Origin of the sequence: Cytobacillus mangrovibacter (genome assembly GCF_042865275.1) — a bacterium.
Taxonomy (GTDB): domain Bacteria; phylum Bacillota; class Bacilli; order Bacillales; family Cytobacillaceae; genus Cytobacillus; species Cytobacillus mangrovibacter.
Window position 1 is genome coordinate 1 of the sequence record NZ_JBIACJ010000004.1, and the last position, 115,343, is coordinate 115,343.

85 protein-coding genes, 19 tRNA genes, 2 rRNA genes and 3 pseudogenes (1 of these 109 running past the window's edge) are annotated in these 115,343 nt (G+C 38.2%); 76 read left to right on the forward strand and 33 right to left on the reverse strand.

Features of this window, described 5'->3' with window-relative positions; all coding sequences use genetic code 11:
* The 25 genes from ACFYKT_RS08550 to ACFYKT_RS08670 all read left to right on the forward strand — a co-directional run.
* Positions 1-173: ribosomal RNA gene (locus ACFYKT_RS08550) — 23S ribosomal RNA — on the forward strand; the annotation flags it as partial.
* A gap of 184 nt (positions 174-357) precedes the next feature.
* A 5S ribosomal RNA gene (gene rrf / locus ACFYKT_RS08555) occupies positions 358-474 on the forward strand.
* 44 nt (positions 475-518) lie between these two features.
* A tRNA-Glu gene (locus tag ACFYKT_RS08560) sits at positions 519-593 on the forward strand.
* Positions 594-626: 33 nt separating this feature from the next.
* A tRNA-Val gene (locus tag ACFYKT_RS08565) sits at positions 627-702 on the forward strand.
* A 283-nt stretch (positions 703-985) separates the two neighbouring features.
* Positions 986-1,061 (forward strand) — tRNA-Lys (locus ACFYKT_RS08570).
* 10 nt (positions 1,062-1,071) lie between these two features.
* A tRNA-Leu gene (locus ACFYKT_RS08575) sits at positions 1,072-1,156 on the forward strand.
* A 105-nt stretch (positions 1,157-1,261) separates the two neighbouring features.
* Positions 1,262-1,336 (forward strand) — tRNA-Gly (locus ACFYKT_RS08580).
* Between the two features lie 32 nt (positions 1,337-1,368).
* A tRNA-Arg gene (locus ACFYKT_RS08585) sits at positions 1,369-1,445 on the forward strand.
* 4 nt (positions 1,446-1,449) lie between these two features.
* A tRNA-Pro gene (locus ACFYKT_RS08590) sits at positions 1,450-1,526 on the forward strand.
* A 29-nt stretch (positions 1,527-1,555) separates the two neighbouring features.
* Positions 1,556-1,631 (forward strand) — tRNA-Ala (locus ACFYKT_RS08595).
* 8 nt (positions 1,632-1,639) lie between these two features.
* Positions 1,640-1,732: transfer RNA gene (locus ACFYKT_RS08600), tRNA-Ser, on the forward strand.
* 24 nt (positions 1,733-1,756) lie between these two features.
* Positions 1,757-1,830: transfer RNA gene (locus ACFYKT_RS08605), tRNA-Met, on the forward strand.
* Positions 1,831-1,833: 3 nt separating this feature from the next.
* Positions 1,834-1,907, forward strand: a tRNA-Asp gene (locus ACFYKT_RS08610).
* Positions 1,908-2,094: 187 nt separating this feature from the next.
* A tRNA-Phe gene (locus ACFYKT_RS08615) sits at positions 2,095-2,167 on the forward strand.
* Positions 2,168-2,194: 27 nt separating this feature from the next.
* Positions 2,195-2,278: transfer RNA gene (locus tag ACFYKT_RS08620), tRNA-Tyr, on the forward strand.
* A 6-nt stretch (positions 2,279-2,284) separates the two neighbouring features.
* Positions 2,285-2,360, forward strand: a tRNA-His gene (locus tag ACFYKT_RS08625).
* 31 nt (positions 2,361-2,391) lie between these two features.
* Positions 2,392-2,466, forward strand: a tRNA-Gln gene (locus ACFYKT_RS08630).
* Between the two features lie 9 nt (positions 2,467-2,475).
* A tRNA-Cys gene (locus ACFYKT_RS08635) sits at positions 2,476-2,549 on the forward strand.
* A gap of 10 nt (positions 2,550-2,559) precedes the next feature.
* A tRNA-Gly gene (locus ACFYKT_RS08640) sits at positions 2,560-2,633 on the forward strand.
* A 134-nt stretch (positions 2,634-2,767) separates the two neighbouring features.
* Positions 2,768-2,841, forward strand: a tRNA-Ile gene (locus ACFYKT_RS08645).
* Positions 2,842-2,985: 144 nt separating this feature from the next.
* Positions 2,986-3,059 (forward strand) — tRNA-Arg (locus tag ACFYKT_RS08650).
* 355 nt (positions 3,060-3,414) lie between these two features.
* Positions 3,415-3,792 carry a hypothetical protein gene (locus ACFYKT_RS08655; protein WP_389218329.1) on the forward strand — a complete coding sequence of 126 codons (378 nt, stop codon included), beginning with the start codon at positions 3,415-3,417 and terminating at the stop codon, positions 3,790-3,792.
* 746 nt (positions 3,793-4,538) lie between these two features.
* Positions 4,539-4,922 (forward strand): hypothetical protein, encoded by a 384-nt coding sequence (locus tag ACFYKT_RS08660; protein ID WP_389218332.1) that lies wholly within the window; start codon positions 4,539-4,541, stop codon positions 4,920-4,922.
* A gap of 328 nt (positions 4,923-5,250) precedes the next feature.
* The gene (locus ACFYKT_RS08665; protein WP_389218335.1) at positions 5,251-5,412 is read left to right on the forward strand and encodes a putative holin-like toxin; all 162 of its coding nucleotides are present in this window, start codon (positions 5,251-5,253) and stop codon (positions 5,410-5,412) included.
* Between the two features lie 159 nt (positions 5,413-5,571).
* Positions 5,572-5,826 (forward strand): hypothetical protein, encoded by a 255-nt coding sequence (locus tag ACFYKT_RS08670; protein ID WP_389218338.1) that lies wholly within the window; start codon positions 5,572-5,574, stop codon positions 5,824-5,826.
* Positions 5,827-5,974: 148 nt separating this feature from the next.
* Here the strand turns inward: ACFYKT_RS08670 and ACFYKT_RS08675 are convergent, their stop codons facing one another.
* From ACFYKT_RS08675 to ACFYKT_RS08705, 7 genes are all read right to left on the reverse strand, one after another.
* A complete protein-coding gene (locus tag ACFYKT_RS08675) occupies positions 5,975-6,148 on the reverse strand; it encodes a hypothetical protein (protein WP_389218341.1) in 174 nt (57 codons plus the stop codon).
* 52 nt (positions 6,149-6,200) lie between these two features.
* On the reverse strand, positions 6,201-7,076 hold the full coding sequence (locus ACFYKT_RS08680; protein ID WP_389218344.1) for a hypothetical protein: 876 nt from the start codon (positions 7,074-7,076) through the stop codon (positions 6,201-6,203).
* A 212-nt stretch (positions 7,077-7,288) separates the two neighbouring features.
* On the reverse strand, positions 7,289-7,816 hold the full coding sequence (locus ACFYKT_RS08685) for a competence protein ComK (protein WP_389218347.1): 528 nt from the start codon (positions 7,814-7,816) through the stop codon (positions 7,289-7,291).
* Between the two features lie 531 nt (positions 7,817-8,347).
* A complete protein-coding gene (locus ACFYKT_RS08690) occupies positions 8,348-8,839 on the reverse strand; it encodes a sigma-70 family RNA polymerase sigma factor (RefSeq protein WP_389218350.1) in 492 nt (163 codons plus the stop codon).
* 1,082 nt (positions 8,840-9,921) lie between these two features.
* Positions 9,922-11,190: an MFS transporter gene (locus ACFYKT_RS08695; RefSeq protein ID WP_389218353.1), complete on the reverse strand. Its 1,269-nt coding sequence runs from the start codon at positions 11,188-11,190 to the stop codon at positions 9,922-9,924.
* 137 nt (positions 11,191-11,327) lie between these two features.
* On the reverse strand, positions 11,328-12,482 hold the full coding sequence (locus ACFYKT_RS08700) for a pyridoxal-phosphate-dependent aminotransferase family protein (RefSeq protein ID WP_389218356.1): 1,155 nt from the start codon (positions 12,480-12,482) through the stop codon (positions 11,328-11,330).
* A gap of 321 nt (positions 12,483-12,803) precedes the next feature.
* Positions 12,804-13,526 (reverse strand): FadR/GntR family transcriptional regulator, encoded by a 723-nt coding sequence (locus ACFYKT_RS08705; protein WP_389218359.1) that lies wholly within the window; start codon positions 13,524-13,526, stop codon positions 12,804-12,806.
* A 213-nt stretch (positions 13,527-13,739) separates the two neighbouring features.
* Here ACFYKT_RS08705 and ACFYKT_RS08710 point away from each other — a divergent pair, with 213 nt between their 5' ends.
* From ACFYKT_RS08710 to ltaE, 9 genes are all read left to right on the forward strand, one after another.
* Positions 13,740-14,804 carry an NAD/NADP octopine/nopaline dehydrogenase family protein gene (locus ACFYKT_RS08710; RefSeq protein ID WP_389218362.1) on the forward strand — a complete coding sequence of 355 codons (1,065 nt, stop codon included), beginning with the start codon at positions 13,740-13,742 and terminating at the stop codon, positions 14,802-14,804.
* A gap of 32 nt (positions 14,805-14,836) precedes the next feature.
* The gene (dctP, locus tag ACFYKT_RS08715) at positions 14,837-15,889 is read left to right on the forward strand and encodes a TRAP transporter substrate-binding protein DctP (RefSeq protein WP_389218365.1); all 1,053 of its coding nucleotides are present in this window, start codon (positions 14,837-14,839) and stop codon (positions 15,887-15,889) included.
* 34 nt (positions 15,890-15,923) lie between these two features.
* Entirely contained in the window at positions 15,924-16,238 is a 315-nt protein-coding gene (locus tag ACFYKT_RS08720) for a UxaA family hydrolase (RefSeq protein ID WP_389218368.1), read from the forward strand.
* Positions 16,235-17,404 carry a UxaA family hydrolase gene (locus tag ACFYKT_RS08725; protein ID WP_389218370.1) on the forward strand — a complete coding sequence of 390 codons (1,170 nt, stop codon included), beginning with the start codon at positions 16,235-16,237 and terminating at the stop codon, positions 17,402-17,404. Before ACFYKT_RS08720 ends, ACFYKT_RS08725 begins: the two co-directional genes overlap by 4 nt.
* Positions 17,405-17,465: 61 nt before the next feature.
* Positions 17,466-17,978: a TRAP transporter small permease gene (locus ACFYKT_RS08730; RefSeq protein ID WP_389218373.1), complete on the forward strand. Its 513-nt coding sequence runs from the start codon at positions 17,466-17,468 to the stop codon at positions 17,976-17,978.
* On the forward strand, positions 17,978-19,300 hold the full coding sequence (locus ACFYKT_RS08735) for a TRAP transporter large permease (RefSeq protein ID WP_389218375.1): 1,323 nt from the start codon (positions 17,978-17,980) through the stop codon (positions 19,298-19,300). Before ACFYKT_RS08730 ends, ACFYKT_RS08735 begins: the two co-directional genes overlap by 1 nt.
* A gap of 48 nt (positions 19,301-19,348) precedes the next feature.
* The gene (locus ACFYKT_RS08740) at positions 19,349-20,509 is read left to right on the forward strand and encodes an NAD(P)/FAD-dependent oxidoreductase (RefSeq protein WP_389218378.1); all 1,161 of its coding nucleotides are present in this window, start codon (positions 19,349-19,351) and stop codon (positions 20,507-20,509) included.
* A gap of 115 nt (positions 20,510-20,624) precedes the next feature.
* On the forward strand, positions 20,625-21,647 hold the full coding sequence (locus ACFYKT_RS08745) for an ornithine cyclodeaminase family protein (protein WP_389218381.1): 1,023 nt from the start codon (positions 20,625-20,627) through the stop codon (positions 21,645-21,647).
* A 119-nt stretch (positions 21,648-21,766) separates the two neighbouring features.
* Positions 21,767-22,810: a low-specificity L-threonine aldolase gene (gene ltaE / locus ACFYKT_RS08750; protein ID WP_389218383.1), complete on the forward strand. Its 1,044-nt coding sequence runs from the start codon at positions 21,767-21,769 to the stop codon at positions 22,808-22,810.
* A 59-nt stretch (positions 22,811-22,869) separates the two neighbouring features.
* Here ltaE and ACFYKT_RS08755 read toward each other — a convergent pair whose 3' ends face one another.
* From ACFYKT_RS08755 to ACFYKT_RS08775, 5 genes are all read right to left on the reverse strand, one after another.
* Complete coding sequence (locus ACFYKT_RS08755; RefSeq protein ID WP_389218385.1) at positions 22,870-27,366, reverse strand: endonuclease; 4,497 nt, start codon at positions 27,364-27,366, stop codon at positions 22,870-22,872.
* A 58-nt stretch (positions 27,367-27,424) separates the two neighbouring features.
* Positions 27,425-30,154: a 5'-nucleotidase C-terminal domain-containing protein gene (locus tag ACFYKT_RS08760; RefSeq protein ID WP_389218388.1), complete on the reverse strand. Its 2,730-nt coding sequence runs from the start codon at positions 30,152-30,154 to the stop codon at positions 27,425-27,427.
* 499 nt (positions 30,155-30,653) lie between these two features.
* Entirely contained in the window at positions 30,654-31,094 is a 441-nt protein-coding gene (locus ACFYKT_RS08765; RefSeq protein WP_389218391.1) for a YtoQ family protein, read from the reverse strand.
* Positions 31,095-31,406: 312 nt separating this feature from the next.
* Positions 31,407-31,604, reverse strand: a complete 198-nt coding sequence (locus ACFYKT_RS08770) for a hypothetical protein (RefSeq protein ID WP_389218394.1) — start codon at positions 31,602-31,604, stop codon at positions 31,407-31,409.
* 37 nt (positions 31,605-31,641) lie between these two features.
* Positions 31,642-32,046, reverse strand: coding sequence for a hypothetical protein (locus tag ACFYKT_RS08775; protein WP_389218398.1), 405 nt, complete (start codon positions 32,044-32,046; stop codon positions 31,642-31,644).
* A 767-nt stretch (positions 32,047-32,813) separates the two neighbouring features.
* On the opposite strand from ACFYKT_RS08775, the gene ACFYKT_RS08780 reads away from it, so the two are divergent.
* The 4 genes from ACFYKT_RS08780 (at position 32,814) to ACFYKT_RS08795 (ending at position 37,418) form a co-directional block, all read left to right on the forward strand.
* A complete protein-coding gene (locus ACFYKT_RS08780; protein WP_389218401.1) occupies positions 32,814-33,590 on the forward strand; it encodes a transposase in 777 nt (258 codons plus the stop codon).
* A 275-nt stretch (positions 33,591-33,865) separates the two neighbouring features.
* Positions 33,866-35,398 (forward strand): YifB family Mg chelatase-like AAA ATPase, encoded by a 1,533-nt coding sequence (locus ACFYKT_RS08785; protein ID WP_389218404.1) that lies wholly within the window; start codon positions 33,866-33,868, stop codon positions 35,396-35,398.
* A 1-nt stretch (position 35,399) separates the two neighbouring features.
* On the forward strand, positions 35,400-36,458 hold the full coding sequence (locus ACFYKT_RS08790; protein ID WP_389218407.1) for a DNA-processing protein DprA: 1,059 nt from the start codon (positions 35,400-35,402) through the stop codon (positions 36,456-36,458).
* A gap of 282 nt (positions 36,459-36,740) precedes the next feature.
* Entirely contained in the window at positions 36,741-37,418 is a 678-nt protein-coding gene (locus ACFYKT_RS08795) for a stalk domain-containing protein (RefSeq protein ID WP_389218410.1), read from the forward strand.
* Between the two features lie 220 nt (positions 37,419-37,638).
* On the opposite strand, the gene ACFYKT_RS08800 is transcribed toward ACFYKT_RS08795, so the two are convergent.
* From ACFYKT_RS08800 to ACFYKT_RS08815, 4 genes are all read right to left on the reverse strand, one after another.
* The gene (locus ACFYKT_RS08800; protein ID WP_389218412.1) at positions 37,639-38,442 is read right to left on the reverse strand and encodes a YobA family protein; all 804 of its coding nucleotides are present in this window, start codon (positions 38,440-38,442) and stop codon (positions 37,639-37,641) included.
* 201 nt (positions 38,443-38,643) lie between these two features.
* A complete protein-coding gene (locus tag ACFYKT_RS08805; RefSeq protein WP_389218415.1) occupies positions 38,644-39,300 on the reverse strand; it encodes an S-layer homology domain-containing protein in 657 nt (218 codons plus the stop codon).
* A gap of 18 nt (positions 39,301-39,318) precedes the next feature.
* Complete coding sequence (locus ACFYKT_RS08810) at positions 39,319-39,960, reverse strand: Ig-like domain-containing protein (protein ID WP_389218418.1); 642 nt, start codon at positions 39,958-39,960, stop codon at positions 39,319-39,321.
* Complete coding sequence (locus ACFYKT_RS08815) at positions 39,960-41,033, reverse strand: hypothetical protein (protein ID WP_389218421.1); 1,074 nt, start codon at positions 41,031-41,033, stop codon at positions 39,960-39,962. The genes ACFYKT_RS08810 and ACFYKT_RS08815 overlap by 1 nt, the downstream gene beginning before the upstream one ends.
* Positions 41,034-41,581: 548 nt before the next feature.
* Here ACFYKT_RS08815 and ACFYKT_RS08820 point away from each other — a divergent pair.
* Complete coding sequence (locus ACFYKT_RS08820) at positions 41,582-41,743, forward strand: hypothetical protein (protein WP_389218424.1); 162 nt, start codon at positions 41,582-41,584, stop codon at positions 41,741-41,743.
* Entirely contained in the window at positions 41,736-42,218 is a 483-nt protein-coding gene (locus ACFYKT_RS08825; protein ID WP_389218427.1) for a VanZ family protein, read from the forward strand. Before ACFYKT_RS08820 ends, ACFYKT_RS08825 begins: the two co-directional genes overlap by 8 nt.
* 178 nt (positions 42,219-42,396) lie before the next feature.
* Here the strand turns inward: ACFYKT_RS08825 and ACFYKT_RS08830 are convergent, their stop codons facing one another.
* Positions 42,397-43,107 carry a hypothetical protein gene (locus ACFYKT_RS08830; RefSeq protein WP_389218430.1) on the reverse strand — a complete coding sequence of 237 codons (711 nt, stop codon included), beginning with the start codon at positions 43,105-43,107 and terminating at the stop codon, positions 42,397-42,399.
* A 266-nt stretch (positions 43,108-43,373) separates the two neighbouring features.
* Here ACFYKT_RS08830 and ACFYKT_RS08835 point away from each other — a divergent pair, with 266 nt between their 5' ends.
* The 4 genes from ACFYKT_RS08835 (at position 43,374) to ACFYKT_RS08850 (ending at position 46,724) form a co-directional block, all read left to right on the forward strand.
* Positions 43,374-45,350: an S-layer homology domain-containing protein gene (locus ACFYKT_RS08835; protein ID WP_389218433.1), complete on the forward strand. Its 1,977-nt coding sequence runs from the start codon at positions 43,374-43,376 to the stop codon at positions 45,348-45,350.
* Positions 45,351-45,405: 55 nt separating this feature from the next.
* Entirely contained in the window at positions 45,406-45,552 is a 147-nt protein-coding gene (locus ACFYKT_RS08840) for a hypothetical protein (protein ID WP_389218435.1), read from the forward strand.
* Positions 45,553-45,625: 73 nt separating this feature from the next.
* The gene (locus ACFYKT_RS08845; protein ID WP_389218438.1) at positions 45,626-46,177 is read left to right on the forward strand and encodes a cysteine hydrolase family protein; all 552 of its coding nucleotides are present in this window, start codon (positions 45,626-45,628) and stop codon (positions 46,175-46,177) included.
* 109 nt (positions 46,178-46,286) lie between these two features.
* Positions 46,287-46,724: a hypothetical protein gene (locus ACFYKT_RS08850; RefSeq protein WP_389218441.1), complete on the forward strand. Its 438-nt coding sequence runs from the start codon at positions 46,287-46,289 to the stop codon at positions 46,722-46,724.
* Positions 46,725-46,804: 80 nt separating this feature from the next.
* On the opposite strand, the gene ACFYKT_RS08855 is transcribed toward ACFYKT_RS08850, so the two are convergent.
* Positions 46,805-47,236 carry a hypothetical protein gene (locus ACFYKT_RS08855; RefSeq protein ID WP_389218444.1) on the reverse strand — a complete coding sequence of 144 codons (432 nt, stop codon included), beginning with the start codon at positions 47,234-47,236 and terminating at the stop codon, positions 46,805-46,807.
* 110 nt (positions 47,237-47,346) lie between these two features.
* On the opposite strand from ACFYKT_RS08855, the gene ACFYKT_RS08860 reads away from it, so the two are divergent.
* From ACFYKT_RS08860 to ACFYKT_RS08895, 8 genes and pseudogenes are all read left to right on the forward strand, one after another.
* Entirely contained in the window at positions 47,347-49,251 is a 1,905-nt protein-coding gene (locus ACFYKT_RS08860) for a copper amine oxidase N-terminal domain-containing protein (protein ID WP_389218447.1), read from the forward strand.
* 206 nt (positions 49,252-49,457) lie between these two features.
* Complete coding sequence (locus ACFYKT_RS08865; RefSeq protein ID WP_389218450.1) at positions 49,458-51,374, forward strand: S-layer homology domain-containing protein; 1,917 nt, start codon at positions 49,458-49,460, stop codon at positions 51,372-51,374.
* A 93-nt stretch (positions 51,375-51,467) separates the two neighbouring features.
* A complete protein-coding gene (locus ACFYKT_RS08870; RefSeq protein WP_389218453.1) occupies positions 51,468-52,205 on the forward strand; it encodes a WecB/TagA/CpsF family glycosyltransferase in 738 nt (245 codons plus the stop codon).
* A pseudogene (locus tag ACFYKT_RS08875) lies at positions 52,202-53,743 on the forward strand (putative polysaccharide biosynthesis protein); the annotation flags it as partial. The gene ACFYKT_RS08870 and the pseudogene ACFYKT_RS08875, both read left to right, overlap by 4 nt.
* A 201-nt stretch (positions 53,744-53,944) precedes the next feature.
* Positions 53,945-55,711: pseudogene (locus ACFYKT_RS08880) on the forward strand (DUF5693 family protein); the annotation flags it as partial.
* Positions 55,708-56,781 carry a polysaccharide pyruvyl transferase CsaB gene (gene csaB, locus ACFYKT_RS08885; RefSeq protein WP_389218456.1) on the forward strand — a complete coding sequence of 358 codons (1,074 nt, stop codon included), beginning with the start codon at positions 55,708-55,710 and terminating at the stop codon, positions 56,779-56,781. The pseudogene ACFYKT_RS08880 and the gene csaB, both read left to right, overlap by 4 nt.
* 458 nt (positions 56,782-57,239) lie before the next feature.
* Entirely contained in the window at positions 57,240-58,220 is a 981-nt protein-coding gene (locus ACFYKT_RS08890) for a nuclease-related domain-containing protein (protein ID WP_389218459.1), read from the forward strand.
* A gap of 141 nt (positions 58,221-58,361) precedes the next feature.
* The gene (locus ACFYKT_RS08895) at positions 58,362-59,486 is read left to right on the forward strand and encodes an acyltransferase (RefSeq protein ID WP_389218462.1); all 1,125 of its coding nucleotides are present in this window, start codon (positions 58,362-58,364) and stop codon (positions 59,484-59,486) included.
* A gap of 38 nt (positions 59,487-59,524) precedes the next feature.
* Here ACFYKT_RS08895 and ACFYKT_RS08900 read toward each other — a convergent pair whose 3' ends face one another.
* A complete protein-coding gene (locus tag ACFYKT_RS08900) occupies positions 59,525-60,532 on the reverse strand; it encodes an LCP family protein (protein ID WP_389218465.1) in 1,008 nt (335 codons plus the stop codon).
* 217 nt (positions 60,533-60,749) lie between these two features.
* Between ACFYKT_RS08900 and ACFYKT_RS08905 the strand changes: the two genes are divergently transcribed.
* Both ACFYKT_RS08905 and ACFYKT_RS08910 read left to right on the forward strand, forming a co-directional pair.
* Positions 60,750-62,135: an N-acetylmuramoyl-L-alanine amidase gene (locus ACFYKT_RS08905; RefSeq protein WP_389218467.1), complete on the forward strand. Its 1,386-nt coding sequence runs from the start codon at positions 60,750-60,752 to the stop codon at positions 62,133-62,135.
* A 191-nt stretch (positions 62,136-62,326) separates the two neighbouring features.
* Positions 62,327-63,994 (forward strand): S8 family peptidase, encoded by a 1,668-nt coding sequence (locus tag ACFYKT_RS08910; RefSeq protein ID WP_389218470.1) that lies wholly within the window; start codon positions 62,327-62,329, stop codon positions 63,992-63,994.
* A 358-nt stretch (positions 63,995-64,352) separates the two neighbouring features.
* Here the strand turns inward: ACFYKT_RS08910 and ACFYKT_RS08915 are convergent, their stop codons facing one another.
* Positions 64,353-65,375 carry a C40 family peptidase gene (locus tag ACFYKT_RS08915; protein ID WP_389218473.1) on the reverse strand — a complete coding sequence of 341 codons (1,023 nt, stop codon included), beginning with the start codon at positions 65,373-65,375 and terminating at the stop codon, positions 64,353-64,355.
* A 500-nt stretch (positions 65,376-65,875) separates the two neighbouring features.
* Between ACFYKT_RS08915 and ACFYKT_RS08920 the strand changes: the two genes are divergently transcribed.
* From ACFYKT_RS08920 to ACFYKT_RS08935, 4 genes are all read left to right on the forward strand, one after another.
* On the forward strand, positions 65,876-68,683 hold the full coding sequence (locus ACFYKT_RS08920) for an S-layer homology domain-containing protein (protein WP_389218476.1): 2,808 nt from the start codon (positions 65,876-65,878) through the stop codon (positions 68,681-68,683).
* Positions 68,684-69,790: 1,107 nt separating this feature from the next.
* Entirely contained in the window at positions 69,791-71,200 is a 1,410-nt protein-coding gene (locus ACFYKT_RS08925) for a stalk domain-containing protein (protein WP_389218479.1), read from the forward strand.
* A gap of 645 nt (positions 71,201-71,845) precedes the next feature.
* Entirely contained in the window at positions 71,846-72,220 is a 375-nt protein-coding gene (locus tag ACFYKT_RS08930; RefSeq protein WP_389218481.1) for a hypothetical protein, read from the forward strand.
* A gap of 320 nt (positions 72,221-72,540) precedes the next feature.
* Positions 72,541-73,791 (forward strand): copper amine oxidase N-terminal domain-containing protein, encoded by a 1,251-nt coding sequence (locus ACFYKT_RS08935; protein ID WP_389218484.1) that lies wholly within the window; start codon positions 72,541-72,543, stop codon positions 73,789-73,791.
* A 363-nt stretch (positions 73,792-74,154) separates the two neighbouring features.
* Here ACFYKT_RS08935 and ACFYKT_RS08940 read toward each other — a convergent pair whose 3' ends face one another.
* Both ACFYKT_RS08940 and ACFYKT_RS08945 read right to left on the reverse strand, forming a co-directional pair.
* Positions 74,155-74,310: an Arc family DNA-binding protein gene (locus ACFYKT_RS08940; protein ID WP_389218487.1), complete on the reverse strand. Its 156-nt coding sequence runs from the start codon at positions 74,308-74,310 to the stop codon at positions 74,155-74,157.
* Between the two features lie 13 nt (positions 74,311-74,323).
* Complete coding sequence (locus ACFYKT_RS08945) at positions 74,324-75,166, reverse strand: SPFH domain-containing protein (RefSeq protein WP_389218490.1); 843 nt, start codon at positions 75,164-75,166, stop codon at positions 74,324-74,326.
* A 245-nt stretch (positions 75,167-75,411) separates the two neighbouring features.
* Between ACFYKT_RS08945 and ACFYKT_RS08950 the strand changes: the two genes are divergently transcribed.
* Together ACFYKT_RS08950 and ACFYKT_RS08955 are read left to right on the forward strand one after the other, a co-directional pair.
* Positions 75,412-76,197, forward strand: coding sequence for an excisionase family DNA-binding protein (locus tag ACFYKT_RS08950; RefSeq protein WP_389218492.1), 786 nt, complete (start codon positions 75,412-75,414; stop codon positions 76,195-76,197).
* Positions 76,194-76,670, forward strand: coding sequence for a toxin-antitoxin system TumE family protein (locus tag ACFYKT_RS08955; protein ID WP_389218495.1), 477 nt, complete (start codon positions 76,194-76,196; stop codon positions 76,668-76,670). Before ACFYKT_RS08950 ends, ACFYKT_RS08955 begins: the two co-directional genes overlap by 4 nt.
* A gap of 250 nt (positions 76,671-76,920) precedes the next feature.
* Here the strand turns inward: ACFYKT_RS08955 and ACFYKT_RS08960 are convergent, their stop codons facing one another.
* Positions 76,921-78,552, reverse strand: a complete 1,632-nt coding sequence (locus tag ACFYKT_RS08960) for a stalk domain-containing protein (protein ID WP_389218498.1) — start codon at positions 78,550-78,552, stop codon at positions 76,921-76,923.
* Between the two features lie 166 nt (positions 78,553-78,718).
* Between ACFYKT_RS08960 and ACFYKT_RS08965 the strand changes: the two genes are divergently transcribed.
* Together ACFYKT_RS08965 and ACFYKT_RS08970 are read left to right on the forward strand one after the other, a co-directional pair.
* A complete protein-coding gene (locus tag ACFYKT_RS08965) occupies positions 78,719-79,576 on the forward strand; it encodes a L,D-transpeptidase family protein (RefSeq protein ID WP_389218500.1) in 858 nt (285 codons plus the stop codon).
* Between the two features lie 196 nt (positions 79,577-79,772).
* Complete coding sequence (locus ACFYKT_RS08970; protein WP_389218503.1) at positions 79,773-80,042, forward strand: spore coat protein; 270 nt, start codon at positions 79,773-79,775, stop codon at positions 80,040-80,042.
* A 113-nt stretch (positions 80,043-80,155) separates the two neighbouring features.
* On the opposite strand, the gene ACFYKT_RS08975 is transcribed toward ACFYKT_RS08970, so the two are convergent.
* Entirely contained in the window at positions 80,156-80,872 is a 717-nt protein-coding gene (locus ACFYKT_RS08975) for a DUF4184 family protein (protein WP_389218506.1), read from the reverse strand.
* Positions 80,873-81,551: 679 nt separating this feature from the next.
* On the opposite strand from ACFYKT_RS08975, the gene ACFYKT_RS08980 reads away from it, so the two are divergent.
* The 3 genes from ACFYKT_RS08980 to ACFYKT_RS08990 all read left to right on the forward strand — a co-directional run bounded on the left by ACFYKT_RS08980 (position 81,552) and on the right by ACFYKT_RS08990 (position 87,245).
* Positions 81,552-82,421, forward strand: coding sequence for an N-acetylmuramoyl-L-alanine amidase family protein (locus ACFYKT_RS08980; RefSeq protein WP_389218509.1), 870 nt, complete (start codon positions 81,552-81,554; stop codon positions 82,419-82,421).
* 291 nt (positions 82,422-82,712) lie between these two features.
* Complete coding sequence (locus ACFYKT_RS08985) at positions 82,713-85,232, forward strand: S-layer homology domain-containing protein (protein WP_389218512.1); 2,520 nt, start codon at positions 82,713-82,715, stop codon at positions 85,230-85,232.
* 84 nt (positions 85,233-85,316) lie between these two features.
* Positions 85,317-87,245 (forward strand): copper amine oxidase N-terminal domain-containing protein, encoded by a 1,929-nt coding sequence (locus tag ACFYKT_RS08990; RefSeq protein WP_389218515.1) that lies wholly within the window; start codon positions 85,317-85,319, stop codon positions 87,243-87,245.
* A gap of 248 nt (positions 87,246-87,493) precedes the next feature.
* Here ACFYKT_RS08990 and ACFYKT_RS08995 read toward each other — a convergent pair whose 3' ends face one another.
* Positions 87,494-88,099 (reverse strand): hypothetical protein, encoded by a 606-nt coding sequence (locus ACFYKT_RS08995; RefSeq protein WP_389218518.1) that lies wholly within the window; start codon positions 88,097-88,099, stop codon positions 87,494-87,496.
* Positions 88,100-88,271: 172 nt separating this feature from the next.
* Here ACFYKT_RS08995 and ACFYKT_RS09000 point away from each other — a divergent pair, with 172 nt between their 5' ends.
* Positions 88,272-91,814: a S8 family serine peptidase gene (locus tag ACFYKT_RS09000; RefSeq protein ID WP_389218521.1), complete on the forward strand. Its 3,543-nt coding sequence runs from the start codon at positions 88,272-88,274 to the stop codon at positions 91,812-91,814.
* Positions 91,815-92,279: 465 nt separating this feature from the next.
* Positions 92,280-94,475, forward strand: coding sequence for a 5'-nucleotidase C-terminal domain-containing protein (locus tag ACFYKT_RS09005; protein WP_389218524.1), 2,196 nt, complete (start codon positions 92,280-92,282; stop codon positions 94,473-94,475).
* Positions 94,476-94,537: 62 nt separating this feature from the next.
* On the opposite strand, the gene ACFYKT_RS09010 is transcribed toward ACFYKT_RS09005, so the two are convergent.
* Complete coding sequence (locus ACFYKT_RS09010; RefSeq protein WP_389218527.1) at positions 94,538-95,422, reverse strand: accessory Sec system S-layer assembly protein; 885 nt, start codon at positions 95,420-95,422, stop codon at positions 94,538-94,540.
* 15 nt (positions 95,423-95,437) lie between these two features.
* Positions 95,438-97,789: an accessory Sec system translocase SecA2 gene (gene secA2 / locus ACFYKT_RS09015; RefSeq protein ID WP_389218530.1), complete on the reverse strand. Its 2,352-nt coding sequence runs from the start codon at positions 97,787-97,789 to the stop codon at positions 95,438-95,440.
* A gap of 321 nt (positions 97,790-98,110) precedes the next feature.
* Here secA2 and ACFYKT_RS09020 point away from each other — a divergent pair, with 321 nt between their 5' ends.
* Positions 98,111-99,151 carry a glycosyltransferase family 4 protein gene (locus ACFYKT_RS09020; protein WP_389218533.1) on the forward strand — a complete coding sequence of 347 codons (1,041 nt, stop codon included), beginning with the start codon at positions 98,111-98,113 and terminating at the stop codon, positions 99,149-99,151.
* A 134-nt stretch (positions 99,152-99,285) separates the two neighbouring features.
* Here the strand turns inward: ACFYKT_RS09020 and ACFYKT_RS09025 are convergent, their stop codons facing one another.
* The 6 genes and pseudogenes from ACFYKT_RS09025 to ACFYKT_RS09050 form a co-directional block, all read right to left on the reverse strand.
* The gene (locus tag ACFYKT_RS09025; RefSeq protein WP_389218536.1) at positions 99,286-101,277 is read right to left on the reverse strand and encodes an S-layer homology domain-containing protein; all 1,992 of its coding nucleotides are present in this window, start codon (positions 101,275-101,277) and stop codon (positions 99,286-99,288) included.
* Positions 101,278-101,767: 490 nt separating this feature from the next.
* The gene (locus tag ACFYKT_RS09030; RefSeq protein WP_389218539.1) at positions 101,768-102,973 is read right to left on the reverse strand and encodes an efflux RND transporter periplasmic adaptor subunit; all 1,206 of its coding nucleotides are present in this window, start codon (positions 102,971-102,973) and stop codon (positions 101,768-101,770) included.
* A gap of 13 nt (positions 102,974-102,986) precedes the next feature.
* Positions 102,987-103,649, reverse strand: a complete 663-nt coding sequence (locus ACFYKT_RS09035; protein ID WP_389218542.1) for a hypothetical protein — start codon at positions 103,647-103,649, stop codon at positions 102,987-102,989.
* Between the two features lie 100 nt (positions 103,650-103,749).
* A pseudogene (locus ACFYKT_RS09040) lies at positions 103,750-103,937 on the reverse strand (hypothetical protein).
* A 164-nt stretch (positions 103,938-104,101) separates the two neighbouring features.
* Positions 104,102-105,151 carry an LCP family protein gene (locus ACFYKT_RS09045; protein WP_389218545.1) on the reverse strand — a complete coding sequence of 350 codons (1,050 nt, stop codon included), beginning with the start codon at positions 105,149-105,151 and terminating at the stop codon, positions 104,102-104,104.
* Positions 105,152-105,257: 106 nt separating this feature from the next.
* On the reverse strand, positions 105,258-105,896 hold the full coding sequence (locus ACFYKT_RS09050) for a YigZ family protein (RefSeq protein WP_389218548.1): 639 nt from the start codon (positions 105,894-105,896) through the stop codon (positions 105,258-105,260).
* A gap of 476 nt (positions 105,897-106,372) precedes the next feature.
* Between ACFYKT_RS09050 and ACFYKT_RS09055 the strand changes: the two genes are divergently transcribed.
* The 8 genes from ACFYKT_RS09055 to ACFYKT_RS09090 form a co-directional block, all read left to right on the forward strand.
* Entirely contained in the window at positions 106,373-107,515 is a 1,143-nt protein-coding gene (locus tag ACFYKT_RS09055) for a sensor histidine kinase (RefSeq protein WP_389218551.1), read from the forward strand.
* A gap of 227 nt (positions 107,516-107,742) precedes the next feature.
* Complete coding sequence (locus tag ACFYKT_RS09060; protein ID WP_389219175.1) at positions 107,743-108,453, forward strand: response regulator; 711 nt, start codon at positions 107,743-107,745, stop codon at positions 108,451-108,453.
* A gap of 257 nt (positions 108,454-108,710) precedes the next feature.
* Entirely contained in the window at positions 108,711-108,863 is a 153-nt protein-coding gene (gene sda / locus ACFYKT_RS09065; RefSeq protein ID WP_389218553.1) for a sporulation histidine kinase inhibitor Sda, read from the forward strand.
* 209 nt (positions 108,864-109,072) lie between these two features.
* Positions 109,073-109,915 (forward strand): DegV family protein, encoded by an 843-nt coding sequence (locus tag ACFYKT_RS09070; protein ID WP_389218556.1) that lies wholly within the window; start codon positions 109,073-109,075, stop codon positions 109,913-109,915.
* A gap of 421 nt (positions 109,916-110,336) precedes the next feature.
* The gene (locus tag ACFYKT_RS09075) at positions 110,337-111,836 is read left to right on the forward strand and encodes a DEAD/DEAH box helicase (RefSeq protein ID WP_389218559.1); all 1,500 of its coding nucleotides are present in this window, start codon (positions 110,337-110,339) and stop codon (positions 111,834-111,836) included.
* Positions 111,826-112,530, forward strand: a complete 705-nt coding sequence (locus ACFYKT_RS09080) for a ComF family protein (protein ID WP_389218562.1) — start codon at positions 111,826-111,828, stop codon at positions 112,528-112,530. Before ACFYKT_RS09075 ends, ACFYKT_RS09080 begins: the two co-directional genes overlap by 11 nt.
* Before the next feature lie 87 nt (positions 112,531-112,617).
* Positions 112,618-113,049, forward strand: coding sequence for a TIGR03826 family flagellar region protein (locus tag ACFYKT_RS09085; protein WP_389218565.1), 432 nt, complete (start codon positions 112,618-112,620; stop codon positions 113,047-113,049).
* 283 nt (positions 113,050-113,332) lie between these two features.
* Positions 113,333-115,343: the 5' portion of a hypothetical protein gene (locus ACFYKT_RS09090; RefSeq protein ID WP_389218568.1), read on the forward strand. The gene runs 872 nt beyond the window's last position; only the first 2,011 of its 2,883 coding nucleotides appear in the window; its start codon is at positions 113,333-113,335; its stop codon lies beyond the right edge, outside the window.

Sequence of the window (115,343 nt, forward strand, 5' to 3'; positions counted from 1 at the left end):
TGCGGAAGGGATAAGTGCTGAAAGCATCTAAGCATGAAGCCCCCCTCGAGATGAGATTTCCCATAGCGTCAAGCTAGTAAGACCCCTGAAAGATGATCAGGTTGATAGGTTTGAGGTGGAAGCGTGGCGACACGTGGAGCTGACAAATACTAATCGGTCGAGGACTTAACCAAAAACGAAAGGCGAAGGCGACTGTTTAGCTTTGAGAGACGTTGGAAAGCCGGCACTGCAAATCCCGCTTTTGGATTTGTAGGGATGGATTGAAACGGCCGAAAAGCTAGGAGCCGTAGCTAGACAAAATGATGTTTGTCTGTCTGTTATCTAGTTTTGAAGGAATAATTCTTCAACTAAAAATAGTCTGGTGACGATAGCGAGAAGGTCACACCCGTTCCCATCCCGAACACGGTAGTTAAGCTTCTCAGCGCCGATGGTAGTTAGGGGCTGTCCCCTTGTGAGAGTAGGACGCCGCCAGGCTAAGCCCTAATTGGGCTATTTTTTTCGTCTTATATTATTTTATTGGCCCCTTGGTCAAGCGGTTAAGACACCGCCCTTTCACGGCGGTAACACGGGTTCGAATCCCGTAGGGGTCACCATTTGATATACTTAATATGTATATTGTGTAATTTGGAGGATTAGCTCAGCTGGGAGAGCATCTGCCTTACAAGCAGAGGGTCGGCGGTTCGATCCCGTCATCCTCCACCATAATTTATTATGCCGGCCTAGCTCAATTGGTAGAGGATCGCTAACATCTATGACTAAGCTTCAGCGGCGATCTGCGAGGAAATTCGCGAGAATTTTTGAGCACAGGTTTTAAGCTTATCAAACTTTAGGAAACTACATTTAATAACGCGCCATTAGCTCAGTCGGTAGAGCAGATTGCAGTACGGAGCATTGCTTCCCTGAATAGCAATCTGTGACAAAGAACGCAGGGCTTTGGAACATCTGTATCACTGCTATCAAGATTTAGAGAACAAAATTTTGTTTCGAGCCATTAGCTCAGTTGGTAGAGCATCTGACTTTTAATCAGAGGGTCGAAGGTTCGAGTCCTTCATGGCTCACCATTTTAATATTGCGGGTGTGGCGGAATTGGCAGACGCACTAGACTTAGGATCTAGCGCCGCAAGGCGTGGGGGTTCGACTCCCTTCACCCGCACCAGATTGACCGTCTCGAAGAGACTCAATCTGCGATAAATGCCGAAGGAATTTAGAGCATTTGTTAGACTACAATCTATATTTAATAAGAAAATTAATATAATTTTACGCGGAAGTAGTTCAGTGGTAGAACACCACCTTGCCAAGGTGGGGGTCGCGGGTTCGAATCCCGTCTTCCGCTCCAGTACTTGCCAGTGTGGCACCACTTTCAAATATGCGCCCGTAGCTCAATTGGATAGAGCGTCTGACTACGGATCAGAAGGTTATGGGTTCGACTCCTTTCGGGCGCGCCATATACGGGAAGTAGCTCAGCTTGGTAGAGCACTTGGTTTGGGACCAAGGGGTCGCAGGTTCGAATCCTGTCTTCCCGACCAGCCGAAGTTTTGAAAATTAATATAAATACGGGGCCTTAGCTCAGCTGGGAGAGCGCCTGCCTTGCACGCAGGAGGTCAGCGGTTCGATCCCGCTAGGCTCCACCAATACATCTGGAGGAATACCCAAGTCCGGCTGAAGGGATCGGTCTTGAAAACCGACAGGCGGGTCAAACCGCGCAGGGGTTCGAATCCCCTTTCCTCCTCCATATTGTTTTATAAAATATTATTGTCGCGGGGTGGAGCAGCCCGGTAGCTCGTCGGGCTCATAACCCGAAGGTCGCAGGTTCAAATCCTGTCCCCGCAATCTGGTCCGGTAGTTCAGTTGGTTAGAATGCCTGCCTGTCACGCAGGAGGTCGCGGGTTCGAGTCCCGTCCGGACCGTTATTTTTATCCCAGCAGGTTTACTACTGTTGATATATATAGTTTTTGTGTGGCTCAGTAGCTCAGTCGGTAGAGCAGATAGCAGTCCGAAGCGTTACATCCTTGAATAGCTATCTGTGACAAAGAACGAAGAGCTTTGGAACAAAGGTTACACTGTAATCATAAGTTAGGAAACAATACTTTATACGGCTCAGTAGCTCAGTCGGTAGAGCAAAGGACTGAAAATCCTTGTGTCGGCGGTTCGATTCCGTCCTGAGCCATCTTTTTTTATACTTTTTTCTGAATATGGAGGGGTAGCGAAGTGGCTAAACGCGGCGGACTGTAAATCCGCTCCTTCGGGTTCGGCAGTTCGAATCTGCCCCCCTCCACCATTTATGGCGGTTGTGGCGAAGTGGTTAACGCATCGGATTGTGGTTCCGACATTCGTGGGTTCGATTCCCATCAGCCGCCCCATTTATATACTTTGAATATGATAATACTTCAATGGGCTATAGCCAAGCGGTAAGGCATCGCACTTTGACTGCGACATGCGTAGGTTCAAATCCTGCTAGCCCAGCCATTTTTTTGAGGCGGCATAGCCAAGTGGTAAGGCAGAGGTCTGCAAAACCTTTATCACCGGTTCAAATCCGGTTGCTGCCTCCAATTTTAAATCGCGGGTGTAGTTTAGTGGTAAAACCACAGCCTTCCAAGCTGTTGTCGAGGGTTCGATTCCCTTCACCCGCTCCAAAATGAAATGTGTAGGCGACTGTTCAGCTTTGAGAGACGGTGGAAAGAGCTGGTCATACAAATCCTGGTTTTGGATTTGTGGGAACAGATCGAAGCGGCCGAAAAGCTAGGAGCCGAAACTAGACAAATAAAAGGGGCCTATAGCTCAGCTGGTTAGAGCGCACGCCTGATAAGCGTGAGGTCGATGGTTCGAGTCCATTTAGGCCCATCCAATATATAATTAATACTCATTTGTTCCGCAGTAGCTCAGTGGTAGAGCAATCGGCTGTTAACCGATCGGTCGTAGGTTCGGGTAACCGGCGCGAGGGTTCAAATCCCTCCTTCTCCGCCATATACATATATATAATATAATGCGCCTTTAGCTCAGCTGGATAGAGCATACGCCTTCTAAGCGTACGGTCAGAGGTTCGAATCCTCTAAGGCGCGTAAAAGAAATAATCTACTTTAAATGAGAAAGGATAGTTAACCATCGTACGTTTAGATGGTTGGCTATCCTTTTTTTGTCCGTCCAAAGAATGTTCCTGCAAGGATCTTGAGGAATTAATGTAGTGTCAATTCAGCGAAGGGCTATATAGTTGATCAGAACCTGAAGTTAAACAAAGGACCTTTGTCCAATATAGCTCTAACCAATAAAAAGTGATATCACACACTAAGCAAATTTAGATGTGATAAAGAGTAATTTACAATTTATGTATGATTATAATAATAACGAAGCACCCATTAATGGAACGAGGCTTATGGTATAATTTTACATAACAGTACTTTTAAGGGGATGTTTAGGATGAGAAAGTTAATAGTTTCAGGAATTTTAACATTAATAGTTTTATCGGGTTGTTCATCAGATGCAAGTATAACAACGGATGACAAAGTAACAGGTCTTGTAAACGATTATTTAGGAGCACTAGAAACAAAGGATATATCAGCAATGGTAAAATATACTGATGATTTAAGGTTTCCTGATAAAGTTGAGCAAAAAAAACAGTATTCAAATATTGAAGAAGAAATTACTGATACAAAAATTATAGAGATTAAAAAAGTTAATGAAACTGAATTCGAAGTCACTGTTGAAATGGTTTTTGATGGAAACTTAAATGAACTTACATTCCCAATCCAAAAGCAAGAAAAGGATTGGAGAATTATTGTTGGGCAAGATTTTTAGTTAGAAAAGTAGATTGTACTTGTTCGATTAATGGAGGCGCTGCTCTAAATAGAAGATCGCAACCTTTGATATTGAAGTCAATGGTAGGATAGCTGAATATTGAAACCTCTTTCATTCAGATTGAACAAATTTACAACGGTCTTATCCCAAATCTCGAAAGGAAAGTGATTATTGTGAAGGTAGTGTTTATTCATTTGGGTTATTTCATCGCCCTTATTATCTTCTCTTTTGCATCGTTTTTCGTGATATTTGGTGCGGGGTTTGTTGGGGAAATTAACACATTAATTTTATTTATCCCTTTTGTTTTCAGTGTGTTGTGGATCAGTGGTTACACATGGTTTATTCTTAATGCAAATCCAGATAAGATACAATTCTTTCGTCAGACTAAAAGTTGGGAATTTATCAGTTTATACCTTTCGGGTATTTTTACAGTGTATAGTTTATTTCTAACAACCTTGCTTCCCACACCGATAGAACCTGCTCCGTCATGGATGTTTCTTGGAACATCCATAATACTGCTTCTTATTTGGTACTGGCTACTTTATAGATACAAAACGAACAAAGGTAATTATACTCAGAAGATTTTAAGTTCGATTCTATTTATCATTTCTTTGGTATATTCCTGTCAAATTTACTTCTTTTATATAAACCATACTTAAAGGTAAGGTCACAGTGACACCCCGGAAAATCTTGTTTTACAAAATGTTAAAATTATAGTCATTAGATTATATTTGATGGAGGCATTCATGAAGAAAATAGTTTATATCATTTTAATTATTGCTATTATCATTTTATTTGCTGAATTATTTTGGAACAGAGCGAATCAAGATACTAGTTTAAGTAAGGATATACATTCTTTGATCGAGCAGGGAGAAACGCAAATTGATTTAAAAACATTGACGGATTTCAAATGGGTTTCAGTCGAAGCATTTGGTCCTTATACATCAAATGAAATGATTGAAGATTCAATGGACATTCAATTTAAAGGTGATAATGGAGGCATTGATGTAATTGAGGATCGATTTTTATTAGTATTTGCTAATGAAAAAAATGCAGTAAAAACGGTAGTGCTTTCTAGAAAATATGGCGATTTTAGAATAAAGGAGGATAAATTATTAATTGTTGAATAGGAAGATAGGTAATGTCACAGTGACGCCCCGAAATAACTTGTTTCACAGAGAAGTTACACAAGTGAATCCATCAATTAGGCAGATCAAAAGTATAGTTAGCATACCGAACTCGATTTCGGTTTGAAATTTTAATGAAAACAAGTTCATTGACATTGAACCCCTAGGGTCTTTTCTCAGTAATGATAAACTTTTTAAATGAAAATAATATAGAAAATAAAGGGAGGGGAATGAATGTTCGATTTCGGTGGTAGATGTGCTATTATGAAGGTAGCAACTACATAAAGTGGATGGGCGGTTGGTACTCCCTATATGAAAGGGGATGCTTAATATGGTGACATACGAAGCAATGAATATGCTAATACAATTTGGCATTTTTCTAGCTACAGCTTTAACAGCATTAGTAGCAATGATCGCACTCGTCACCAATAGCAAAAAGAAGTGGCTCCCTCCGCTCTCGACCAAAGAATGTAGGGAAGTCAACTTCTTTTAGCTAAACCTCAATATTTACTGGTCAGCCGCTCTTCATGCGGCATGTAGTTGCATTGACTGAGCATTACCGTGCTCGGTCATTTTTTATCATATATATTATCTATATTCATTATACATGATATGTACTTTCGTTAGCCAGTATTTTAAGGTGGGAAGAAATATGATGGAAGCAGTCAATTATTTAACTGCCTTGTTAAGAGAAGAACTTAAACAATCGACTGGAATTATAAGTAAAGATAAGGAAAATGGCTCTTATTATACGATAAGAAAAATAGTATCTGCTATTCGGACTTTATCAGATGACCCCTTAAATACAACTGTAAACATGGAAATCCAAATAGATACTTGGCAAGTAATCATTCACAATGATTATAAAAATAATGAAAACATTATTCTGTTTAAAAAGAGGGGTTAGAAAACACATGGGAAACCTTGGAGGGGACAAGTGGATGTGTAAATGAAGTTAATAGAGTTTAATTCAGTAAAGTAGGGGGATGAAGGCAAAATGTAAAATGAGTCCAGTACAATACTGAACTCATTTTACTTCTTTATGGTTCATTTAATTAATGTTGCGTAGGATAACCAAAAGTTCCAATACCTGGTTGTACGATTTCTGCTTTGTTCATGTCAATGCTGTGTTGTGTAGGGTAACCAGCATGTGCATCGATATGAGTACTAAAGAATCCCATACTTAAAATTCCTAAACCTAAAGCACCTTTTACAATAATCTTCTTCATACTTAGAACCTCTTTTCTATTATTTAATTTGTTGTTTAATAATTCCATATTATCATTCTATTAGAACTTTATCTATTTCTTTTTCTATAATTTCTAAAAGTTTGGTCTTTTGCTCTATTTTTAATAAGTGAAGGCATTCTTCGAAATATTCTTTTCCTTTTTCAATCTGCCCTAATTTTACATAGTTTTCGCCCATTTGATAGTGAAACTCATTAAAACAATACAAAGATTCTTCATTAATACAAAGGTCTATTCCTTTTTGGCAATAGATCAATGATTCTTCAAATCTCCCTAATTCAGTAAATACCTGAGACAGTCCAAATAATACTTTTATTTTCACTTTAGAATCAAGGATGTGAGGGAGTTTATCCAAACTGATAAGTGCTTCTAAATAAGTGGAGAGAGCACTTTTATAGTCTTGAATCTCATAATATAAAGTTCCTAGACTACATAATATCTCGGTTTCCCTCTCAGCCAAACTAACTCTGTACGGGTTAGTGATTGAAATAGCCTCGTTTAGTTTACTTATTGCCTGTTCTAGGTCTTTATGTATATAAAAGATACATATCCCTTCATGCCATTTAAGATATTGTGTTAATACCGGTGTTCCAAACAAGGGGTTTTCCATTTCTTGCTTAATAATGTTGTAAACTGCGTGATAATCACGTTCTCTTTTGTACTTTTCAATTAGTAGCATAACAGCAGTGGAATAATTTATTGTCGTCTCTGAGACTACATTGAAGAAGTATGAAACATCCATATTGAGTCGTGCTGCTAATTTATAAACGGTATCAAGGCGTGGATATACTTTATCCTTTTCAAATGAAATTAACTCATCTTTAGTACAGATCCCATCTGCTAACTCAGCAATAGAAAAGTTTTTAAATTCACGAAACGATTTAAGAATATCACCAATTAGGTAGTCCACCTTCTCACATCTCCTAAAATAGAGTAATAAATAAGCTCGATTATATCATATAGGTATGGGAGCCTGTCACTCCCCTAAAAGACACACTTAGCAACATGGGGACGGTTCTTGTGTTTCTATATGAAACACAAGAACCGTCCCTCTACTAAAAAAAAAGGGACTATTTTATAATAGAAATGATAGCGGGCTAAAAGACATGAGCGAATATAAGACTAAGGCAAATGGTTATTATTATTCTTTCGTTTCTTAACTAGAGAAAGCTGTTCATCCCAAATAATGAAAATAGAATCCCGTGTCATCTCTTCTAGCTGCTCGGCTCTTTTAATTTTATTATTGAAGGAAGATAGTTTCGCAGGGAAGTTAAAGGTTTTGCCGTTACTAAACATGATGTGTGTTTTTCGGTTGAGGCTTGATGTTCTTTTTGTGTGAACGGGGTTAAACCAGCTGCATTCCTCATGTAGAGCTGATCTCGTTGGGAATAAGACAATTCGCTGTATAGGATTGACGAGAACGGGGCAATGATAGACATTGCCTAACAGCTGCTTGGAGGTCTCCATAGCGCCGTTTAGATTATAGCCTATCTTGCGAATACTATCGTCAAGAATTTCTAAAGGGGATTTATCGACAATAAAGGTTTTCCTTGTTTCTTCTACGAGTGTGCACATTTTTCCATTGCGGTCATAAAAACCACTCATGCGCATTAGCTGTTTCCTGATAATATATCGGGATATTATAAACAAGTAATCAACTCCTTCAGCAGGTATATGCCTATAATCTACTTTAGTACATTATCTTCCATTTCTCTTATGAGGACTGTTGAGTCTAATGCTAATCCTTCTGCGAGAGAACTAGTGGTGCCGAGAAGCGGCTTGCCAATTGTTTTCTAGAAAACTAACCTTTTTTGTCGAGAGTAATAATCGGCAAGATCCTCCTGTGATAAAAATTTTGTTTTTCTTAGTGGATTTAAAGCAGGTTCTATGTAACTTGATTTGCAATCTTCCGAAAATAGCCACCTTTTTAAGACTATTGAACCATATTATGACAAAATTTTAAAGGATATGTAGTTCCTATTTGTTTCCCTGGGAGGAAATTGGTAGTGGTTATTATATGAAGAAATTTAAAATGGAACGATTTAAACAGGTCAACCTATTGATATACAAAGGTTTATTAGAAATAAAATTATGTATAAAGCAAATGTTACATACTTATGACAAATGGCGATTTACATAGGAAGCAAGGGAATACATGCCTTGCCTCCTATGTAAGAATGATTAATGGGTACTTAGCGCCTTACGCAGTTTTCCCTTCGCACCAGAACGCCAGCTTTTCACAGCGGAAGGCGAGACCTGCTCGCTAGCGGCAATTTCTGTGACGGTTAGCTCCTTCAAGAATGTATAAAGGACCCATTTTGTTTGGTTTTCCGTCAGTTCACCAGCCTGACAATAGGACAGCAAGATCTCTTCATCCATCGAGCAGACGCTGAATTCGTCTTCGATTTGATCCCAGAAATCATCCTCTACAGGCGTCATTCTCTCGACATGTTTACTTATTTTCGACAATTCCGTCAGCAGTCGTCCTTTAATATAAGAATAAGCGTAACTCGTGAAGTTCCCCTTTTCTTCATCGAATTGTCCATACGCCTCCCATAACGCAATCAAGCCAGCCTGGAAAAATTCATCCTTATTTTTGTAAATACTCAAAGTCGACATAATCTTATAAATCATCGGCGTATATTGACTAGAAATCTGTTCAAAGCTTTCCATGAGAAATCCCTTCGCAAAAGCGCGCATTGCCATGTATTCCCGGGTTAGCTACACCATACTCAAATACAATAGAACCAGCGAACAGCCCTAAACCAAATTTAAAGCCAATAACAAACCTGAACTCCCAAAAACTAGCATCAAAAGCGCCCTTTGAAGGAAACATGGGGACGCTTCTTGTGTTTCCACCCTATTGGTAAATCCTGTGTTTTCTTTGAATAGTATGGGAGTGGGGTGAAGATGACTTGTAAAGAGAAGGGGAAAAGTGAATGGGGATTTATAAGGTAAGGTCACAGTGATGACTCAGGAATATAGAAAATTTTTACACTTGAAAAGTACCGAACCAAAGTCCAAAATGCTAAGGAAACATGGGGACGTTTCTCATGTTTCCTTTAATCAAAAGTTGTAATGGAGCACACAATATTTAATAAAAGTGATTGTAATTGCTTTGATGAAACACAGGAACCGTCTCCATATTTCCGGACTGCTGTTCCGCTATTTCATAAAAAAATACTTATTTTGTGAAAGTTCCGGACTCAAGTTCCGCTATAGGTGTTTGAGAGAGTAAAATTCGTGTGATTATGATCAATTAACGGAACTAGTGTCCGCTAGTATCGGGAAGATCGTGGATATTATATAAATAGCGGAATGGGTGACCGTTAAATTTCTAAGCGGACTCAGGTTCCGTTATATATGGGGCACCCGTCGCTTTAGAAACAAGGGGACGTTTCTTGTGTTTCTCTTTGTATAGTGTCCAAGTAGTTTTGAGGATGGTTATTTAGAAGAAACGGGAAAGTGAACAGGAATTTACTGGATTTGAGGGGAATCTAGGATTAATTAGGGGGAGGGAATAGGCTCATTCTCCTAGCTCTATAAAAAATAAAATGCCTCCGTGGTGCTAGACTATTTTCGGTTAGTTAACCAAAATATCAGCACACGGAGACATTTAATCAAACGATTGATTAAATATTTTCTAAAGACGGATTGTTTCAATTCTTAATTACTTCAATGGTTTCGAAAACATCTTCATGTTTCTAAACATTAGATTTTCCATACATTTTAATGAAATAGTATCTTTAGCTATTTCAAAATCCTCTTGTGTTTCTAAATGAAACAGAAGAAACGTCCCCATGTTTGGAAAATGATAGACTTTTAGGTAATGTGATCGATGCAAAGCTGGCAAGGATGGCAAGGACTCCTGCAGCACCGAAGGAAATGAAGTGAGTTCCGAACACTTCGAATCCCCATCCTCCCATAAATGAACCGATGGCTGCACCGATTTGATGCCCAACAAAATAAGCGAATCCGTTTAACATTCCAAGTAAGCGAACTCCATATAAGTCACTTAAAATTGCTGTGGACATCGCAACGGAACCAGCCCATACCAATCCTCCAATAAAAGAAATGAGGAAGAGCTGATAGGCATTCGCTGATAAAACTAAGGCGAAAAATCCAAGTCCACGAACAAAATAGATGATAAATAAAAGATTCTTCCGTGGAAAACGGTCCGCAAGCTGAGCTAAAAACAATGTGCCAATGATAGCGACAACCCCGATCATCCCCACCCCAAACGAAGCAGTCATAGGTGGAAAATGATGATCCATTAACATCGGCATCCCGTGGGAACCTAATAGATTCATTCCAAATCCACAAGCAAATAATCCAAAAACAATCTGCCAATATGCCTTTGTCATTAATGCATTTTTAAATGTGATGGCTGGTTCTTCCCGGCTTATTTCCCCACTCGCATGACCCATGCCATCAGCCTCATCCGGAACATCTTCCCTCATAATAAAAATAGCTGATGGAAGGACAAGCAGAATAAATATTCCACCAAATAGTAAGAGGGTATTCTGCCAGCCGATAAGGTCAATTAGCCATGTTTCAACTGGTGTCATAACGGCGATACCGGCCATTCCTCCGGTCGTTAAATAAAAAAGTGCCTTCCCTCTTTGACGAACAAACCATTTACTAATAATCGGCGATAACGAAATACTGCTTAGAAAAGAAAGTCCGATCGACAGAAAAACTCCATATGAAAGCAGGAATGAAAGCATCCCTTTGGAGTTAACAGTCCATACAATCGAAATACATACAATGGCTAACCCCACCAATAACACAAAACGGGTATTATAGAATTTTAATAGAATCCCAGCTAGCAGCATGCCAAGCCCATAAACGATCATACCAGCTGAAACAATAAGCGAAAACTCCGTTCGCGATAATCCCAAATCATCCATAATCGGATTTACAAAAGGACCGATGCCCATCCTCATTCCGGTTGTCAGCAACACAATGACAGAAGCAGCGACCACAATATACCAGCCAAAGTAAAGGCGATTATTTTTATTCATGTTGTACTCCATTCCAAGAAACAAGGGGACGGTTCTCGTGTTTCCTTTAATCAAAAGTTGTAATGGAACGCACAATATTTAATGAAAGTGATTGTTGTTGCTTGGATGAAACACAGGAACCGTCCCCGTGTACATCTTTATCTCTTTTTTCTGCTTAAAAATACATCTTGTGCTGCCTTGATACCTGCACCAGACTCAAACGAGTAGTTAAAGTCCTGTAACCCAGCCTCCATTAAAGAGACAGCTTCAAGAATATCGCTTGGGAAGCAATAGCCCATGTGACCAAATCTAAAGACTTTTCCTTGTAAATGACCTAGCCCACCAGCAAAATCCAGATGGTATTCATTTTTCAAGTGTCCTAGATAATCACCAAGATCCAATCCTTCCGGGGTAAGAATGGTCGTAATAGTTGGTGAAGCGTATTCATCACTAGTAAGAAGTCCGATGCCTAAAGATCTCATCGCTGCTCTGACCATATCCTTCATGAGAGCATGTCGAGCAATCGTTTGCTCATAGCCTTCTTCCTCAATTAAATCAAGGACAGCTGCTAGACCATATATTAGCGTAATCGCTGGTGTATTTGGCGTCATGCCTTTTTCTGCCCAATTGCGGTAGCTTGATAGATTTAGGTAGTATGAAGGAGTCTTATTATTCTCAATCGCTTTCCATGCTCTTTCGCTGACACTAACAAAGGAAAGACCAGGGGGGAGCATCATTGCTTTTTGTGAGCCGGTTACTAGAATATCAATCCCCCACTCATCCATTTCTGCTGGCGCACCGCCAACACAACTAACTCCGTCTACAATAAATAGTGCATCTGTCTGCGTACGAACAACCTTAGCTAATTTTTCGATCGGATTGATAATGCCAGTAGATGTTTCGTTGTATGTAGCAAAGACAGCCTTAATGCTATTCAAAGGCTTGAGGAACTCTACTAGCGCTTCTTCCGTACAGGCCTCTCCCCATTCAATCGCAAGCTTGTGGACGTTGAAGCCATATTTTTCACAAATTCCAACGAAGTAATCACCAAATGCTCCAACAGTAATAACCACTACATCTTCTCCTGATGAAACTGTATTGATTGCTGCAGCCTCTAACGCCGCGGTTCCGCCAGATGGTAAAAGTAAAATATCTTGCTTAGTTCCAAACAGTGGTTTCAAACGTTTGGTCGTTTCGCGATATAGTTCAACAAACTCCCCACTACGATGGCTATAAATATCATGTGCCATTGCTAATTGTACTTTCTGAGGTATTGGTGTAGGTCCAGGGTGTCGTAAAATATTTGTATACATTCCTTTGCCTCCCTTTCCTGTTAAATTATCTATATCTAACTATAAAATGATTAATTTGTCTAATTATTCTTTTTATTTTAAACTATGAAACATGGGGACGTTTCTTGTGTTTCCCTTGAATAATAGTATCGAAATTAAATTGGAGATCATTTTTTAAGAGAAAGAAAAAAGTGAACAGGAATGTATGCCTGTTCACTTTTTTTAACCGGGGACAGTTCTCATGTTTCCCTTAATCGATATTGTTATGTGTCACACAATACCCTTTATAAATGAAGAATATCAGTTATATGAGTATGAATAAAAGTTCGAGTAAATTTCAATTTATTTATTATCAGGATTAAGCTTTTCGTTTACCTTCTGTCTAACCAAATCCTTTTCCACCGATGACAACATTTCGTAAACTAAATTCTTTGCTTGCACTGGTTTGTTGTTCGCAATTGCCTCAATGATATTTTTATGTGTGATATAAGGGGTTCGAACCCCACTTTTATTCAATTTATAAATATCACTTTCAAACTTTTTATAGAATTCCATGAGTAATTTATACATTGAATACAAAATATCATTATCTGCTATCTTTGCAATTTCAAGATGAAACATTCTATCATATTCCCAATAATCATCAGCTATAACTCCATTTTCTTTAAAGTACTCATTAATATCATTTAACCTGTTAATATCCTCAGGTGTTGCTCTTTCAGCTGCTAAGGTGACTAGTTCAGACTCTAATATTCTCCTAGCTTCGTAAAACTGCTTTAATTCCCAATTCATTAAAATAAATGAGGAAAGCTTTGAATCTATTATGGAATTAGGTTCAGTAGCAACAAAAATGCCGTTCTCTTTCCTTTCGACTATGCCTAGCCCAATAAGATGGGAATAGGCCTCTCTAACAGTTGTTCTTGCTACCCCTAACTGTTTTCCCATTTCCACCTCACCAAGTAATTTATCTCCTGGTTTTAAACTTCCGTTAAGAATTCGTTGATATAATACATCAACAGTTCTGTCTACTAAAGTAAGTCTAGATAATTTCGGAAGATTGTTCATTTTTCCACCCGCCACATATTGTTTTCAGAAAATTATAATTTATATTCCTTAATCTATTATTTCATGATTTTATATTTTATACAAGTTAATTGTCAGACAAACAGATAATTAAATTCTAAATATATTAAAATTACTAAATTTTCTAATAAAGGTGTAGACAAACAGACAATCTGAGTTTAATATGATAAATAAAAAGAGGGGGGGAAGGAAATTATGAATTTCGCAGTAATCGGGGCAGGTAATGGGGGGCAATGTATAGCTGGATATCTGTCCATGTTAGGCTACTCTGTGAAACAACAAGATAAAAATGGTGAACTAATTAAATCGCTGCAAGAAAAAGGCCGTATCAAATTAAAAGGTAAAGTGGTGGGAGAGGCAAGTTTAGATCTTGTTACTACTGATGTTCACCAAGTAATTGAAGACACAGATATTATCATGGTGGTTACTACAGCAGACGCTCACATGGAAGTAGCACAAGAAATAGCTCCCTTTCTACAAAAAAATCAAATCGTCATCCTTAATCCAGGGCATACGGGTGGTGCACTAGAATTTTTACATACCATTATACAACATGGCTGTTTAAACATACCCGTTATTGCAGAAACACAAGATTTGCTATTTAGCTGTAGAGCAGTCTCTGTAGGAGAGGTTAATGTTTCAGGTATAAAAAGAGTAATGGACATAGCGTCAATCCCATCTGAAAAGGCATCGGAAGTTGTGGATCTTTTTAAAGATATTTTCCCGCAATTTCGTGCTAGGCCAAATGTACTTTATACCAGCCTAAATAATCTTGGGGCTATGGTTCATCCTGTGCCGACATTACTGAATGCAGGAAGAATTGAAAGCCAACAGTCATTTGATTATTACAGTGAAGGTATAACAAAGGGTATAGCAAATGTAATGGAACAAATGGATGAAGAAAGACTATCCATTGGAAAGGCTTTAGGAGTAGATTTAACCTCTATATTGCAATGGCAGTATGAGGCCTATGGAATAGAGGCTGATTCTATATATGAAGCGCTAACTTGTAACGAATCATATATAGGCATTAAAGCACCAAAAACATTAGATTCTCGTTTTCTTACTGAGGATGTTCCGTGTGGGTTGGTCCCGCTTGTAAATATAGGCAGACTCTTGGGCATCGAAATGCCAGTCACTCAGTCATTTATAGAAACAGCAAATTCTTTACTTAGGAAAGATTACAGGAAAGAAGGAAGAAATTTAGAAAAACTCGGTATTAAAAATCACCTTGAGGAACTAATGCATGTAATTTCGTAATCAAAATTCCATAAAAAAGGGGAAATCAAAAAATGACTAAAAGAAAAAGGTCAAGTTTTATGCTTTTTATGGTAACCATTTCAATCATTGTTCTTTTATCGGCGTGTTCTGGTGGCGGAAATGATACAACGAGCTCCAGTAAAGGTGACGGGGAAGATCAATTAGTTTGGAAACTAAATCATATCAGACCAAATGATACAAGAACGGACATCTCTGCAAAGAAATTTGCTGAAGATGTTGAAGCTTCAACAGAGGGAAGATTAAAAATAGAAATATACCCAAATGCAGAATTAGGGGATTATCAATTAGTACAAGAGAGTATATCAATGGGGGAAATTGAAATGCAGCTGGCTTCTGTTGGAACAAACGTTGACCCTACCCTGCAAGTAGCAGTTGTTCCATATCTAGTTTCGGATTGGGAAGAGGCAAAAAAACTTTATGGAAAAGGTGGAGTAATAAATGATTATATTTCCACTCAACTAGAAAAGCAAAATATAAAGCTATTAGCAGTCTATCCACAATACTTTGGGTCTGTTTTTCTAGCAAAAGAACCAAATGATCCCCAAAATCCTGATTCTAAAAAGAATGTTAAAATTCGTGTGCCAGGAATGAAGTCATTCGAGGAATTTGGGAAAGGGCTTGGCTTTACCGTTACTCCTTTACCTGCATCGGAAATCTTCACTGCACTGCAAACTGGTGTAATTGAAGGGACTGTTGGTGGTGGTACTGAACTTTACTATAACGAATACAGAGAGCTTGGAAAATATGTAATGCCATTAAGAACACATTTTGAAGCCCATTATCTTACAGTTAACCAGGATGTATGGAATAAACTAGCGGATAAAGATCAAGAATCAGTGCTGGAAATTGCAGCTTCATTAGAAGAAAGTGCATTTAAACAGGCAGAAGAAGAGGATTTAAAATATGATGAATTAATTGAAAAAGAAGGAATTGAAGTTATTGACTTCACCGAGGAAGAAATAAAAGCATACGCAAATAAGGTTAGAAAAGAAGTATGGCCAAAGATCGAAGGTCAGTATGGGGATACATTCCAAGAGATAAAAAAAGAGCTAGGTATTAATTAATAGTTATTTAAATTGCTAGGAAAGGAATGGAGAAATGAGAGCGATAAAAATTGACAAAAGTGATAATGTAGCAGTGGTGGTACTAGATACGGAACAAGGAGACATCCTAATAGTTGAAGATAATGAAGTCCAATCCCTTCAAGATATACAAGCAGGCCATAAAATTGCTATGGAAGATATAAAAAAAGACGAAATGGTAATTAAATATGGCGTTCCTATTGGAAAGGCGATTACTGATATAAAGATCGGCGAACATGTACATATTCATAATGTAGAAGACATTACTGAGCAACTATGTGTTCAGAATAAAGAAAAGTTTATGAAGAAAGGGGAGAGTATAAGATCATGAATACTATGCAAGGATACATGAGAGAAAACGGTACGTTAGGTATTAGAAACTATATACTTGTAATATCAACAGTTTCATGTGTGAATTCAATATCATCCAAAATTGCCCAAAAAACTGGTGCAATTGCAATTAACCATGAGCAGGGATGCGTTGAGTTTAAAGATGACCACAAAAGGACGGTATTATCTATATCCTCAGCTGGAAAAAATCCTAATGTCGCAGGGGTTTTAGTGGTAGGGCTAGGATGCGAGCAGACTTCTTCGCAACCCTTAATTAGATCAATTGAGGCTACAGGAAAACCCGTTGAATTTGTTAGGGTCCAAGATGAAGGCGGTTCTCCCGAGGCGATACAAAAAGGAATTGAGTTAGTGGAGAAGCTCCAAAAACAGGCTTCAGAATTAAAACGCGATGAATGCTCCGTTGAAGGGTTAGTAGTAGGTGTTCAATGTGGTGGATCCGATTGGACAACGGCGATATCCGGAAACACTGTTATTGGAAGAATGACAGATTTAGTGGTGAAAAATGGTGGGTCTGTGCTGATGTCTGAAGTTGCTGGGTTCCCTGGAAGCGAACATATTGTTGCCGAACAGGCCGTTTCGCATGAGGTAGGTTTAGAAGTTTTTCAAATGGTTGATGAATTAAGGGCTGATTTTGTAAAGGATTATGGGCAAACAATTGAAAAAATAAATCCAACACCTGGAAATAAAGCAGGCGGTATTACTACACTTGTTGAAAAATCAATGGGGAACATAAAAAAAATGGGATCCTCACCAATTCAGGGATTATTAAAATTAGAAGATAAAATTCCTTATCCCGGATTATGGATTGTTGATTCTAGAGTTCAAGGTCCGGATCAATTTAGCACTTCGGGTTTTGCGATTTTAGGAGCAAATGTAACTGTATTTAGTACGGGACGCGGTACACCGATTGGTAATGCAGTTATGCCTTTAATTAAAATTACAGGAAATCCGAAATCGTATCAAAAGTTAAATAGTATTTTAGACTTTAATGCAGGTGTGGTTTTAGAAGGAGCAACGATTGAAGAAACTGGAGAAGAGTTATATAAGTTGTTATTAGAGGTTGCAAGTGGAAAACAAACTAAATCGGAAATTAATGAAAACTTTGAATTTGTTGTACCAAGAGAGCCAAAAAGAAAGGTAGTTTAAGTAAAAGGGGCACGTAATAAGTGCCCTATTTTAAAAGACGTTTCTGGGTGGGGGTGTTTGGATGAAGAGTGTTATCAATAAGTTAGTAGCATTACAGAACATTATTAGTGTTATTGTTCTATTCTCATTGCTAGCGCTTATTTTTGTTCAGGTTTTGCTTAGATATGTATTTAATTTGCCTTTAATGGGAATTGAGGAATTGATGTTATTTCCAACTATTTGGCTTTATATGTTAGGTGCAGCAAATGCCTCAGAGGAAAGAAGTCATATTGTTGTAGATATTGCTGATGTTTTTATTAAAAGTCAAAAGGTATTGAGGACTATTCATTTTATCAAGAATGTTATAAGTGTGATTATAGCGATTATACTAACTTATTGGTGTTTTGACTATTTCCAATACTCATTAAAAATATGGAAGTTAAGTGCCTTACTTTCAGTACCAATGTTTTTGGCAGAATCTGCTCTTTTTATTGGCCTATTGCTCATGTCAATCTATTCTATATCCGATCTTATAAAAAACATGAAATCATTAATCTTTAAAGGGAATTCGGAGCAAGGGGAGAGTGTTCAATAATGTTAACCATATTTGCCCTAAACATCCTGCTACTTTTTGCATTATTGCTTATTGGTACACCACTACCCTATTGTTTTGGGGCGGCCCTTATATTTATGGTTATCTTTGCCGATATCCCGATCAACAGTTTAATGTTATGGGGATTTAATCAGATGATTGGGCCAGTTCTACTGGCTGGACCACTGTTTATTCTAGTTGGTTCAGTTATTGCGGAGAGTGGTATTGCACCGAGGTTATTAAATGCTGTAAATCTACTTGTAGGTAAGATTAAGGGAGCTATTGGGGTACTAGTAGTTATGGCATGTGGGTTGTTAGGAGCTATTTCCGGTAGTTCATTTACGGGAATTGCCGCTGTAGGGCCAATTATGATTCCACAAATGATGGCACAAGGGTACACAAGAGGATATGCCACATCATTAGTAAGTGTGTCATCAATTTTAGGGGTATTAATACCACCAAGTGTACCGCTTATTATATACGGTTGGGTGACTGGAACCTCGGTATTGGGATCCTTTCTTGCAACTGTTGGGCCAGGGATCTTAGTTATGATTTTATTCTCAATTGTTAATGTAGTATATTCCCGAAAGGCATTGCCAGCAAACATTGAAGTAGCAGCCGCTATAGAAAACAAAATAGAGATGGATCCAATAGAAAAGAAGAAAAATTTAAAAGTTATTTTAGGCGCTATTCCGGGATTCTTAATGCCTGTTATCATCCTTGGAGGTATTTATGGCGGCGTTTTTACTCCGACAGAAGCAGCCGCTGTTGCTGGAGTATTTGCGATGATTATCGGAATTGCTGTTTATCGTGAGCTAGGAAGAGTAAAGCTTTATAAGGTTTTTAAAGAATCAACTTCTTCTATTGGCGCCATAATGGCTATGATTCTATTTTGCCTGTTGCTTGCCCAAACCTATGTTCAACTAAAAATTCCACAGCAATTGATTGAAATCTTTATGGGTATTACAGAAAGCAAAGCGGTTATTTTGATATTAGTAAGTCTCTTCCTCCTATTTGTAGGAATGATTGTTAATGATACGACTGCAATCATACTCTGTGCACCACTTCTATTGCCACTAGTTGTACAGTATGGGGTTGATCCAATTCATTTTGCAGCAATTATGTGTGTAAATCTAGCTATGGGCGGTGTTACACCTCCGTATGCAAGTGTTCTTTATTTTGGTATGAGGGTTGGGAAGGCAAAGTTCAGTGAGGTATTAAAACCAACCTTTATGTTTATCCTGTTTGCTTACCTTCCAGTATTAATTTTGACAGTTGCTTGGGAACCTTTATCCATGTTCCTACCTAGACTATTTGGATACTAAATTAGATTTAGGAAATGAGGATTTCTCGGAAAAGAAAGGTGAGAGAAAATGAATCCAGAAGTAATTGTTATAGGTGGGGGTGTTATAGGCTCATCTATAACCTATCATCTTGCTCGGGATGGAGTAAAAGTAAAACAATTGGAAAAAGGCAGTATTGCTAATCAAGGGGCAGCATCCCGAGCCTCGGCTGGTGGAATCAGATTAAATAATCGAGATCCTAGAGAATTATCATTAGCAAAGGCAAGCGTTCTCCGATGGGAAACATTGGAGGAAGAGCTGGGGGCCGACCTAGAATATATCTCAACTGGTCAAATAATGTTATATGATCACCGATATAGCATGGAAGTACTCCAAGAACAGGTTAAAGAGGATGAAAAAGGCGGGATTCCTGCCCAAATTGTTGATCAAAATGGATTGAAAGAATTCATCCCTTGTATTTCTCCCTTATACACAAAAGGTATATTTTATCCAAGTGGTGGGCAGGCAAATGGATTATTGACTACCATAGCTTTTTCTTCCGCAGCGCGAAGACTCGGGGCCGATGTTGTCACCGGTATCGAGGTTTATTCAATAAAAACGGAAAACAATAAAGTGATTGGGGTAAATACTAGTTCAGGTTTTATGCCCTGCAGTACAGTCATTAACGCAGCAGGTGCATGGGCACCAAAAATACATGAAACATTAAATTTATCTCTACCGCAAATTAAGACCTTCCGTCATCAAATGTCTGCAACATATGCAGCACCGTTAATTCTTCCCGGCCCAACAATTAGTGCAAAGGAAACGAAAATATCGCTTAAACAGACAATTGATGGGAGAATCAGAGCAGGCGGCGGATATTCGACTAAGCCTGGACCAGACGAATACTCTGGAGTTTTCAATGAAGAAAGTTTAAATCAACAAAGGGAGACTGTTATATCAATTATCCCTGAGGCGGAAAAATACGGAATAGATTTTACATACTATGGAGCCGAAGCACATTGTATAGATGATATTCCAATTTTAGGCGAAGTTCCTGAGGTTTTAGGTTATATACTTGCTGCCGGATTTAGCGGACATGGTTTTACACTCTCTCCAGGGGTTGGACAAGTAATTTCTGAAATTGTCCAAAAGAAGCCTCTTTCTATATCTATCGATGGACTAACAATTGAACGGCCATTTAGCGTTGATGGGATTAATGATGGTGCCATTCGTCATTTTCCGGGGTAAAGCCTTGAATAGTATTTAAGTATTTTAATATTTATAGTAGTTTACGATGGGGTTAAAACGAAGGATTTACACATTTGAAAACCTAATATATTGAATAATTTACGGGGTGGATAAAATGGAAAATACAACTTTATTAAACCAAAATGATATTAAAAGCTTAATCACTATGAAAGAAGTAGTAGAGATATGTGATAGGACGTTTCAGGATTATGGAAAGGGTACAACTATAAATCCGGCAAAAGTGTTATTAGACCTTGGGGAACAAGTTGAATATCCCGATTACGAAGGATTTATGAATGCAATGCCTGCATATGTAGGATGGTTAGATATTGCTGGGATTAAATGGGCAGGCGGATTCTTAGGAAAAAGAAGAGAATTAGGACTTCCCTATGTGACTTCGCTAATTTTACTAATTGACCCAAAGGTAGGAAACTTCATTGGAGCAATGGATGGAGCTTATATTACAAATTTAAGAACTGGAGCACAATCGGCTGTGGCATTAAAGTATATTAAGCAGGATATAAAATCAATTACATTGGGGCTTTATGGCGCGGGTATGCAAGGCCGAACGCAAACAATGGCGATATCAGAACTATTCGATATAGAAGAGCTTATTGTTTATGATATTAATATTGAGGCAAGTAAAAAGTTCGCGGAGGAAATGAAAGGCTTTGTAAAGGGAGACATTAAAGTTGCTAGTATACCTGAAGAAGCCGCAAATGCCGATACAATTGTGTGTGTTACTCAATCAAAAGAGCCATTTTTAAAAGATGAATGGATTAAACCTGGAACAGTTGTATTTCCAATGGGATCCTATCAGGAGTGTGAAGATTCCTTAATATTGAATTCTGATTATATTATTGTTGACCATGTTGAACAATGTTTGCATCGAGGAGTGCTAAATGAATTAACTAAAAGAAATGAAATTAGTGAAGAATCCATATTTGCAACAATAGGAGAGCTTTCAATTAGTGCTAAACAAGTCATATCACCTGAATCCAAGCGTATTGTATGTGTTCCGATTGGGACTGGTGCGATGGATGTGGCCGTTGCAAAGTATGTATTAGATAAAGCCAAAGAGAAAAACATTGGCGGATCTTTTGAATTTGTAGAGACTCCCAATTTCCAACACAGCTAAGGGAACTTTGGGAATTCTCATTATTAAAATATTTTTATTTATTGAAGTTTTTGGGGAATTGCATAGCAGTTCCCTTATTTAATTTTATTTTTTATAAGATGAAGTTGGAGGGATATTAAATGCCAATAGATTTAAGAAGTGATACCGTTACAGTACCAACTGAAAAGATGAGGGATGCTATGCGTTTCGCGGAGGTTGGAGATGATGTTTACGGGGAGGATCCTACTATAAATCGTTTGGAGCAGTTGGCTGCTCAGTTATTAGGGAAAGAATCTGCGTTATTTGTAATGAGTGGAACACAAGGTAATCAGGTTGCTGTGTTAGCCCATACTCAACGCGGAGATGAGGTAATCTTGGAGGAGTATTCACATATTTTTAATTATGAGACAGCAGGAATTTCAACAATTGCTGGTGTTCAGGCTAGGACAATTAAAGGAACTAATGGACAAATGCCTATTTCTGAAATATCACAGGCTATTAGGGGGAATGATATCCATTATCCAAAGACCGGACTAATTTGTTTAGAAAATACTCATGCATTTTCAGGTGGAAGGGTATTGCCCTTGAGTTATATGGAGGAGGTTTACAATCTTTCAAGACAGTATCAGATACCTATACATTTAGATGGGGCCAGGATATTTAATGCTGCACTTAGTCTAGGAGTTCATGTAAAGGATATTGCAAGATATGTAGACTCTGTTCAATTTTGTTTATCAAAAGGATTAAGTGCACCAATGGGATCAATATTAGTAGGTTCTAAGGAATTTATAGAAAGAGCCAGAAAGTGGAGAAAAATGTTAGGCGGGGGAACTCGACAAGCGGGTATTATTGGAGCAGCTGGAATAGTGGCATTAGAAGAAATGGTTGACCGATTGATAGAGGATCATAATCATGCAAAATATCTTGCTCAGAGTTTATCGCTTATTCATGGGATCGATATTGATGCTTATGGAGTAGAAAGCAATATCGTTATTATATCTGTTAAGGGGCTAGAGATTAAAGCTGAAGATTTTATTAATCAATTAAATCAGTTTGGTGTCTTAGCTAACACTTTTGGACCAGGCAGAATTAGATTTGTTACTCATAGGGGAATAACAAATGAACATATTGAAAAGGCAATTGCTGCTGTTAGAGCTATTTCAAATAATAATATAAATAGTTAATTGAAAATAAGGGGACGTTTCTGGTGTTTCTAAAAGAAACACCAGAAACGTCCCCATGTTTACCAAATCTCGCTTACCCACTCAGGATGGTCAATAAATGGATTACGGTTTCCTTGAATTTTAAAGATTACTTCATTACGGTTTTTTTCGAAGTCATCAACTGGATCCATTTGGTGCCATTTTAATAGTGTGGAGAGTTTGCCGTGGTAGGGAGCTGACCCGTTGCCAAGCTTTTCGTTCAGTTCAAGGTCTACTTTGTCTCCTTTTTCATAGCGTGTAGCCATGTAAAAGAGGATCCGTGCTACATCACCTTTTACGCGATCAGGTGGCTCAAAGGAATTGCTTGTCTTTTTGCAGCCATTACAGCCTGGAACTGAGCTGCCGCCGTTATCGAAATCTAAATTGCTGCGGTGGCTGTTTACTTGTACATCCGTTGGCCGTAAATGATGGATGTCAGTGCCTGGTCCTTTGGATGTTCCGAAATTGCCATGTGATTTTGCCCATGTGTGTTCACGGTTCCAATCCCCCACATTCCCGCCGTTCCGATTTTTCGAACGGGATTCGCCAGAATAAAACAAAATGACGTTATCCTTATTATTTGGGTCTTCATCCGTTTGTCGGAGAGCAGTCCACACCTCATCATAGGAAAGCTCTTTATTTTCATCAATAATGTCATGAAGAGTCGTTTTCAACTCTTGCCCAGTCTTTCCGTATGCGCCGAAGTAATAATCATTTGGATTTGTTGGATTTTCATCCGCTTTAATTGTTACAGAAAATTGAGTTGTTACGGATTTTTTACCGTCTGATGCGCTCACACCGACGATATAGCTGCCCTCTGTCAGATTAAGCGTAAGTGTGCTACCAGCCACGGTTCCAAGTGTAGCCGTATAAGTCAATTCATCTCCATCTGGATCTTCAAAATGGTTGTTGAGGGAGACCGATATGGCTTCTCCAGCCTTACCCGACTGATTCGGAATCGCTGATTTTACAATAGGCGCTTTGTTGTCAGTAGGAAAAGAGGGAACCGCAATTGGTTCCCCTTTCGTATTAGTGAACTTGATCTTCGAAGCATCTGCGCCGTTAATGAAATCAATAGCTGCTATGTTTTCAGCGCCGCGAACTTCACTTACATTTGGACCGTCAATGATGATTTTCTTCATTTCTGTTCCTTTTAAATCGATAATCGCACCTGCACTTACAGGATTGATTGTCACTTCATTCGTTTTAAATCCTTCTCCATGAAGTTCTGCATATTCGCCCTTCAGCAAGACGCCTTCTGTAATCACAGATTGTGCATCTAGTGTAACGGAAGCACTTTTCTTCGTGATAGTTAATTTCTTTGTTGTGAAGTTTTTAAAGTCGTAAATCTTTTCAGGTGTGATTGGGTCTACGACAGGTGGTGCGTCTTTTAAATCAATCTGAACCATTACCGGATCATGGTCACTTGCACGGCCAGCCATGTCTGTAAAATCGGCATTGATATGAAGAATATCAATTTTTGTTTGATCAGTTAAATTGTTAGTTACTAAAATATGATCCAGCACTTGGGAATTCCCTTGATATAAATAAGTGTAGCGATCAGATGCTTCGATTCGATTAATCATATTCGTCATGATGTCACCCTCATGAATCTTGAGAGATTCAGAGAATTGATAATCGTTGAAGTCTCCTAATGAAACGACATTTGCTTTCGGATTTTTCGTTTTAATATCTGCTACGAAGTCATGGACGATTTGCGCAATCTTATGACGTTGTTCTTCGCTCTTGTACACTGGCGGCTGAATGGCACCAAATAATGGTGTATCACCCGTCTTGGAGTTCCAATGGTTAGCAATGACAATGACATTTTCGCCTTGGAATTCGAACTGGGCAGCCACTGGCTTACGACTGCTATTGAATGCTGAATTTGTTGGGGCGATACGGCCAGGATTCAAGGTCAATTTTCCGTTTTCATAACCGACAGCAGTTGTCGCATTACCAGCTGGAATGCCTTCGGTTAATTTAACACGTTCAGGATTGTAAAGGAATCCAACACGAATATTGGCATTTGGTGCTCCACCGTCCATGTTGTTTACCGGATCAATATTTGCATATTTATACTCTACGCCGCCAGCTGCTTTGATTGCCGTAATAAGGCGCTCATAGCTTTGGTTTGCTTTAGAATCACCAGCATCTTGACCATTATTATCTTGAACTTCTGTCACACCAACAATATCTGGGCTTTGCATATCTCCAGCAATTGCTCGCGCTAATTTTTGAGCCTTGTCATTGGATGTTTCCTTCGTATTGTTCGAAAAGTTTTCAAGGTTGTATGAGGCAACCGTTAACTTATCATCCGCTTTAATGATCGTTGTTTTCTCTGGTGTAGCAGTACCTTTCACTTTTGCTTCCTTCATCTCATCCAAAGAAACGTAGATTTTAAAGTTCTGGTATGAATAGCCCACAACCCCTGTAATTGGACCTGTGAATGAATCACCTGTCGCTATTTCAAAATCACGGCCAGGACCATTCGGCTCTAAGCGGAACTGAATGCGATTCGGGTTTTGTTTTTCCTTTTCATATAATAATCCACCGTGAAGTGTATTCGTTGGTGCACTTTCGAGAACAGTTATTAAATCACCATGTTCCTGCGGTGCAACTGCTTTTACATTGCCCACTTCAACACGCATTCCCTCAACGCTTTCCCAGAAGTCGATCGCATCTGATTCAGGATTGAATACCTTAAGTTGATCGCTATCAATTGCTTCAAACGCGACATTCTCTTCGTTGAGAATAATTGGCTTTGGCAATGCTACATTTTCTTTGATTTTCTCAACTTTTCCACCTTGATCATTGCGCACATTGATTTGAGTAGTCTTTAAGTCTGTTACGTTACGGTCATCATATCCATCATAAGCATACTCACTTACTTTACCAGTCACTGAAACCAAATCACCGACTTTAATTGGCCATGCATTTTTCCCACTATATAAATGGATCGCCTCGGAAGTGTTCGGATTATCATCTGCTAAAGCATCCGGTGTTTGGATTGTGTAGTAATAGGAACCGCTAAGGGTGAATGAATAAGTTACAATTCCCTCAAGGCCTTCAACCATTTTTCCATCAAATGGCGTGTTGTGTCCTTCACCTTGGATATCATGGATTTGTAAAGCATCTGTAATGACATATTCAAATGTTGACACGTCACTCAGTTTGCCGTCTTTTGCTTTTACAACAGCTTTAAGAGTCGTGTTCTTTGTGATTTCAATTGGTGCCGTATACTTCGTGCTTTTGTCTGTTGGTTCAGAACCATCGACCGTATAGAAGATTTCAGCATCAGCTGTCGTTGTAGACAAGGCAACGGTTGTACTTCCAACAAACGTACCGCTTCCTGGCTGAGCAACGGCTGGACTTAGAGTGGAACTATCTACTACAATGTCCTGCCCTGAACGCGGAATGATTTGATAGTCTGTTCCGAATTGCTGCACGATGCCTGTAATCGACTCATATGTCACATCAACCGTTAATGAAGGATATGCGCCATTTTCATCACGTACGATGAAGCTAGCGTCATCAGCTGAAGCTGTGAAGTTTTTCCAGCTTGTGCCTGTAACTGCAGTTAACGTAACATTGTTAACTGTTACAAGTTGTGACTCGTGGTCTTCGTTCACTTGGCTGCCTGTCACCACTTTTGGAGTAGGGGAACCAGCGTTTTCAGTTTTTGAATCTACGACTGCTCCGTCCAATTGAAGTAGCCCTTGGTAGTCAGCCAATGTTCCTGTTAAAGTCACTTCATCGCCAATATTTACACCAAGGCTTGTCGGACGTACGGCAATTCCGCCTGTCGTATCTTGAACAGAAATTGTATTTTTTAAGTTAGCTGCAACAGTTCCTTTAATCGTTACTTTCTCGCCTATACCTTTTGCACGTGCATCAGCGATAGAGATTACTTCAGGTTCTTCTGGGTCTGGGTCAGGACCTGGGTCCGTTCCGTTCATTGTGTGTGAACCTAAGAAGGTAAAAGTATTTATTGGTTCTGCATTCCATTGGGTAGGGTCAAAAGCATCATTAATCTCTTTATCTCCAGTTGTAACATTACTTTTCCTTACATACGTCACATCTTTCGCAAAATCAGCAGAAGATCCAACTTGTCCGATAGAGTCGACCACATCACCAGCTTTTCTTAAAACAACGGGATCGTTACCGTTAAAATTAATGACGTTATTATTTACCAAGTCGCCTTGCGCTTTAATTGCCGCATCTGCTTGGCTATTATACAAAACAAATACGTCACCGTCTTGAATTGTTCCTGTTAAGTTGGCTTTTTGGGCTGCTGTTGCTGCACCATTAACATGGAGCTCAAGTGTATATCCTTCTAAATTAACTGGTGCACCAGTCCCATTGTAGATTTCAATCGCTTTGTTTACGCCACTGCCTTCAATATACTCCGAAATAATCAAATCGGAAGCTGTGGTTGCTGCGACTGCTACAGAAGGCACTGATGGAATCATTAAGCTTACGGCTAAGCCGCTTGCCATCAACGTGGTCAAGGATTTTTTGAACCTGCCTTTATTCATGCGTATGAATCTCCTTTTCTCCTATCAGAATTAGGATTATTTTTCGAAAAGCGTTGAATTAGAAAATTGTTTCACCGTCAACCACGATTCCATTGAGATTTACATTTCCGTTAAAATCAGTCAAGTTGAGATCGCCATGAACTGTCACGTTAGTAAATGACAAGTTTGCCACATCACCAGTAATTGTCAGGTTTCCGTTAACAGTTGCGTTCTCTAATTTTGCGACAGAGTCAACATTGATTGTTACATCTCCGGTGTATACAGCCGGCTTGTCTGGTGTACCGGAGAAGTTATCGTCTGTCACAACGGGTGCTTCTTTAGTTACGTCCTTGATGCGACCTTCAATTGTCGGTGTCACTTCTTTTTCCGCTTTGACATAATCTCTGAATGTTTCCCAATCTGAGTAGCCCCAGTCAGTGACACGGCTTGCTTCATACGCTGCTTTGAAGACATTAAATCCGTCTCCGCCTTTAGCTGTGAATGCATTTGTTGCTACCACGTATTTAGCATTTTCTTCTATTGCCACATAGTCTCCGCCAACATTGACTTCCATGGAAACAATTCGTTCCCCAACTGGCTTTGTGCTGTCAAATGTGAATTTCATTCCTGAAACATGCAAGAAGCCGCCACTCTCTTTTGGTGCTTGGCTCACGCTGTGTTCAAGAGCTGCTTTGATTTCCGCACCAGACAATTCCATTGTTGCAAGAGTGTTGCCGAATGGAAGGATAGTTAAAATATCCCCTAATGTGATTGGTCCTTTGTCAAGTGCTGCACGAATACCGCCGCCATTTTGCATCGCAATCACAGTGCGTGGGTCTTTTTCTTTCGCTTTTGCAAGCATGCCATCAGCAATTAGATTTCCTAGTGCCGTTTCAGTAGCACGAACACTCACACCTTCCACATTTCCTTCATCAGTAAGACGAGGATTTGGATAGGCTTCAGTCGCAGTTGCTCCTGTTTGAGTATTCTTCAAATCATCAATTTTGGAAGAGTACTCTTTTAAAAGTTCGGCTGCTTCTTCGTCATCTGCTTTTTTGGATACATCAATCAATTGACCTGTTTTCGCAACAACTTTTCCTTTTGCATCAAATTCAACATCTAATGCTCCTAAGAAATCACCATATTGATACGCCTGTACAATAATCGTTGGATCTTTTTCTTTTCCTTCTTCGTCCTTGGTCACTTCGACAGCTGCATCAAGTCTTGTATGGCTATGTCCACCAACAATGACGTCGATGCCATCTACTAATTTTGCAAGCTCAAGATCATTATCAACCTGCACGTTATCATCGAAACCGATATGGGTAACTGCTACAATTTTATTAACACCTTGTTTTTCTAGAGAATCAACTGCGTTTTGTGCAGAATCAATATAGTACTTGAATTCTACAGCTTCAGGAGATGCAATGCTTGATGTCTCTTCGGTCGTTAAACCAATAAAACCGATCTTTTCACCATCGACCGTCTTAATCAATGAATTGTAGATTTTGCCGCCCTCAGGGTTGGAAGATAGTCCAGGAACGAACAAATCCTTCAAGTTAGCATCCTTCGAGAAATCAACGTTACTGCTGACGATTGGGAATTTAGCACCTTTAATGAAATCAGCCAATGCCTCATGACCTTCTGGAGAACCTCCAAGATCAAATTCATGATTACCTAAAGTCATAACATCATAGCCTGCAAGATTCATAAATGCTAAGTCTGCCTGTCCTTTATATTCATTAAAATAGAGTGTACCAGAGAAAACATCCCCTGCATCAACTAATACAGCATCCGGTTTTTTCGCTCGAACCTCTTTAATCGCCGTGATCCGTTTCGCAACATTATCCAAGTGTGCATGTGTATCATTCGTATGCATTAGAGAGAGCGTAAAATTATCTTTTTCCGGCGGATCAGGGTTTACAACCGGTGGAGATGTTGTTGATGGGCTGGAAACGATCACTGTTAAGACCACATCAGCAGCGCGGTTGCCTGCTAAGTCAACAGCAGAATACGTAACTGTGTATGTTCCAGGATTCTTCGTATCCAACTTATCAATTGTTTTACCAGAAGCATCCTTTATGACAGTCGTCACTTTAACGGCTGGGTCATAATTATCTGTCGCTGTTACAGTTGGCAGATTATATGATGCCCCGTAAGAAACATAGATTGTTTTTTGCCCTTCAAATTTTAGTACCGGCGCTTCAGTGTCCAGCAAATGCTTCGAACGGTAGATGAATAAAGCGACTTGTCCAGTCGTAGCTTTCAAAGAAGAACCAAATTTTGTTGCGCTCACGCCTTTTGTGAGCCCCGAATTCAGTAATGCATCCACATAAGGATCCCATGGCGAACTTACATCGGTAAAACCGTTTTTCACAGTGCCCGCTTTCAAACCGAATGCAATCGTCAAAACCTTCGCAAGCTCAGCTCTTGTTATGTAATCATCAGGTGCGAAGCTGCTTGCCGTTTTTCCGTTAATAATCCCTTTGGCAAATAAGGCGTTTACAGAACCCTTTACCCGTGCATTCAAATCAGTGAACTTCGTAGAAGGAGCATTCTGCACGTCCAATCTTAATGCATTGGCAACCATTACTGCGACATCGCCACGTTTGATTGGATCATTTACCTTAGACAGTGAATTCTCCAATCCATTGGCAATACCAGCAGACTTAACATACTCTACAGCTGCCTTATACTCTCCTGTCGCATCTGATGTCGATGCGCTAACAGGTGCAACCGCAGAAACAACCAAAGCTGCCGCAGCCGCTGTTGCTACAAACCGTTTGTACCTATCTGACTTGTAACCCATCTCAAAACCTCCAATTCTAAAAGTCTAGGCATTTCGCCTGTATTATACTATGCAGCCAATGCTAGTTTTATAAATTTACTTTATCTTTAAAATTTTTAATATATTCTTTACAAAGAGACATGTCGTGTTTCTTTAGTAGAACGTGGGGACGTTTCTTGTGTTTCCTTTTGTTTGTGGAACATGGGGACGGTTCCTATGTTTCTAGGTAGATAGCCATAATTAAGATAAACCGCAAAGTTTGCGTATTGGTTTTACGGCTATTAGGTTTAAACTCATGCGTCATAGGAACGACTCGAGATTTGTCGATAAATTTCTGGGGAGAGGGGAACAAGGGGACGTTTCTTTCGTTTCCCATAAAAAGGACAAGAGGGATAGATATCATATCCCAATCAAATCAAATGGGACAACGAACCTGTCCCCATGTCACTCTGAGGCCACTACAAATAAAGAGACAAAGGGCAAGTAACTACCCTCTGTCTCTTTCACCAAATCTAGAATTCTATTCAAAAATATAACCTATTACATCCAATGCCTGATCAACTGTTTCCACAGTCACATTTGCTTTATTTGAAAGTTCTTTTAATGGGTGAATTAATGATTCAGGTCTAATGATAATGGTAGGCTTATTCATTGTTATAGCTGTGCTAGCATCCATTGCTGTATTCCATTGTTTATATTTTTCACCAAATAATGCAATGACAATATCTGATTTTTGCATTAAAACCTGTGTTCTGAAATTATTAATATCAGATGCTGCATCATCCCTATACAAATCGCCAGGTTGTTTCCCTAGAATTTCCTCACCGATATGATCTGATCTCTCATGGTTTGTTTGAGGTGCAACGAATAGTAACGGTAAATTTCTTCCTTTAGCCTTTTTTTCCAAATCATTTCTCCAATTATCGTGAATCTGTCCAGCTAAATAAACGGTTAACTCCATTATTATCCCTCCCAACTTTGTTCTAACTCTATCAGATTTTACAAGATTTTCAAAATGATTTGAAACAAGGGGACGTTTCTTGTGTTTCTTTTTCTCTCTTCTTAAGGGTAGAGCTCATATTAGAGCAATCTATTGTTGAAACTAGCTAAGTAGTGAGTCGTATGTCTAACTTATTAAGAAGTAAGAAGTCTTCTTATTATCGAATTTGTATTACAGTGATGGGTTTATTGGGGATGTTAATAGTAGTACTTTTTATTATTAGTGTAATTTAGAAATAAACGAAAGGAAACACAGGAACCGTCCCTGTGTTTTCTATATTTTATTAGACTTCATAAAGTGCTGCCCAATCGCACCGATTATTAAAATAATAATTGAAATGGCACTGTAGTCTTTGAAAAAGGTGGTAAAGGGCATATCTAGAAATAAGAATACAGCTGTAATTATCCTGCCAAGTAATAGTAAAAGTCCGATTATTAGCATCCAGTTAAAGACCTTTTCCAAAAATATCATCTAATCTTCCTTTAAATTTATTTGTACGTATGAACAATTATTTCTCCTTCGGTTTTTCCCCAATTAGGCCCATCAAATACATTTGTGAAAAGGCAAATCCATTGTATGTTTTCTGAACAATTGCAGGAATTGCTAAATCAAGATTTAAATAGGTAGTTAATATTAACTGTGTGAACTCTTTTTGATCTGTTAAGGCATATTCTTGTAATTGTTTTACAAACTCCTTGCTAACACTTTCTCTGCCTCCAAGTACTTGTTGTAATTGATATCCTGCCAGATAAAGTTCAGCAGCTATATCTTCATCTGATTTTTGATGTTCGGCTACATAAGCAGAAATCCATTCACGTACTAGTGAAGAGGTATCTTTATTATTTTCCTTAGCGATATATTGAAAACTTTCCTTCAACTCTTTTGATATACGGATTTGCAAATTCGTATCCATTTAGCTCATTCCTCCTTAAAAGAATAAAACTATTATATACACATTGTAATTACAATGTCAATACATGGATGAGGGGACGGTTCTCTCGTTTCTTAGTTTTCCAATTTCAAGTCAGAAAGTACAGGAAAGAAACACGAGAAACGTCCCCATGTTTCTACATGTTTCTATAAATTTGCAAAAAATATTGGGAGGATTTATGAGTTTGATGTGGAATATGAATATAGAACCACAAATCCCGCTTATCTCTAAACGATCTAGCCCGCCTATTTCCCCAATCAGCAATCTAAACATTCTTAGTCCCTATTTTCTTTTAATTACCCTTTTTAGCAAGGAGGTTTGATTTCAAAATTATAAGTAAGGATTATCGTGTGAATGGTCCAAATAATATCAATTTCCCCTAAATAGCTCCCTTTTGAAATTTAGCTATTTCCGCATCATTCCTGTCCGTTTAAGAGGACAGACCCCACCTATACCAATGAAATTCCGCTTGTCCACTGTGAAGTTTTGCTGAAATGGCATTAGGTTCAAGCAGTCGTTAGACGTGGGGGAGATCATATTAATAGGATACAATCCACGGTAACGAATCTCACTTCACATACCCTCATCACAACAATAAACATATCCATTTGTAAAATTCCAATACCTGCAATTGTACATGCAAGCTAATGATCGAGTGGATTTTTTCCATTTCACAATCGTTGAAGAAGGCATCAAGATTAGGGTTTTAACGCGTTTTACAACAAATTTTATAGATAGTGGTGATAGAAATGGCTCGTATGGCCAGAGTGAAAAGTAAAACCGGAATCTACCATATTATATGGAGAGGTGCGAATAGGCAGGAAATATTCCATGATGATGAAGACTGGATGAAATTTCTCGATAGCCTTAAAAAGTATAAAGCAAAATATGGATTGATTGTATATGCGTGGTGCTTGATGGGGAATCATGTACATTTGCTGATAAAAGAAGGGAATGAAGATATTTCAATTACAATGAAACGGATAGGGGTGAGCTATGTTATGTATTACCACTGGAAATATAGAACAACAGGTCATCTATTTCAGGGGCGATTCAAAAGTGAGAATGTCGAAAATGATGGCTATTTAAAGAAGGTTGTAAGGTATATCCACCAAAATCCGGTTAAGGCCGGAATGGTTAACCATGCTGATGAATGGAAGTGGAGCAGTTGTTTAGGATACTATGGTGGCAATTCTCACCCGAAGGGCATGCTGGATTGTGATTTTATTTTACGGATGTTTTCTGTTGAAAGTACCCTTGCAATTGATAGTTTTAAAGAATTTAACGAGATGAAAAATGATGATAAATGTCTAAGCTATCGAGTGAATAGAAGAAGATTATCAGATGAAGAAGCCAGGCATGAAATCAAGAAACTACTTGGATCAATTGAAATTGCACAAGTAAAAAGTTTACCAAAGATAAAAAGAGACGAATTGCTGCGAAAAGTGAAAGAGATCGATGGGCTAACACTGCGTCAGGCAGCAAGAATTTTGGGCGTTTCTTTGAGTCTTTTATTTAAAGCATGAACATGGGGACGTTTCTCATGTTTCCCTTCAAAGAGAATGCTAAGCCTAAATTCCATGGTTTTTGGCAGTTATTATAGAAAAATGATGTGGGAAGTAAAATTTACTGGTAGTTTAATATGACCACTATGCTAGACTTTGGTGTTTTCTTTAAGCTTGTTTATGAAACGTAGTAGGAAACAGCGGAAACGTCCCCATGTTTCTTTATGCAGTGTAGTAGGAACAAAAGAAACGTCCCCAAGTTTCGCAAGAACCGTCCCGAAAAGGAGTGTTTAAAAATGGCATCGACTGTATATAGCTTTACGATTACAGGCATACAAGGTCATCTTGTGGAGGTTGAAACGGATACTTTGATTGGGCTGCCTTCTGTATCGATTGTTGGGTTGGGTGATAAGGCGGTTAAGGAAGCGAAGGAGCGATTGGAGGCGGCGATAAAGAATGCTGGCTATTCCTTTCCGCCTCAAAAGATTGTTTTTAATCTCGCTCCATCTGATATGAAAAAGGCTGGCACACATTTTGATCTACCGATGGCAATCGGGCTTTTAGTTCAAACGCAACAAATAAAACCTGTCGCCTTTTTAAATACAGGGCTGATCGGGGAATTGTCACTTAACTCTTTTATTCGTCCTGTTTCTGGCATCTTGCCAATGGTTATTGAGGCGAAGGAGCGAGGAATTGTAAGGTTAATTATTGCAAAAGAAAATGTCCAAGAAGCCCAGCTTGTAAAAGGGGTAGAAATTATCGGCTGCAATTTACTAAAGGATGCAATCGATGTAGTAGAAGGTAAACCACCTCATTCCACAGGATTTGCAACAGCCACTCAACCTCAACCTCCAAATGACTACTTGATAGATTTCAAAGATGTAAAAGGACTTCATTCTTTGGTTGAATACATAAGCATAGCTGCTGCTGGTGGACATAACTTTCTTATGGTTGGGCCGCCTGGCTGTGGGAAATCGATGATTGCCAAGCGAATTCCTACGATTCTGCCAAAAATGACTGAGGAAGAATCACTCGAAGTGATGAAAATATACAGTGTTGCTAATCTATTAAAGGATAAAGGCAACCTAATAACTGAGCGCCCCTTTAGATCCCCACACCATAACGCTTCCATAAACTCGATAATTGGCGGTGGAACCTTTGCACTGCCGGGTGAAATTTCCCTTGCTCATAATGGTGTTTTATTTTTAGATGAAATAGCTGAGTTTAGCAAAAAGGCCCTTGATTCGATGAGGCAGCCACTCGAAGATTATTCTGTCACCATTTCGAGAGTATGGGGATCGAACACATATCCAGCCAATTTTATGCTTGTAGGTGCGATGAACCCCTGTCCTTGTGGTTATCATGGTCAATCGAAATGCAGATGTACCGATTATGAAATTATAAAATATCGGCAGAAGCTTTCTGGACCGATAATGGATCGAATGGATATTCAAAAGTATGTTGGCATAGTTGATTTTTTTAATAATGAGGATCAGGGAATTAGCTCTGAATTGATCCGAGATCAAGTTGAAAAAGCAAGGAGGACTCAGCAGGAGCGGTACAAGGAATTCCCTGAAATTAATTGCAATGCCCAGTTAACGCCAGCATTGATCAAGAAATTCTGTGTTCTAGATAATGATTGTACCAGCCTGCTGCAACAAGCGTATCGCTGCTTCCAATATAGCGGCAGATCTCTGCATAAATTCATTAAAGTTGCGCGAACGATAGCAGACTTAGAAGGAGCAGATCACATTCAAATTCACCATTTAAAGAAAAGTCTCTTAAGCCGGGATATTGAAAAAGAAACATCATTATTAAGGGGGAACTGATATGGATGTCTATTGGATTTGGTTAAGTAGATTGAAATACGTAGGACCAGTTTTGCAAAAACAGCTTATTACTTATTTTTCTAACCCGAAAGAAGTCTATGAAGCAAGCGAAGAAGAGTTAACCGGTGTTCCAAAAATGACAAATAATGCACTGCGATCCATCACCTTTAACCGCTCTCTAAAGGAAGCAGAGAACATACTTAACGAGGTTAGAAAAAGTGGAATAAACCTGCTTTTTTTTGACGATGTGCTTTATCCTAAGTTTGCAAGTGAAAGCAAGGGATCACCAATTGTCCTCTATTATCGAGGGGAAATCCAGCCACTTCTGACGACTGTAGGAATCGTTGGTGCTAGAAGGTGCACCTTGTATGGAAAGAAAATAGCAGAGCAGATAGGTGAGGAACTTGCGTCATTAAATATTCCAGTCATTAGTGGCTTTGCAAAAGGAATCGACAGCTATGCTCAAGCTGCTTGCATTCGAAAAGGGGGATACACTCTTGCCTTCCTCGGATGCGGACCAGATATTTGTTATCCGCCAGAACAAAGGCAGCTCTACAATCAAATCCTTGAAAAAGGAGGTGCATTTATTTCCCAATATCCACCCAGAACGGCACCGTTGCCCAAATATTTTATCGCAAGAAATGCTTTAATTAGCGCTTGGTCCACTGAGCTTGTGATCGTGGAGGCAGGTGAACAGAGCGGAGCCCTATGGACTGCCCAATTCGCCGTTAAAAATAACAAACCCGTATACGCCGTCCCTAATCGAATTGATACCCCAGAAGGAATAGGTACGAACAACCTGCTATCTAACGGAATTCCTCCCTATTTAGGAATCCATAGCCTCCAAGCTGCCTTGGATAAAATGAAAAATAGCAAGCATTTACCTGCAACACAAACTACACAAGATCCTATCTTACACCTTCTTTCCGAGGAACCCTCCACCATTCAGCAACTATCCAATCAACTAAACCTCAGTGAATCCGAAATAACGGATCAACTTCTCCATCTAGAACTAGAAAAACAAATCATCATTAGAGGAAATATAGTTTTTAAGAGATAGAACATGGGGACGTTTCTCATGTTTTCCTTCCTAACAAATGCTGATTCTGGATTCTAGAGTTAATGGAATTCTTATGGAAAAATGATGTTGTGAGTAGCTTTTATAAGCCATGTACTTAAGGCATAGCGGGGACAGAGGAACTCTTTATACCTAAGGAAACAGAAGAACCGTCCCCATGTTTCTAGGTAGTTCGTAACGGCACTAAAGAAACTTGTCTTAGGTTATAGATTTATTTTACAATTTTGAATAAATACATATTTAGGTAGGAATGGGGGAATTTGATTGAAAAGGAAAATAGTTTCATTGGTTATTGGTTTTACTTTGCTTTTTGGATTTACGCTTGGTGTAGGTGCTGCACCTGTATTGGAGAAAATCTCTGCACATCTCAATTGGACGATTAAGTTTAGCCTTGATGGGAAGAATTGGACTCCTAAAGATGATAAAGGAAATAAGCTTGCGCCAATCACGTATAAAAATACAACGTACCTCCCAGTTCGTGCTGTTTCAGAGGCGATTGGGACGTCAGTAAATTGGGATCAAAAGACACAAACTATTCATTTAGGTGAACGTTCCGGAATCGTGCCAATTACTTCAGAAGAAATGAGCTTAGGTGCATTTGCGTTTTCAACAATCGATAAACAGTACACTGTCCAAAACGGAAAAGATTATCAATCAGGGATTGTGTTTGAAGGTTTAAATTCAGCTTCAAAAAGTTTCCGTTTACTGCCAAAGGGCAAATATCAAAAGGTAAACCTTACTTTAATAGCACTAGATACTAAAAACGATATTCGCATACAAATCGAGAATAAAGGGACAGTTCTTAAGGATGTTACTCTATCCGCTAGCCAACCGACAAGTACTATTGAGCTGAACATAGGTGGATTTGACGAAATTTCCTTTACAGGGAAATCCGCGTTAGGCTCAAAAGAAAATGTACTGATTACAGGAACTTATAAATAGACAGGGGGACGTTTCTTGCGTTTCCCTGTACTGAATATGAATTCCATATTAATAAGGTTTTTTCGAAAAGGTAGAGTTAGAATCGCTTGAATAAGAAAATCAAAATAATTATGGTAATTGATGGGATCACAGAGCCAGGGCTTTGGGGATCCCTTTTTGTATTCATAAGTAATAGTTTATAAAGTGTAATGGAAACAAGAGAACCGTCCCTCTGTTCAAATTAATTCAATAACCCATAAATCATCTTCGTAGCCTTTTTGGATAGGGTATAAATATGGTGTGTATCATTTTTATACATTATAGTTCCGTGCTCTGCGCTGATCCAAAGAAAATAGGATTCATTTTTCAACTCAACTGTATAATCAGGATCTACGATGTTTACTATACCTGATTCCTTTTTTGCATTTTTAAACGATGTTGAAAAACTCTTAACCACTTTAGGATCAGCAAAAGTAATTAATGAATCTTCTATGACTTCGGAGAAACTTTTCATTTTGTAGACTTTTACGATAGCACTTTTTTCATGTATTTGAATGCTTTCTTCATTTATTTGGATTTCCCAAGTAGAGGTTTCCTTATTGTAATTAACATGTTTCACTTTAATGAATGCCTGGTCATCCACTAGTTGGAACTGTTCAATGGCCTTCTTAATAGCTTCAGACTCATTCATCTTTGCGTTATTAGGTGATTCGCTTGGTATCACCGAAATTTTCCTAGCTGAACCTTGTTTCGGATAAGATTCATTTACTCCGCCATCAAACCACACTTCTACACGACCACCAATTTCAACATCGATTGTTACATTTCCCACCCAAGCTGCATCGTAATATTCCTTTACACCACCATTTTCACTGAAATCCTGTGCGATAGGGCTTACGACTAAGATTCGATTCTCGTCTTTGTTTGTCACGTATCCTGATAAATGAGGCTCTTCAACAACCTGATCACTTGTATTCTCTTTATTGCATCCAGTAATCACTGCACCTATTAATAAAAATAATATGAATCGAGAAATTTTTTTCATTGTGCCTCCTATATGATAGCTATTCAATGGATTAGACGAAAAATTGGGTGAAATGTTTCACTAAAATAAAAGGATGCCCCGAGTTTTGTTAAAACTCGGGGCATCCTTTTATTTTTCAAACTATAGAGGGAACGCGGGAACCGTCCCCATGTTTCGCCCCCATGTTTCGCTCAATGGAAACGCAAGAAACGTCCCCACGTTTCAATAAATCCCAATCACTTCAAAAGAGTCTTTATCCGGTGTTCCTGTGTTTCCTTCTTTGCCTTTTAGGGCTCGTGTTAAGAAGACGGAGAATTGGGCTCTTGTTGTTGGGTTGCTTGGCTGGAATGTATTGTTAGGGAAACCTTCTGTAATCTTATGGCCAACTAGGTTTTGGATATCTAGGTATCCCCAGAATTTAGAGTTGACATCTTTGAAGGTTACTTTTGTGCTTTTCTTTTCTAATTTAAATGCCCGATTAATAATCGCGGCCATTTCAGCTCTAGTTAATGTTTTATTTGGATAAAAGCTTCCATCTGTTCCGGTAAAAATTCCTTCATCTACAACGGTTGCGATGACGTCAAATCCAACGGTACTTCTGCTAATATCTTTAAATTGAGGGTTTGGCCGATTCGTTGTGTTTAAATTTAATGCCTTCACAACCATTGCTGCGGCATCGATTCTTTTTACATTATCATTCGGACCAAAGTTCCCATTTGGATAACCACTAATAATATTTTTACCAAAAAGGTAATCAATTTCACTTTTTGCCCAAAAGTTATTTGGAATATCTTTGAATGTGGCGGCTTGAATGGTAAGTCCAAAAAGTAATGAACTAACAATCGAAGCCACAATCACTAGAAAACCGAGTTTCTTCATTTGTATAATCCCCCAGCTTTAATTCACTTTATAGTCCTTAGAGAATAATCTCTTTCCACTAATATCAAAGGCTTGTATTTTGACAGTATCCCCCGAAGCAACTCCTGTAAGGCCGATACTATATTTATTATTTCCTTCATAAAGCAGTTCCTTTGAATTTGCTGTTACTTTATTTACTGCATCATTACTAGTAACGGAAACCATTGTTGCGAAGTTCTTCGATGTGAAGGTGACATTTTTGATCGCATCTGTAGTGGTTTCATCTGGTTCACCGTTTAGTACAAATGGCTGGATGATGGCCTTTTCTAGTTTTTTTCCTTTTTCAGAGGCAACTTCTTTTGTGATATTTAAACGGTAAGTTGTATTTTCCTTGTATATATCTTTAGGTGTAACAATGATGGACTTTTTGTCGCTAGACAATGCTAGGTCTGTAAAAAATAAGCGATAATCGCCATCTTCTACATAGACGGTTGTATTTTTAATAGTTGATTCCTTTAAAGGCTGGCTAAAAGCAATCGTCCATACCTTTTTATTATCGGTAATTTTCTTTGCACTCCAGACATCTGTATCATTCGTAGCACTGTTTGTTGAATTGGGCATTACCATAATCATGGCAAATACAAACGCAATGGATAAAAGAATGCCGAATCTTTTCTTCATTATTGCTGCACCACCTGAACTTTTAATTCCCTCATAAGGTTTTCGTTAAGTAAAGTTTGTAAATCATTTGGTTTATTTATTAAGTCGTAAAGTGTAAATGTTTTCCCAGCAAAGCGGTAGCTCGTTTTTTGTTTAATGGTAGAAGTAGAATTAGAATCATACGGAACTTTAACAATTTGTGTATCTATGGCAATACCAGCCTCATCGTAAAGCACAATTTCAATATCAAATGCAGTTGTATCCGGTAGACGAGTAAAGGCAAAGTCATAGGTTCTTCTTCCACTATTAGGTGTTAAGTTTAAATAGTCTAGCACTTTAGTCTGTTGTAGGGCACTTCCATTTCTTTTCGGCGTGACTTCAATGTATCGAATATCCCCATTCGAGTTATAAATGGCTTTATCATTGATAATTAAATCAATATTTGTTACCGATTCAGTCGTATTGCCTTGAGCGATTGCTTGGCGTTTGTGAATGATATTTAATTGCTCAATGTAGCGAACAGGTGACTTAACCAAGATATTCCGAGGTGTGTAGTCAGTAATGATGTAATTGATTTCTCTTGCTCCTGACATTAATCGTTCAAATGTGAGGAAGTTTGTTCCAATACTATAAGTTAATGGAGTAGTTAGAGTTGGCAAAACTTGTGCGCCAGATGTATCTGTCACAATGTAATTTGTAATTTCAAGTATATAGTTTTTGTTTCTGTCCCATGCGACAAACCCAGAACCTGAAGGTGGTGTTGGATTGGGTGTAATAATTAACTTCCTTTGGTTTGTTGGCATCACTTGTAAAGTAAATGCGACAGGGTTTCCACTTCCTAATTCTTTTAGAGTAATTCCATGATGAGGCCCGCTGGAAACGTTTGGGGTAGGAATAAGACTCGAATCAAATTGAATAACCTTGTCAAACTCCAATACAATCGGTGAAGTCATATCCAGATAATCTGTTTGCGGATCATTAATAACTGCAGCATTTGTCTGACTAGGAAAAATGAAAGAACTCCATACAAGTATAGCTGCGATGGGTATAATTAGTTTTTTTAATAGAGTACTTCTCTTATGTGAAACTTCCATATTTTATCACCTTTCTAAATAAACTCCTATTTGATGTAAAATCTTCTAATCTATTTAAAATATAGCACTAAAAACACAAGCCCTCAAGGAATTTAAAGGTACTTGCTTATATTGTCAATTTCATAAACAACGCTATTTAACCATGAATTTTATACTATGAATTTATAAATTTTCCCTATTTATGCTAAAAAATTTCAAATTTTTACTTGTTTTATAGTGAAAAAGAAGGTATTCTGATAATTCTGCCGAATGTAATCTAATAAAATTATAAAAAAATGAAGGAGTGCCATAAATGATAGGGAGACTTTTATGCAAGTTTCTAAGAAATCATAAGTTTAGTTATTATAGTGATGAATGTGTTAGATGTGGCCGTCAAAGAAGAAGAAGCTAAAAGTACGCTAAGGGTATATTCCTTAATCTTAGTAGAGGTAGCCATTAAAGAATGATAGGCTACTTTTTTTGTTTCCTCCAAAGAATAATAGATTTTACTATTTTTAGGGAATGGAAATGATATAATATATGGAAAAAGAAATAAAGAAGGTGTAGTTTTGCTAGGCAAGCAAGAAATGGATATGAACTTTACTGAGCAGTTTAGGGAGCTATTATATGAATTTTATCATGTTGGAATCTCGGACAAGGAAATTTCCGTCAAAGAATATATAGAGGAAATTGCTGAGAAATTAGAGAGTTATATTTTGCAAAATGCTTAAAAAGTTCCTTCGTATTTGGCTACCAGCTATATTGATAGGCGGACTCATTTTTTTCTTTTCATCTCAGCCATATTCGAAGCAGAGTTTGATCCCGATTTTGGCGAATTTGGATGGGAAGGAAGGACTGAAAGCTGCCTTTTCTTCGATCTCTTTTCACTACAGTGGGAAGGAAATTAGTATTGCTGCTTTAGGCATAAATCATTTTATCGAATTTTTCATTAGGAAAATGGCGCACTTTTCCTTTTTCTTTTTATTAGGCTTTTTTACGCTAAGGGCACTAAGCTTAACTTTAAAAAGTGCAAGAGGAAGTGTCATTCTCTCTGTCTTGTTTATTTGGATTTTTGCTGGTTTAGATGAATGGCATCAGAGCTATACAGGTGGAAGAACTCCGTTAATTGAGGATTCAATGCTAGACATTCTTGGAGGCATGTTAGCTATAATTATAGGCACCATTCTTTACCATGTAAAAAGGTAGAGATCGGTGCCTTTTTTTATTAACCCTGGTTATAGAATTTAAGCCATTGGTATACACGCGAATGGGTTTTATTCGTATGAATAACTTAATGAGCGGGTATACCAATGGCGATTCCGTGTACCAACAATATAATTTAACAATAGATCACAAGCTAAGCTATTAAAAACAGCGAATGATTCTATAGTGCTTCTTTTGCTTTATTTAGAAGTGCAGACTCTCGTTCAGCTTTAGCAGATTCATATTCCTCTTGGAATTGCTTAGCATGAGAAGGGCTAAACCCTTGCTTTTTTAATTCATCTTGAAGGGCCGAGTAGATGATTTGGAAGGCAGAATCTGTTTTCGATTCTAGTGATGCGCCAGCACCTTTATATTTTTGATAAAAGTATGAAAACGAAATACTTTCGCCTTGCGCCTTCTTTGATTTATATTCACTATAGGCAGCACTAACAAGATTATTAATTTTTGCGTCCGCCTGATTTTGTAAATTCTCAAATGAAGGTCTATATTTATCCTTTATAGAAGCAACCGTAACAATCTCTTCGGATGATCCATTGTTACCAGATTCTCCATTAGTAGATGGATTGGCATTATTTCCTTCACCTGCTGGGGTTTCTTCACTACCGTTAGTTGGATTAGCAGATTTATCTTCCGAAGAACCATTGTTACTAGTGGATTGATTGTTATCACCAGAAACAGTTGAATCCTCTGTATTTATATCAGTAGGTTGATCACCAGGTAGTACGATATCGTATTCCGTTTCAACAATTTGTTCTACCTCTGCATCTGCAACTTCATATTCCTTCATTTCAAAGAAATAATAAATTGTCCCCCCTGTAATTAATAGTAAAAGGACAAAAATCGACAAAACTATCTTCCATTTTTTTTTCATTGAGAGGAAGTTCTCCTTTCTTCTAAGTTAGCTATTATTATATAAAAATATATCATATAAAGAAGAAAATGTAATATACAAATATAGGAATGACCATCTCATATATTGACAAATTGATATAATTAAATAATATATAATCCCGCAATCAATTGATTTTTTGTCGAACTTTCGGTAATATATGTAAGAATAGTAGAGATATTGACAGTTTGCATATTTAGTAATAGGTTAAAAGGCATTAAAAAATATATTTTGAGGTGACAAAAGGAATGAAAAAATATCCATTTAGTAACAAAGCAATGAAAGCTATTTTAGCTGCATCCATTGCATTATCTCCATTTGCAAGCACGGCATTGTCGAATCCTGTGAAGGTTGAGGCTTCTTCAGATTTTAGTTCAGTAGATAGTTTGATAAATTATTTGGATCGAATTTATGATGCTTCGGATAAGGTAGCATTAAATAAAGCCAAAGAAGTACTTGATGGAATTACTGATCCCGAGTGGAAAGACTATGCAAAGAAAGCCTCTGTAAAAGGTGAGGACCTTACACCTGCAGAATCAAAACTAATTGTTGATGTTTTACAAATATTCACTAGTGTAACAACAGTTTCAGGTGTGAAAGATGCGATTAATAATTTTGATAAAGAGAACGTTAAAGTTGTATTCGGTGATAAGGTTAGTTCAAAAGAGTTATTAAACTTTTTAAGCGATGTACAGATTGAGCTTTTAACTGAATTGTCAAATTTAAGTAATGCGAAGAATAGTGAAATAATAGAAATTTTAGATGCTGCTGTAACAGATGCTGCTTTTAAAAATGCTAGTAATAAGAAAGTAGTAAAGGAATTTATTAAAGTTGTTGACGATGAAAAATTAGTAACTGTATCTAAATCCATTTATGCAAAATTAGATAAAGATAATATTGGTGAAAATGCAAAAGCTGCTCTAATAGCTGCACTAAAGGAGGTTCATCCTCCTACTCCTACTCCTGATCCTGATCCTGATCCTGATGGCAATACTAACCCTACCATCCCTACCCCTGGTGAAGAAACTGTGGGAGTACCTGCTGGATCAACAACAGTTGTTGAAAAAGGAAACGACGTTATCACAGAAATCCCTGAAGATAAAGTTCAAGAAATCGTGAATTTAATTACTGCTGAAAAGAGTGTAGTTGAAATCCCACTTGAAAAAGTATCTGGTGACAAGCAAGCTAAAGCTCAAATCCCAGCTTCTTTATTCACTGAAGCAGCTAAGAAAAACAGTAATGCGGTTGTAGCAATTAAAACAGACGCAGCTGTATACAAGCTTCCAGTTTCAGAAATTAACGTAACTGAACTTGCGAAGAAATTAGGTGTTGCTGCTGGTGATGTGAAGATCAACATTTCAGTTAACGTGGTTTCTGCTGATGTGAAAAATAGCGTGTCTAATGTAGTTGAATTCCATATTCTTGCTGTATCTGGTGATAAGCAAGAAGCTGTAACTACTTTTAGCACATATGTAGAGCGTGTTCTTACGGGAGCGAAGGATTTCAGCAAAGGGAATTCAGTAGCTGTTAAATTGAATGCAGATGGATCATTTACTTCAATCCCTACGTTCTTTGATGGCAAAAATGCAACTGTTAAATCTTTAACAAACTCTAAATATACAGTTATCGAAAACAATGTAACTTTCAAAGATGTGACTAGCAAAGGGAAAGATTACTGGGCTAAGGAATACATCGAAACGCTAGCTTCTAAGCTAATCGTTAAAGGAAAAGAAGAAGGTAAATACGTACCTGCAGACCATATGACTCGTGCAGAGTTTACAGTACTTCTTGTTCGTGCTTTAGGCTTGCCTGCTGAGAAATATGATGGAAACTTTAAAGATGTAAAAGGTACTGAGTGGTTCAATGCAAACGGAGAAATCATGGCTGCTGTTAAGCATGGTTTAATCGAAGGAATGGACAACGGTACATTCGCACCGAAAGAGAAGATTACTCGTGCACAAGCTGCTGTTATGATTGATCGTGCAATGAAACTTAAGTATGTTGGCTATGATATGAAACAACTTGACAGCAAGAAAACTGCTGCAGATTTCAAAGATGCTAGCAAATTCAAAGCTTGGAACAAAAAAGCAATTGAAGCAGTATACCAAGCAGATATCGTTTCAGGTCGTGACACGAAAGAATTCGATCCAAACGGTTTCACAAAACGTGACGAAATGGCAAAAATCATTTCTGAATTCTTAACTTCTGCAAAATTAATGAACTAATTGTTCGGATAAAAACTCCAGTCTACTTATATACATAAGTAGTTGGAGTTTTTTTGTGTTTTCTAAAAGGTTGATCTGGAGCGAAGTGACGGGTAAATTGCAAAAAGAGATGGGTAAACCTATAAAAGTGGCGGGTAAATTTACAAAAGAGACGGATAAACCGGTAAAAGAGAAGGGTAAACCTACAAAAATCAGCAAGTAAATCCCAAATGTTGTTAATTTACCCTACCGGCTTTACAATATATATAAATTCTTAATCAAATGGGGTGAACAAAGTGCGAAAACGTGCACTAATTAACATTGATTACACAATTGATTTCGTCGCTGCAGATGGAGCTTTAACATGTGGGGAGCCGGGGCAAGCATTAGAACAAAAAATTGTTGATTTAACAAAGGAATTTATCTCAAATGGGGATTTTACAGTATTTGCAGTTGATGTTCATGAAGAAGGGGATCCGTACCATCCGGAAACCAAATTATTTCCACCACATAATATCCGTCATACAAAAGGGCGAGAATTATATGGCGCTTTAAACGAACTGTATGTAGCTAACGAGCGAGCGGGAAATGTTTGTTTTATGGATAAAACGAGGTATTCAGCCTTTGCTGGGACAGATTTAGAGTTGAAGTTGCGGGAGCGAGGGATTGAAGAGATTCATCTGGTAGGGGTTTGTACCGATATTTGTGTGCTTCATACGGCAGTGGATGCTTATAATAAAGGTTTTAAAATTGTTATTCACAAAGAGGCGGTTGCGTCCTTTAATCAAGCAGGGCATGACTGGGCATTAAGCCATTTTGAAAGCTCGCTTGGTGCAACCGTTATTTAGATAACATTATCCGTCATCCATGAAAAATCAATTTTGATCGGTAATCTATGATTTCTTGAAAAATAAATGCAGCCATAATAGCTAAAAAACAAAATAACGGGGTGAAGTGGTGAGAAAATTAGTATTACTGCCATTTATCTTAGTGTTATTAATTGGATGCAAAGTAAACGATGATAAATTAACATTTTCAGAGATTAACCCGGAAAAAGCCAGTAGTAGTAAAGTGAATGAGTTTATAACAAATATTGAAATAAATGAAGATGGCACAGGAAATGGGATTTATGTGATGAATGCTGGGAAGGAAAAGTTATATTTGTATTTAAGCCAGGAATTTCTTGAGAAAGGGAACAGCTTTGGTCCATTCGATGTGATAGAAGAAGAGAACTCGCTTAATATTTACTTGAATACGATCCCCGATAAAAAGGATGAAAGTAAAATGGAGAGGAAATTATATGAAGTTAACCGTAAGCAAGAATATGAATTTCTTCGGGTATATAAGAATGGGGAAGAGACTTATATACAAATGGTGTTAGTTGGAGGTGAATGAAGCAAGCTGCCTGTCGTTGAAAAAGTGAATTCAATAAAAAATGGCCAGGGTGCATGCATCCTGGCCATTTTTTATTTCTACTAATTAATCAAACGTTTGATTAGTTTAGGAGAGTACATACTTTTTAAAACGAGGGACATGTCCCGGCGTTCCATTGCATTTTCTAAAAGGTTGATATAGAGCGAAATGACGGGTAAATCCCAAAAAGTGACGGATAAACCCGTAAAAGAGACGGGTAAACCAACAAAAGTGACGGATAAACCCGTAAAAGAGGCGGGTAAATCAACAAAAGTGATGAATAATCCAGCAAAAATACTGGGGAATCCAAAAAACTCCGCGTAATCCGGCAAAGTGACAGGTAATCTCCCAAAAAGTAACGGATAAACTTGCAAAACGACGAGTAACCCTAAAAAAGTGCCAATTAAACCGCAAATTGCACAGGTTAACCCTATAAGCTCACCACCCCTCCCTCTCTTTTCCAGTTCATCTCGGTTAAAAGATGAAATACCCATCAACTAATGGTAAAATAAAGAAGTTGCTGTCGAGAATTGGCAGATTAGCAGATGGAGAGTATGCTAGTTAGTTTTACTAGTATAACGAATGGACAATGGAGGATGGAAAAGTGAAGTCAAAGTGGAAAGTATTGTCGATGATTACGGCGTTTGTTTTGATCTTCGATTTAATGATGCCTTTGGTAGGAGCAAAAGCTGCTACAGCTCCAAAAGAGATTGAAATCATACTAGACGGGGAAAAACTCAAGTCAGATGTGGCACCGATTATGAAGGATTATCGTGTGCTTGTTCCTTTCAGGGTGATTCTTGAATCATTAGGGACGACTGTTCAATGGAATAGCAATGGAACCATTACTTCGAAAAGTGAGAATTCTACTATTGAGCTTAAGGTGGATTCGAAAACAGCGTATGTCAATGGAGAAAAGGTTACTTTAGATGTCGCTCCTACTATTGTTAAAGGGCGTACACTAGTACCTTTAAGATTTGTCAGTGAAAACAATGATGCCACTGTTGGCTGGTATCCGGACTTAAGCAGGGTAACAGTTACAAAGAGTAATAAAGATGGTAGTACAAATCCGCCAAAGCCACCTGTACAACCACAAACGTACAGCCTCTATTTTAATGATAAGAAAGTGAATACGGAGTTACTTCCATTCATCAAAAATGGTCGTGTATATGTGGCACTGGAATCTTTCATTCCTGCTATGCAAAGTGAAATTAATTGGTATAACCTGGGTGATAGAATGGTTATTCAGTTAGACGATGTGGAAGTGCTAATTTATGCGGATAAGAATTATGTGCTTATTAATGGAGAGCCTGTATCCGTAACAGAGCAGCCAATTAAGCATAAAGATGCCTTTTATGTGCCTCTTTCATTTGTTAAAGAAACATTCGGAGGCATATCTCAATATAATCAAGCGACAAAGACGGTATATATAAAAATTAATAAAGCAGAATTCTCAAGTGAGTTCTTGCCGATTGAACAAGTAAGCATTGTTAGACCAGTGAATGTTCCTACAACCGTATTTGCAGGAAACAGAAGATTGATGGTAAGCGATAATCCTGAGATGCTTACTAGTCGGACGGTTCCACGAGATGAAGAAACATTATGGACGGATGAGGTTCATTCGGATAAATCAACTTTAGACCATCGTGTATATGGATGGCATGTGAATATGTTGAAGAAAAAGGTGAATATTGGAATAACGATTGAAAACCTTTCATCAACGAATGAAATTGAAGTAAGCAATGTAAAAGGGATTGACTTCAATACATCTAATGGCTGGTATCATCATGATGTAGGTCTGCCGATGGCTGAAGCCGTATTGACAAATAAAATGAAAACAATCCAACTTGATAATCCAATTGTTAAAGAAAATGAGACTACATTAATTCAATCATTTGAATTGGAAGAGGAATTCCTAATTGGCTTCCTACAGGATTTAACGGTTAGAAAGGTCTCTGGTTCAGGGGATTTAAATTATAAAATTCGCACAGTAGTTAGTCAATCAAATAGTAATTTGACATTCATAAACGATGATCCTGTTCAAGTAGATAGAGAGAATCTGCATCCTCGCGGCGTATGGGAAGGATCGCAGTTGCAAACAACACTTCCAACCTATGATGTAGGAAGCGGTGAAAAGGCATTTAGTATTTCGAATGGGGTAACCGATAATTTAATGGTTGGTGAATCATCGCTTTCTGGAAGTCCTTTTGATTTGGTTAGAAATCCAGGCCATTTCGGAGCGACATATAAAGTGAAGATCCCTTTCGCTAATTTTACGGGACAATCAAAAACCGTTCGTGTAAGGATAGCCGCACGTGGTGGACGTTATAATGGGGCGGTAAAGGTGAATAATCAAGTTTATCTGATACCGACTCTCCAACCATCAGTAGAGGTAGCGAACATCATCGATCACCGAGTGTATAGTGGCTCTAGTGAATTGGAACTCGAAATCATGCATAGCGGTGGTGCGTCTCTTCCAATCGCTATTGACTTAATAACAATCGATTAAAATAATGGATGGCCGTACATTTCTACGGTCATTTCCCGTCCTATGAATCAGGTAATTAATGTAAGCGGTAAGTGAATTTACCCTTTAATAACGAGACTTTTTATTTGCAAAGGCATTTTAGAAAAAGATTAATAGAAAAAATTGTGTAGAGAATATGATCGTATTTTGCTAGATTATAAATAAGAAAAAAGAAAAGGGGATTCTGAATGAAGCGATTTTTTGTAATAGCTGTTTCGATCTTGTTGCTTTTGACTTATATTCCATCGGCTTATGCGGCAGATGACATTTCCAATCATTATTTTGAAAATGATATGAGAACCCTTATTGCCAAAGACATTCTAGGTGGATATGGACCAGGTGTCTATAAGCCAGATAGCTCTGTAACACGTGCAGAGTTTGCTGCTTTAGTTGTTAGATCCTTAGAGCTTCAACCAGTCCAAGCAGCTGAAGTTTCGATTGCTGCGGTTTCTGAGGCATTATTTACGGATGTTAGTCCTGATCAATGGCATTATTCCGCTATTGATGCTGCTGCAAAGGCAGGGATTGTTGGCGGATATCCAGACAATACTTTTCTGCCAAACAAGGAAATTACTAGACAAGAAATGGCTGCGATGATTATGCGTGCCCTAGGTACAAGATCTGTATTTTCTGAGCCAGCTTCATTGAATTTTAAAGACAATGAGAAAATCAACCCTATTTTCAAAGATGCTGTACAAAGATTGCTATTCCTTGGTGTAATGTCAGGGAATTCAGACGGCACATTTGGCCCACAAACAAAGACGACTCGCGGGCAAACAGCAGCTGTTCTAAACAGAATGCTTAAGTTGATTAACCCACCGCAAAACCTTGAGTATAAGGTAGCAGTTGTAGGTGCTGATGGTACGCCTACTATTCTAAGAGAATATGAATCTTTCACTTCTGCGAAAGGTAGTGTGAAAGACAATCAAGTGGTCCTGCAAGGAAACCAAATTGTTTATATGAAAAACGGCATGGCAGCTTCCAATAAATTAACGGTCATCTATGATACCCCTGAATTAAAAGGGACGGGAAGAACGTATGTAAGTACTGGAACTGAATTGAAATATTTTGATGCTACAGACAGCTATGTGAAAATCCAGGTTGGAAATAAAGAAGGATATGTCGCTGCTGATAATGTGAATTTGATTCCAAGTGCACTTATTACGGGTCAATCCTATTATAAACGTACGGGTGGAGAGTTATTCCATACCGTTTATAATCCGATAACAAAAACATACACGGCAGATACTTTATTAGGCAAGGCGCCTTCCTTCATGTCTGAGGGACAGAAATATTATAGTTGGGATGGAATAACTTTCACTTCAGCTAGTGGCCAAACAGTAGGGGAATCTTACGTCTACTTTAATTTCTTGCCGCTTCATACGAAAACAACCTACACAGCCGAAGATATTGATCGTTTTCTAAATGAGCAATACCCTGATAGCTATAAGGCTAAGTTTCCGGTTAGTCCTTTAGTTGGAACAGGCCAAGCCTTCAAAGATATGGAAGCAAAGTATGAAGTGAATGCCCTTTATTTAATGGCACATGCCATTCATGAAAGTGCTTGGGGAACAAGTTCAATCGCCCAAGATAAGAAGAACTTATACGGAATGAAGGCGTATGATAGCAGTGCTTATGAGAGTGCAGCAACCTACCCTACTTTCAGAGATTCAATCGAAGCAGCGGCAAAATATGTAACCACTTCCTATCAAGCGCCTAAAGGGGCTTACTACAACGGAGCTATTCTTGGGAACAAGAATGTCGGAATGAACATGAAATACGCTTCAGATCCTTACTGGGGTGAACGAATTGCCGGTCATATGTACCGTGCGGATCGCTTCCTAGGCGGGAAGGATTTGAATGCTCATAAGCTTGCCAATAACAATATCGAATCCCTGAATATCCGTACAGGATACGGAACAAGCAATCCACTTATGTATGAGCTAAAAATCAAAGGAATTCCATTCATTTATACTGAAAAGCAACAGGTGGATGGCGCAACATGGTACAAAATCATCTCAGATGATATCAACAACCGAACAGGCTTCGTTTACGGAAACGGATCACTCGGTCAATATGTGAAAGAGATGTCTATTCCTCAATAATAAAATAAGAAAAGAGAAGTAACATCTATATGCTACTTCTCTTTTCTTTTGTGTTATATTAGTAAAGAAATTAATTTGACAAGGAGTTTGTTTATGTTTCCTAATTATGTGGACATTCTAGGTGTTCCATTTCTAAATACAACTCGCTCACAATTTGTTCAACATATTCAGCAGCATATTGAGAAGAATGAGAAGGCTTTTGTTGTCACTGCCAATCCGGAAATTGTGATGAAGGCAGCAGAAGAACTAGAATATATGAATTTAATACATCAAGCGACATATGTAACCGCAGATGGAATTGGCGTCATAAAGGCAGCAGGACTGCTTGGCACACCACTTCCAGAACGGGTGACAGGCTATGACACAATGATTGATTTGCTTCATAAAGGAAATGAAAAGAAGCACAAAATCTATCTCTTAGGTGCACAACAGGATACGATTGATAAAGCAGTAGTAAATATTAAAAAAGACTATCCTAATATAGAAATTGTCGGTGCTCATAATGGGTTTTTCGATTGGAATAGTGACGAAATTCCATTAGAGATCGAACAGAAACAGCCTGATCTAGTCTTTGTTGCATTAGGTGTTCCCCGTCAGGAAAAATGGATTGCGACTCATCTCAATCGATTTGAAAAAGGGGTGTTCATCGGAGTTGGCGGAAGCTTCGATGTCATTGCCGGGACTGTTCAAAGAGCACCTATCGTTTGGCAAAAGGCAAACCTTGAGTGGCTTTATCGTTTAATAAAACAGCCATCTCGCTGGAAGCGGGCGCTGGCATTGCCGAGATTTGCCATTCGAATATTTAAAGAGAAAGCTAAGAGTGGAAAATGAATAATACATTTGTTAAAAGCACACTTATATTATCGATTGCAACCTTAACCTCAAAGATTCTAGGCAGTATCTTTCGCATCCCTTTACAAAATATTGCAGGTGATGAGGTACTAGGGATATTTAGTTTAGTATATCCCGTCTATATGGTTGCCTTAACTCTTTCAGTTGCAGGGATTCCAATTGCCATTTCGAAGTTAATTTCCGAAGCGGCTGTTCATAATGATCAGCATCGCATTCGGAAAGTCTATGTAACGGCATCGATCCTATCTATTTTATTCGGAATCATAAGCTTTATGTTTATTTATGGCTTTTCAGGACCAATTTCAAATATTTTAGGTGGACCGAGTACGAAAATCGCGTTAATTATTGTTTCAGCAACCCTTTTAATTGCCCCTTATATGGCTGTATACCGAGGCTATTTCCAAGGGTTCCAGGATATGAGACCAACAGCCATTTCTCAAGTCATGGAGCAGTTCATTCGTGTAGGGATGATTTTGATCGTTGCGTATATTCTTGTGCAGCAAAATCGCTCGAATGAAATTGTGGCAGGAGGGGTCATGATTGGCTCCTCTATCGGTGCACTTGCGTCTGCCATTTATTTAAAGGGCTTATTTAGAAAATCTGCCTTAAAGCCTCAAAGCAAAGAGAAGTTTACATTCCGTGATTTCAAAGGGATGAGCAAGGAAATTTTGTATATCTCACTTCCAATCTGTATCGGGGCTATTACAATGGCATTATTGAATTTTGTAGATTCAGTAACCATTCCTTCAAGTCTTGAACGAGCAGGGGAAGACGCAGCAAAGATCCCATATTTATATGGAATCTATGGAAGAGGATTATCACTTGTCCAAATAGCGACAGTGTTTTCATCTTCGATTGTATTGCCGTTAATTCCATTAATTACAAAGACGCTAGCTGAACAGAAGCATAAGGAAACAAGGGGAATTGTGGAGAGGACTCATTTCCTTACCCATCTTATTTCTTGGCCAGCAGCTGCTGGGCTTTTTGCCTTAACTCTTCCATTGAACTTAGCACTTTTTACAAATCTGGAAGGAAGCGACTTATTAAGCATTATTGGGTTAAGCTCTGTTTTTACATCCTTATCCATTCTAGGAACTGGAGTTCTTCAGGGGATGAATCTTGCTAGAGTAGGGGCCTACATCATTGTTGGTGGCGTGCTTGTAAAGATTGCTACCAATATCCTATTTATTGGTTCGTTTGGATTAATTGGTGCGGCTTATTCTACCTTATTGGTCTATATACTTATCGTTATTCTGAACACGATTTTTATTTATAAAAGGATTCCGTTCAAGATTTGGGGACGAAAGATCACAGCGATGGTATTTTCTTCGATCATCATGGGACTAGCTGTTGGGCTTCCGATTCTCTATCTGCCGATTGATCAGTGGAGCCGGAAAATGGCTTTATTGTATTCCATCCTAGCTATAGGGGTAGGAGGAGCTATCTACTTCCTCTTGTTATTATTAACAAAGGGCATTCATTTAAATGAACTAATGAAGCTGCCAATCGTGTCGAAGCTATTAAATAGACGAGCAAGTGGACAAGCATCGGCCACAATGGGCAACGCAGCGAAGTCTCAACAGAGAAACAATCTTGGAAAGGGTGCAAAGCATTTGAAGAAAGCTTTATGGGGCCTATTAATTGCCTCACTCATCTTATCGATTCCGGGAATTGCGGAGCGGTTTAAAGCGGAATGGCATAATACATCATATGAAACAGTGATTCCTTATGCAGATATTGAGCAAACATCATTAAAAGGGGAAGATCTCCCTGTTAAAAACATTCTTAAAAGGCTAGAACAAGCTGGTTTGCAAGCTGTCAGCCTTGAGCCGGAGACACTCGAGGGCTTAGAGAAAAAAGGATATATCGCTACAATTACGACCGAAAGAATGCAGGAAATGGCTGTATTTGAAAGTGATTTATCACATGTTAGTGAGCTAAAAGAAGGCCTTTTTGTTCATGTTAAGAAAGCGATCGGCCTTGACGCAAGTCTTCAAGAAATATTTGAAGCATCTGAAGTGGAAGAAGTATCGTTTAAAGGGAAAGATTTCTTATACATCCCTGGTAGTGTAAAGAAAATTGAAACGATGCCATTAGGCTTCTTGCCTGAAGCGATCGATCAGGTGAAAGAGGCAGGTTTGTCTGTAATCTTCCGATTGCCGAACGCCTTTGATTTCAAAAATGACCTTGTCTTTAATCAAGTGTTAGAGCTAGCCGATGAATCAAGTGATCGGGTGTTATTTCTTGGTGAAGAGGTTGCTGGATTCCCAGATGCGCCAGAAATAAAGGCTTATGCTGAGAAGCTAAATGAAAAGAATATTGCAGTCTATGCGATCGAGTTTGCTGATCAAAAGGGATTTTTCACATTAGCAAACAATATCAATATGAATATCATTCGTCTGCATAGCTTAGATTTAAATAAAGTGGCTACCCATCAAGAAGGGGTAGAACGAGCAGTACGTGCGGTAAAAGAACGAAATATCCGCTCCTTATTCCTAAGAATGGAAGAGACAGATGCGGAAACTTCATTAATGGATATGGAGAACTTTATCAAGGATGTGCATGAGCAAATGCCATCTATGTTCCATCCTGGTAAGGCACAAACATTTGAAGATGTTTCCGTCCCTTCTTGGAGCTATCTATTTGCCTTTGCAGCTGCTATTCTATTCGTATCACTTGCAGCATTGTATGTGTTCAACAATCGCCTATTATTCATCCTAGCCTTTGTAGGGATGGCGGCATTGAGTCTTGCTTATGCAGTTTTAAATAAAACCTTGCTTGTTCAGGGTATCGCACTGATTGTGGCGGTTATCGCACCAGTCTTTGCACTATTGCCTATATCAGAGAAAAAAGGGGCAAAGCAAATTATTATCGGCTATCTCCGAGCAGCTGTCATAAGTGCATTCGGGATTATGATTGTTGTTGCCTTGCTTAATGGCAATGAGTATCTTGTGAAAGTGGAGGCTTTCAGAGGCGTGAAGTTAATCTATGTATTCCCGATTTTCTTCATGTTCGTGTATGCTATTCGGACACAGCTTATGGGCCTATTGAAATTGAAAGTACGATACTGGCATCTTGCTGTGATCGGCGTAATTGGAGTGGTTGCTCTTTATTACATTAGCCGTACCGGTAATGCAGGTTCTGTTTCTAGTATCGAATTAATACTAAGACAAAAGCTTGAAGAAGCACTTTATGTAAGACCAAGAACGAAGGAATTCCTAATTGGCTTCCCGTTCTATGTGCTTGCCTTATATGTTCTGCCAATCAATAAGAAGCTTGGTGCTTACTTACTGATACCGGGCGTAATTGGCTATTTATCCATCGTGAATACATTTACACATTTGCATATTCCGCTATACGTCTCTATTTTACGTACAGCATACAGTTTAATTCTTGGACTTATCATCGGTGGGGTTTTCATTTTAGTCTATAAAAAAGGGTACGCCCTATTTATGAATAAAATCAAACCGAGGTGGTTTGCATGAAAATAGTCATTTCAGGCTATTACGGCTTTGATAATGTCGGTGATGAAGCCATTCTCTATTCGATTATCCAGGCTCTTAAGAAGAATGATCCTGAAATAGAGGTGACTGTGCTCTCGAATAATCCTGAATACACGAGGAAAACATACGGTGTACAGGCAGTCAATCGCTGGAAGCTTGGGGAAGTGCATTCAGCGATTAAGGCATCAAATGGGTTAATCAGCGGGGGAGGGAGCTTGCTTCAGGATGAAACAGGCTTCAAATCAATTCCTTATTATACGGGAATCATTAAAATTGCTCAGATGTTAAAGAAACCCGTCTTTGTCTATGCGCAAGGAATGGGACCGATTCATAAATCGTATAATCAAATGATTGTTAAAAATGTGCTAAAAAAGACGAAGGTTACAGTCAGGGACGAAGCCTCGAAGAAATTACTCAAGAAAATTGGATTGAAAAATCCAATTCAGATTGTCCCTGATCCTGTAATGGGTGTAAGTATTAATCGAAATAGCAGCCAATGGTGGGATTTACAGTCTTTTCAAGGTCCAGTCCTTACAGTATCTGTAAGGGATTGGCCATCCACTGTTAATTTTAAAGGGGAAATTGCCCAGGCGTTAGACAAGCTTGCTAGTGTTGGGGTAGAGATTGTATTCGTGCCCATGCATGGAGAGCATGATGAGAAGGCCTCTTCCGAAGTAGCCGCCCTCATGTCAGGCAAAAGCTATATTTCTCCTTATATGGACTCCATCGAGGAGAAGATCTCAATCATTGGGAAGTCCGATGCACTTGTAGGAATGAGATTACATGCATTAATCTTCTCATCAATTACGTACACACCATTCATTGCCCTTTCCTATGATCCGAAAATCGATGCCTTTGCAGAGATTTGTCAGCAGCCTGTAGCGGGTCATGTGAATGAAACCGGTTGGACTGCAGACTCATTATTCGAAAGCATTCAGCAAGTCTTGGCTAATGCTGAAGTTGAAAGTAAGAAATTGCAGGAAAAGGTTGAACCATTACAACAAAGTGCAATGGAAACAGCCAAACAAGCTATTCAACTATTTAAAGAGTAGAGAAAAAGCATCAGGCGAGAGCCTGATGCTTTTTTCAATTTTTAAAAGGCTGATCTAATGCGGAGTGACGGGTAAACAGCATGAAGTGACGGGTAAGTTGCCCAAACTGACGGATATCCTTCAAACTGACGTGTAAATTCTCCAAACTGACGGGTAAAATGCCAAAAGAGACGTGTAAACTCACCAAACTGACGGGTAAATCAATAAAGATGCCGGTAATGCAGCAAAAAATAACGGGTAAATCAAGAAAATTGCCGTTTAAGAAATGAAAGACAGCAGGCAAACTCAAAATGTACCTAATAATCATCAAAAAGCACTATATCGATCACGAAAGCCAAATCAATCTGCTTAGAGTACCCCGAAAGTTAACAAACTTTTCATAAACCACTCCTATATCTAGCAGGATTTCCCTAACAAGCAACCGAAGAAGAGATAGAATCTTAAAAGGAGTGATCATTTTGATTGTACAAGAACGACCCATCCCTATTCGAATTCAAAAAAATGAAGTTTTATTAAGGCGACTTCCTAAGAATCATATAACAAGGGCGGCAATTGAGTCCGAGCTGGCAAGACGCTGGTCGGGCCACAGAGGGGAGCAAGCAGTGGATTTTTCTCTCAGCAAACTGCCGGAAAGTGATTACTTGATCTTTCATGGCATGCGCTTAACCAATGGACAATTCTACTTCCAAATAGACACGCTCATCCTCACCGCATATTTTGCCCTCATACTTGAAGTGAAGAATTACGTTGGAACCCTTTATTTCGACCCCGTTCTCAACCAATTAATTCAAACGAATCTGCAAGGTGAAGAAAAAGGCTATGCCAATCCCGTTGAACAAGCTCGCCAACAACAGCAGGAACTAAAGAAGTGGCTTGAGAAACGCAATGTTTTTCTCCCAATTGAGTATTTAATCATTATTAGTAAGCCTTCGACAATTATCAAAACAGCCTCAGGACACGAACAAATCCTCGAAAATGTGCTTCATGTTCAATATCTCTTAAGCAGAATGGATAAAATAAACTCTACTTACAAAAAGGAAATTCTCTCCACTAAGGAGCTAAAGAAACTCTCCCGAATTCTCTTAAAGGAGCATACACCAGAAACTTTTGATATTCTCCCTTTTTACAAAATTCCACTAACTGAAATTCAAACGGGCGTTCAATGTGATCATTGCTCATCCAATCTTCCGATGAAAAGACATTATGGAACCTGGTACTGCCTCAATTGCCAGACAAAGAATAAAAATGCGCATATCCAAGCTATCAATGACTATTTCCTCTTAACAAACGATGCCCCTATTTCCAATGAGCAGCTTCGCAAATTTCTCCAACTTACATCTGCAAATATTGCCTACAAATTATTAAAGACGATGAATTTATCTTGTAAAGGAACATGCAGAGATCGAGTGTATTTCCCGCGTTATGCGAAACCTAATTAAGTTGTCACCCCCAAGCGAAAGTGGTAATATAACTAGGAAGTTGGACAGAAAGCTCCCAAATCTAGGTTAGAACTACTCTTTTTGAAAAAGGTTATGGAAATCAAGGCACTTGCAAGTTCCAATTAGGAGAGGAAATGAAGTATGAAAAGAGGACATATACACGAACTGAATGTAACGAGAGCATTAGCCATTATTGCCGTTCTTCTCATCCATTCGACAAGTTCGACTGTTACGAATTTAGATAGTGATTCTAACTTTTTCCTATTTTATGTGGTCTTAAATATAGCTTCGAAGTTTGCTGTTCCTGCATTTATCTTTTTAAGCGGCCTTGTCTTATTCTATAATTATATGAATAAAGCAATGACGAAGGAAACGATCCTTACTTTTTACCGGAAAAGATTGGCACAAATCGCTGTTCCTTATTTATTCTTCTCTGTTTTTTATTATATGATTACTTCTTATATGATATCTGGCAGTGCGAAAACAGCGATCATGAGCATATTTACCATTGAATTCCTGAATAGGCTGCTAATTGGTAAAGCTTATACGCATTTATATTTTATTTTTATTATGATTCAATTTTATATCATGCTTCCGTTTATTCTTATCTTGCTAAAAAAAGTTCCTCGATTATCACGACATTTAATTTGGATAGGGTTTGTTATTCAATGGATATTTATCTATGTGAATGCAACCTATTGGCAGTATCCGTATAAGGGGAGCATTTCGTTATCCTATATGTTCTTCTTCCTGACAGGTGCATTCATTGGGATCTATTATGAAAAATGTATTCAATTTTTGAAACTTACTAAGCAATCGATTCATATGTGGGTGATTGGGCTCTGGGGTCTATGGATTGCAGCAACTGCCTACAATATTTATTTATATTACTACGTGTTTGCTGATCAAATCTATTTAACTAATTCGAAAATATATGAGCTTGTTTGGGAGATTCAATCGATTACTGCATCGATCATCTTGCTGCAGGTTTCCTACTGGATTTATCATACTTGGAATAAAAGAATGGTTCATTCATTGGACATGCTTGGTATTCTTTCATTTGGTGTTTTCTTATTCCACCCATTTCTGCTATTGATTTACCGAAAAATCGATGTGGGGGGAAATATTCTAATGTTCCATGTTTGGAGCTTGGGTGGATTTGTGTTTAGTTTAGTTGTTTCGTGGATTGTCGTTTACATTGCAGGTAGATACTTTAAATACCACTGGATTGCGTTCGGGCCAATTCCGGTAAAACCAAAGAAATAGTAGAAAGAGGCGATATCCGCAGATATAGCCTCTTTCTTTTACTCTGATTCTGTTTGATCCCCAGTCGGTTTGATTGTTTCTAAGTGTGTCTGCAGTTCTGTTTTTAATTCTTCAAGAGCGGGCTCGTCCAACTGATAGTAGTAGGCGCCATGATGGGTGGAGTCTGTGCCTGCTAAGGTTAATGATTCAATGGAAAGCTTCTTTTTAATAGCGAATTCTGCTAGATACTTCATTTCTTTAAAGGTTAGGTTCGTTTTCATGTTGGAACCAATTGCATCAAATACATCATCGAATTTCGTGATGCTGTTAATCGATGTTGCTTTTTTGATTACCGCTTTAATGATTTCTTGCTGGCGTTTGCCGCGTTCGATATCGTTGTCAATCTTTCGTGTTCTGGCAAGTGCAAGTGCTTCCTCACCGTCAAGCGTCTGGATACCTGGTTCAAGGCTAATTGCATGTGCCTGATCGTTAGAATCTTGTTCTGAGAAGGCAAACGGAACATCGATTTCTATGCCGCCTAGTGCATCAATGACTTCCATGAAAGCTTGGAAATTCACACGTACATAATAATCTACAGGAATATCGAATAACTCTTCTACTGTTTCGATTGTTGCTTTTGGACCGCCATAAGCATGGGCATGGTTAATTCTTGTTTTATGATCAACTTCAGGTATATACACATAAGAGTCTCTCGGAATGCTCAATAGCTTTGCTGTATGGTCATTTTGATTAACTGTTAGAAGCATTAGAGCGTCTGAACGAGAGTTTTCTCCGTATCCTCTTTTTTCACTATCATCTACGCCAATGATGAGCATAGAGAAATGATCCTTCTCAAGTTTGAAAGCTTCCTCACGAATAGGCGAGCTGTCTCTTCCTTCTATCTGTTCATAAGAATCTGAAACAGTCTTTTTGAACTCTCCATACAGGTGAGCACCAAAGGCTGCGGTTGAACAGCCGACTAATAGAATAGGCAACAGAATAAATAAGAAAACGCGCTTTCTTTTCTTTTTCTTTCTTTCCATCGATAACGATCTTTTATTAAGCATTTTTAAATAGCTCCTCTTATATTGTTTCGACATTAGATTACAAAATTCACTTAGTCTATTCTACTATTTTTTTGAAATGATGAAAAGAGATAGTACTATGAATGATAATTAGTACATTTATCCTTATCTTAAAAAACCTATCTAAATATCTAACAATCTATGATACAATATGACAGAATCTACTAAAATCAGACCGTAGGGGGGATTCATAGCAGCGATGTTGAATCGAATCTATTTAAGGAAAATATCTATTCTTGTCGCCATTTGTTTAATGGTCATTTCAATGGGCGAAAAGAGCTTTGCCGCCAACATGAATGATATTCCAGCTAAGTATTCTTCAGAAATTAATTACTTAATTAATCATCAAATCATCACAGGCTATCCTGACAAAACATTCAAGCCCAATAATAATGTGACGAGAGAAGAAGCCGTTACGATGGTTGGTAGGGCGATCGGATTAAATGGGCAGCAGCGTGAAACTTCTTATGATGATGTGAAGAAGGAATCATCGTATGCCTCTGGTTATATTCAGTCTGCTTTTGAAAAGGGACTTCTAACGGGTTTATTTGAGAAATCCTTCAAGCCAAAGGAAAAGATTACACGAGGAGAAATGGCCTTTTTACTATCCAGAGCCTTTCAATTAACGGTAGCAGAAGATGTTTTCTTCTCTGACGTTCCAAGATCTGGCCCGCAATATGATGCGATTAATGCCATTGTCAATGCAGGTATTGGAAATGGGTATGGGGATGGAACTTTTGGGCCGAGCAAAGCCATTACTCGTTGGGAGTTTTCACTACTTGTGGCACGGGGATTAGAACCTACTTTCCGTGTATCTTCATCTGATTTAGTTCCAGAAGGAGAGTTTGTCGTCACAGCTGACTCCTTAAACGTTCGCAGTGGTCCTGGTACAGAATTCTCTATTCTAGGCAGCTTACCACTAGGAACAAAGGTAATTAGCTACAAAGCAGAAGGTGATTGGGTATTTGCAGAAGGGAATCAGATAAAGGGATATCTTCATAAAGCGTATTTATCCAAACCAAGTACTTCTAATAAAATCATTGCCATTGATGCAGGACATGGTGGAACAGACCCAGGTGCCTATGGAAATGGTGTCACTGAAAAAGAATTAAACTTAGCTGTTGCTTTATTAGTACAAAAAAAGCTTGAGAAGAACGGCATTCAAGTATTCATGACACGCACAGATGATACTTTTGTTCCACTAGCTGACCGAGTAAGCAAGTCAGTAAAGGCGAATGCAGATACATTTGTAAGTATTCATGGAAATAGCAACACGAGCAGTTCCCCGAACGGGACAGAAACATACTACAGTACGGCTGCTTTAAATACACGAGCAGAAAACAGCAAAAAGCTTGCAGGATTTATCCAAGAGCGACTTCATAAAGCTTTAGGAACGTCAGATCGTGGGATTAAACAAGCAGGATTCCATGTAATACATAAGAATCCACTTCCATCAGTTCTAGTAGAATTAGGCTTTCTTTCAAATGCAGGAGATGCTAAGAAACTAGCTTCAGATGAATACCGTGAGAAGGCAGCAGAAGCGATTACTGAAGGAATTATAGATTACTATAATTGGAAAAACTAGAGAAGCGGACGAAGTGTCCGTTTCTTATTTTTAAGCTGTGTTAATTGACATTGTTGATGCACGAACCCGCCATTGGTATACCCGCTCATTAAGTTATTCATACGAATAAAACTCATTCGCGAGTACACCAATGGCTTTTATTTAATATCTGACGTTAACATAGCCTATTTTTAAATGAAGGGATTCCTGTCATGCATAAGCTAAAATATGTTTCCTTTATTCTCTTCCTCTTCATCCTCTTTCCGTTAACAGCCTCTGCGGATGAGGAAACGGAACGAGTCATTATTATCTTTCAGAATCATGTGGATCATAGTGTACTAGAAGAGTACGCTTTAGAGATGCATCATACGTTTGAAGACCTCTCTGCAGCTTCAATAACGATCAGAAAAGGGGTAAAGGACCAACTTAAGGCAGAGGGAAACGTCCTGCGCATCGATCCAGATCCCATTGTAAAAACAACCTCACAATTGGCGAACTGGGGATATGATCATATAAACGCCAATTTATCCAATGCATCAGGATGGACAGGAAAAGGGGTAAAGGTTGGTATTCTTGATACAGGTATTCGCTCGAAGCATCCGGATCTAAGGATTACAGGGGGAAAATCTTTCGTACAGTATACCTCTTCATATGAGGATGACCAAGGTCATGGAACGCATGTGGCAGGGATTATTGGTGCGTTAAATAATCAGATAGGAGTCGTTGGAGTGGCGCCTGATGCAGATTTATTCGCTATTAAGGTGTTGGACGATCAAGGGGAAGGAAACCAATCCGATGTGGTAGCAGGAATTGAATGGGCCATTCAGAAGAAAATGGATGTCATTAATCTAAGCCTAACTGCTCCTCAAGGATCTATTCTATTAGATGAAGCTTTGAAGAGAGCATATAATGAAGGAATATTAATCGTTGCTGCTACAGGCAACACATTGACCAATCCTTCCACAAGCAATATGGACGTATTATTTCCTGCACGTTATCCAACAGTTATTGCTGTCGGTGCGGTTAATAACCGCAATGAGAAGTCTTCTTTCTCTCATTATGGAGACGAACTGGAATTTGTCGCACCAGGAGAGAAGATTCTTAGCACCTACTCTGGTATTGAAAATCATGACTATACGTATTTAAATGGTACATCAATGGCTGCTCCATTTGTAACAGGGATTGCAGCATTGTATAAACAAGCCTATCCTTCACTAAGCCATACTGAAATTCGTCAGTTGATGCAAGCATCTGCCTTAGACCTAGGAGTCGAAGGAAAAGATCCATTGTTCGGTTATGGATTAATACAGGCGCCTAAGGAAATCGATCCTTCAGAAGTAACTGCATTTCCAGACGTAGCTAAAGAATCATGGTATGCAAATGAAATCGACTATTTATATGATAACCAGATTGTAACAGGCTATTCGGATGGCCGCTTCCTTCCGAACGCACTAGTTACTCGTGCAGAAGCGATAACAATGATTGGGAAGGCATTAGGTTATGCAGGTGAACATTCACATACTTCATTTAAGGATGTGCATGAAAGCTATTATGCCTCTGGCTATATAAAGAACGGAACAGAGAATGAGATTATTAAAGGGTTCCCTGGAGATCTTTTTAAACCGACCTTATCAATCACACGTGGGGATGTAGCAGTGATGCTGCAGCGTGCATTTAAATACGGAACACCAACAACAAGTATATTTAAGGATGTTGAAGCAAATAAATATTATTATGAGGCTGTCCATTCATTGAAGGAAGCGAATATAACGACAGGCTATCCAGATGGAACCTTCAAGCCTCAAGCTACGATTTCGCGCGCAGAGTTTGCTGTATTTTTGGCAAGAGCGTTAGATGAGGCATTGAGAGAAGGGGAGTAGGATTTTTTCTGTGAGGATGGGGCAGTATATAATATGAAATAAACTATCTGTTTTCGCAAACAGTGTTGCTAATTAAACATTCGTGGGTAGAGGTTGATTTCCGCTCTAGGATGCTCGCTTTCCGCGGGGTGGGCGCTGAGCCTCCTCGGCGTTAAAACGCCTGTGGGGTCTCACCTGTCCCACTTCTCCCGCCGGAGTCTCGCACCTTCCGCTCCAATCAACAACCTTTTTTGTCAGCAGTTTTTATTTACGCAACCTATTAAAATAATCAAACCGACCATTTAATTCTCACACAGAAAGAAGCAGATAACCATATAGGCTATCTGCTTCTTTTTTCATATTATATAAGTTGTGCTTCTTATTTATTTAGTGCACGGTACAGGAATGTTGAAAATTCAGCTCTAGTAATTTGATTAGCTGCTTTAAAAGTTTGATCAGTATAGCCAGCAGCAATGTTATTAGCTGTTAGCTTCTGAATATCCTGATAAGCCCAGTGGTTTGTTGGTAAATCACTGAAAGCTGTGTTCGTGCCATTATGCTGCAATTGGAATGCCCTTACGAATAGAGACGCAACTTCTGCGCGTGTAATTGGTTCGTCAGGTTTAAATGTATTTCCTTTATAGCCTGAGAAGAATCCCTTCTCACTTGCAGCCATGATATGCTTATATGCCCAATGTGATTGTGGTACATCACTAAACTGTGAGCCTGTTAGATTGTCAGTGTTTAGTTTGAATGCCAAGCTTAGCATCTTTGCTACTTCTGCGCGATTAATAATTTTCTCTGGTTGATAAACGGTTTGCTCGTTTCCATCAATGATTCCTTTATCACGAAGAGAAGTTAATGCAGCCGCTGCCCAATGAGAGGTATTCACATCTTTAAATAGTAAAGGAACTGATTGTGCGATGGTGGAACGCTCTTCTTCGGGCTGTTCAATGACTCTTCTTGCACTTGTGTAACGTTTTCCCCAGTAATTATCATCAATTGGTGTAATCCTTACACCTTTAGAGGATGTAGCAGAGATGAATTCATTGTCTCCTACATACAGACCAGCATGAGTAATTTCTGAATTAGGCGTTTCCTTGAAGAAAACTAAGTCCCCTGCAATTAAATCTTCCTTCGCAACAGGTTCTCCTTTATTTGCTTGGTCTTTAGAAATCCGCGGGAGTTCGATGTCCAGCTGGTTGAATACGTAAATGAGAAAACCAGAGCAGTCAAACCCTGCTGTCGTTGTCCCTCCATATTTATATGGTACGTCTATGTATTGTTTGGCTATCTTAACGGCTTGTTCTCCTGAAACTTCTTCTTTAGCTTGTCCAATAAGTGTGACACTTGAAAAGGCAAGCAAAAAGACAATCAGGGAAGAAAGTAGTCTTTTTAACATTTTTCGCCTCCATATACGAATTTTCGGTAAATTTATCTAAGATGATCGTACCATAATAGTAGTTTTTTGATCTTTACAGTTATGTAACAAATTAGCTGAAATTGTTGTAAGAATGATAGGATGTGTCAAAATAAGAAGAAATGAAGCAAAGCCTCGAAAATCAACAGGTTTAAACTTGTGAAATTTGTCAATAAATGATAGATTAGTAATAGTTACCTGTTGAAAAAGCAAGGAAATAAGTTAAAATGAATTTATCGGGTGATTCACTCGGGGATACGACACAATAGTATGATAGAAAAAAGTTGACGCACCATAATTTGTCACTTATACTATTGCTAGTATTTTAATTTACTTGCTTCATAAGCAATTACCATTTTTCGAGACAATCAATTAGATTAGTTATATATTAGGCTAACAGCCACTTAAACTGTTATAATCTAATTACAGTCTCGTAAAACTGGTGTTAATATGTTTTTTAATAAAGGGAGGATATTTTACACATGGCTAACCAAACAAAGAATTACCGTAAGTTCGTCGCAACTTCAGTAACTGCAGCATTAGTAGCATCTGCTGTTGCACCTGCTGCTTTCGCAGCTGAGAAAGTTGATTTTAAAGATTCAATTCCAGCTTGGGCTAAAGATGCTGTAGATTACCTAGTAGGTAAAGGAGCAATCCAAGGCTACCCAGATGGAACATTCAACCAAGCGGGTAAACTTACTCGTGGTGAAGCAGCAAAAATTCTTGCTCTTTCTTTAGACTTAAAAGTTGAAGAAACTGCAAAAACTGACTTCGCTGATGCGAAAGATCACTGGGCTTCAAGCTACATCGCAGCAATTCAAAAAGAAAAGCCAGGTGTAATCGATGGTTACAATGGTAAATTCAATCCTAATAACCAAATTACACGTCAAGAAATGGCGAAAATGATTGTTCAAGCATACGGTCTTAAATTAGACGAAAATGCTGACGTTTCTTTCTCTGATAACACTGGTTGGGGAGCTGAACAAGTAAATATTCTAGCAAGCCAAGGTGTTGTTGAGGGTGATGCAGGTAAATTCTCACCAAACGCTGATGTAACTCGTGGCCAAGCTGCAGCATTTGTACACCGTGCAGAGGTTAAAGAAGTACGTAAAGAAGTTAAGCAAAAAGATGCTGGTGAAGCTAAGGTTGCTTCAGTAAGTGCGATTAACGGTAAACAAATTGAAATTAAATTTAGTAAAGCTGTTGATTCAACTAATATAATTGATTCAAACGACCAATTAATGTCTGGTATCGTTTTATTAAATGGTACTGACTTAAATGGAAATGATGCTGAATTCGATGAAGCTGGAAAAGTACTAACTATCTCTTTAACTAATGGTGCTGATGTTGTAAATAACATCCTTGATAAAACTGTTGAATATGCAGTAGTAATTCAAGATGTAAAAACTCCTGATGCTGAAAAAATTGCTAAGTATACAACTGTAATGAAAGCTACTGAAACAGTAGTTCCAACTATTACTAAAGTTGAGTCTATTACAGGAACTGATAAAACAAGAGCGGTTACAATCTCTTTCTCTGAACCTGTATCATTCTCTTCAATTAAGGTGAATGGCAAATTTGTTCAATCAACTACAGCTGATGCTGGATTTGGTAAAGCTTACACTCTGACTACAACTGAAGATTTAGAGGCTGGAAAGTCTTATGAGGTTGAAGTTAATAACTTAAAGGATGCATTAGGTAACGCTGCTGAAAACATCCTAAAATCTTCAGTTACAGTTATTAAAGATACTGTAAAGCCAACATTTACAGTATCCGCTGTTAATGAAAAAGTTATTGATGTTGTATTTGATAAGAAAATTGATACTGCTTCAATTTTAGTTGATTCATTTAAGGTAACAAAGAAAAATTCTTCAGGTAACGATGAAATAGTGCCTCAAGATGGTATTTCTCAATTACGCCCTGATGGCAAAACTGTTAGAATTTCATTAGCTGTTACTCCATTTAACCCAGCAAATGAAACTTCAAAAGAAGTAACTGTAACAGTTAAAGGCATTAAAGATAAACTTGGCAATGTAGTTGAAACTAAAGCTCTAAATACTACTGTTGTAAAAGATACTGTAAAACCATCTATCAGCTCTGTAACTGTTAAACCAGGTTTAACTGCAGGTCAAGCTACTGAACTAAACCTTAAATTCTCTGAGGATGTTACAGGTGTAGATGTAACTAATGCAAGCTCACAAATTAACCTAACAGATGCTAGTGGAAATGCAGTTAAAATTCCTGTAGGTGGCGTAGATACACCACTTGTAGCTAATTTAACAGCAGTTGGTGGAAAAGTTGGAGAATATACTGTTAAATTTGGCTATGAGACTGTAGAAGCGGGTGGAGCAACAACATTTAACAGTGTTGAACTTCCTCAATCAGGAACATATAAATTAGTATTAATCCAAAATACTATTGCTGACAAGGCAGCATCTGCAAATTATAACGATGCTCAAGTTGTATCTTTCACATTTAGCAAACCAGGTTCTACAATTAATGCATTATCTGCTTCTATCTACAGCGTAGCTGATTTAGGTTCTGATAATGCGGTTGGTGGAAATGCTGGTGCTGCTGATATTGCAACTGATTCTAATACTAAACGTAAACTAGTAGTTACTTTTAGTGAAAATGTTGTATATGGTATTAACACTGCTACGGGTACTTACAAAGACGGTGCTGTTAATAACCCAGCTAACTACACAATTGATGGAAAAGCACTTCCAGTAGGAGTTTCTATTAATCGTGTTGCAGCAACAAATTCATATGTTGTTGACTTCTCTGGAATCACTGATTTAACTAAACTACCATCTGCTCTAGTAAATGGTGGAACTGTATCGTTTAGTGTGTCTGGTGTTAAGTCATTAGCAGGTGCAACTCTTCCTTACACTACTTCTGCAGTGACTGTTGCTGATGCTACAGCTGCTGAATTAGACTCAGTTTACATTCAACAAGTTAAAACAAGTGGATTAGTAACATCATATGTTATTACTGCAGATTTTAATGAGGAATTAACTACTACTGGTCTAGACTTAGATGACTTTGTATTAACTGGTTCAACATTAACTACTGGACTATTAACAGGTACGCCGAATGCATCTGTAGCACTTGATTCAGCAGATAAGTCTAAAGTAGTTATCACTATTACTGATCCTACTGATTTAGGAGCTCTAAATGCCGCTTATGCTACTGAGACATTTACTTTCGGTACTGCAGGTACTACTTCAACTCAAGATAAAGCTGGAGTTACAATTAAGATTAATGAATCAAAATCAGTTCAAAAGTTTTAATCTAAGTATGTGAATCATTTGTCACCATCTAAAATTCATTTTAAGATTGGTAGACATAAAGTCTTTCAACATATGGAAAGCTCTGTGGAGAGAAATCTCTGCGGGGCTTTTTTTTAGGGATGGTCATAAGGGATGGTCACAGTGACGCCCCGAGTTTTGTCGAAGGAAAACAAAAGAATAGGAGGATCAGGAGAAAACACAGGGACGCTTCTGCTATTCCTTTAGTTATCCCCAATCTTTTAAAAAAGTTCTATGAAGCTATCTGAGTTTTATTAATAGATAAATTGATAGTAATTAATTGCATAGAAAAGAGTGCTATGAATCAAAATAGCGCTCTTTTTTTCGTGGAAAACAGGGGAACAGCCCCACTTTTTTATAAATTACATAAGGCGAAAGGTGGTTTGCACACCCTGCATTTTTATATTAAAATATCATTTTTCAATCAAACGTTTGATTAAATCAAAAATTCACCTTGTCTTATCAATGATATTTCATAATCGACAAGAATTAACATATTTTTTAGTTTATATCACAATAAAGTTAATGCAAGACAAGTACAGCCATGGAATTTGGATTGATTTACAAAAGGTGAACATGGGGACGGTTCTCGTGTTTCCTGAATTATAGGAACGGTTTTCTAGTTACCGAAAGTAAAAGCCTTGTGGAGAGAAGATCTCTGCAGGACTTTTTCGTAGTTTTGGAAAATGAGGTTCAAGGCTACCATACTTCTTCCTAATAAATATAAAAAAGTACCGCTTTTCTTTGTCTAGTTTCCTCACTATTCTCTATGCGACTTATTTCAGGAATTCAGTGTGTTTGATCCCAAATAGCTTTAAGCGTGCAGTAGGAATGCTGATGGATATGTGGTAATGCATAAGTATCTTATATTAGTTTTCGAGAGATTAAGCTAAGCAATGGTCTTGTACATTTTTACATTATTCGTCAATATATGAAGGAGTTTTTACCTTAATGTCGAAGTAGGTAGAGGCAGTTCTTATGGGAAGTTCACATATTTTCGGGAATGCATTCATTTTTATAGATTCCTTTTTAGCAGAAATATTCACTGATATAAATTTATTGCTCAATTGGAAAAAGGAGAGTATAAGTATGAGGAAAAGTTTTATTGCTTTAATAGGGATGTTTTTACTATTTGCCTTATTACCAATATCTGCAGCCGCCGCAGAGAACTACACGGGTTTAATCCATAATGGGAGTACTATGATTCCTGTTAGAGGTGTTTTTCAAAGCATGGGCGCCCAAGTAGATTGGGATCAGTCTACTAAAAAAATTACGATAAAGAAGAGTGAATTTCAAACGGAATTGCAAGTAAATAGTAAGCAGGCTACAGTCAACGGGAACATGCAAACACTTGATGTTGCTCCTTTTATTCAAAATGGAGTTACTTTCCTGCCCTTACGCTTTATTGCGGAATCGATTGGTGCAGAGGTGAAGTGGAATCAGTCCACCCGAATTGCGGAGATTAATTATGAAGGAAAGGTTATCCAAGTCAAAGTAACACAATCTACTCAAGTTTCAAATGCTAAGATTACTAGTTTTTCTAAGAAAGTGAATGGCATTCAAGTAACAGGAGTAACAATTCCAGCTAATGCTGGCTATAAGCCCAAAATGGCCCTAGCTAACGGGCAATTAGGAACAACTCAAAGCTTAGCCCAGATGGCGCAATCCAATCAGGCAATAGTAGCAATTAATGGAACCTATTTTGGTGCTTACGGTGGACATCCTGATCCATGGAATCAAATTATCCAAGATGGAAGGGTTATTCACATTGGCAACACAGGCTCTACATTTGGCTTTACCGAGGATGGAAGAGTGAAGCTAGAAAAGCTTAAGATTAGTGTCAAAGGCTCTACGAATGGATCTTTTACCTATCCGAATAACTGGTATGCTTACAACTTTAATCATTGGCCAACGAAAAATGGGAACTTTGCATACATCTTCACCCCTGCATGGGGTAAGACTTTAGGATTTACCTATGGAAAAAATATTGTCATTGCAAACGGTGTAGTGACAAAGATAAGTAGTGGAATGGATGTGAATATTCCAGCAAACGGGTACGTCCTATCCCTTCATGGCAGTGAAATAAAAGTATTAGAAAATCGTTTTAAAGTTGGGACAAAGGTAGATTATCAAGTTTCCTTTACTAATCGACAAGGAAAAGAAGTAGATTGGAGCGACGTAATTACAGCAGTTGGAGCTGGGCCAAGCCTCGTTCAGGATGGGAAAATCATCGTAGATGCTGCTAGTGAAGGATTTACGGAAGCCAAGATTCTCAGTCAGTCCAACAGTCGTAGTGCAATAGGAGCAAAGGCCAATGGGGATATACTCCTCGTTCATGCAACAACAAACATTCAAACATTAGCCCAAATTATGAAAAGCTTAGGTGCCGTACAAGCAATGAATCTTGATGGAGGAGCTTCATCCGGAATCTACTTTAACGGAAAATACTTAGTTAAGCCTGGGAGAAATTTGAGCAATGCATTGGTTTTTACTAAGTAACAAGGGGACGTTTCTCGTGTTTCCTAAAGGAACGATTTTCTTGCTACCCAAAAAAGGTTCTGTGGAGAGAAATATCTACAGGACCTTTTGCACTAATGAAATTTGGAATCAACGTTTTCGTGCTTCTTCTTTTTAAGTATTCCTCTAAGCTATACTCCATACGTTTTATTTCTCCCTCATGCTGTGTTTCTCTTTTCGTTAATGATGAGTTGATCGTACTTTGAATATTTCCCCTTAGAAATATCCTTTAGGTAGATGGAAGGGTATATTTGCTATACTTCTAAATTTTATCATCACCTGTAGCTTTTATATTAAAAAATCATTTTTTAATCAAACGTTTGATTAAATTGAAAATTCACCTATTATTATCAATGTTATTTTACAGTCGACAGGAATTAACATATTTTTTAGTTTATATCGCAATAGAAATTAAGGAACGTTTTACGGTTTCTTTGATATTCTTCAATTTTTTTGCGTGGGGTTCTTTTTGCTAAGTCATCTGAATTAAAGGTAGTGAATGAGGGAAGGTGCCCGTGTGTTTCCTAAACATTTGCTGAAAGTATAGAAACAGGAGAACCGTCCCCATGTTCCATTTAAAGAGGTAGAAGAATGGTGTATAATAATTAGGCCAAGGAGGTGAAAAAGATGGATACTAATCGGTTAGATAAAATGGAAGAAATGCTTTCTACATTAATAACAATGGTTGGAAACATGAATGATAAACAGGATAAAATGGACAGTAGACTAGATAACATGGATAGCAGACTAGATAACATGGATAGCAGACTAGACAAAATCGACAGTAGACTAGATAACATGGACAGCAGACTAGACAAAATGGATAATAGACTAGATAAAATGGACAGTAAACTAGATAAACTCCAGAATGGCCAAAACTCAATGCGTAATGAAATTATGGCGAAACTTTCCGAAATGCAAGCTGATCAGAATCATATATGGGAAAAGGTAGTAAGAAATGAAAGAGAGCTTACCAAATTAAAAAGTCATCTTCAGATTTAATCCTTCAAAAGTCCTCCTATTCTCCATTAAATAATCATCATAAAATGAAATCACAGGGAAACACAGGGCCGGTTCTTGTGTTTCCTTTATTTTTGCCAACAGCTAGTCTTGGATTTAAGCCATGTTATTCAAAGGGTTAAGTCAACCTTTGTGATGGCTCGATAAATGGAAGGCTTTCAAAAATAATCATTCTAGGAGCAAAAACAGAAGAAACGTCCCCATGTTCCTATAATCCTACTTTTTACATATTTAAAAGTATTAGGAAATGAACTACTCTTTAATTATTATGCTTTGATTATAATAAGGGGGAGATTGGGATCGTGAAATTTGGAAAAAGGCAATATTTTAGTTTGTTGATTATTGGTTTATTGTTTTTTGGAACATCAAGCAGTGCTTGGGCGGCTAACAAAAGTTTCATTAAGCAAGTGAAGGAAGAGTATCAGAATTTCGAAACTAAAACAGCAGCTAATTATAGCAACTATCAAAAAACTGAAACGAAGAAATATGAAGATTATAATCAAAAAGAGTCAAAGTCATTCGAGCTGTTTGCCGATCAAACGAAGACCGATGCGAGTAACTTGGAGGCATTGCTGAAAAGTGATTTAGAAAGCTTAGAAAAACGATTTGGCAGTAATGAGTATGCATCAAAACTAAGAGATTACAAAAATAAGATAAACCCTTATTTCGCAGGCAGCCCAATGCATCAGTATTCAGTCAGCATCAACCCAAATTACGCACTAAGCTTAATGATGCAATATAAAAATACGATTAATCAGCATTATGCAGGTAGTCCGATGATGCAGTATAGGACTGCAGTAAATGAGAATTATGCGGGCAGTCCAATGATGAAATACAAGAACATGGTTAATCCACATTATGCAGGCAGCTCGATGTCGAAGCTTAAGAACGAAAGTAATGAATACTATGCTAATAGTATTCTATATAAATATAGTAAAGGGGTCATTTCTCAAAAGGAAGCTAGCAAACAATGGAAAGCATTGCTTCAAAAGGAAAGCCAGGCGATTCAAAACACGATCAATCAGTCTAAAGAGAGCATTAATCAAGTTGAAAGTACGACACTGAATGCTATCCTTAAGCAAAAGTATAATTCTGTAAATGAGATTCTCAAGCAAAGAGAGAAGACGTTAGCAGCTATTAATGAGCTACGCAAGCAATATTTCGGAGAGTCGATCTCCTTTGAGTCACTTATTCCTAATTTAGGTGAGGTGAATGTGATCCTTAATGGGGAATGGCTTGCCTTTAGTCAGCCACCAGCGATTCTTAATGGAACGACACTTGTTCCAATGCGGGCCATCTTTGAAAAGCTTGAAGCTGAAGTGAAATGGCATCCACAAACACAATCTGTTACAGCAAACAAACAGAACATACTCATATCCTTAACAATCGATAAGAAAACAGCCAGTATTAATGGAAAAGAAGTAGCGCTTCTCTTTCCGCCCAAGCTAATAAACGGACATACAATGGTTCCTCTTCGTTTTGTAAGTGAGGCCATGGGCGCAGAAGTGAAGTGGGATGCTAAGAGCGAAACGGTTACAATACAAGTTCCTTAAAGAAACATAGGGACGTTTCTTGTGTCTCTTATACATTTATCCTAAAATATGGAAACACAAGAACCATCCCTAAAACAAAGGGACGGTTCTTGTGTTTTCTTCATAATTCGCAAAACTAAGAGAAATAACTCACTATTTTATCGAAATCTTGTGAAGGAGAATCCAGAGTTTTGTGAAAGAGTTCACCATATGTCATCTGCTCTTGTGTTAAATATAATTTTTTACAAGGGGCTAACGTAACCTTTATGGCGACTCGTCAAATAAGAGTTTCTCAATAATTATTTTAAGAGCAAAACAGTAGGTCCCACACCAAAAAAAGGGACAGCTCCTGCTGAAGTAAACAGAAGAACCGTCCCCATGTTCCTACTTTTTCTTTAACCTGCCTGCCTTTTTTGTTGCTTCACGAAGGATGAATTCGATATGGCTGTTCACGCTTCTAAAGTCATCTGCTGCCCATTTTTGTAGAGCTTCATAGAGCTCAGGATCAATTCGTAATGGAAAACTCTTTTTTTTAGACATTGAAATCACTCATTTAATATAGTGTCCCTGTGTTAATAACTGGCTGAGCTGGTTTTTCTGCGACGATAGCGACGAGTAAATTATTGACCATTTGCACTTTGCGTTCATCATCTAGCTCAATTGTTTGATCGGCTTCTAGTTGTTTAATGGCCATTTGCGCCATGCCAACAGCTCCTTCAACAATTTTCTGACGGGCAGAGATAATGGCAGTTGCTTGTTGGCGCTGCAGCATCGCTTGGGCAATTTCGGTAGAGTAGGCTAAATGGGTTAATCTTGCCTCAATTACCTCAACACCAGCTACATTTAGGCGCTCTTGTAAATCAGTGGTTAGTTCATTAGAAACTTCTTCTGCATTCCCTCTTAATGTAAGTTCTACATTTTCGAAAGTGTCATACGGGTACTTTGTTGCTACATGACGGATAGCTGTTTCGCTTTGAATCTCAACAAATTCCTCGTAATTCTCAACATCAAAGACTGCTTTCGCCGAATCGACTACTTTGAATACAATGACGGCGGCAATTTCAATCGGATTTCCCTCGACATCATTAACCTTCAAACGCTTACTATTGAAGTTTCGGACTCTTAATGATACATTCCGTCGTAGTGAAAGCGGCACTGTCAGATACAGTCCATTCGTACGAATCGATCCTAGATATTTTCCGAAAAAGGTAACAACTGCTGCTTTATTCGGTTGAACAATAGTAATCCCACTAGCCAAAAGAATGGCAATAGCTAATAGAGGGATGGCAAAGGCAAATTGTTCATTTATAAGTAGCCACACACCAAGACCAACTAGCACAACAATAGATAAAACTCCAATAAATCCATTGACTTGAAAGACCTTTTTCTCAATCATCATAATCACTCCCTATAACATCTTTGTTATATTATAATGATATCACTTTTTGGAAAAATTGTAAATTAAAACGAAGGGACGTTTCTTTTGTTTTCTTTATGTATGAAATATGGAAACATAGGAACCGCTCCCAAATTTTTACGTTTGAATAAAAGTTAATTGCATATAATAAATAATCAAGGTATTTACGAAATTTTAAATTCGTTAAATTTGTGATAGTATACAAGAAAGGAGGTTACGGAAATATGGGAATGATGATGAATGAAGAAGTAATTTTTAATCGATTTATCAATGTGGAATTTCCTTTTCAAGAAAAAAAGAATAACTATAAAGAACTAGAAATTTCTCTTACTGAAATCTTTACATTTTCATGTATGATGATACAAATGCGCTATCCAAACTATTTGTATCGTGTTATTCCATCTGAGGATGCAATTTATAAAGAAGCTAATGAGATTAGTGGAAGCATGATAAAAGCATTAAAGGAATTTTCTTTGTATTTTTCTCACTCAAAAGAAGTTACTCCATTAAACTTCGGGCGTGTTAAATATTACTTTGATACTTTTTTCTTTTCAATCACTGAAAAGGGGAAGCTTAACTATTTATATGCTGATGATTATTTATTAACTGTTGATGAAGCTGGAAAGGAATTAAATGTTTCTCGTCCAACCATCAATAAATACGGTCAGAATGGACAAATAGAATTACTTCAGACATCAAAACATCGTAAGATTCCAAAACATGCAGTCGAAATTTGGCGGGATACAGATTTACTAGTAAAGGTTCAAGTGCTGCATGGGTTATATATGAAACGGAACAGTTTCCTGCACCAGCAACTTGAAGAAATTTTGGTGAAGATTAAAGAATTTGAAGAATTGTACGACAACCAGCCTTTTGAAGTCGTTTACAAAGATGTAATTAATGGTGGAATTCCTTGGGATGCGGTAGATAGTGTTGGTGATTATTCAGAATGGGAGCTTCTGATTGAAGAACGCGATGAAATTAAAGAACAACTAGGAATTCATTTATGAGCAAAGAATTTGAGCGAAGGAAAAAGGTTGCAGACTTGTCTGAGGAATTTTCATTTATTACGAATGGTTCATTTCATATCACTGGATATAAGGAAAATCGAATTGATAAAAAAACAGGCGAAAAATATGATTTGCTAATAGCAAATATTCCGTTGATTAACCATCCAATTTATGGGGAAACGAAAATTACTATTCGAGAAGAATATCGAGAACTAGGACTTAGGTATCATTATGGGTGGGAAAAAGTGAAAGGCGGCAAACAGGGAAGGCATATTACCTCCTTTGGGAATGAGCCTCATCCTGATGGTCCTTGGACAGTAAAAAATACAGAACCATATCACCATCATCATGTACCAGAAGAGCCTATCTACCGAAAGGATTGTGAATATATCCGTTCACTTAAAGATGTTTTTGAATTTGTAGAAGAGTTTCTTGTTTATAAAAACGAATATACTCAAGATATTAATACGTAAGGGGAGAGGAAGGGTCCCTATACGTATTTTTTTGAACATAGGGACGGTTCTCGTGTTTTTTCACCTGCCCTGGAAACATAGAAACAGAAAAAGTCGATCTCTATTCCTCGTGGTAATGAATAGAGATTCGTCGCAGAGTTTAAGTTTCCTTAGAATAAAAAAGTCAAAACCCCCTTTTGCTACAGCGCGGGATGTTTTTGTTAACTAAAATACTCACTGGCAGAGGAACACAAGAACCGTCCCCATGTTCCTAGTAAAGGAACAACGTCCTTCCACGTCCCCAGTCAATGGTTGAGTCTGTGGCTTCTGAGATGAAACGCAGTGGGACGAGTGTTCGTCCGTTTAGGATGGTTGCTGGAACATCGAGTGTTACTTTTTGGCTGTTGATGGTTGCATTTTTTGAGTTTATTTTCATTTGAATGACTGTGTCAGATGAGTAGGCTTCTACTGTTTTTGTTTTCTGATCCCAATTTAATGTAAGCCCAGCTTTTTCGAAAAAGGCTTTGATTGGAACGAGCATTCGTCCATTTTGAATAGCGGGCTGATCCTGGCCGAAGGGTAAGATTTCGTTGTTAAAGCTTCCTTTGAGTATTTGTGTATCACTTACCTTTGCATTTCTTAGATCAGGTGAAAGTTTGATAATCATATCAGTTGAAATGAATATTTCACCGTCTTTAACAAAAACATCTTCGCCCGTCGGGTATTCCTCGTTGTTTATAAAAAGTTTATTTTCAAAAGGAAGGATAGTTATTTTCCTTCGCTCATCTTTTATTTGACTTCGTTTCTTGGAAGTGGCATTTACTAGATTCTTCGTATCAATATAACGCTGCTTATTCTCACCGCGTAGAAGGACAATAATGTAATCATGGTTCCCGCTTGTTACAATGCTCACTAAATTATGTTTGGCCTCACCTGTGTATCCGGTCTTTCCAGCTAGAACAGAAGGTAAGTAGTATGGGCTGCTCGCTTGAACGAGTGCATTCGTATTTTTCCATGTTTTTGTTATCGCTTGTCCATACATATTTCTGTAGTGCGCTGTATATATTGGTGTGTGGGTAATTCTCAAGAATGCCTCGTTTTTTGCTGCTTCATTTACAATCAGGGCAAGGTCTGCTGCTGTTGTATACAAATTTGGGTGATGATAGCCGTGTGGATTTGTAAATGATGTATTCTTCGCACCAAGCTTTTTGGCTTGTTCATTCATTATTTGAACAAATTGTGGCACAGACCCACCGATATGTTCAGCTACAGCCATTGCTGCATCGTTGCCGGAAGGGAGCATCATTGCATAAAGGAGCTGCTCAAGTGTCATCTGATCCCCTGGTTTAATTCCGGCTTTCGAGCTATCGTAAGGGATATTTATTGCACTTTTTCCGATCGTTACAGTTTCATTCAGATCTCCATATGTAAGAGCGAGTAGAATGGTCATAATCTTTGTCGTACTAGCTGGATATAAACGCTGACTAGAGTTTTTTGAAAAAATAGGTGTGCTAAGTTTTCCATCTTCAATGACAATTCCTGCATGAGTACCAATCTTTGGATTGATTCGCAATAAATCTACAGCATTAACTGTTTCCTTAGGTAAGCTATTTACAGACTTTGATAGAGTAATAGTAGGGTTGCCAGATAAATAAATATCCCCAGTGCTTGATTCGAGAGCTAAGCCGAGTAACTCAGCAGCATCAGCTAACGGAATATAGGACGATTGCTTATAGGAAATGAGCTTTCCATTGGCGAGTGATTCCTCTCCATTATAGTTGATGAAATAGGGCTCTTCGTATGCTTGAATGGTTTTCATTCCATCCATTGCGTTCGCTGTTCCAGATAGAAACAGAATAAATACGATGAGCATCGGCATGAGTGTTAATTTCTTTTTGTACATTTGAATAATAACCCCAATTCTCTAAAGTAGTAACCTATTAAATTATACAAAACTTATGGATTTACCACTATGTTAATAGAAGAAAAAATCTGCTTTTTAGAAAGGGTAATTCTACCAATGTACTGAACTTATATATATAATAAATGAATACTAGGAGGGGAAAATAATGAAGAAGAGGATTTTTTTACTAGCATTCATTCTAGTTATGATTATTCCACAAATGGCTCTAGCAAATGGAAACCAATTAATAATTATTAATAAGTTGACTAATAAGCTGGCGTTCTATGAAAATGGCAGTCAAGTGAAAACATTTCCTGTTGCAACAGGAAAAACAAATAATCTAACACCCGAAGGAACATTCCCAATTGTGAATAAGATTAAGAATCGCCCGTATTACACGGATGGGATTCCTGGAGGTGATCCAAGAAATCCATTAGGTGATAGATGGTTAGGTCTTCATGCATGGGGTACATATGGAACAACGTACGCGATTCATGGCAATAACAATCCTGACTCCATTGGAAAATATGTTAGCGCAGGCTGCGTCAGAATGTATAATGATGATGTTCATTGGTTGTTTGACCGTGTAAAATTAAAAACAAATGCAGTTATTGTAAACTCTTCCAAGTCCTTTGATGAAATTGCTAAGGCAAGCGGCTATGAGTTATTGCCGCCAATTAAAGTCGTTTTGGATGGGCGCGAGCTGGCTGTAAATGTAGATCCATTCATGGAAAACAATCGAGTATTCGTTCCAATGCGTACAATCTTTGATGAACTAGGTGCAGCAGTCCATTGGGAAAACACAACAAAGTCAATAACCGCGGTGAAAAATTCAAATATCATCAAACTAAAAATCAATTCAAAACAAGCTTCAATCAATGAAAAACCAATCCTACTAGACGTAGAACCAACAATCCGACAGAATACAACCTTCGTCCCCATCCGTTTTGTCAGCGAAGCACTTGGAGTAACAGTCTATTGGGACAGCAAGAAAAGGATGATTACACTCACTTCTCCAAAATAAACAACGGTAAACAACGGGACGTTTCTTGTGTTTCCTTCATTTTTGGCGAGTCCTAATGGAAACAAAAGAACCGTCCCCTTGTTTTTCCTGCTGGAAACAAGAGAAACGTCCCTTTTTAGTGTTATCGTCTAGTACAAGTTCCCACCTATTTTCATATGCTATAGGGTAATGAATAATAAAAAAGGTGGTGTGTGTAATGGGTTGTAATTGTAGGAAATGTCGTGAACGCTCACAAAGAGATGAAGTGGTTGTAAGTCCAACGGAGACGGTTGTTAATACAAGAACTAGAACACGAGTGGTTAAGCATATTCATCCAACTGAAGTGATAAATGTGAATCGAACAGTCGTGAGAAATGAACATTTCTATCCAGTAAGAGAAAGAGAAGTAAATGAAACAGTGGAAGAGAATTATAATTGTGGAAGAAATATAAATAATCCAAGATGTCGCCCATTTTGGAGCATATAGAAACATGTAAGGGTGTAGGGAGGCTCTACACCCTTTTTAAACATGGGGACGTTTCTCGTGTTTCCTTTATTTTTAGCGAGTCCTAATGGAAACAAGAGAACCGTCCCCATGTTTTATGTTTTTACAGAAATAATAAGCAGACTCACTAAAAAGGAATCAATTATTCGAACAACAAGTATTCCATAGCTGATAATGGAAACATAATCTACGAAATTCCACAGAAAAGCAGTAAATATCGTAAGCAAAAAGACGCTAGACCAGAAAAGCAATTTCTGTTTGGCATTTACATTTCCCTTTTTCCTACCTAGAAGTAAAGCCCTAAAATACATATAACCAATGATGGCAATTATTCCAACTAATGTACTCCCGTGCTGGAGAAACTTATATAAAGGAATGTTGTGTCCATATATGTCAAAGGTTTGAGCAAGTATGGGAAAATGGATCACCATATATCCGTGCATATGGGTGAAAGAATCCCAAACAACATGTGTGAGCATTCCAAATAATGCGGAATAGCAAAAGACAATCACTTTCAGCTTTCTACTAGAATCTACTTTATGAATAATAGGCTCTTGAAGAAACGCGGGTAAATGACTAACTATCGTTTGATGCATAAATATATGATAAATAAAGTAAATAGCTGCAACTAAAGGCAGATTAAATAGAAAAAACCCCATCCAAGTATGCCCGATTTCCCCTAACGGCTGCCCCCTTAAGAAATATTCAAAATCAGGAGCCATACTTCCTAAAACCAAGGCGGAAAAGTTAATATATTTGCTCTTTCTTGAGAAGGGTAAAACAACTGCTGGATGTGCAAATGTTAATGGCATGACTGAATGCTCCTAGTCTTAGATAAAGTTATTAATATAGTACCATACAAATTACATTCATGAGCATCTGCTAAAAACCAAGTGTGTCATTTCACTGCGCTGGTTAGTCCTTCGTACATAAAGGCCTGTTCAATGAATCTGACCAACAATTTATATTTTTAAAAGACAATATTCTGGGTAAAGCAAAAGCCTGCCATAATCAAAATAAGCGGAGATTTTTCGGTTAGACAGCGGAATAGAGCTCGATTCGGGGTATATAAGCGGAGATTTTCCGATTAAGCAAAGCAAAATTACTCATTTTTACGTTTTTCGAGTCGATAGTCGGAATCCTTCCGTCTATTTTAGCTATTTTTAGTGCTATATCATAATTAAGAGGAATTTCTCCGTTTATTTATCAAACACTCTTTAGTGTTTAATGAACTTGTACAATTTCTTGTTTAATTAAACAAGAAAAACATTTTGGATTTTCTCCACGTTATCGGAACGGCTTGGTGTAAACAAGAATGGGTTTTATTCGTATGAATAACTTAATGAGCGGGTACACAAATGGCGGGTTCGTGCACCAACAATATCATTTAACAAAGCCTATTTTTCGAACCAAAAAGGTGATATTAGCATAATCCTTGGACAGGAACCTGTCCTTGCACCCTTCGCATATAGTAGTAAGAGGTGATAAAACATGGTGAAAATATTTATTGATCCTGGTCACGGTGGAACGGATCCAGGTGCATCTGGGAACGGTCTTCAGGAGAAAAACGTCACATTACAAATTTCAAGAAATATTCGGGATATACTCACAGAATATGAAGATGTTCAAGTAAGAATGAGCCGAGAAGGGGACCAAACCGTATCTCTATCCCAGAGAACGAATGCAGCCAATGCATGGGGAGCAGACTTTTTAATGTCAGTCCATATCAATGCCGGGGGCGGTACAGGATATGAAGATTATAGACATAATAAACTGTCAGCCTCATCAGCTTCAGGAAAGATCCAAGCTGCCATCCATGCGGCCGTGTTGAACGAAATAAAGAATTATAAAGTTCAAGATCGTGGGGCAAAATCAGCTAATTATCATATGCTTCGTGAATCCAACATGCCAGCCGTATTGTCGGAGAACCTATTCATTGATACAGCAGCAGATGCCAATTTATTAAAAAATAATAGCTTTTTACAAGCCATTGCCCGTGGTCATGTAATAGGAATGGCAAAAGCTTTAAATTTGAAAGCAAAACCAAAGGAGGAATTGACTGTGGCACAGGCACAGGATTTACAACGACAGATTAATGAATTGAAAAATCAGCTTGCTATGCAAGTAGGGAAGCCGGCAGATATGAATAAAGTAAGCTCTTGGGCAGAAAAGGACTGGAAAGAGGCAAGCGAGAATGGATATTTCGATGGAACCAGACCAGGAGCTCCAATTACGAGAGAAGAAACAGCCATTGTCATTAACCGATTACGAAGAAACTTCATCGAGCTGATTGGCAAGAATTCAGCAGAGATGATTAAAATTGAAGAAAGATTGGCTGCCATTGAAAATAAAGCTGACTAATGTGGAAATAGCTATTTTACAGATCAGTTAGCAGGGTATATATAAATAGAAGGATTAGTATGGAATGGTATTCTCCCTCTGATGGTAATTAAATGTAAATTAATCAAACTACTTTTTAATAGCATTTTCTCTGCTATAATTCTAAAAGTGATGAGGCAGTACAAGTGAGCACGGTGATGGTCACTGTGAAACTTTCGCTCATCTCATAAAAAAGAAGTTTAGTAGATTTTTATTATAGGTGTAGAATCAAACAAAAAACATTTCGTTAATTATAGGGAGGATACCATACTAATGGCTTACCAATCAAAAAAATATAACAAATTTATCGCATCAACAATGACAGCAGCAATCGTAGCATCAGCAGTAGCTCCAGCAGCTGGATTTGCAGCTTCTGATTTCAAGGATGTACCATCAGATAATTTCTATTTCGATTACGTATCAGCACTTGCTAATGCAAAAATCATCGATGGCCGTCCAGACGGATCATTCGATCTAGGTGGAAAGATCAATCGTGCAGAAGCATCAAAAATGGTTGCTAACATCCTTAAGTTAGATACGAAAAAAGCGCCAGTAGCTGACTTCTCAGATGTTGACCAAACAAAATGGTATGCTGAATTCATCAATGCTTTATATTCGAAAGAGCTTATCAACGGAAAAGGCCAAGGTAAATTTGATCCTAACGGTACATTAACTCGTGGCGAATTTGCAAAAATGGTTGTAGAAGCTTACAATCTTTCACTTAAAGCAGATGGTCCTGTTGCAAAATTCAAAGATGTTGATGGAGATAAATGGTATGCTGATTATGTAAAAATCCTTTTCTCTCACGGATTAGTAACTGGTACGACTGAAACAACATTCTCTCCAGATGCACAAATCAAGCGTGCAGACTTTGCGAAGTTATTAACTGAAACAGATTGGGAAAAAGGAACAACACTTGAAAAGGGACATGCTTCTGTTGAAAGTGTAACACCTGTTAATGGCAAAACAATTGAAGTGAAATTTACTAAAGCAGTTGATGCTGACACGTTAAAAAATGCTTTAAATGCTGATGTGATTAAGGTAGTTGCTAGTGCAGGTTCAAAAGATGCTGGTACTATTACACAAACATTAAGCGCTGACGGAAAAACACTTACCCTTAAAGCAGCTAACTTCTTTAAAGGTGAATACACAGTTCAAGTTCCATTTGAAATTGTTAAAGATGTAGATGGTAAATTTGTTAGCCCGATCAATTCAAAAGTAACAGTGAATGATCTGAAAGCTCCAGTATTATCAACAGCTACAACAACAATTAAAGATACAAAAGATGGCATCAAAAAAGTAACTTTAACTTTTGATGAAGAAGTATCTTCAATTGAATTAGTAAAAATCAATGGTACAAACATTGATAATCCAGTAATTGAAGGAAACAAAGCAACTATTGAAGTTGACCTTGATGCAACAAAAACATATGATGTGACAGTTGTTAAAGCTACAGATGCAGCGGGCAATGTAAAAGATATTCAATCAGCTGCATTAAACGTAGTAGTAGATAATACGGCACCTTCTATTGTAAATGTTGAAGCAATGGGTGAAAACCAAGTAAAAGTAACAGTTGATGAAGAGCTTAAAGACAATGCATTAACGATTACAGGTAAAGTTGGTTCATTCACTGATAATATCGTCCAAAAAGCAGAAGTTAATGCAGCAAATCATAAAGAATATACAGTTACACTAAAAAGTGACTTCCTATTCAAAAGCGGCAACTCTGACACAGTTACTTTAACAGTAGCAAAAGATAAATTATCAGATGAAATCGGCAATACAAATGCTGCTGATATTTCTAAAACAGTTGTTGTTACAAAAGATACAGCTGCTCCTACAGTTGTAGATGTAGCTACTTCTTCAACAGATGGCAAAGTGACTTCTTTCACAGTAACATATAATGAAGAAATCACTGTTTCTCCAAATGCTAAAATGGCAGTGACAAACTCAAAAGGTGAAATCAAAGCACAGGATCAAGTGGTAAGGGAAATCACTAAAGTTAATGCGAAAACAGTAGTATTTAAACTTGCAGATAACGTAGCTGCTGATAAATACAGCTTTGAATTAGCAGAAGGCTTTGTAAAAGATAATGCACTTTCTCCAAGTAACAACAGTGCAAAGTATGCATTCACAGTTGATGTGAGCGAAGCGAGCAACCCAGTTGAAACGACATTTGCTATTAGTAAAGCAGAATCAACTGGCGAGGTAATTACTGTAGAATTTGGCGAAAAAGTAAAAGCAACTGGAACAGGAAATGCCCTAAATCCTGAAGCTTATGAAGTGAATGGTGTTAAACTTCCAGCTAATACAGTGATTGAATTTGCTAAAAATAATAATGTAATTGATCAGACTAAGGTTATGATTACATTACCAGCTGGATTCGTGAAAACAACTGATGCAAAAGCAGTTTTCACTGTCAATGGCGTTCAAACTTTGGATAACAAAGAAAATGTACCATATACTAATACAATCAAAGTTACAGATAATACAGCTCCTGAAGCTCAATCTATTGCAATTACAGAATTAGACAAAGTGACTGTGACTTACTCTGAAGCGATTAAGATTGCTACGCATGCAGATATTTCCGATGAAATCAGCCTTTTTAACAGCAAAGGCGAAGCTGTTTCATTCAAAGAATTTAAAGTGAATGAAGAAGGAAAGCTAATCCTAACTGTTGACAATGCTTCATCTGTAGTTAAATTAGTAACAAACACAGTTGATGCTGCACAAGCAGATATTAAAGATGCTGCTGAGAATGTTCAAAAAGCTGGATTAACAGTAAATAAATAATAATTGGTTCATAAAGATCATGACATTGCAAGCTCTGTAGAGGTATACTTTACAGAGCTTTTCTTTTAAGTAGGGAGTGTAAAAATGATAAGCAGAAAAGAGATTAGAAGGTTCATTTCGATTATTATGATTGCTGTGGTCCTATCTGTGACCGGAATGGGATATGGAAATGCTTCAGCAGCAACTCAACAAGTCGGAAAGGGTTTGTATGTCAAAAGTGGTGTGACGATTGAAATCAATGGGGAAAGTGTCAAATTTACAGATCCAATTTTGAATAAGGATGGATCCCTCCTGTTGCCAATGCGAGCTTTTTACGAAGCGATTGGTGCAACGGTTAAATGGGGACAAACTTCAAAAGTGGCTAGTGCATCTAGAAATGGAAAACTAGTTGAGCTTACGATTGATTCTTCTGTCGCAAAGGTGAATGGCAAGAATGTGACAGTGAGTGTGCCACCATTGCTTTATAAGTATCGTACTTACGTTCCATTGCGCTTTGTCAGTGAGAATTTTGATGGACAAGTTATATGGAATCAACCAAAACAGAAGGTTGAAATTACATTGGATAAGTTTGCAGAAGAAGAACCTGCACCACTTCCACCAGTAGACCCCTATGTTTTGCATATAAATAATAAACGAGTTATGATGAGTGATCCCGTTATCGTTAAGCAAGGGAGAACGTATATTCCGGCAAACTATTTTTATGAAAACATAGAAAATGCTTCTGAGAATTGGTTGACCGATCAGCAATTGGAATTACAAATTGCTGGGTTAAACTTTGTTTTCACGAATGGCAGCAATATAGCGGTAATAAATGAGGAGCCTATTTTGATGAGCGAGATCCCATTTATTCAATCAGGAAAGATGTATGTTCCTGTTCATTTTATCGTAAATGCCCTTGGGGGGAATTTACGCAATATGCCTGAAAAAAGTGAAATGTATATTTATCTTACTGATTTAATGTTCCACGGTGAATTTATTGAAAAGTCGAGCGGTCCTACCTCTCTCCCTGTTCTTGTACCTAATGCTCGTTTAGAAGGAACTCGTAATTTATTAATTAGTGATAATCCAGAGACATTAACATCTAATTTAATATCGAGTTCAACAGCTACTCTAGCCCAATATGATATTCAATCCGCTTCGAGCATGAAGGAGCACCGCGTATTTGGCTGGCATTATAATCAACTTGGGAAAACATCGATGATTGGGATTACGATTCAGAACACATCAGCGAATAATAGCATAGAAGTAACGAACTCAAAAGGATACGCAAAGACTAGCGGCAACAGCTGGATTAATTATGATATTGGGCTGCCGATTGCGGATGCCGTGCTAAGTGAGAAGTTAAAGAATTCCGATAGTGTTGGCATCGTCATTCCGCCTGGGGAAACAAAGACAATTGAAACATTTGAACTGTACCCTGGTTACACACTTGGATTCATTCAGGACATAGATGTTCGTTCAGTAAACGGAGCAAATAGCAGTTATACCATTCGAACGGTTTTGGCTCAGAACAAGGAAGACCTAACAAGTATTCATTCTGAGCAAGTGTCAATTGATAAATTCGCAGCACATCCTAGAGGTGTATGGCCTCAATCAAGTATTACAGCCGATTTACCAACCTATACAACTGGTTCTCCAGAGGTGGGCTACAATCTTTCGAACGGAAAAACGGATCATTTTCTGACAGAACAAAATTCATTATCAAAAATCAATGGATCTGTTGGCAACCCTGGTCACTTTGGACTGACTTATAAGGTCAATATACCAATTCTTAATCCATCAGGAGAAGAAAAGGTAGTCAAGCTCAAGCTTGCAGGAAGAGGCGGCCTGTACAGTGGAGCGATAAAAATGAACGGAAAAGTTCATTTAATTCCAACACTCAAGCCTAGTACAGAATATGTCGAACTGTCTGAATACAGAATCTCCGGCCAATCAGAAACAATCAGTCTAGAAATCATGCATGCCGGCGGAGCAAACATGCCTGCAGCTATTTATGTAGAAACAGTTAATTAACTGAGATATTTATAAAAAGTTGTTGTTTTGAATAACCTTTCTGCTAATAAAAAAGGTTGTTGATTGGAGCGGAAGGTGCGAGACTCCTGCGGGAGGAGTGGGACAGGTGAGACCCCGCAAGCGCTTTAGCGCTGAGGAGGCTCACCGCCCACCCCGCGGAAAGCGAGTACCTGGAGCGGAAATCAACCTTTACCAACAATTGTTTGCGAATACGGCTATAAACAAAAAAACAGAGTGGGCAACTGAGCCTACTCTGTTTTTCGTTTGCCAATCCAATTACCAATAATAGCTCCGGCAAAAATACATAATAGAACAAATAACGTTTCTTGAAAATCAAAGTGGAAAAATGATGTAAGGCTATTATTCAATCCTCTCAAGATAATGACAACCACATATGATAGAACCAAACTGCTAAAAGCCCCTAATAAAAATCCATTAATATGTATCCATCTTGAAGTTGGATGAACAAATAGATACCCCAATATCCAAAATAATACGAGTAAGATGTTAAGATAGGAAAGGTACGAAGTATTAAAAATATCACCTATCCCATTCGAATAGGACATCCATGGCACGATCTCTTTGATGGCTCTAATCAGCCATAAGCCGGTTATTCCTGCAAAGATGATCCCAGTCGTATTAATTCGATTATATTTTATAAAGAAGAAAACAGCTAAAATAATAGTGAGTATAGGAAAAACTAGCAAGGCTGTAAATAAAATAAATAGCCCATCTGGAAATTCGTACGTAGCGTTCGTGAGGATTTCAAAATACATTCCAACACAAGTCATTGTTGCTAAGAATCCGATGATTCCAGTAAGTATAGCGGCTGTAAAGGCATGAATGAATCTCATTTATTATTTTTCCCTTCTTGTTATGTTGTTGATGTATGAAATAGAATAACATAGAGGTTAGTATAATGTGAAATGTTAACTAATATTTTACAATTTTACATTAAGTTTGGCAGGAATAATGTTAAGCTAGAAGAATAGTATAGAGAAGGCTATTTTTTAGGAGGAGTGTATTGTGAATTTTTTGAAGAACAAAGGTCTGGCCGTTGGGCTTGCTGCTTCACTAGTTGCTAGTACGATTGCACCAAATGTTTCCTTTGCTGTTGAGAAGGATTTGAATCAAGGCTACAATAAGCAGCTTGAACGTTTACATCTGCAGAAGCCTGAGTTTAAGATGAGCCAGGTTGGAAAAGAGGATGAAAAGGCATTTTCTGAAACCCAGCTTGTCATTAAGTATAAAACACCTCTCGCAACTAGCGAACATCGAAAGGCCGGAGGAAAGCTTGTCAAAAGATTTGCTAGCTTAGGCTATGATGTCATTGAGGTTCAAGATAAGAAAAAGCTTGCTGCTGTAGGACAAGCTTATTTAGCTTTGCCAAATGTACAATCGGTATCAAGAAGTGCTTTCGGCAAGAAGTTTGGCACGACTGATCCAAAGGCGAGTGGAATGTACCATATCAATTCTCTTAATCTAGCAAAAGCTCAATCAATGGCAGGGAAGAATAAAGTCAAAGTGGGTGTCATTGATACAGGGATTGATGCCAATCATTCGGAGTTGAAAAATAAACTAATTGCTAATGTGAATATATTTGATCCATTGCAAAAGGGGAAACCTGACAGTCACGGAACACATGTGTCCGGAATTATTGCTGCTGAGAAAGGGAATGGAGTTGGAGGCTACGGCATTGCTCCAAACTCAGACATTGTTTCCATCGATGTATTTAACCAGTCCTTTTTTGTAACGGATTATATGATTGCAGAAGGCGTGTTAGAGGCGATCAAGCAAAAGGTAAAGGTCATCAATATGAGTTTAGGCAGCTACTATCCATCGCCTATTATTAAAGATGCCGTTCAGAAAGCGATAGATAGCGGGATTGTTGTCGTTGCTGCTGCAGGGAATGATGGAGCAAATGTCTTGAATTACCCTGCAGCTTTCGAAGGCGTTATTAGTGTGGGTGCAACGGATGAAAAGAATCAGCTTGCCTTTTTTTCAACATTTGGTCCGTCAGTTGATGTAGTTGCACCAGGTCAAAAGGTTTATGCGCCAGTGTATGATAGCAGCAGAGGTTCTTCTTTTACGGAAATGAGCGGTACTTCTATGGCTTCTCCAGTTGTAGCAGGCGCTGTTTCCCTATTACTCTCTAAATATCCGAATTTATCACCTTATCAAGTCGAATATATTTTAACGAAAACGGCGAAGGATATAGGGGATAAAGGCTATGATCTTAAGTATGGGTATGGAATGATTGATTTAGTTAAAATGCTGTCATTTGACCCGAAGGCCATACCGGCAAATCCAGTCGTCAAAGAGGCTAATGTTTTAGCAAAAGCGAAGGATTTAGGAGTACTTGATACACATTCCCTAACAGGCAAATTACAGAAATTGAATCAAACAGATTTATATAAAACACAATTAAACGGTGGAGATTTCCTTCAAGTATCACTCGAAGGAACAAGTAAATATGATTTGAAATTTGAACTGTTGTTCTTTACAGATGATACGAAGAAAGCTGTTAAGAAAGTTGAAGTAAATGACGTGCGTGAAGGGTCAACAGAAGGGATCTTATTTGAGGCTCCAGAAAATGGGACGCTTGTCATAGCCGTAAAGGATAGCTTCGGAAAGTATCATGAAGCAGGACAATCTACGTACAGTCTTGAATTGCAAAAGGTAAAAGAGCTTCCTGACGATGGAAATACAATGGAAACACCTGTAGTTGTTGAGGCTCTGCCGTATCAGACAAAAGTGGATCATTATTATACAAATGAGCTAATTGTGACAGAAGAAGAAGAGATCGTTTTAGAAGAAGCATCTACATCGGAAGAGCCAGCTTCTGAGACAACGGAAGAGGTTGTTGAAGAAGAGGAATTTAAGGGAGTGCCAGGAGACTCTGACTTCTTTAAATTCAAAGTGCCGGGAAATACTGAAGATGGCATGCATATTGTAAAAGTTAATCTTTCTGATGTACCTGGTATTAATCCGACTATCAAGCTTCATATGATTGAGAAATATGAAGGCGAAGAAATGGTCTATGAGATGGACCAAGCTTCCAATATGGGAATGGGAAAAGGTGAGGAACTAGCCTTTAATGCATATGGAGGTCAAGAGTTTCTTATTGAGGTGACAAATAAACCTTATTTTGACGAATACCTTCTTATGTATGGAGATTATGAAATAGATTATGAGCAAAGCTACTCCTCTGTTCATCCATATCAATTAACGATTGATTCCAAGATAGCATCGGAGGATGAAGATGGAATCCCTATGATGGTAGGGATGGAAGAAGATTTAATGAATGGTAATATTCAAGAGTATGTTGCGAAGAAAAAGGAAATTGAAGAAGTAGTAAGTGATGCACCTAGAAATCCATATGAGGAATATTTGAATAGTCTTCGAGAAGCTGCTGTGGAAGTGAGCGAGGGTGAGGCAAATGAAGGGTCGCTTCAAAGTTTTGGAGATGAAGACTGGTTTGCATTCAAACCAAAACATAGTGCCATTTTTGAAATAGATATGAGCAAAGCTTCTCCTTATAAGCCAGCTGCAATGGAAGTGGTTAAGTATAATGAGAAGGCAAAGGGCTTCGATTATATTTATTCCAATAGCATATGGTCATGGACAGATGGATCGGTATCAGTGGAGGACAAATTCACATTAGGACTTCAGGCTGGAGAAACTTATTATTTCCGTGTCGCAGATCCAATGTATCGCCCATCATTTGATCCGTATCAATTTACAGTAAAAACGAAAATAAAGAACACAGCTGATCCGTATGAAACAAATGATTCTTTTGAAAAAGCCATTAAGGTTTCTACAAATGGGCTAACAGCTAATTTCTCTAGTGCAGGAGATGTGGATACGTATTATTTCAAACCTGGGAAGGATGGCGTATTTGGTGTAAGTGTCACACCAGGCGTACTCCCTGCGAAATATAAAGACGTACCTGCAAAGCATAAATCTGATATTGATCCACTTGTTGTCATTATCGAGGATACAAATGGAAACGGTAAGCTGGAAGTAGAAGAAGAAGGAAACTTAATTTATGTAGATAATAATGCATTTGGGGATGAAGAAAGATCTGGCTTCAGAGTGAAGAAGAAGTCAGGCTACTTTATTTCAACATATGATTACTCAGGAACAAACTCTTCATTAGTTCCATACGTTTTAAAAATCGATGGGGCTAACCGTACAGATGAAGATGCTGGCTCCGCTGTAAAAAATAATGTTCCATCCAAGCCAATTCAGTTGCAGAAGAATGGTAAGAATACTTATGCAGCCACTGGATATTTCAATATGACAGCTAATAAAGGGGACGCAGATCATTACAAGCTAAATCTTGATAAAGATAGCAAGCTTACCCTTACGTTAGAAACTCCAGAGGATATTGACGGCAAAGTAGCCGTCTATAATGCAAAAGGTGTTCAAGTCGCAACATCTGATTTTTATGGAAAAGGAGATTACGAAATCCTGCCATTGAATCTAAAAAAGGGAAGCTACTATATTAAAGTAGAAGACCGCGCAGGCAATGCAAGCACATCTCCATACAAGATTGTTATTAAATAAGAAGATATGAGAAAAAGGGTAGAAGATCATTTTTGATCTTCTATCCTTTTTTTGGGTTAACAGCAGAGGGATTGGCAGCAATTTTCTAAAAGGCCGATGTAAAGCGAAGTGACGGATAACCTGAACAAAGAGACGGGTAAAAAGTCGAAACTGACGGGTAAAAGACAAAAACTGACGGGTAAACAAAAAAACTGACGGGTAAATAGCACAAACTAACGGCTAACCCAAAAAACTGACGGATTAACAGCAAAAAGTAAACATATTGAACAGCACAGCCCCAGCACAGAAACAAAACAAGGCAGTTTTCGCCCAATTTTTCTTATTTTTTCATGAATTTTGCCATTTTATACACTAATTTGTTTTATAATAGAATCGTAGTGTAATTATTACTCTATTACAGATTACCTTGTACATAGGTAATAGAGTCTACAAAAAATATGAATCTTTTTTGAGGAGGAAAGTGTAATGAGTTACATACCAAAGTCGTACCGCAAGTTTATGGCAACGGTTACAACAGCGGCTGTTGTTGCATCTATGGTTGCCCCTGCTGCTAATGCAGCTGAGGTTAAAGGATTTCCAGATGTAAAAGAAGACCATTGGGCAGCTGAAGGAATTTATAGTTTAGTTGAAAAGGGTATTATTAGTGGATATGAAGACGGCACTTTCCAGCCGAATAAGCAGCTTATTAGAGGTCATGCTGCTATTCTATTAACAAGAGCACTAGATTTACCGATCCCAACAGATTTAAATTCATTTAAAGATGTTACTAAAAAGTCTGGCTATGCTGAGGCAGCTGCAGCAACAAAGCAAGCAGGAATCTTTGTTGGTACGAATAACAAGTTTGGCGGCAGTGATGTACTTACACGTGAACAAGTCGCATCTGTATTAGTACGCGCATTTGATTTAGTTGGCACAGATAAAGAAGTTAGCTTTACAGATATGGATAAGGTTAATCTAGCACATAAGGATGACGTGAAGGTATTAGCTCAGCATGGAATTACAACTGGAACAGATTCAGGGAAATTTGATCCGAAAGCACCTGTAACTCGTGCAACTTTTGCTACATTTATTCACCGTATCTTAGAAAAGCAAACAGACAATTATAAACTATCAATTATGCACACAAATGATACACATGCAAATTTAGATAGTGTAGCAAAACGTGCGACAGCTATTAAAGAAGTTAGAGCGAAAAAGAAAAATTCACTATTAATTGATGCAGGGGATGTATTCTCAGGCACATTATACTTTAATGAATTTAGAGGACAAGCTGATTTAGCCTTCATGAATTATTTGAAGTATGATGTCATGACATTCGGAAACCATGAGTTTGATTTAGGCAGCAGCACTGATGGCCACAAAGCGTTAGCAGAATTCGTGAAAAATGCGAAATTCCCATTTGTAAGTGCAAATGTTGATTTTTCTGGTGATTCATTATTCAATGGCATTTATCATGGTGGAACAATTGCTGAAGAAATTAAAGATGGTCAAATTTATAGCGGAATTGTGAAGGAAGTAAATGGAGAGAAGATCGGGATCTTTGGATTGACTACTGAAGAAACGGCTGATATCTCAAGCCCTGGCAAAGTGAAATTCCAAAACTATATTGATCAAGCTAAGAAAACAGTGAAAGCATTTGAAGACAAAGGCATTAATAAAATCGTAGCTGTTACTCATATTGGCTATGATGACAATGCTGAATATGATAATGATCTTGAATTAGCTAAAGCGGTTGACGGCATTGATGTAATTGTTGGCGGACACAGCCATACTCAGCTTGATAAGCCGGTTGTTATTGAAAAAGATAAAAATGGAAAAGAAAAGGATCCAACAGTCATTGTTCAAGCTTACCAATATAGTGATTTCCTTGGAACCATCAATGTTGAATTTGATAAAAACGGAAAAGTAGTAGGACAAGCTGGTAAACTAATTAAAGTTGCTGAAAAAGCAGAGGATGCAGAAGCTGCAAAAATGCTTAAACAGTATGCTGACAAAATTAAAGAAGTAAAAAATTCAGAAACAGGTGCTGCGACAACAAGTGACCTGACTAACCCACGTGCAAATGACACATCTGTATTCAGTGTTAGAAGCAATGAAACACAATTAGGTAACTTAATTACAGATGGTATGCTTGATAAAGCAAAAGAATATAACGAAAACGTTGTTATTGCTATGCAAAACGGCGGCGGTATTCGTGCAGCACTTGATAAAGGCCCAATCACTTTAGGTGATGTCTTAACAGTGCTTCCTTTCGGAAATACATTGGCAACAATGAAATTGACTGGTGCTGAGATTATTACAGCACTTGAGCATAGTGTAAGTCAGTCTCCAAAGGAACATGGTGGATTCTTGCATGTTTCAGGAATGAAATTCACTTATGACAGCACAAAAGCAAGTGGTGAAAGAGTTGTTTCAGTAGAGGTTAAAGGAAAAGACGGTACTTTCACTGCTCTTGACAAGACAAAGGAATATGTAATTGCGACAAATGCATTCACTGCTAAAGGCGGAGACAACTATGCCGTATTCAAAAAGGCATATGAAGAAGGACGTGTAACAGATCTAGGTTTAGCGGATTGGGAAAACCTACGTGACTACGTAATTAAATTAAAAACGGTTGATCCTAAAATCGAAGATCGTATCACAGATGTAGCAAAGAAATAAGTAAATAAACAAAAACAGCAGTCTCTCTTAGATGAGTGGCTGCTGTTTTCATATGCTCCAATTTATTGTTCATTTTGTATGACTTCTACAGACCATCTAGATAAATCCATCTCTTCGGCCTTTATGAAGGAGGAAGGGAAGATAAATGTCCATGGTTTCGATGTATTCGCCTTCACAATGAAATCATCAAGAGTGAATGCTCCTTGAGCAATGATATTTTTTGAAGCATCTTTTACGGCTAATGGAATTTGATGAAGATGAATATTTTGCTCTGTTCCATTCCGGATTAAAAGAGTGACTGTTAGATTCTCTTCATTATGGGCAATTGAAATACCCATAAAATTGACTTCCCCTTTATTAGGTTCGCCAACTCTATCAATAATTGCCTGAAGTTTGCCCTTGTCACCCTCAGAAAGGCCAGTTTCCCAGCTTTCATGAAGATCTAGTGAATGTGGCTTTTTTAATTCGAATGCTAAAGTCCAGCCCTCTTCACTAAACTCTTGTTGTCTTAATGAGTGTAATGGGAAATGGAAGACCCAAGGCATGCTGCTTCTCTCCGGTATATTTCCCAATTTCCCCAAATCAAATACTTCTCTTGCAATGACATTTTGTTCCTTATCTAAAAGGAGTAGCGGTGTTTCATTAATCATGATCGGCTTCTGTAAGCTATTGCGAAGAAAGGCAGTAACCTCAATCCCATTTTCTGCTTTAGCTAAATCAACCCCTGCAATGGAAATTTGATTCGGCTGCAATGGAGGGAGTTCATTATGAAGAAATCGGAAAACATATTGCTGCTCCATTGGTAAATTCCAAGTTGGGTGAAAAGATAAAACGGTTTTAATCTCGGTTTCATTTGTCTCCTCTTTCACATTCATGAGTTCTTCAGAGGAAATTGTCGTATCATTGCCTGTTTTTTTTTGCTCTTTTTTTCGAAAAATTGAAAGCATTCGTCATAACTCCCTTTAGTACCGATTTCTTATATAGTTGGCTATCGCTAGTGAAATATCCTTTTCAATCTTTTCAAAGGTGATTGTAAAAAGCTCAAGTCCATCGTACTGATATAGTCTCATTGGGTCTTCCTGCTGGTAGGAACGTAAACCAATTCCTTCTTTCAATCGAGTCATTGCTTCAATATGCTGGATCCAATTGTAATCCAAAATAGAGGTCATAATTTCTTTGATTGCCTGTTTAAATGAATCATTTACTTGTGAATACTCATTTATTCTTGCAATATAATCTGTTAAAGGATTTTTCACCGCATCGTTCACTTCATCAATCCCCATAATTGGGTCAGGTAACTGAACGTCTTCGTTTACTAGCATCTCGTTAAACATTCTTATTAATTGTGCTCTATCCCAGTCTTCAGGTAAAATATTGCTTTGGCAAACTTGGTTGATCTCATTTTGGACGCTGCTTTCAATCGTTTTTACAAGCTGTTGCTCTGGATTTTCATGTTCAATTATTTTGTTTCTTAATTCATAGATGATATTCCGCTGTTCATTGATGACATCATCTAGCTTCAGATTGTATTCCCTCATTGAATAGTTTGCCCCTTCAACAATTCTCTGAATACGATCAACAAACTCATTAATATTTTTATTTGTAATTAAGCCATCTTCTGAAACAGTGAGGTTCTTATTAATCTTCTCGAGCTCCTCGCTAGCAAATCGACGGAACATATCGTCTTCAAGTGAAATGAAAAATTGAGAATGTCCAGGGTCTCCTTGTCGACCTGATCGACCCTTTAGCTGATTATCAATTCTTCGGCTTTCATGCTTCTCCGTTCCAATGACATATAAGCCGCCAAGTTCATTTACACCTTCACCAAGCAGAATATCTGTCCCACGGCCTGCCATGTTTGTTGCGATGGTAATATGCCCTTTTTGCCCAGATCTTGAGATGAGAAGTACTTCTTGTTCCACGCTTTTCGCATTAAGAATTTCGAATGTGAGTCCAGCCTCAGTAAGATACTTGGCCAGCTTCTCAGACTGAAGAATGGATGTTGTTCCAATTAGTATCGGCTGCCCTGTTTGGTGCAGCTTAACGACTTCTGCTGTGACGGCCGTATATTTATCATGGATCGTCTTGTATACACGGTCAGGAGCATCTACTCTAATTTTTGGACGGTTGGTAGGAATTTGAATAACCTGCATCCCGTAAACTTGCATGAATTCCTTTTCTTCTGTTTTGGCTGTACCTGTCATTCCTGATAGAGCTGGATACATTCTGAAATAATTTTGAATCGTAATGGAAGCCTGTGTTTTATTTTCATCTGTAATTTCTATGCCTTCTTTAGCTTCGATCGCCTGATGAAGTCCATCACTTAATGTTCTTCCTTCCATAATACGGCCAGTAAACATATCAACAAGCATGATTTTTCCATCTTGGATAATATAATCCACGTCTTTTTCAAATAGAACCTCTGCACGAACAGCTTGAAGGACATAATGGAAAAGGATTTGATGTTCTAAATCGTATAAATTATCAACTCCGAAGGATTGCTCTACCTTTGTCACACCATCGTCAGTCAAGCTAGTAGCTTTCGTTTCTTCATCAAGAAGATAGTCAACGTCTTTCTTAAATCGCTTAGCTACTCTTGCTGCAATCATCCGTAAATCTTGTCCAGATTGCATTTTTCCTGCAATTATAAGCGGAGTTTTTGCCTCATCAATTAATACACTATCCACTTCATCAATAATCGCAAAGTGATAAGGGCGTTGAACCTTTTCTTGAGGACTTCCTACCATATTATCGCGAAGATAGTCAAAGCCGAATTCTGTTCCCACTCCATAAGTAATATCAGCTGAGTAAGCTACTTTTTTCTCGGCTGGATTCATTAATGGCAGGTTTAATCCAACAGTTAATCCAAGAAATTCATGAACTTTTCCAATAATTTCTCTGTCGCGCTTGGCAAGGTAATCATTTACCGTAATGACATGAACTCCTTTGCCCTCGAGTGCCTGAAGATAGCTGGGAAGAGAAGCAACAAGGGTTTTCCCTTCGCCAGTCGCCATTTCAGCAATGCCGCCTTCAGTTAAAACTAATCCTCCAACTAATTGCACATCAAAATGACGCATGCCTAATACACGTTTCGCTGCTTCTCTTACTGTAGCGAATGCATCTGCTTTAATTTCATCTAATTTACTTCCAGATTGCAGCATTTCTTTAAATTCAGCTGTTTTTCCTTTTAACTGCTCATCAGTAAGATTGCTGTAATGATCTTCAAGTTTATTTATCTGTTCCACAATTTTATTATATTTTTTTAAACGGCGTTCATTTGAATCGCCAAATGCATTTTTTAGGTAAGTTAGCATAATAGATACTCCCTTTAGTATAAATCTTATTCATCCTTAACATTTTATCAAATCCGACAATGAATTACTATAAAGTTAAAAAACTAGCAATAATATGCAACCTTTTGAAGGATTTTCCGTCTTATCTATTGAAATTGGTCAAAATCCGATCAATTCTTACAAAATACTAAGCTTCCTATAAATTTCATTTCCTTATTCAAATGGAAATGATATAATCATATTCGATCGTCTACTTTAACCCAGTTATTAACTAGGCTTTGCTGAAATTAACATCTTAAAAATAATTAGAATTGGATAAGCTATTTCTGAGGAGGTTCATAAATGGTTTACGTAACCTTAGTCCTTTGCTTTATCGCTTCAATATTAATAACACCATTAGTCAAAAAGCTTGCTATAAAAATTGGTGCAACCGATAAACCCAATCAGCGTAAGGTACATCAGAAAATTATGCCACGTTTAGGTGGTTTAGCTATATTTATTAGCTTTATCCTAGGTGTCTTATTCTTAAGACCAACTGATGATTATTCTACTGTCATTATTATTGGCAGTTTTATTATAATTATCACTGGGATTTTGGATGATATGTTTGAATTGTCTGCGAAGATTAAACTTTTTGGCCAGCTTGCAGCAGCACTAACTGTCGTGCTTGGCGGAGTTCAGGCTGAATTTATTAATGTTCCCTTTATAGGTCAAGTTGAATTTGGATATTTAAGTATTCCATTGACAATTATTTGGATCGTCGGGATTACGAATGCGATCAATTTAATCGATGGACTTGATGGGTTAGCAGCAGGGGTGTCCTCGATTGCTTTAATCACCATTTCTGGTATGGCTTTATTGATGGGGGATGTGTATGTTGCGAGTATGGGTCTTATCGTGCTCGGCAGTACATTAGGATTCCTTGTTTATAATTTCCATCCTGCGAAGATTTTCATGGGGGATACGGGAGCCCTGTTCCTAGGATATATTATTTCTGTTCTGGCATTATCAGGATTTAAAAATGTTACCATTGTCTCTTTAATTATCCCTGTTATTATTTTGGGCGTTCCAATTTCAGATACACTCTTTGCCATTATTCGACGATTTGTAAACAAGCAGCCATTGTCTGCAGCAGATAAATCCCATTTACACCATTGTCTCCTTCGACTCGGCTATTCACATCGCCAAACAGTTCTTATCATTTATGGAATTGCAGCGATGTTTGGACTAGCAGCAGTTATTTTCTCTCAAGCAACGATGTGGGTTGCTTTGCTAGTGATCGCAATATTAATCATTGCCATCGAAATTTTTGCAGAGAAAATTGGACTAGTTGGCAAAGACTACAAACCGTTATTAAAAATGATTAGCCAAAGAAACCGATAATAATAAAAAAACAGCAACCGCTTTGGTTGCTGTTTTTTTGTCATTTACAAATATCCCCAGCACAAGGCGCCATCGGCTCGAGTCGATGGCGCCTTGTGTTTTTTTTATGCATAATATTTTCTAATTGTGTAATTCTAATACTGAATACGATATAAAAACAGGACAAATTGGAATCTGTTCACTGATTCCTTTGGACGGAATGTATTGTCTGGGAATCCTTCGGTAATTTGGTTAGCTAACAGCGCTGAAATCGATTCATAGCCGAAGCTACCAACTGGTACGTCAGTAAAAGTAATCTGCGCATTTCCACTAAGCTTGAAGGCTCTATGCAAGATGACGGCCATTTCAGCGCGTGTCAATGGAGCGGTTGGATCAAATACTTTTTCAGCTTTCCCGTTCATTACTTTTTTGCCTGCAATGGCTGCTACTTCTTTGTAATATTTATGCGTTTTTGGTACATCATTGAACTCAACATCTGGAACATTTGTGGTATCCAGCTTTAGTATTCTTGATAATAATAAAGCTGCATCCAATCTTGTTAAAGAGTTATTAGGTCTGAAGGTACCATCTGGAAATCCATTAATAATTTTGTTACTCGTTAGTGTACTAATCTCTTTGTAGTATTTATAAGAAGGGGGTACATCAGAAAATGTTGCTTTTTCTTCCATAACCTGAATCGGAAATTCAGAGCTAATGCCTTCATATGTTACTGTAATTGTACCTTTTCCTGCTTTTGATGCAGTAACTGTCTGGCCTTGTACCTCACCAATTGTTGAACTAATTTTTAACTTAGATAAATCCATTATGATTGGGGTGTAGAATTGATCCAATACATACTTTAGATTCACATTGATCTTTGTTCCTTTTTGTACTTCGCCGCTAGCAGATAGTGTGGCATTTATATATTTCGGCTTCCCAAGTGGGGAAGAGTTGATTACCTGCAAGGTTGTTGAAACGGCACGTTCATAACCATCAGAAGGGCGATTGATTAATGTTGCTAATTCGTTTCCATGCTTTCGGACAATCATAGAAGTAGAGCCTCCGCCGTCGAGATTGATAGCTTTGTCGACGCCGATTTTTGCTAAGTATTGGGCAAACTCCATAAGAGTCATCCCTTTGCTATATCCTGATTGTCTTCCATCAACAGTTACCATAAATGCCTTTGCCTGTGTTTTGTCAAGAGCAATGGCTGTACGAGGAGCTCTTTCCTTTGCACGAATATTATTCGGATCCATGTTCAGACTAACTGCCCCGTTGTTAACGAGCATAGGACCGCTAGCTAGCATAAATTGCGCATTTTTCCACTTCTCATCAATCGTAAGGTCTACTTGAACTTGATCTCCAATGTTCATACTGCTTAAAATGGCTTGCTTATCCCCATGTGCGGATAAGATAAATCCATCCTCTGGAATTGTGGAGGCAGTTGGATCACTAGATGACCGGATAGCACTTACTGTACCAGTGATTGTATCTCCGAATGCTAGATTCCTATTTTTAGAAGCGTTTGTAATAATAATTTCAGTTCCGTACTGGTTTGTTTTTGTAGTTGCGTATCGATTCTCTGGAGTATAAAGGATTAATTCATTAGCATTACGAGTTTTATTCATGCTTGTAATTGGATTGGATTGACCGTTATGGCTTAGCGTTAATGAGAGCTGATAATCATCAATTAACCCTTTCCCTGAACTAGTGATACCAAACGCTGCTGGTTTATTCACATAATGTTCTTTTTCGAACGTAGTTAATCCGATATTCACAATCTGATTATTAGAAGCAATTAAGTACATCGGGTCTTTCGTTGCCGTATCGAAGAATGATCCATTAACAGCGCCGATTACTTGATGCCCTTCATAATGATTTGCTTTTGCTTGCTTTGTGGTAGTGGCTAATACATGTAAAGGATCTGGGAAACTTAAAGCTAGATTTGTATAGGAATCTAGTAAATTAATTTCCAGAATATTTACCGCTTGTGGATTTGAATTGATAACCTCATTATTGTGCTTATAATTAACACCTGAGGAAATAGGATATTGCTCAGTTGTTGCTGCAAGGGTTGCTGCTTGTGGAATATTGAAAAGCAACAAAGCAATGACTAGTACAAATATGATGTGTTTTCTGTAAATCAATAGATTGCCTCCTCATGTTTATCTTTCGTCATTAATAGTTCTATCACACTACGAAAATATTGTCGAATGGAAAAAAGACTAGTTTTGTAGGGAAGGGTATAAAAGATTTAATAACAGCTGCTCATAATGAAGCTGGTAATACCTTTGTACATAAAGGCTTGTTCATGTAATCAAAACGGCAATTTATTTTTATACAGAAAAGGTTGTACAAGAATCTGGATAAAGTAAAAGCCTGTAGGGCACGCGTTCAGAAAGTGATCCAAAGGACGGATCAAAAATCTGCCCGCATACCCTACAGGCAATATTAATATTCTTTGGCTAGGTTATTGTTGGTTGTTGATTAAAAGCCATTGGTGTACACGCGAATGGGTTTTATTCGTATGAATAACTTAATGAGCGGGTATACCAATGGCGGTTTCATGCACCATAAATATCATTTAACAATCCTTACAAAAAAACCATCCAATTACTGGATGGCTTAATCGAAAGACTATCTTGCAAAAAAACCCTTTAGAATGTATTTCCAATCCTCTGTAAAGCTTTTCTTTAGACTCTTCTTAGAAAGATCTTCAATGATTAAAGGTGATGTGAAGGAAGAGCCAGATTGATAGTTAATATCTGCGGCATTTGGAACAAGATAATCTTCCTTATTGATTCCGGACACGATTTCTACTTTCCCGTTCGCTTTGATTCCTGTTTGAACGGCTGTTTTCTCGATGGTACCTGAAGGGGAAAGTATATAAATGAAATCTTCCTTTTTCTTTCTTTCTATACTTTTGGCAGGACCAACGGACGCATTCTGTGATTTCTTTAAGATAATATCAACATCAACATGTTTTCCAACTAAGAGGTCCTCGGCAGGATCATCCAACTGAACATGGAATGAATAGGTGGATTTTTGATCTTCACCGGATTCATTTTCTGGGATAGAGGAAACTTTTGAGATTGTTCCAGTCATTTTCTCTTGTTGAGAGGAGATAGCAACGGATACATTCATTCCCTCAGTGACTGTTTGCCTATCGTCTTCATGTAAAGAGCCCTTTATGGAAGGTACTTTTGAACTGATGGTCATAATAGGTTGGGATAAACTTTCTTGAACCTTTGAAACTACCCCAGTAAATGGGCTTTTCATGGTTAGGCCACTAATTTGATTTTCAAAAATTTGAACTTTCTCTTTTAATTTTGCGGCTTCAGAAAGCAGTAATTCGTGTTCAAGTTCCTTTTGATATATGTCTGATTGAATCGTATAGATGCTAAGTGGTTCAGGCTGATCCTCTTCTTGGCCTTTTTTTGCTTGAGTTAATAATCCTTCTAGTTGATCGATTGTACTTAGAATATGATCAGCTTTTTCTTCGAGCTCAGAAATCTCCGTTTCTAGCTGTGTTATTTGATTATTCGTATTGAATGTGGAGTACTCGAATAGTGGGGAGCCAGTATCGATTTCTTCCCCTTCTTTTACAAGAAACTGATTAAATGATCCCATTTCTTCATCGAAATAGATAGGATGTTCTTCCTCAGGTATTACGATTCCGGATTTAGATAACTTGTTTTGAATATCGCTCGTTTTCACCTTTTCCCATTTGCTTAGCCGTTCTATTTTTTCTAGTTTGCTGTCCTTTTTTACGATTAAAAATAGATTTCCTGCTACAAACAATATGGAAGTATATATGATTATTCTTCTTGGCCATTTTTTCATTTAGATCACCATCTTAAATGAGTTTTTCAATTCTTATGTAATAGAGAAGGGTAGAAATAATCAGAAGGAATACATTCAATCCTACAATGATCAGCAGCAGGAATTTCGGGCTTCTTTCTGTTAATTTGTTTAAATATGTATACTGTAAATAAATAATCCAAAAGTGAAAAATAGAAATGGACCCAAAGAGGATTATTAATAATGGGTTACTAGTAAAGTACTGAATAATAACACCAAATGAAAATGGTGATGAAAATCGATCAATTCCAATGGACAAGGCTAGGATTATGTAGAGACCCTTTTCAATTAATAGAACGAGCAGCACATACATTTGCACGGAAAGTAATTTCTGATAGGCAATATCCGTTACAGACCAGAAAAATAGAGCAGAAAAGAATAGAATAAATAAAGCAAAGAATAGGCCCCAGGTGGTTTCGCCTAATATAAACAATAGCTTTCTAGATTCAAAGTCACTGCTCGGGAGATGGATTAACTCGTTAGAAAATAATTCGTTGCCCAATCCGTAAAAGGCCCCTGTAAAGTGAAGAATACAACTAGAAAGGATTAAAAGACATACTCGAATCCATAGTCCAGGTAATGTTTCAGCTTGCCTAAGCTGATGTGAAATGTACGAAGGAAAGAAAATGCCTCTAAACAACCGAAATTGATGGTACATATGAATCCTCCAATAATTATTTTCTAGCAATTATGTTATATTTTACCTCATAACTCTCATTACTTGAAATGAAAACTCAATGAAACTAGTGAAATACCTACTAAATGCTTATGGAAAGGTTGTTTTTGCGAATATGGTTTCCTATTAATATGTAGTGGGTAGAGGTTGATTTGCGCTCCAGGCGGCAGCGACCCGCGGGGTGGGCGCTGAGCCTCCTCGTCGCTTACGCTCCTGCGGGGTCTCACCTGTCCCACTCCTCCCGCAGGACGTTGAATAGGCTTCTTGAATTGACACCGCACGAGGAAATGCGGATGCATTTTCGAGGAGTCTCACGCCTTCCACTCCAATCAACCAATCCTATTTGTAAGCAAAAATCATATACGCAATCTATGGGAAAAAACAATCTTTGAATAATTGCTGTTATCCATCGTAAAAAAATAAAACCCCCTATTTCAAGGGGTTTCGGTTCCTTCTTCTTCTTTATCATATCCAGTAACAACGGAGCGATCATTTGTACCGGAGACTTCTAGATGGGTCTTTAATGTCTGCTTAATTTCTTCAAGAGAGGCATCGTCTAATTCATAGTAATAAATCCCTTTAATATAGCTGTCTTGTCCACCAAGGGTTAATGACTCTATGCTCAAATTCGTTCCGGCAGTCGCGTAATCAATAAATGATTTCATATCTTTAAAAGATAAATCTGTTTTCATATTTTCGCCTACTGCTTCAATTATATCTGAGTACTTCGCAACAGATTTAATCGAGATCGCTTTGTTCAATATCGCCTTTAGGATTTCTTGTTGACGCTTCCCGCGTTCAATATCACTATCCAGTTTACGTGTACGAGCAAGGGCAAGGGCTTCTTCTCCATTTAGCTGCTGAAGGCCTTTTTCAAGACGGATGGCGTTTTTCTTGTCATGTGAATCCTGTTCGCTAAAGGAATAAGGAACCTCGACTTCTATCCCTCCCACTGCTTCAACAATATCAATGAAAGCATTAAAGTTCACATTCATATAATAATCAACAGGGATATCAAGTAATTCTTCAACAGTATCAATGGTTGAAGCGATACCACCTTTGCCGTATGCATGGTTAATTTTGTCTTTACGGTCTTTGTTCGGAATATATACATAAGAATCCCTTGGGATGCTTAGTAATTTAACGGATTTCTGGCTTTCGTTAAAAGTAGCCAACATTAAAGCATCTGTTCGTGAGCCGCTAGTGAATTGCCGTTTTGTACTGTCATCGATTCCGACAATAAGAACCGAAATATTATCAATATGTGGATTAACTTCCTTCTCCCGCTTCGGTGTTTCCCTAACAATTGGCTCATACGAATTATCCATAACTGAATGAGCTTTATTATAGAGAAAGGATCCGTACACAGCCGCTCCTGAAATAATGAGTAAGAATGGTACCATAACCCAAAGGAAAATTCTCCTTCGGCCTTTTTGCTTCTTTTGCTTTTTTTGTGCCTTGTAGCTTTGCCTAGAGTTAGACATCATATCTCTCCTTTGAAGTAGAACATTATAATATAGAAGGCCGAGGAAAAAAATACTGCTCTATACAGATTGTATTTCCTTTTTATAAAAAAATTTCTTAAATGAATTACTTCCCCACATCTTCTTCTAAATATAACTGTAAGCCTTCTGATATTTCCCCTTGTCCATTTGTTAATTCAACCATCCACTCGATAAATTGGGGAGTGGCTTCTTCCTCAACAAATGTTTCAATCTCAACCATGTCTAAATAATGAATTTCTTTAAGGGTATAAACGGAAGATCGAAGTTCGTTTTCGAGTTTCCCTAGCCATGTGTAGTCGACCTTTGTATGCATGACTCTCATTAGTTTTCTTTCAACCACACCAGCTTCATCAATTCCTTCGGAGGTTGCTTTGCCATAAGCACGAATGAGACCGCCGGCTCCAAGCTTAATTCCGCCAAAGTATCTAGTAATGACAACAACCGTGTCCTTCAGCTGTCTTTTTTTTAGTACTTCAAGAATAGGAATACCAGCAGTGCCGCTTGGTTCACCATCATCATTTGCCTTCTGGATCTGATCATTTTCACCGATAAGATAGGCTGAGCAATTATGAGTAGCATTCCAATTTTCTTTCTTAATTTTTTGGATAAATGCCTGTGCTTCATTTTCTGATTCTGCTCTTGAAACATATGCGATAAAACGCGATTTTTGAATGATAATTTCATGTTCTCCGTCAGCTTTTACAGTATAGTAACGGGGCAGCATATAACCGCTCCTTTCCAATCTGTGCGAATCTGAATGGGCCTTTTACAAAGAATAAAGAACAATTAAAAGATTCGCCTTTCTTCATTATAATTCGACAGGTTATGAAACATCAATTATAAGCTGATTGTAATCAAACTTTAATATGGAGGACATATCCGCATGGTATAATAGCAATATTCCGATAGTGAAAAGTGGCTTTTGTATATAATTTATAGTTTTTCACTGGATTACAGCGCCTAATCATGACAAATAATGTCCATACTATAGGATATAAGACTTAGTTCAGAAACACAATACTAAGCCTAATTACGGAATTTTGATCTTTTTCGTATATTTCCAAGTGGTGAGAGATAGTATATCAGGTCATTTCAAGCTAAAATAATGATAATTGAGGAAGAAATTAGTTTAACTGTAGGTCTATGATGGGTAGGGATAAAGTGGTGGCTTCCACTTTTCGATTTCATTGGAGGACTCTAATGAGTAAAAAGAAACTAGATACAAAAACACTTGATTTAATTTTAGAAAAAATGGTTGATACGGTAGGCATTAGCAAAAGTGAAATCTTTCGGATTGGCGAGCAATGCCGCAAGGATCATATGACATTGAGTGATGAACTTAAAGAAATGAAAGAGCTTGTTAAGAAAACAATTGAAGAAGGAGATAAGCTGGAGATTCAATCTCGATTTTCGAGGAAACGTCTTTCTGAGGTTAGTAAGCATTTCAAGGATTTCTCCGAAGAGGAAGTCCGTGATGCCTATGAAAAGGCTCATCAGCTGCAAATGGAATATTCTATTAATCAGCAGACAGAGAAACAGCTCAGGGACCGGCGTGATGAAATTGAGAGAAGGCTTATTGGCTTAAGTGAAACAATTGAGCGCGCGGAGCATCTAATTTCCCAAATTACGGTCGTGATGAATTATTTAACTAGCGATCTGAAGCAAGTGGGAGAAATGCTAGAGGATGCCAAGATGAAACAAGACTTCGGTTTGAAAATTATCGCCGCTCAAGAGGAAGAACGAAAGAGAGTATCCCGTGAAATTCATGATGGTCCAGCCCAAATGATGGCCAATGTGATGATGCGTTCGGACCTTATCGAGCGTGTATATCGAGAAAAGGGTGGCGGTGATGCCATCAAGGAAATCCGTGATCTCAAAAAAATGGTTCGAAGTGCACTATATGAGGTGAGGAGAATCATTTATGATTTGCGTCCGATGGCGCTTGATGACCTAGGCCTAGTCCCAACCCTCAAAAAGTACTTACAAACAACCGAAGAGTACCATAAGAAGATAAAAATAACATTTGCGAATTTAAAGGGGGAAAAAAGGCTTCCCGGGAATTACGAAGTGGCCTTATTCCGCCTCATACAAGAATCTGTTCAAAATGCAATTAAACATGCCAACCCAAGAGAAATACAAGTAAAGATGGAGATTGAAAAGGCTAAAGTTACTGTTGTCATTAAAGATGATGGAATAGGCTTTGACCTCTCTCAAAAGAAAAAGGATTCATTTGGTTTGATTGGCATGAGAGAAAGAGTAGAGCTTCTAGAAGGTCAGCTTTCCATTGATTCAAATATAGGAAAAGGAACAGTCATCCTTATTCAAATCCCAATAAATTTGTAATTTTCTATTTCTCAAAAAGACTAGTTGATTGGAGCGGAAGGTTGCGAGACTCCAGTGGGAGTAGTGGGACAGGTGAGACCCCACAGGCGCTTTTGCGCTGAGGAGGCTCACCGCCCACCCCACTGGTCGCTGCGTAACCTGGAGCGCAAATCAACCTCTACCAAACCATGTTTGCGAAAACAGCCTAAAAATAATATAAGAAAAGAGATAAATATATGAATAAATTAATGGAGAGAACGCAGGAGGGGAAGAAATTGACTACAAAGATTGTCATAATCGATGACCACCAATTATTTAGAGAAGGCGTAAAACGCATTTTAGATTTTGAAAAATCATTTGAAGTTGTGGCTGAAGGTGATGATGGAAGCGAAGCGGTTTCAATTGTTGGGGAGTACCAGCCAGATGTAATCATTATGGACATCAACATGCCGAATATAAATGGGGTGGAAGCTACACGCCAATTGATTGAAAAGTATCCTGATTCAAAGGTAATTATCCTATCTATACATGATGATGAGAATTATGTTTCTCATGCGCTGAAGACAGGTGCTTGCGGATATTTATTAAAGGAAATGGATGCTGATGCTTTAATCGAAGCGGTTAAAGTAGTGGCTGATGGCGGTTCATATTTGCATCCAAAGGTGACTCATAATCTCGTAAGTGAATACCGTCGATTAGCTCTTGAGGAATCAGGGCAAGGCAAATACATACCTCGCGTTGAAATTCGCCGTCCGCTTCATTTACTCACTCGCCGTGAATGTGAAGTGCTTCAGCTCCTTGCAGATGGCAAGAGCAACCGTGGGATCGGTGAAGCCATTTTCATTAGTGAAAAGACTGTTAAGAATCATGTGAGTAATATTCTTCAAAAGATGAACGTAAACGACCGTACTCAAGCAGTGGTTGTAGCCATCAAAAATGGCTGGGTAGAAGTAAAGTAGTAGGTATTGGTTGGCCTAATGAAGGATTATTGAAATAGACAGGAAGAGTTGTTGCATGATGCAATAGCTCTTTTTTTGTCCGCTTCGCGTGCTTAATGGACGATGCTGGTTTTTTCTATGCAATTCTAACAGTCAGAAATGTGTACCAATCGAATTTTGTCGAATGTGTAAAGATTATGACACATGCCAATAATCCCTTTACAAAATAGGGATTATTTTCAAAAATAGGTAATAAGAAATAGAAAGGGTGTGACTTAATGTCTAGTTTAGTCAGATTTCCGGATTCTTTATTAGTAGAAACGTACTATAAAGCTATTGCGATTGATCTTGAGCCAGGCTTTATCGACTTCTTATTAGTTGAAATCAATAGAAGAGGCTTAGAAATTTATGCAGAAAAACAATATAATTAATTTATTTTTACAATACTTTTAAGCTTCCTCTTTTAATGAGAACGCATTCATACAAGTAAAATATTTATTATTTGCACTGTATATACATGTTTTCTTCCACCCTATTTTATATTAATTAAAACCCCTTTTACACCCAAATTTAATGCATTTCCGTTCGCTTTCATATAAAATGGAAACTAGAAAATAGAATAAGGATGGTATCATAGAATATGAAAACGGCAGTTGTCACGGATAGTACAGCCTATATCCCGAAGGAATTAAGAGAAAAATTGAATATATATATGATTCCTCTTAGTGTTATTTTTGGAAATGAGACCTATCAGGAAGAAGTGGATATTAGTGCTTCTGCATTCTATGAAGAGGTAAAGCATAAGGAGCTTCCAACAACATCACAGCCTCCGGTTGGAAAGTTTGTTGAGCTTTTTGAAAAGCTTGCAGTGGAATATGATGCAGTCATCAGTATCCATCTATCAAGTGGAATTAGCGGGACATTCCAAGGTTCCGTTACTGCTGGAAATATGGCGGAAGGAATTGAAGTCTACCCTTTTGATTCCGAAATCAGCTGCATGGTCCAAGGATTCTATGTGCTTGAAGCAGCAGAAATGGCCGCTGCAGGAAAATCCCCGAAAGAAATCATGTCTCGACTGAATGAAATGAAGGAATCTATTCGTGCCTACTTCATGGTAGATGACTTATCTCATTTGCAGCGCGGTGGACGTCTATCAAGTGCCCAGGCGCTAATCGGCAGCCTGCTTCAGGTGAAACCCCTTCTTCACTTTGAAGACAAAGTGATCGTCCCATTTGAAAAAATCCGCACACGCAAAAAGGCAATGAAACGAATTGTCGAATTGCTCGAAGATGCTGTCAAGAGCGGTGAGCAGTATCGTGCAGCCATCATTCATGCCAACAGAGAAGAAGAAGCATATGAATGGAAAGCAGAGCTCGAAGCACAGTTCCCGAACGTAGAATTTATGATCAGCTATTTCGGACCAGTCATTGGCACCCATCTTGGCGAAGGCTCCATGGGACTTGGCTGGGTGAAGAAGAAGTAAGTTTTTTGATCGGTATATGATTGAACAAGGGAGGCGCGCCTGCTGTTATTTTGAAAAAACAGCGGGCGTGAATCTCTTAATTGACAGAATCCGGATAAGCTTGGTAGTCAAAAGGCGTTCAAAACGTCCGAAAAAGCGAATCCTCGGAAAACTGGTAGTTAAGGAGCGTTCAAAACGCCCAAAAAAGCGTAGCCTCAGAAAACTGGTAGTTAAGGAACGTTCATAACGCCCGAAAAAGCGGAGCTTCAGAAAACTGGTAGTTAAGGAACGTTCATAACGCCCGAAAAAGCAAATCCCCGGAAAAACGGTAGTTAAGAAACGTTCATATCGCCAGCCACTCCCATACAGCTTTCATCTATATAAAAAACGAATAGGAATAACCATAAAAAAAGCATAAAAAAAGCATAAAAGAGGTGTTCTTTTGAGATTTGCACAAATCCATTCAAAACTCATTCCTGACAAACTCCTGCACTCTCCAGAAAAGACATATCCTATTTCCTCCTTTGAACAAATTTCAACAGCTCAGCAAACAAACCCAAACTACATCTACAATCAAGAACTCCAACAGCAGCTAGCTGGAAAACAGCTTTTACCAGACGACCTCACCATCTCCATCGAAGAAATCCAAGAACACTTCGAAAATGGTTACCTTATTTACCGGAAAGGAATTCACTTAGAAAAAAATAAGCCCATCTGCATTCGCTGTGGCAACAAAGATCTGCATTTTTTCGGCCGCTTTCCTTGTGCTCGATGTGGCGAAGATTGTCTGTATTGCAGAAAATGCATCATGATGGGACGTGTAAGTGCATGCACCCCACTAATTAGTTGGACTGGTCCCGACCAACAACTGGAATCCACCAGTCTGCAGCTATCTTGGGCTGGTTCCTTATCTGATGGCCAACAAACAGCCTCCAAACGAGTGGTTCAAGCGATCAATGAAAACAAAGAGCAGCTCGTTTGGGCGGTTTGCGGTGCTGGAAAAACGGAAGTGCTTTTTGAAGGAATAGATGCCGCAATTACCGCTGGAAAAAGGGTCTGTCTTGCCACTCCAAGAACCGATGTTGTCCTTGAACTAACTCCACGTCTCAAAAAGGTATTTCCAAACATTCAAGTAGCTTCCCTCTATGGCGGAAGTGAGGATCGTCATCTCAATGCACCATTAACAATCACAACCACTCACCAGCTTCTGCGTTTTTATCAAGCTTTTGATACAGTCATCCTGGATGAAGTCGATGCTTTTCCGTATTCTGTTGACGAATCCCTCCAATATGCTGTCCGCCAATCACGCAAAACGCTTTCATCCATGATCTATCTAACCGCAACACCGAATGAAAAATGGCAAGCAGAATGCATCAAGGGAAAAAGAGAATACGTCACGATCCCAGCGCGCTACCACCGCCATCCTCTCCCTGTTCCAAGTTTTCAATGGTGTGGAAATTGGGAAAAGGGACTTCAAAAGAAGAGGCTGCCCCGAAACATAATCCAATGGATAAATAAACGTCTAGATGCAGAAAAGCAATGCCTTCTGTTTATTCCGAAAATCGACAAAATGGAAAAAATCCTACCCCTTATTAGATTACTCCACCCAAAAATAGAAGCAGTCCATGCCGAAGACCCCAAACGAAAGGGAAAAGTTCAGGCAATGCGCAACAAAGAAATCCCGCTGCTTCTAACAACGACAATATTAGAAAGAGGGGTTACTTTTCCAAATATTGATGTGGCCGTCCTTGGCGCAGAGGATCGAATTTTTACCGAAAGTGCTCTTGTCCAAATTGCTGGCCGTGTTGGCAGAAGTGCGGCTGCTCCAGGTGGTGAGATCACCTTTTTTCATTATGGAAAAACAGATGCCATGATTCGCGCGCGAAAACAAATCCTGCAAATGAACGAAGAAGCACGAAAGAAAGGACTGATTGATTATTGAATATTGTCTTGTTTGCGATGCAGGGATTCTTCCACAAGTAAGCTGGACCACCCTGTTTTCTAAAGAAAACACAAGCCATTTATGTACTGAGTGCAGTGGGAAGTTAGAAATGATTAAAGGGGAAGCATGCCGAAATTGTGACCGTCCACTTGCAAATGTAGAACCCCAATATAAAGTCGAAGATCAGTGTTTGGACTGTATTCGCTGGGAGAAGGATGGGGAATGGGCAGATATGCTTAAGAAAAATCACTCACTCTTCATATACAATGAGTTTGCTCAAGAAGTGATTGCCCGCTATAAATACCGTGGAGATTATGTACTAGCCCAGGCATTTGCGCCTTTTATCAATCGGAAGCTCCACTCAATCACTTTTGATATAATCGTGCTCATCCCATTAAGTGAAGAACGTCTATACGAACGTGGCTTTAACCAATCGGAAGCTTTGATATGTGCAAGTGGCTATAAACCAACCCGTCTCCTCACCCGAACACATGCTGAGAAACAATCGAAGAAATCCCGTTCAGAACGCATTCACATCCCACAAGTGTTCCACACAAAGGAAAGCATTCCAAACCAGCGAATTCTTCTTATGGACGATATTTACACAACTGGCTCCACACTCAGACATGCAGCTAAGATCCTAATAGAAGCAGGTGCACAATCGGTATGCTCCCTAACCATAGCAAGGGGTTAATAGAATTCCATAAATCATCCATTTCTTAAAATCAGAACTCGGGCTATAATGAATGAAAAAGATTTGTTATACAAGGAGGAGCACGGAATGGATGAGCTAACAAATTGTCCAAACTGCAATGATATATTTGTAAAAAATAAATTCCGCGATATCTGCCAAAACTGCTGGAAAGAGGAAGAAAAGACCTATGAAACGGTCTATCAATTCATCCGCAAACGCGAAAACCGCGCAGCAACAATGGAACAAGTGGTAACAGCAACAGGAGTCGATGAAGAACTGATCCTTAAATTCATCAAAACCGGCCGCCTTAAACTAACCCAATTTCCAAACCTCGGCTATCCATGCGACAAATGCGGAGCTATCATTCGAACAGGAAAGCTCTGTGAAAACTGTACAGAACTTCTGAGAAAAGAGCTTGATATCCATACAATGGAGGAAGAGCGCAGACTGGAAATTGAGAGAAGAGAAAAGAATGCGACTTATTTTACGATGGATGAAAGAATCAAAGGGAAAAGATAATAAGAGGAAATTATTAATAAAATTTGAACCTGAAACACAAATCACATAAAAAATAGTACAAAAGTAAGTTCGGAGTCGTATGGCTCTGAACTTTTTTAGTTCCTTTTTCGTAAAATTTGTTGCTTTTTATATTTGAGAGTGTCCAAATACGTTTGTGTTGTAAGCATAATTAGACCTATTGTTCAACGGCCGATTCCTGAAATATCCAAGTAAGCTTTAGTTAATATTATGGCAACTATACCGATATTAACATTATAGAAAGCATTGTACGGGAGTGGAACATATGCAGGTCAATCAAACTTCACATCATCATTTACCCATTTCTGAAAGTTCTTTTGAACTGAAGGAAGGGGAAGTATATAGAGCAACGATAAAAGAAAAATTGACAGATAATGAAGCGGTTCTACAAATAAAAGGTAAAGAACTGCTTGCTAAATTCGAAGATGGCGTGCCATCAGGGAATCGTGTAACTATTTTAGTGAGTGATCGAAAAGAACAAATGGTCAATGTGAAAACAATTGCAGCTGACAATATGAAAGCTGGATCACAGGTAGTTAGTGAAGAAAAAATACTACAAAGCATCGGACTAACAGGAAAAGAAAGCCCAGTCGTGAAACAGTCTGTGCAAATTCTATTAGATAAGGGTGCGCCAATCTCGAAGGAAATTGTTAATGGGCTGAAAGGATTTATGGAAACAGCTCAGGGATCGAACGAAGAAAAAATTGAAACTGTTAAAGCATTAGCAAATAAGAGACTCGATGCAACACAGGTTCAACTTCGTGCTGTCCATGAAGCTTTACACGGCAAGCCATTAAATGAGGTGCTATCTAATCTAGCAAAAGAAATTAACCCGAAGTTTAAACTAGAGCCAAAAGAAACTGTTAGCAAAAGTCAGCAGGAACCGGTTGTTCAAAGAGGTACAACGCCATCTGCTAAGGAAGTTGAGCCTGTTAAGGTTGTGCAGCCACAAGCAGCAAGCAATCCCACGAATGAAGGGATCAAAAAAGATAATACTGCTGCACAAGTTAGTGAACTTGTTCGAAATAGCCGTGAGTTCGTAGAAAAAGAACCAGATCTTAGAAAGGCAATTCAACAAATAAGAGAAGATATTATTAAAAATCCCAAAATAGACCGTGAATCAGCACAGAAAATTGAAAAAGCTGCCCTTGAAGCAGAAAAACTGCAATCAATCGGAAAGGACCGTCTTATTCAAGCTTTGAAAAATGCGGAGGCACAGCTGTTGAAAATAGAGCAGCAACCAGATCAATCAAAAGCACAACAACAGCCGGCAGCAGTCGAGCTTTTGAAGCAGGATGCACAACAAGTAAGAGAATTCATCCAACAGGTCCGTGCACAGGCCCAAGCCGAGCCAGATATAAATAAAATCTTACAAAAAGTTCAAGACCAAATAATTAATAATAAACGAATCGATCCCGAACTGGTACGTGATATCGAACGTCTAGCTAAACAAGCAACCCAATTAGACCAAGCGGGCCGTGAACGCCTTACAAAGATACTTGAGCAAGTAGAAGCATTATTAAAACAAAATGAAACACAAGCAAAGATACCAAAAAATAGTTCGAATTCAAATGTAAAAGATCAGTCTGCAATAAACAATCAGCAGATAAGTAATTCAGCTAAAAACGCAGAAGGCACAGATCAAACAAAAACAAATGAAATTCGTCCTTCTGAACTAATTAAACAAGCACTAAAGCAGTTGCAGAAGGAACCAGATCTAGAGCGTGCTCTGAATCAAGTACGAAAAGAAATAACGAGTCACCCGAATATTGATTTGAAAACCATTGATAAGGCTGAAAAAGCCATTAATCATGCGACCCAGCTGCAAGATAAAGGTCGTGAGATTGCAGCCCGGCAGAATATAACAAAAGAGCTAACACAAATGGAACAAGAATTGGCTAAAACTGAACCAGCACCAACTACAAGCCAAAAGGCTACACTTGACGTGCAATACGATATAAATGAGCAATTGCAATCTTTAAATATTCAATCAAAAGATATAATCGTTACGAAGGTGACTCAAAAGCTTGCTCAAGCAACACATGATTTTCGAGAGTTGAAACGAGAGATTTCGAGAAATCTAGACAATGTAGAGCACTTAATTAACACATATAAGAAAAATGCCTATCCGCAAGCCAAACAAATGCTAGAAACGGCAATCAGCAAGCTGGACAATGCCATTTTAAAAAGCGAAATGATGCTGCTCACTGATATGAAAACTGAAAAACAGCTCATGCAGGCAAGCGCCCAATTAGCAGAAGCGAAAAAACTCCTTT

What these genes read in the sequence shown, in the direction of transcription:
- ACFYKT_RS08655 (WP_389218329.1), top strand. Translation starts at nt 3,415, where the DNA reads ATGAGAAAGTTAATAGTTTCAGGAATTTTAACATTAATAGTTTTATCG.
- ACFYKT_RS08660 (WP_389218332.1), top strand. Translation starts at nt 4,539, where the DNA reads ATGAAGAAAATAGTTTATATCATTTTAATTATTGCTATTATCATTTTA.
- ACFYKT_RS08665 (WP_389218335.1), top strand. Translation starts at nt 5,251, where the DNA reads ATGGTGACATACGAAGCAATGAATATGCTAATACAATTTGGCATTTTT.
- ACFYKT_RS08670 (WP_389218338.1), top strand. Translation starts at nt 5,572, where the DNA reads ATGATGGAAGCAGTCAATTATTTAACTGCCTTGTTAAGAGAAGAACTT.
- ACFYKT_RS08675 (WP_389218341.1), bottom strand. Translation starts at nt 6,148, where the DNA reads ATGAAGAAGATTATTGTAAAAGGTGCTTTAGGTTTAGGAATTTTAAGT.
- ACFYKT_RS08690 (WP_389218350.1), bottom strand. Translation starts at nt 8,839, where the DNA reads ATGGAAAGCTTTGAACAGATTTCTAGTCAATATACGCCGATGATTTAT.
- ACFYKT_RS08695 (WP_389218353.1), bottom strand. Translation starts at nt 11,190, where the DNA reads ATGAATAAAAATAATCGCCTTTACTTTGGCTGGTATATTGTGGTCGCT.
- ACFYKT_RS08700 (WP_389218356.1), bottom strand. Translation starts at nt 12,482, where the DNA reads ATGTATACAAATATTTTACGACACCCTGGACCTACACCAATACCTCAG.
- ACFYKT_RS08705 (WP_389218359.1), bottom strand. Translation starts at nt 13,526, where the DNA reads ATGAACAATCTTCCGAAATTATCTAGACTTACTTTAGTAGACAGAACT.
- ACFYKT_RS08710 (WP_389218362.1), top strand. Translation starts at nt 13,740, where the DNA reads ATGAATTTCGCAGTAATCGGGGCAGGTAATGGGGGGCAATGTATAGCT.
- dctP (WP_389218365.1), top strand. Translation starts at nt 14,837, where the DNA reads ATGACTAAAAGAAAAAGGTCAAGTTTTATGCTTTTTATGGTAACCATT.
- ACFYKT_RS08720 (WP_389218368.1), top strand. Translation starts at nt 15,924, where the DNA reads ATGAGAGCGATAAAAATTGACAAAAGTGATAATGTAGCAGTGGTGGTA.
- ACFYKT_RS08725 (WP_389218370.1), top strand. Translation starts at nt 16,235, where the DNA reads ATGAATACTATGCAAGGATACATGAGAGAAAACGGTACGTTAGGTATT.
- ACFYKT_RS08730 (WP_389218373.1), top strand. Translation starts at nt 17,466, where the DNA reads ATGAAGAGTGTTATCAATAAGTTAGTAGCATTACAGAACATTATTAGT.
- ACFYKT_RS08735 (WP_389218375.1), top strand. Translation starts at nt 17,978, where the DNA reads ATGTTAACCATATTTGCCCTAAACATCCTGCTACTTTTTGCATTATTG.
- ACFYKT_RS08740 (WP_389218378.1), top strand. Translation starts at nt 19,349, where the DNA reads ATGAATCCAGAAGTAATTGTTATAGGTGGGGGTGTTATAGGCTCATCT.
- ACFYKT_RS08745 (WP_389218381.1), top strand. Translation starts at nt 20,625, where the DNA reads ATGGAAAATACAACTTTATTAAACCAAAATGATATTAAAAGCTTAATC.
- ltaE (WP_389218383.1), top strand. Translation starts at nt 21,767, where the DNA reads ATGCCAATAGATTTAAGAAGTGATACCGTTACAGTACCAACTGAAAAG.
- ACFYKT_RS08755 (WP_389218385.1), bottom strand. Translation starts at nt 27,366, where the DNA reads ATGAATAAAGGCAGGTTCAAAAAATCCTTGACCACGTTGATGGCAAGC.
- ACFYKT_RS08760 (WP_389218388.1), bottom strand. Translation starts at nt 30,154, where the DNA reads ATGGGTTACAAGTCAGATAGGTACAAACGGTTTGTAGCAACAGCGGCT.
- ACFYKT_RS08765 (WP_389218391.1), bottom strand. Translation starts at nt 31,094, where the DNA reads ATGGAGTTAACCGTTTATTTAGCTGGACAGATTCACGATAATTGGAGA.
- ACFYKT_RS08770 (WP_389218394.1), bottom strand. Translation starts at nt 31,604, where the DNA reads ATGATATTTTTGGAAAAGGTCTTTAACTGGATGCTAATAATCGGACTT.
- ACFYKT_RS08775 (WP_389218398.1), bottom strand. Translation starts at nt 32,046, where the DNA reads ATGGATACGAATTTGCAAATCCGTATATCAAAAGAGTTGAAGGAAAGT.
- ACFYKT_RS08780 (WP_389218401.1), top strand. Translation starts at nt 32,814, where the DNA reads ATGGCTCGTATGGCCAGAGTGAAAAGTAAAACCGGAATCTACCATATT.
- ACFYKT_RS08785 (WP_389218404.1), top strand. Translation starts at nt 33,866, where the DNA reads ATGGCATCGACTGTATATAGCTTTACGATTACAGGCATACAAGGTCAT.
- ACFYKT_RS08790 (WP_389218407.1), top strand. Translation starts at nt 35,400, where the DNA reads ATGGATGTCTATTGGATTTGGTTAAGTAGATTGAAATACGTAGGACCA.
- ACFYKT_RS08800 (WP_389218412.1), bottom strand. Translation starts at nt 38,442, where the DNA reads ATGAAAAAAATTTCTCGATTCATATTATTTTTATTAATAGGTGCAGTG.
- ACFYKT_RS08805 (WP_389218415.1), bottom strand. Translation starts at nt 39,300, where the DNA reads ATGAAGAAACTCGGTTTTCTAGTGATTGTGGCTTCGATTGTTAGTTCA.
- ACFYKT_RS08810 (WP_389218418.1), bottom strand. Translation starts at nt 39,960, where the DNA reads ATGAAGAAAAGATTCGGCATTCTTTTATCCATTGCGTTTGTATTTGCC.
- ACFYKT_RS08815 (WP_389218421.1), bottom strand. Translation starts at nt 41,033, where the DNA reads ATGGAAGTTTCACATAAGAGAAGTACTCTATTAAAAAAACTAATTATA.
- ACFYKT_RS08825 (WP_389218427.1), top strand. Translation starts at nt 41,736, where the DNA reads ATGCTTAAAAAGTTCCTTCGTATTTGGCTACCAGCTATATTGATAGGC.
- ACFYKT_RS08830 (WP_389218430.1), bottom strand. Translation starts at nt 43,107, where the DNA reads ATGAAAAAAAAATGGAAGATAGTTTTGTCGATTTTTGTCCTTTTACTA.
- ACFYKT_RS08835 (WP_389218433.1), top strand. Translation starts at nt 43,374, where the DNA reads ATGAAAAAATATCCATTTAGTAACAAAGCAATGAAAGCTATTTTAGCT.
- ACFYKT_RS08855 (WP_389218444.1), bottom strand. Translation starts at nt 47,236, where the DNA reads ATGGGTATTTCATCTTTTAACCGAGATGAACTGGAAAAGAGAGGGAGG.
- ACFYKT_RS08865 (WP_389218450.1), top strand. Translation starts at nt 49,458, where the DNA reads ATGAAGCGATTTTTTGTAATAGCTGTTTCGATCTTGTTGCTTTTGACT.
- ACFYKT_RS08870 (WP_389218453.1), top strand. Translation starts at nt 51,468, where the DNA reads ATGTTTCCTAATTATGTGGACATTCTAGGTGTTCCATTTCTAAATACA.
- csaB (WP_389218456.1), top strand. Translation starts at nt 55,708, where the DNA reads ATGAAAATAGTCATTTCAGGCTATTACGGCTTTGATAATGTCGGTGAT.
- ACFYKT_RS08895 (WP_389218462.1), top strand. Translation starts at nt 58,362, where the DNA reads ATGAAAAGAGGACATATACACGAACTGAATGTAACGAGAGCATTAGCC.
- ACFYKT_RS08900 (WP_389218465.1), bottom strand. Translation starts at nt 60,532, where the DNA reads ATGCTTAATAAAAGATCGTTATCGATGGAAAGAAAGAAAAAGAAAAGA.
- ACFYKT_RS08905 (WP_389218467.1), top strand. Translation starts at nt 60,750, where the DNA reads ATGTTGAATCGAATCTATTTAAGGAAAATATCTATTCTTGTCGCCATT.
- ACFYKT_RS08910 (WP_389218470.1), top strand. Translation starts at nt 62,327, where the DNA reads ATGCATAAGCTAAAATATGTTTCCTTTATTCTCTTCCTCTTCATCCTC.
- ACFYKT_RS08915 (WP_389218473.1), bottom strand. Translation starts at nt 65,375, where the DNA reads ATGTTAAAAAGACTACTTTCTTCCCTGATTGTCTTTTTGCTTGCCTTT.
- ACFYKT_RS08920 (WP_389218476.1), top strand. Translation starts at nt 65,876, where the DNA reads ATGGCTAACCAAACAAAGAATTACCGTAAGTTCGTCGCAACTTCAGTA.
- ACFYKT_RS08925 (WP_389218479.1), top strand. Translation starts at nt 69,791, where the DNA reads ATGAGGAAAAGTTTTATTGCTTTAATAGGGATGTTTTTACTATTTGCC.
- ACFYKT_RS08930 (WP_389218481.1), top strand. Translation starts at nt 71,846, where the DNA reads ATGGATACTAATCGGTTAGATAAAATGGAAGAAATGCTTTCTACATTA.
- ACFYKT_RS08940 (WP_389218487.1), bottom strand. Translation starts at nt 74,310, where the DNA reads ATGTCTAAAAAAAAGAGTTTTCCATTACGAATTGATCCTGAGCTCTAT.
- ACFYKT_RS08945 (WP_389218490.1), bottom strand. Translation starts at nt 75,166, where the DNA reads ATGATTGAGAAAAAGGTCTTTCAAGTCAATGGATTTATTGGAGTTTTA.
- ACFYKT_RS08950 (WP_389218492.1), top strand. Translation starts at nt 75,412, where the DNA reads ATGGGAATGATGATGAATGAAGAAGTAATTTTTAATCGATTTATCAAT.
- ACFYKT_RS08955 (WP_389218495.1), top strand. Translation starts at nt 76,194, where the DNA reads ATGAGCAAAGAATTTGAGCGAAGGAAAAAGGTTGCAGACTTGTCTGAG.
- ACFYKT_RS08960 (WP_389218498.1), bottom strand. Translation starts at nt 78,552, where the DNA reads ATGTACAAAAAGAAATTAACACTCATGCCGATGCTCATCGTATTTATT.
- ACFYKT_RS08965 (WP_389218500.1), top strand. Translation starts at nt 78,719, where the DNA reads ATGAAGAAGAGGATTTTTTTACTAGCATTCATTCTAGTTATGATTATT.
- ACFYKT_RS08970 (WP_389218503.1), top strand. Translation starts at nt 79,773, where the DNA reads ATGGGTTGTAATTGTAGGAAATGTCGTGAACGCTCACAAAGAGATGAA.
- ACFYKT_RS08975 (WP_389218506.1), bottom strand. Translation starts at nt 80,872, where the DNA reads ATGCCATTAACATTTGCACATCCAGCAGTTGTTTTACCCTTCTCAAGA.
- ACFYKT_RS08980 (WP_389218509.1), top strand. Translation starts at nt 81,552, where the DNA reads ATGGTGAAAATATTTATTGATCCTGGTCACGGTGGAACGGATCCAGGT.
- ACFYKT_RS08985 (WP_389218512.1), top strand. Translation starts at nt 82,713, where the DNA reads ATGGCTTACCAATCAAAAAAATATAACAAATTTATCGCATCAACAATG.
- ACFYKT_RS08990 (WP_389218515.1), top strand. Translation starts at nt 85,317, where the DNA reads ATGATAAGCAGAAAAGAGATTAGAAGGTTCATTTCGATTATTATGATT.
- ACFYKT_RS08995 (WP_389218518.1), bottom strand. Translation starts at nt 88,099, where the DNA reads ATGAGATTCATTCATGCCTTTACAGCCGCTATACTTACTGGAATCATC.
- ACFYKT_RS09005 (WP_389218524.1), top strand. Translation starts at nt 92,280, where the DNA reads ATGAGTTACATACCAAAGTCGTACCGCAAGTTTATGGCAACGGTTACA.
- ACFYKT_RS09010 (WP_389218527.1), bottom strand. Translation starts at nt 95,422, where the DNA reads ATGCTTTCAATTTTTCGAAAAAAAGAGCAAAAAAAAACAGGCAATGAT.
- secA2 (WP_389218530.1), bottom strand. Translation starts at nt 97,789, where the DNA reads ATGCTAACTTACCTAAAAAATGCATTTGGCGATTCAAATGAACGCCGT.
- ACFYKT_RS09020 (WP_389218533.1), top strand. Translation starts at nt 98,111, where the DNA reads ATGGTTTACGTAACCTTAGTCCTTTGCTTTATCGCTTCAATATTAATA.
- ACFYKT_RS09030 (WP_389218539.1), bottom strand. Translation starts at nt 102,973, where the DNA reads ATGAAAAAATGGCCAAGAAGAATAATCATATATACTTCCATATTGTTT.
- ACFYKT_RS09035 (WP_389218542.1), bottom strand. Translation starts at nt 103,649, where the DNA reads ATGTACCATCAATTTCGGTTGTTTAGAGGCATTTTCTTTCCTTCGTAC.
- ACFYKT_RS09045 (WP_389218545.1), bottom strand. Translation starts at nt 105,151, where the DNA reads ATGTCTAACTCTAGGCAAAGCTACAAGGCACAAAAAAAGCAAAAGAAG.
- ACFYKT_RS09050 (WP_389218548.1), bottom strand. Translation starts at nt 105,896, where the DNA reads ATGCTGCCCCGTTACTATACTGTAAAAGCTGACGGAGAACATGAAATT.
- ACFYKT_RS09055 (WP_389218551.1), top strand. Translation starts at nt 106,373, where the DNA reads ATGAGTAAAAAGAAACTAGATACAAAAACACTTGATTTAATTTTAGAA.
- ACFYKT_RS09060 (WP_389219175.1), top strand. Translation starts at nt 107,743, where the DNA reads ATGGAGAGAACGCAGGAGGGGAAGAAATTGACTACAAAGATTGTCATA.
- sda (WP_389218553.1), top strand. Translation starts at nt 108,711, where the DNA reads ATGTCTAGTTTAGTCAGATTTCCGGATTCTTTATTAGTAGAAACGTAC.
- ACFYKT_RS09070 (WP_389218556.1), top strand. Translation starts at nt 109,073, where the DNA reads ATGAAAACGGCAGTTGTCACGGATAGTACAGCCTATATCCCGAAGGAA.
- ACFYKT_RS09085 (WP_389218565.1), top strand. Translation starts at nt 112,618, where the DNA reads ATGGATGAGCTAACAAATTGTCCAAACTGCAATGATATATTTGTAAAA.